95 protein-coding genes (1 of these 95 cut by a window edge) are annotated in these 100301 nt (G+C 61.0%); 59 read left to right on the forward strand and 36 right to left on the reverse strand.

Annotated features, from left to right (window positions below; all coding sequences use genetic code 11):
- The 7 genes from HDE72_RS10160 to HDE72_RS10190 all read left to right on the forward strand — a co-directional run.
- Positions 1–324, forward strand: the final stretch of a protein-coding gene (locus HDE72_RS10160; RefSeq protein ID WP_183739879.1) for a FecR domain-containing protein. It extends 660 nt beyond the left edge of the window; only the last 324 of its 984 coding nucleotides appear in the window; its start codon lies off the left edge, out of view; it ends in the stop codon at positions 322–324.
- A 209-nt stretch (positions 325–533) separates the two neighbouring features.
- Positions 534–812 (forward strand): hypothetical protein, encoded by a 279-nt coding sequence (locus HDE72_RS10165; RefSeq protein WP_183739882.1) that lies wholly within the window; start codon positions 534–536, stop codon positions 810–812.
- Positions 809–2503, forward strand: a complete 1695-nt coding sequence (locus HDE72_RS10170; protein ID WP_260176600.1) for a PepSY-associated TM helix domain-containing protein — start codon at positions 809–811, stop codon at positions 2501–2503. The genes HDE72_RS10165 and HDE72_RS10170 overlap by 4 nt, the downstream gene beginning before the upstream one ends.
- 2 nt (positions 2504–2505) lie before the next feature.
- Positions 2506–2844 (forward strand): DUF3325 domain-containing protein, encoded by a 339-nt coding sequence (locus HDE72_RS10175; protein WP_183739885.1) that lies wholly within the window; start codon positions 2506–2508, stop codon positions 2842–2844.
- Positions 2845–2929: 85 nt separating this feature from the next.
- Entirely contained in the window at positions 2930–4117 is a 1188-nt protein-coding gene (locus tag HDE72_RS10180) for an efflux RND transporter periplasmic adaptor subunit (protein ID WP_183739888.1), read from the forward strand.
- A gap of 5 nt (positions 4118–4122) precedes the next feature.
- Positions 4123–6090, forward strand: a complete 1968-nt coding sequence (locus HDE72_RS10185; protein ID WP_183739891.1) for a MacB family efflux pump subunit — start codon at positions 4123–4125, stop codon at positions 6088–6090.
- Between the two features lie 145 nt (positions 6091–6235).
- A complete protein-coding gene (locus HDE72_RS10190; protein WP_260176613.1) occupies positions 6236–7207 on the forward strand; it encodes an ABC transporter substrate-binding protein in 972 nt (323 codons plus the stop codon).
- A gap of 64 nt (positions 7208–7271) precedes the next feature.
- On the opposite strand, the gene HDE72_RS10195 is transcribed toward HDE72_RS10190, so the two are convergent.
- Together HDE72_RS10195 and HDE72_RS10200 are read right to left on the reverse strand one after the other, a co-directional pair.
- Positions 7272–8048, reverse strand: coding sequence for an alpha/beta fold hydrolase (locus HDE72_RS10195; RefSeq protein WP_183739896.1), 777 nt, complete (start codon positions 8046–8048; stop codon positions 7272–7274).
- Positions 8049–8208: 160 nt separating this feature from the next.
- Positions 8209–8664 (reverse strand): MarR family winged helix-turn-helix transcriptional regulator, encoded by a 456-nt coding sequence (locus tag HDE72_RS10200; RefSeq protein WP_183739899.1) that lies wholly within the window; start codon positions 8662–8664, stop codon positions 8209–8211.
- 257 nt (positions 8665–8921) lie between these two features.
- Here HDE72_RS10200 and HDE72_RS10205 point away from each other — a divergent pair, with 257 nt between their 5' ends.
- From HDE72_RS10205 to HDE72_RS10230, 6 genes are all read left to right on the forward strand, one after another.
- The gene (locus HDE72_RS10205) at positions 8922–9725 is read left to right on the forward strand and encodes a cytochrome C assembly family protein (RefSeq protein ID WP_183739913.1); all 804 of its coding nucleotides are present in this window, start codon (positions 8922–8924) and stop codon (positions 9723–9725) included.
- A complete protein-coding gene (locus tag HDE72_RS10210) occupies positions 9722–9988 on the forward strand; it encodes a PP0621 family protein (protein ID WP_183739916.1) in 267 nt (88 codons plus the stop codon). Before HDE72_RS10205 ends, HDE72_RS10210 begins: the two co-directional genes overlap by 4 nt.
- 116 nt (positions 9989–10104) lie before the next feature.
- Positions 10105–11127 (forward strand): sigma-54 interaction domain-containing protein, encoded by a 1023-nt coding sequence (locus HDE72_RS10215; protein ID WP_183739919.1) that lies wholly within the window; start codon positions 10105–10107, stop codon positions 11125–11127.
- A gap of 5 nt (positions 11128–11132) precedes the next feature.
- Positions 11133–11744: a 1,6-anhydro-N-acetylmuramyl-L-alanine amidase AmpD gene (gene ampD, locus HDE72_RS10220; RefSeq protein ID WP_183739922.1), complete on the forward strand. Its 612-nt coding sequence runs from the start codon at positions 11133–11135 to the stop codon at positions 11742–11744.
- A gap of 394 nt (positions 11745–12138) precedes the next feature.
- A complete protein-coding gene (locus HDE72_RS10225; protein WP_183739925.1) occupies positions 12139–15096 on the forward strand; it encodes a ribonucleoside-diphosphate reductase subunit alpha in 2958 nt (985 codons plus the stop codon).
- Positions 15097–15206: 110 nt separating this feature from the next.
- Entirely contained in the window at positions 15207–16358 is a 1152-nt protein-coding gene (locus tag HDE72_RS10230; protein WP_183739928.1) for a ribonucleotide-diphosphate reductase subunit beta, read from the forward strand.
- Between the two features lie 216 nt (positions 16359–16574).
- Here the strand turns inward: HDE72_RS10230 and HDE72_RS10235 are convergent, their stop codons facing one another.
- Complete coding sequence (locus tag HDE72_RS10235; RefSeq protein WP_183759310.1) at positions 16575–16904, reverse strand: hypothetical protein; 330 nt, start codon at positions 16902–16904, stop codon at positions 16575–16577.
- A 585-nt stretch (positions 16905–17489) separates the two neighbouring features.
- On the opposite strand from HDE72_RS10235, the gene HDE72_RS10240 reads away from it, so the two are divergent.
- On the forward strand, positions 17490–18728 hold the full coding sequence (locus HDE72_RS10240; RefSeq protein ID WP_221291224.1) for a transcriptional regulator: 1239 nt from the start codon (positions 17490–17492) through the stop codon (positions 18726–18728).
- Positions 18729–18811: 83 nt separating this feature from the next.
- A complete protein-coding gene (locus HDE72_RS10245; RefSeq protein WP_311735214.1) occupies positions 18812–19342 on the forward strand; it encodes a YggT family protein in 531 nt (176 codons plus the stop codon).
- A gap of 68 nt (positions 19343–19410) precedes the next feature.
- On the opposite strand, the gene HDE72_RS10250 is transcribed toward HDE72_RS10245, so the two are convergent.
- From HDE72_RS10250 to HDE72_RS10285, 8 genes are all read right to left on the reverse strand, one after another.
- Positions 19411–20349, reverse strand: a complete 939-nt coding sequence (locus HDE72_RS10250) for a carbohydrate kinase family protein (RefSeq protein ID WP_183739933.1) — start codon at positions 20347–20349, stop codon at positions 19411–19413.
- 11 nt (positions 20350–20360) lie between these two features.
- Entirely contained in the window at positions 20361–21602 is a 1242-nt protein-coding gene (locus tag HDE72_RS10255; RefSeq protein WP_183739938.1) for a DUF3426 domain-containing protein, read from the reverse strand.
- Between the two features lie 17 nt (positions 21603–21619).
- Entirely contained in the window at positions 21620–22555 is a 936-nt protein-coding gene (prmA, locus tag HDE72_RS10260; RefSeq protein WP_183739942.1) for a 50S ribosomal protein L11 methyltransferase, read from the reverse strand.
- Positions 22552–23967 (reverse strand): acetyl-CoA carboxylase biotin carboxylase subunit, encoded by a 1416-nt coding sequence (accC, locus tag HDE72_RS10265; protein WP_183739945.1) that lies wholly within the window; start codon positions 23965–23967, stop codon positions 22552–22554. The genes prmA and accC overlap by 4 nt, the downstream gene beginning before the upstream one ends.
- A 104-nt stretch (positions 23968–24071) precedes the next feature.
- Positions 24072–24533, reverse strand: a complete 462-nt coding sequence (accB, locus tag HDE72_RS10270; protein ID WP_183739948.1) for an acetyl-CoA carboxylase biotin carboxyl carrier protein — start codon at positions 24531–24533, stop codon at positions 24072–24074.
- Positions 24534–24623: 90 nt separating this feature from the next.
- Complete coding sequence (gene aroQ / locus HDE72_RS10275) at positions 24624–25061, reverse strand: type II 3-dehydroquinate dehydratase (protein ID WP_183674949.1); 438 nt, start codon at positions 25059–25061, stop codon at positions 24624–24626.
- An 82-nt stretch (positions 25062–25143) separates the two neighbouring features.
- On the reverse strand, positions 25144–25707 hold the full coding sequence (locus tag HDE72_RS10280; RefSeq protein ID WP_183739951.1) for a TlpA family protein disulfide reductase: 564 nt from the start codon (positions 25705–25707) through the stop codon (positions 25144–25146).
- Between the two features lie 17 nt (positions 25708–25724).
- Positions 25725–26351 carry a hypothetical protein gene (locus tag HDE72_RS10285; RefSeq protein WP_183739954.1) on the reverse strand — a complete coding sequence of 209 codons (627 nt, stop codon included), beginning with the start codon at positions 26349–26351 and terminating at the stop codon, positions 25725–25727.
- 92 nt (positions 26352–26443) lie between these two features.
- On the opposite strand from HDE72_RS10285, the gene mpl reads away from it, so the two are divergent.
- The 9 genes from mpl to HDE72_RS10330 all read left to right on the forward strand — a co-directional run bounded on the left by mpl (position 26444) and on the right by HDE72_RS10330 (position 35602).
- Complete coding sequence (gene mpl / locus HDE72_RS10290) at positions 26444–27820, forward strand: UDP-N-acetylmuramate:L-alanyl-gamma-D-glutamyl-meso-diaminopimelate ligase (RefSeq protein ID WP_183739957.1); 1377 nt, start codon at positions 26444–26446, stop codon at positions 27818–27820.
- Complete coding sequence (locus tag HDE72_RS10295) at positions 27817–28410, forward strand: YqiA/YcfP family alpha/beta fold hydrolase (protein ID WP_183739960.1); 594 nt, start codon at positions 27817–27819, stop codon at positions 28408–28410. The genes mpl and HDE72_RS10295 overlap by 4 nt, the downstream gene beginning before the upstream one ends.
- Positions 28407–29012, forward strand: coding sequence for a chorismate--pyruvate lyase family protein (locus tag HDE72_RS10300; protein ID WP_183739963.1), 606 nt, complete (start codon positions 28407–28409; stop codon positions 29010–29012). The genes HDE72_RS10295 and HDE72_RS10300 overlap by 4 nt, the downstream gene beginning before the upstream one ends.
- A 2-nt stretch (positions 29013–29014) precedes the next feature.
- Positions 29015–31066: a ribonuclease catalytic domain-containing protein gene (locus tag HDE72_RS10305; protein WP_183739966.1), complete on the forward strand. Its 2052-nt coding sequence runs from the start codon at positions 29015–29017 to the stop codon at positions 31064–31066.
- A 97-nt stretch (positions 31067–31163) separates the two neighbouring features.
- The gene (locus tag HDE72_RS10310; protein ID WP_311735215.1) at positions 31164–32048 is read left to right on the forward strand and encodes an energy transducer TonB family protein; all 885 of its coding nucleotides are present in this window, start codon (positions 31164–31166) and stop codon (positions 32046–32048) included.
- The gene (gene aroE, locus HDE72_RS10315; RefSeq protein ID WP_221291226.1) at positions 32045–32890 is read left to right on the forward strand and encodes a shikimate dehydrogenase; all 846 of its coding nucleotides are present in this window, start codon (positions 32045–32047) and stop codon (positions 32888–32890) included. Before HDE72_RS10310 ends, aroE begins: the two co-directional genes overlap by 4 nt.
- Positions 32887–33612 carry a monofunctional biosynthetic peptidoglycan transglycosylase gene (gene mtgA, locus HDE72_RS10320; RefSeq protein ID WP_183739969.1) on the forward strand — a complete coding sequence of 242 codons (726 nt, stop codon included), beginning with the start codon at positions 32887–32889 and terminating at the stop codon, positions 33610–33612. Before aroE ends, mtgA begins: the two co-directional genes overlap by 4 nt.
- A 182-nt stretch (positions 33613–33794) precedes the next feature.
- Entirely contained in the window at positions 33795–34760 is a 966-nt protein-coding gene (corA, locus tag HDE72_RS10325; protein ID WP_183739971.1) for a magnesium/cobalt transporter CorA, read from the forward strand.
- Positions 34761–34885: 125 nt separating this feature from the next.
- On the forward strand, positions 34886–35602 hold the full coding sequence (locus HDE72_RS10330; protein WP_183739974.1) for an HAD-IA family hydrolase: 717 nt from the start codon (positions 34886–34888) through the stop codon (positions 35600–35602).
- Positions 35603–35606: 4 nt separating this feature from the next.
- On the opposite strand, the gene hemL is transcribed toward HDE72_RS10330, so the two are convergent.
- A complete protein-coding gene (gene hemL / locus HDE72_RS10335) occupies positions 35607–36896 on the reverse strand; it encodes a glutamate-1-semialdehyde 2,1-aminomutase (protein ID WP_183739977.1) in 1290 nt (429 codons plus the stop codon).
- 49 nt (positions 36897–36945) lie between these two features.
- Complete coding sequence (gene thiD / locus HDE72_RS10340; protein WP_183739979.1) at positions 36946–37788, reverse strand: bifunctional hydroxymethylpyrimidine kinase/phosphomethylpyrimidine kinase; 843 nt, start codon at positions 37786–37788, stop codon at positions 36946–36948.
- A gap of 96 nt (positions 37789–37884) precedes the next feature.
- Here thiD and HDE72_RS10345 point away from each other — a divergent pair, with 96 nt between their 5' ends.
- The 6 genes from HDE72_RS10345 (at position 37885) to HDE72_RS10370 (ending at position 47119) form a co-directional block, all read left to right on the forward strand.
- Positions 37885–38037, forward strand: a complete 153-nt coding sequence (locus HDE72_RS10345) for a rubredoxin (RefSeq protein ID WP_183740190.1) — start codon at positions 37885–37887, stop codon at positions 38035–38037.
- Between the two features lie 100 nt (positions 38038–38137).
- Positions 38138–38566 (forward strand): response regulator, encoded by a 429-nt coding sequence (locus HDE72_RS10350; RefSeq protein ID WP_183739982.1) that lies wholly within the window; start codon positions 38138–38140, stop codon positions 38564–38566.
- Positions 38567–38591: 25 nt separating this feature from the next.
- Entirely contained in the window at positions 38592–38957 is a 366-nt protein-coding gene (locus tag HDE72_RS10355; RefSeq protein ID WP_183739985.1) for a response regulator transcription factor, read from the forward strand.
- Between the two features lie 3 nt (positions 38958–38960).
- On the forward strand, positions 38961–39590 hold the full coding sequence (locus tag HDE72_RS10360) for a chemotaxis protein CheW (RefSeq protein WP_260176601.1): 630 nt from the start codon (positions 38961–38963) through the stop codon (positions 39588–39590).
- A complete protein-coding gene (locus tag HDE72_RS10365; RefSeq protein ID WP_183739987.1) occupies positions 39590–41818 on the forward strand; it encodes a methyl-accepting chemotaxis protein in 2229 nt (742 codons plus the stop codon). The genes HDE72_RS10360 and HDE72_RS10365 overlap by 1 nt, the downstream gene beginning before the upstream one ends.
- A gap of 66 nt (positions 41819–41884) precedes the next feature.
- A complete protein-coding gene (locus HDE72_RS10370) occupies positions 41885–47119 on the forward strand; it encodes an Hpt domain-containing protein (protein WP_183739990.1) in 5235 nt (1744 codons plus the stop codon).
- 1 nt (position 47120) lies between these two features.
- Here the strand turns inward: HDE72_RS10370 and HDE72_RS10375 are convergent, their stop codons facing one another.
- The gene (locus HDE72_RS10375; protein WP_183739992.1) at positions 47121–48581 is read right to left on the reverse strand and encodes a cryptochrome/photolyase family protein; all 1461 of its coding nucleotides are present in this window, start codon (positions 48579–48581) and stop codon (positions 47121–47123) included.
- A 320-nt stretch (positions 48582–48901) separates the two neighbouring features.
- Between HDE72_RS10375 and HDE72_RS10380 the strand changes: the two genes are divergently transcribed.
- The 6 genes from HDE72_RS10380 (at position 48902) to HDE72_RS10405 (ending at position 53635) form a co-directional block, all read left to right on the forward strand.
- Positions 48902–49549 carry a YqgE/AlgH family protein gene (locus tag HDE72_RS10380; RefSeq protein ID WP_260176602.1) on the forward strand — a complete coding sequence of 216 codons (648 nt, stop codon included), beginning with the start codon at positions 48902–48904 and terminating at the stop codon, positions 49547–49549.
- Positions 49546–49944, forward strand: a complete 399-nt coding sequence (ruvX, locus tag HDE72_RS10385; RefSeq protein ID WP_183739995.1) for a Holliday junction resolvase RuvX — start codon at positions 49546–49548, stop codon at positions 49942–49944. The genes HDE72_RS10380 and ruvX overlap by 4 nt, the downstream gene beginning before the upstream one ends.
- Before the next feature lie 39 nt (positions 49945–49983).
- A complete protein-coding gene (gene pyrR, locus HDE72_RS10390) occupies positions 49984–50508 on the forward strand; it encodes a bifunctional pyr operon transcriptional regulator/uracil phosphoribosyltransferase PyrR (RefSeq protein ID WP_183739998.1) in 525 nt (174 codons plus the stop codon).
- The gene (locus tag HDE72_RS10395; protein ID WP_183740001.1) at positions 50501–51466 is read left to right on the forward strand and encodes an aspartate carbamoyltransferase catalytic subunit; all 966 of its coding nucleotides are present in this window, start codon (positions 50501–50503) and stop codon (positions 51464–51466) included. The genes pyrR and HDE72_RS10395 overlap by 8 nt, the downstream gene beginning before the upstream one ends.
- A gap of 24 nt (positions 51467–51490) precedes the next feature.
- The gene (locus HDE72_RS10400) at positions 51491–52792 is read left to right on the forward strand and encodes a dihydroorotase (protein WP_183740004.1); all 1302 of its coding nucleotides are present in this window, start codon (positions 51491–51493) and stop codon (positions 52790–52792) included.
- A gap of 99 nt (positions 52793–52891) precedes the next feature.
- Positions 52892–53635 carry a lysophospholipid acyltransferase family protein gene (locus HDE72_RS10405; protein WP_183740007.1) on the forward strand — a complete coding sequence of 248 codons (744 nt, stop codon included), beginning with the start codon at positions 52892–52894 and terminating at the stop codon, positions 53633–53635.
- Here the strand turns inward: HDE72_RS10405 and HDE72_RS10410 are convergent.
- The 7 genes from HDE72_RS10410 to HDE72_RS10440 form a co-directional block, all read right to left on the reverse strand.
- Positions 53632–54384: an ABC transporter permease gene (locus tag HDE72_RS10410; protein WP_260176604.1), complete on the reverse strand. Its 753-nt coding sequence runs from the start codon at positions 54382–54384 to the stop codon at positions 53632–53634. The two genes, HDE72_RS10405 and HDE72_RS10410, sit on opposite strands and share 4 nt — an antisense overlap.
- 14 nt (positions 54385–54398) lie before the next feature.
- The gene (locus HDE72_RS10415; RefSeq protein WP_183740013.1) at positions 54399–55643 is read right to left on the reverse strand and encodes an ABC transporter substrate-binding protein; all 1245 of its coding nucleotides are present in this window, start codon (positions 55641–55643) and stop codon (positions 54399–54401) included.
- 16 nt (positions 55644–55659) lie between these two features.
- A complete protein-coding gene (locus HDE72_RS10420; protein ID WP_183740016.1) occupies positions 55660–56454 on the reverse strand; it encodes an ABC transporter ATP-binding protein in 795 nt (264 codons plus the stop codon).
- Positions 56451–57536 carry an acyl-CoA dehydrogenase family protein gene (locus HDE72_RS10425; protein ID WP_183740019.1) on the reverse strand — a complete coding sequence of 362 codons (1086 nt, stop codon included), beginning with the start codon at positions 57534–57536 and terminating at the stop codon, positions 56451–56453. The genes HDE72_RS10420 and HDE72_RS10425 overlap by 4 nt, the downstream gene beginning before the upstream one ends.
- A 1-nt stretch (position 57537) precedes the next feature.
- Positions 57538–58092, reverse strand: coding sequence for a carboxymuconolactone decarboxylase family protein (locus HDE72_RS10430; protein WP_183740022.1), 555 nt, complete (start codon positions 58090–58092; stop codon positions 57538–57540).
- Between the two features lie 237 nt (positions 58093–58329).
- Entirely contained in the window at positions 58330–59250 is a 921-nt protein-coding gene (locus HDE72_RS10435; protein ID WP_183740024.1) for an AraC family transcriptional regulator, read from the reverse strand.
- 89 nt (positions 59251–59339) lie between these two features.
- The gene (locus HDE72_RS10440) at positions 59340–60185 is read right to left on the reverse strand and encodes a symmetrical bis(5'-nucleosyl)-tetraphosphatase (RefSeq protein WP_183740026.1); all 846 of its coding nucleotides are present in this window, start codon (positions 60183–60185) and stop codon (positions 59340–59342) included.
- 521 nt (positions 60186–60706) lie between these two features.
- On the opposite strand from HDE72_RS10440, the gene HDE72_RS10445 reads away from it, so the two are divergent.
- From HDE72_RS10445 to waaA, 6 genes are all read left to right on the forward strand, one after another.
- Complete coding sequence (locus HDE72_RS10445; RefSeq protein ID WP_183740029.1) at positions 60707–61900, forward strand: aminotransferase class I/II-fold pyridoxal phosphate-dependent enzyme; 1194 nt, start codon at positions 60707–60709, stop codon at positions 61898–61900.
- A 998-nt stretch (positions 61901–62898) separates the two neighbouring features.
- Positions 62899–63993 carry an MraY family glycosyltransferase gene (locus tag HDE72_RS10450; protein WP_183740199.1) on the forward strand — a complete coding sequence of 365 codons (1095 nt, stop codon included), beginning with the start codon at positions 62899–62901 and terminating at the stop codon, positions 63991–63993.
- 148 nt (positions 63994–64141) lie between these two features.
- Positions 64142–64450, forward strand: a complete 309-nt coding sequence (locus HDE72_RS10455; protein ID WP_183740032.1) for an H-NS histone family protein — start codon at positions 64142–64144, stop codon at positions 64448–64450.
- Positions 64451–64538: 88 nt separating this feature from the next.
- Entirely contained in the window at positions 64539–65921 is a 1383-nt protein-coding gene (locus HDE72_RS10460; protein WP_183740035.1) for a phosphomannomutase/phosphoglucomutase, read from the forward strand.
- Positions 65922–65925: 4 nt separating this feature from the next.
- A complete protein-coding gene (waaC, locus tag HDE72_RS10465; protein ID WP_183740038.1) occupies positions 65926–66948 on the forward strand; it encodes a lipopolysaccharide heptosyltransferase I in 1023 nt (340 codons plus the stop codon).
- A 22-nt stretch (positions 66949–66970) separates the two neighbouring features.
- Entirely contained in the window at positions 66971–68248 is a 1278-nt protein-coding gene (gene waaA, locus HDE72_RS10470; RefSeq protein ID WP_183740041.1) for a lipid IV(A) 3-deoxy-D-manno-octulosonic acid transferase, read from the forward strand.
- A gap of 36 nt (positions 68249–68284) precedes the next feature.
- Here the strand turns inward: waaA and HDE72_RS10475 are convergent, their stop codons facing one another.
- The 11 genes from HDE72_RS10475 to miaB all read right to left on the reverse strand — a co-directional run bounded on the left by HDE72_RS10475 (position 68285) and on the right by miaB (position 79678).
- Complete coding sequence (locus HDE72_RS10475) at positions 68285–69187, reverse strand: M48 family metallopeptidase (protein ID WP_409254960.1); 903 nt, start codon at positions 69185–69187, stop codon at positions 68285–68287.
- 53 nt (positions 69188–69240) lie between these two features.
- Positions 69241–69981 carry a lysophospholipid acyltransferase family protein gene (locus tag HDE72_RS10480; protein ID WP_183740044.1) on the reverse strand — a complete coding sequence of 247 codons (741 nt, stop codon included), beginning with the start codon at positions 69979–69981 and terminating at the stop codon, positions 69241–69243.
- Between the two features lie 16 nt (positions 69982–69997).
- Positions 69998–70561, reverse strand: coding sequence for a D-glycero-beta-D-manno-heptose 1,7-bisphosphate 7-phosphatase (gene gmhB, locus HDE72_RS10485; protein ID WP_183740047.1), 564 nt, complete (start codon positions 70559–70561; stop codon positions 69998–70000).
- Positions 70562–70575: 14 nt separating this feature from the next.
- Positions 70576–72678, reverse strand: coding sequence for a glycine--tRNA ligase subunit beta (glyS, locus tag HDE72_RS10490; protein ID WP_183740050.1), 2103 nt, complete (start codon positions 72676–72678; stop codon positions 70576–70578).
- 35 nt (positions 72679–72713) lie between these two features.
- Positions 72714–73631, reverse strand: coding sequence for a glycine--tRNA ligase subunit alpha (glyQ, locus tag HDE72_RS10495; protein WP_183740053.1), 918 nt, complete (start codon positions 73629–73631; stop codon positions 72714–72716).
- 175 nt (positions 73632–73806) lie between these two features.
- Complete coding sequence (gene lnt, locus HDE72_RS10500) at positions 73807–75360, reverse strand: apolipoprotein N-acyltransferase (protein WP_183740055.1); 1554 nt, start codon at positions 75358–75360, stop codon at positions 73807–73809.
- 16 nt (positions 75361–75376) lie between these two features.
- Positions 75377–76255, reverse strand: coding sequence for an HlyC/CorC family transporter (locus tag HDE72_RS10505; protein WP_183675106.1), 879 nt, complete (start codon positions 76253–76255; stop codon positions 75377–75379).
- A 114-nt stretch (positions 76256–76369) separates the two neighbouring features.
- On the reverse strand, positions 76370–76786 hold the full coding sequence (locus tag HDE72_RS10510; RefSeq protein WP_183740058.1) for a DUF4259 domain-containing protein: 417 nt from the start codon (positions 76784–76786) through the stop codon (positions 76370–76372).
- A 3-nt stretch (positions 76787–76789) separates the two neighbouring features.
- The gene (gene ybeY / locus HDE72_RS10515) at positions 76790–77257 is read right to left on the reverse strand and encodes an rRNA maturation RNase YbeY (protein ID WP_183740060.1); all 468 of its coding nucleotides are present in this window, start codon (positions 77255–77257) and stop codon (positions 76790–76792) included.
- Positions 77241–78314, reverse strand: coding sequence for a PhoH family protein (locus HDE72_RS10520; RefSeq protein ID WP_183740063.1), 1074 nt, complete (start codon positions 78312–78314; stop codon positions 77241–77243). Before HDE72_RS10520 ends, ybeY begins: the two co-directional genes overlap by 17 nt.
- Entirely contained in the window at positions 78311–79678 is a 1368-nt protein-coding gene (gene miaB / locus HDE72_RS10525; RefSeq protein WP_183740205.1) for a tRNA (N6-isopentenyl adenosine(37)-C2)-methylthiotransferase MiaB, read from the reverse strand. Before miaB ends, HDE72_RS10520 begins: the two co-directional genes overlap by 4 nt.
- Positions 79679–80313: 635 nt before the next feature.
- On the opposite strand from miaB, the gene HDE72_RS10530 reads away from it, so the two are divergent.
- Positions 80314–80640, forward strand: a complete 327-nt coding sequence (locus tag HDE72_RS10530) for a hypothetical protein (RefSeq protein WP_183675118.1) — start codon at positions 80314–80316, stop codon at positions 80638–80640.
- Positions 80641–80801: 161 nt separating this feature from the next.
- On the opposite strand, the gene HDE72_RS10535 is transcribed toward HDE72_RS10530, so the two are convergent.
- Together HDE72_RS10535 and HDE72_RS10540 are read right to left on the reverse strand one after the other, a co-directional pair.
- Complete coding sequence (locus HDE72_RS10535; protein ID WP_183740066.1) at positions 80802–81656, reverse strand: HDOD domain-containing protein; 855 nt, start codon at positions 81654–81656, stop codon at positions 80802–80804.
- Positions 81653–82006, reverse strand: coding sequence for a hypothetical protein (locus HDE72_RS10540; RefSeq protein ID WP_260176605.1), 354 nt, complete (start codon positions 82004–82006; stop codon positions 81653–81655). Before HDE72_RS10540 ends, HDE72_RS10535 begins: the two co-directional genes overlap by 4 nt.
- Before the next feature lie 209 nt (positions 82007–82215).
- On the opposite strand from HDE72_RS10540, the gene HDE72_RS10545 reads away from it, so the two are divergent.
- Genes HDE72_RS10545 through HDE72_RS10555 form a run of 3 tightly spaced genes read left to right on the forward strand, consistent with a single transcriptional unit; the run spans position 82216 to position 84556 of the window.
- Entirely contained in the window at positions 82216–83820 is a 1605-nt protein-coding gene (locus tag HDE72_RS10545; protein WP_260176607.1) for a sensor histidine kinase, read from the forward strand.
- A gap of 1 nt (position 83821) precedes the next feature.
- Positions 83822–84373 (forward strand): DUF1697 domain-containing protein, encoded by a 552-nt coding sequence (locus HDE72_RS10550; protein WP_183740069.1) that lies wholly within the window; start codon positions 83822–83824, stop codon positions 84371–84373.
- A 3-nt stretch (positions 84374–84376) separates the two neighbouring features.
- Positions 84377–84556, forward strand: coding sequence for a hypothetical protein (locus HDE72_RS10555; RefSeq protein ID WP_183740071.1), 180 nt, complete (start codon positions 84377–84379; stop codon positions 84554–84556).
- A gap of 43 nt (positions 84557–84599) precedes the next feature.
- On the opposite strand, the gene HDE72_RS10560 is transcribed toward HDE72_RS10555, so the two are convergent.
- Positions 84600–84977, reverse strand: coding sequence for a PEP-CTERM sorting domain-containing protein (locus tag HDE72_RS10560; protein ID WP_183740074.1), 378 nt, complete (start codon positions 84975–84977; stop codon positions 84600–84602).
- 342 nt (positions 84978–85319) lie between these two features.
- On the opposite strand from HDE72_RS10560, the gene HDE72_RS10565 reads away from it, so the two are divergent.
- From HDE72_RS10565 to HDE72_RS10590, 6 genes are all read left to right on the forward strand, one after another.
- A complete protein-coding gene (locus tag HDE72_RS10565) occupies positions 85320–85670 on the forward strand; it encodes an ArsR/SmtB family transcription factor (protein ID WP_183740078.1) in 351 nt (116 codons plus the stop codon).
- Positions 85625–86116 (forward strand): YeeE/YedE family protein, encoded by a 492-nt coding sequence (locus HDE72_RS10570; RefSeq protein WP_221291227.1) that lies wholly within the window; start codon positions 85625–85627, stop codon positions 86114–86116. The genes HDE72_RS10565 and HDE72_RS10570 overlap by 46 nt, the downstream gene beginning before the upstream one ends.
- On the forward strand, positions 86116–86559 hold the full coding sequence (locus tag HDE72_RS10575) for a YeeE/YedE family protein (RefSeq protein ID WP_183740217.1): 444 nt from the start codon (positions 86116–86118) through the stop codon (positions 86557–86559). The genes HDE72_RS10570 and HDE72_RS10575 overlap by 1 nt, the downstream gene beginning before the upstream one ends.
- 54 nt (positions 86560–86613) lie before the next feature.
- Entirely contained in the window at positions 86614–87456 is an 843-nt protein-coding gene (locus HDE72_RS10580; protein ID WP_183740081.1) for a ChaN family lipoprotein, read from the forward strand.
- Between the two features lie 222 nt (positions 87457–87678).
- Entirely contained in the window at positions 87679–89916 is a 2238-nt protein-coding gene (locus HDE72_RS10585; protein WP_183740084.1) for a TonB-dependent receptor, read from the forward strand.
- 77 nt (positions 89917–89993) lie between these two features.
- A complete protein-coding gene (locus HDE72_RS10590; protein ID WP_183740087.1) occupies positions 89994–92225 on the forward strand; it encodes a CehA/McbA family metallohydrolase in 2232 nt (743 codons plus the stop codon).
- Here the strand turns inward: HDE72_RS10590 and HDE72_RS10595 are convergent, their stop codons facing one another.
- A complete protein-coding gene (locus HDE72_RS10595) occupies positions 92226–93047 on the reverse strand; it encodes an IclR family transcriptional regulator domain-containing protein (protein ID WP_183740090.1) in 822 nt (273 codons plus the stop codon).
- Positions 93048–93210: 163 nt separating this feature from the next.
- On the opposite strand from HDE72_RS10595, the gene HDE72_RS10600 reads away from it, so the two are divergent.
- The 7 genes from HDE72_RS10600 (at position 93211) to HDE72_RS10630 (ending at position 100089) form a co-directional block, all read left to right on the forward strand.
- Positions 93211–93912 (forward strand): 3-oxoacid CoA-transferase subunit A, encoded by a 702-nt coding sequence (locus HDE72_RS10600; RefSeq protein WP_183740092.1) that lies wholly within the window; start codon positions 93211–93213, stop codon positions 93910–93912.
- An 11-nt stretch (positions 93913–93923) separates the two neighbouring features.
- Complete coding sequence (locus HDE72_RS10605; RefSeq protein ID WP_183740095.1) at positions 93924–94568, forward strand: 3-oxoacid CoA-transferase subunit B; 645 nt, start codon at positions 93924–93926, stop codon at positions 94566–94568.
- A gap of 25 nt (positions 94569–94593) precedes the next feature.
- Positions 94594–95796: a 3-oxoadipyl-CoA thiolase gene (pcaF, locus tag HDE72_RS10610; protein ID WP_183740098.1), complete on the forward strand. Its 1203-nt coding sequence runs from the start codon at positions 94594–94596 to the stop codon at positions 95794–95796.
- Between the two features lie 52 nt (positions 95797–95848).
- Positions 95849–97138, forward strand: a complete 1290-nt coding sequence (locus tag HDE72_RS10615) for an MFS family transporter (RefSeq protein ID WP_183740101.1) — start codon at positions 95849–95851, stop codon at positions 97136–97138.
- A gap of 91 nt (positions 97139–97229) precedes the next feature.
- The gene (locus HDE72_RS10620) at positions 97230–97925 is read left to right on the forward strand and encodes a fumarylacetoacetate hydrolase family protein (protein WP_183740104.1); all 696 of its coding nucleotides are present in this window, start codon (positions 97230–97232) and stop codon (positions 97923–97925) included.
- Between the two features lie 81 nt (positions 97926–98006).
- Positions 98007–98333: a thioredoxin family protein gene (locus HDE72_RS10625; RefSeq protein ID WP_183740107.1), complete on the forward strand. Its 327-nt coding sequence runs from the start codon at positions 98007–98009 to the stop codon at positions 98331–98333.
- A 469-nt stretch (positions 98334–98802) separates the two neighbouring features.
- The gene (locus HDE72_RS10630) at positions 98803–100089 is read left to right on the forward strand and encodes an MFS transporter (RefSeq protein WP_183740110.1); all 1287 of its coding nucleotides are present in this window, start codon (positions 98803–98805) and stop codon (positions 100087–100089) included.
- Positions 100090–100301: the final 212 nt, after the last annotated feature.

Consider the following 100301-nt stretch of genomic DNA (forward strand, 5'->3'; position numbering starts at 1 on the left):
GCGCCATTGCAGCTGGCTGCCGGGCGCAGCGTGAGTTTTTCGCGCGTGCACGCGGATGCGCCGCACGCGCTGGACGCCTATGCCGACGCCTGGTCGCGCGGGCAAATGATCGTCGACGACGTGACCCTCGGTGAATTTATCGCCGAACTGTCGCGCTACCGGCCAGGCATCCTGCATTGCGCGCCCGAGGTGGCCCAGCTGCGCCTGTCGGGCGTCTTCCCGCTGGCCGATACGCAGCGCATCCTGAACATGCTGCCCAATTCCCTGCCGGTGCAGGTGCGCAGCCGGACCCGCTACTGGGTCACGCTGGAAGCAGTTCAGTAGTCCCTTCAAAAAATATTTTTCATTTCGGCTGCCCGTTTTTCATTCTCGCGGCACCTGTAGTTGAGAGACGTATTTTTCATAACTGGTGCGCGCAGTCCGTTTATACGGACCCGCAGCGCCGCCATAAACATTTTGATGGAAGGACGCAGTGTGATGCATCTGACGTACAAGCTTTGCCGCCGGGGACCAAGGACGGGGGCGCCGTGGTGATGAAATCCGCCCCTATGCTGTTGTTGTCGCGCGTGCTGGCCGCCATTTTCGGTGGCTACGCGCTTACTTCCGGCGTGGCCGTGCTGCTGGCCGCCGTGTTGCCCATGTCGCGCGCCGAAGCCGTGCTGACGGCCACCCTGAGCGCCTTCGTGGTGTATACCTGCGCGGTGATCTGGGTGTTTGCCGTGCACGACCTGCGCCGCGTCTGGATGGGCATGCTGCTGCCGGCCATCGTCTGCGGCGGCCTGGGCCTGCTGCTGTCGCGGGGTGGCGCATGAGCACGACGCTGGAAAAAGTGGCAAAAACACCACAGCAAGGAGGCTTGCGGCAAGCCATGGCCTGGCTGCATACCTGGTGCGGCCTGTGGATTTCCTGGCTGCTGTTCGCCATCTTCCTGACCGGCACCCTGGCCGTCTTCGATGATCCCATCGGCCACTGGATGACGCCGGAACATGCACTGGAAGAAGCGGCGCATGCGAACGATACGCCGCCGCCCAAGGTCACGGACCGCGCCAACCGTTTGGCGCTGGCGCTGGACTTCATGGAAAAAGAGCATCCCAAGGCCGATATGTGGGAAATCTGGCCGGTGCAGCGCCCAGGCCAGGGTTTGTCCGCCTACTGGTTCCAGCCCAGCGGCGGTTATGGTTCGGCCGAGCTCAATCCGCTGACAGGGGCGCTGGTCGAACATGCGCCTGACGCAAACCAGCGCGACACCATCGGCGGCCATCATTTCGTCGATTTCCATTATGAACTGCATGCGGGCCGCATCGGCGTGTGGATCGTCGGTATCACCACCATGATCATGCTGGTGGCGCTGGTCAGCGGCGTGATCACGCACAAGCGTATCTTCAAGGATTTCTTTACCTTCCGCCCGGCCAAGGGCCAGCGTTCCTGGCTCGATGCGCACAACGCGGTGGCCGTATTGACCTTGCCGTTCCAGTTCATGATCGCCTATACGGGCATTGCATTTTTCAGCGATGACTACGTGCCGGCGCCCGTGGTGGCCCAATACGGCATGGAAAACGGCAAAAAGGCATTTCTCAGCGACTGGAATGACGTGGGTAAGCCCGCCCGCATAGGGCAGCCGATGGCGATACCGGATCTGGAACAGTACGCGCTGCGCGCCGAGCAGACCATCCATCAGGAAATCCGCGCCGTGGTGCTGGACAACCCGAACGACGCCTCCATGCGCGTGTGCATGTATGGCTGGAATGAGGAGTCCGACAAGCTTCAACGCATCAGCGCCAATACGGGCATGGCTTGCTACGCGCTGGCCACGGGTGAACAGATCGCCGTGCGCCAGCCGGGCAAGGCCGATTCGGGCCCTGCCGGCCTGACGCGCATCGTGATGTCCAACCTGCACATGGCGGCCTTTGGCGGCACGCCCATGCGCTGGCTGTACTTCTTTTGCGGCCTGGCCGGCACGGCCATGATGGGCACGGGCGCCATTTTGTTCATGGTCAAGCGCCGCCAGCGCGCCGGCGGCGAATTCGGCAGCGCCACCGAACGCGTGTACCGCATGATCGAATGCCTGAACGTGGCCGCGATTGCCGGCCTGGCCGTGGCCTGCATCGGCTATTTATGGGCCAACCGCTTGATCCCGGTCGGCATCGAACACCGCGCAGGCTGGGAAGTGCGGGCCTTCTTTGGTCTCTGGTTTTTGATGCTGGTGCACGCCTGCCTGCGTCCGGAAAAACGTGGCTGGATCGAACAGCTGGCGCTGCTGGCCGTGCTGTGCGTGCTGCTGCCCGTCTTGAATGTGCTGAGCACGGGCGACAACCTGGTGGCGCAGATCACGCGCGGCGACTGGGAAAGCGCTGGCGTGGAATTGTGCAGCGTAGCTTTTGGCTTGCTGGCCGCCTGGGGCGCCTGGAAAGTCCACAAGCGCAAGGAACAGCCGCTCAAGAAAGCCGCCAGGGAAAACCGCAGCGCGCCGGCCAGCCTGCAAACGACGATGGAAGGACATTGAAAATGAACGTGATTTTGTGTGCACTGGGCCTGTCATATGCGGGCATGGCCAGCCTGAGCCTGGCGATGGACCGCCACCACGGCCAGGTCTGGGGCCGCGATGCAGCCGTGAACGTGCGGCGCGCGCTGCAAATGGCGGGGGCGGTCTTGCTGGCGCTGGCCATCTGGCCCTGCGTGGCTGGCTGGAGCGCCACCGTCGGCTTTGTCGCCTGGCTCGGTTTTATTTCGGCTGGTGCGCTGCTGGTGGCCTTGCTGCTGCCGTACGCACCCAGGCTGTTGTTGCGTAGTTCCCTGCTGGCAGCCGTCGCCGCGCTGGCAGGGCTGCTGACCTTCCTGCAATAATTTTTGCTTGCTACCTCAAGGATAGATAGATGTTTTTTTCACGCCTGGCGACACCATTTTTGACTCTACACAAGGCGGCTTCCTGATGGCCGCCCGCATACCCAGGCGCCGCGCGCGCATTATCGGTGGCGTTGTTTTGCTGGCGCTGTTCGGCGCCGGCGCTGTCTGGGCCACGCGCGCGCCGAAAACCGTGTTTGACACGGCAGCAGTCAAGCGCGGCAATATCGAGGCCAGCGTCACGGCCATCGGCACCCTGCAGCCGCAAACCTATGTCGACGTGGGGGCACAAGTGTCGGGCCAGATCACGCGCCTGCATGTGCAGCCCGGCAGCAGTGTGGAAAAAGGCCAGTTGCTGGCCGAGATCGACCCCAGCGTGCAGCAAGCCACGGTCGACGCAGGCCGCGCCGCCCTGGCAGGCCTGCGCGCGCAGCTGGCCGACCAGCAGGCGCAGCACCGCCTGGCAGGCCAGCAGCATGGGCGCCAGCAGCAGATGGCCAAGTTTGATTCCACCCCGCTGGCCGACGTGGAAACGGCCGAAGCCACCCTGGCCTCGGCGGCCGCCAAGATCGATCATTTGAAGGCGCAGATAGACCAGACCCAGGCCAGCCTGAAGGCCGATGAAGCGCGCCTGGGCTACACGCGCATCTACGCGCCGATGGCGGGCAAGGTGGTGGGCCTCGATGCAAAAGAAGGCCAAACCCTGAATGCGACTTACCAGACGCCGAACATCCTGCGCATCGCCGACCTGTCGGCCATGACGGTGTGGACGGAAGTGTCGGAAGCGGACGTGCGCAAGGTACGCCCGGAGATGCCGGTGTATTTCACTACCCTGGGCGGCGACCAGCGGCGCTGGAGCGGCAAGGTGCGGCAAGTGCTGCCGGCGCCACCGGTGCCGGGCGGTAGCAGCAGCGGCACGGCGCTGGCGCCATCGTCCAGCAAGGTGATTTTATACACCGTGCTGTTTGACGTCGATAACGCAGACGGCGAGCTGATGCCGCAAATGACGGCGCAAGTGGTGTTTGTCACGGCATCGGCCAAGAATGTGCTGGCCGTCCCCTTGCCAGCCTTGAAACCTTCCAGCCAGGAAGGCGCGAAGGCCGGTGAATTTACGGCCCGCGTGCAGGGTCTTGACGGCAAGGTCGATACGCGCACCGTGACAGTGGGCGTGCGCAACCGCCTGAACGCGGAAGTGCTGGACGGCTTGCGCGAGGGCGAATTGCTGGTCACGGGAGAGCAGCCAGCCGGTAACGGCGCCAGCAGGTTCCAGCTATGAGCGCGATGAGTGACGCTGATAAAAACCAGCCCCTGATCGCACTGCAAGGCATACGCAAGCGTTACGGCGGCCACGATGGCGCACCGGCCGTGGAAGTGCTGCGCGGCGTCAGCTTGTCGATAGGCGCTGGCGAATTCGTCGCCATCGTGGGCGCTTCCGGTTCCGGCAAGTCGACCCTGATGCATTTGCTTGGGTGCCTGGACCGGCCCAGCGACGGTAGTTATCACTTTGCCGGCCAGGACGTGGCCAGTTTGAACCCTGACGAACTGGCGTGGCTGCGGCGCGAGGCGTTCGGCTTCGTGTTCCAGGGTTATCACTTGATCGCCACCGAATCGGCGCGCGAAAACGTGGAAGTGCCAGCCTTGTACGCGGGCATGCCGGCCGCCGAGCGCCACGCCCGCTCGGAAGCACTGCTGAAACGCCTGGGCCTGGGCGAGCGGCTGGACCACCGCCCGAATCAATTATCGGGCGGCCAGCAGCAGCGCGTGTCGATTGCGCGCGCGCTGATGAATGGCGGGCGCATCATCCTGGCCGATGAACCGACCGGGGCGCTGGACAGCAGCAGCGGCGCCGAAGTCATGGCCTTGCTGGGTGAATTGGCGGACGCGGGCCACACCGTCATCCTGATTACCCATGACCGCAAGGTAGCGGCCCAGGCGCGCCGGGTGATCGAGATACGCGATGGCGAAATCATCGAAGATTCGGGCGCCGTGGCCATTCCCGCCACCTCGGCCGCGCTGCCGCCGCTCGATATGTCGGGCGCCGCGCATGACACCGGTGCTTCCCTGATCACGGAATTGCTCGATGCGGCGCGCGCCGCCTGGCGAGTAATGTGGATCAACCGCTTCCGCACGGGCCTGACTTTACTCGGTATCATCATCGGCGTGGCGTCGGTGATCGTGATGCTGGCCATCGGCCTGGGCACGCGCCAGCAAGTGATGGCGCAGCTGGGCGCTTTCGGCTCCAACCTCTTGTATATGTCGTCGATAGGCGAAAGCTCGCGCATCCCGGGGCGCAGCATCACCCTGGCCGACCTGGAAGCGCTGGCCGAGGTGCCGGGCATCGCCCACGTGCTGCCGAATGTCACCGGCAACAAGGTGATACGGCATGGCAACCTCGATGTGCAAACCTATGTGCGGGGCACGGGCGCGGCGCTGCCGCAGATCCAGACCTGGCCGGTCGCCTATGGCGGCTTCTTCACCGAGCAGGATGAGCGTGAAATGGCCACCGTCGCCGTGCTGGGCTGGCGGCTGGCGCACAAGCTGATGCCCGACATACCGAATCCGGTGGGCGAGACCATTTTGATCGGCAATGTGCCATTCCAGGTGATCGGCGTGATGAGCGAGAAGGGCGCGCTGACGGGCGACAAGGATGAAGACAATGTCTTGCTGCTGCCGTTTTCCACGGCCGGCATTCGCGTTTTCGGCCAGCGCGAGCCGACCTATATCGTGCTGGCGGCCGACGATGTGAAGCGCATCGCGCAAACCGAGAAAACCGTCGACGAGACCATGTTCGAGCGCCACCGCATCCGCGACTATGGCATCAGCAATGCGGCCGCCTCGATTGCCGCCGAAGCGCGCACGCAAGACAATATGACCATGATGCTCAGCCTGATCGCTGCCGTGTCGCTGGTGGTGGGCGGCATCGGCGTGATGAATGTGATGCTGATGACGGTGCGCGAGCGCACGCGAGAAATCGGCATCCGCATGGCGACCGGCGCGCGCCGGCGCGACATCTTGCGCCAGTTCCTCACCGAAGCGGTGCTGGTGTCGGTGGTGGGCGGCGTGGCGGGCATCCTTGTCGGCATCACCTTTGCCGGCTTGCTGCTGGTATGGGAAGTGCCGGTGATCTTTTCACTGAGCGCCATCGGCGGCGCTTTCGGCTGCGCCGTGGTAACGGGCCTGGTGTTTGGCTACATGCCGGCGCGCAAGGCGTCGGGACTCGATCCGGTGGTGGCGCTGGCGGGGCAGTAATGCTGAAAAACATGTTTATGCTAGAAAAAGGTTGCTCCTGACTCAACACGCGGTACTATCTCTGCATAATAAAAAAACAGTGTTTCGTTGCCATGCGCTTGCTGGCACACCTCAACCACTACAGGAGAAATCGATGCACAGAAACATGTCCGTGAAGACCGGTATTGCCGCAGCAGTATTGCTGGCGTTTGGCCTGGGCAGCGCCCAGGCGCAAGATGTTGTGCGCCTGGGTAACTTGAAATTCGCCCATTACGGCGCCGTGTCGTATATCAAGGAAATCGCGCCCAAGTGCGGCATCAAGGTCGAAGAGCACGTGTTTGCCAAGGGCCTCGATGTGATGCAGGCGATTATTGCGGGCGAACTGGACGTGGGCGCGACGGCGTCCGAGGCGGCCATTTCCGGCCGTGCCGGTGGCGCACCGATTTATGTGGTGGCCGGTTTCGCCAAGGGCGGCGCGCGCCTGGTGGCGGGTGCGGGGCAAAAGATCGCCAGCGTGCAAGACTTGAAGGGCAAGCGCGTGGGCGTGACGCGCGGCGGCATCCAGGAAGTGCTGTTGCTGGCCGAGCTGGCGCAGAGTGGCTTGACGTTTTCCGAGAAAAAGGGCCAGGATGTGCAACTGGTGTTCCTCGCTTATGCGGATTTGAACCAGGCGCTGATGGGCAAGAATATCGACGCCATGATGCAGTCGGAACCGCAATCGTCGCAGGCGATCAACAAAGGTTTCGGCGTGGAAATCCTGAAGCCGTATGACACGCCGATCGGCGAGCCCGTGCGCACCATGGTGATGACGGAAAAGTTCTACAAGGAACGCCGTCCGGTGGCCGAGAAATTCATGCGCTGTTTCGTCGAAGCCACCAAGGCCTTTATCGATAACCAGGCTACGGCGGAAAAATATGTGCGCGAAGTGGTGTTCCGTGGCCAGATCACCAAGCAAGACTTCGATGACGCCATCAGCAATTCGCCGTATTCCTATGACATCACGCCCGAACATATCCAGATCACCACCGACGTGATGGTGAAAACAGGCGTGGGCCGCATGAGCAAACCGCCGGTGGCCAAGGATTGGGTGAAAACCGATTTGCTGGATCAGGCCAAGAAGAGTTTGAACGTCAAATAAGTTGTTGACGATGCAACCTCCGCGCCATCACTGGCGCGGAGGTTTTTTTATGCCGGCAGTAATCTTAACGTTTTGCGGCGGCCGCCAGAATGACTTCGGCTACCTGTTTCGGCTGCGACAGCATAGGCACATGGCTGGTTTGCAAGACGGTGGTGACGGCATGCAACTTCTTGGCAAACGCCTGTTCCAGTTCCGGCGCGATCATGCGGTCCTTGGCGGAGACGATGTAATAGTTCGGTTTGTTTTTCCAGGCGGCAACCGTGGTCTTGTCGGCAAAGGCCTTGGCCTGGATAGGACCTTGCGTGACGGCCATCAAGCGGGTGGTCGCGGCCGGCAAGTCCTGGGCGAAATTGAGGCGCAGCGATTCTTCGGGCAGATACAGGAAGCCGGATGCATCGGCTTTCAGGGTCGCGCTGCCCGGCGGCGTCGGGTAATCCTTGCCCAGGTCGCCCGACGCTTCGCCTTCGGACGGCGCGAACGCCGCTACATATACCAGCGCCTTGACCTTGTCGCTGGTGCCCGCTTGCGTGATCACGGTGCCGCCCCAGGAGTGGCCGACCAGGATCACGCGGCCCGTCTGGGCGTCGATCACGCGCTGCGCGGCGGCCACATCGTCGGCCAGCGAGGTGAGCGGATTTTGCACGGCCACCACTTTCAAGCCTTTGGCCTGCAGCAAGGGGATGACTTTGTCCCAGCTGGAACCGTCGGCAAACGCGCCGTGCACCAGTACCACGGTGGTGTCTTCCACCGGCGCCGTGCTGGCAGCCTGGGCTGGTGCGAGAGCGGCGGCAGAGAGGATGGCGGAAGCGAGCAGGGCGGATTTGAGTGTGCTGTGCGGCATGGTGTGACTCCTGTGTTGTTGGATAGAGGTAATTAATTAGCGCGCTAAATAATTTCCATGTAAAACATGGAAACCGGCAGCGCATGCAGGGAACAATAGCGCACTAATCATTAGCGTGCAATATATTTTTACGCCGCAGATGTCTGCGGCACGATCGGGCTTAGTTATCCACCTGCTTGCCCAGTTGGGTATTGAGTTTGCGCAAGCCTTCCATCATGACCGTGAATTCTCCGGCGATGCTGCTGCAATTGGCGGCGATGGTGGGATCGATGCTGGCGCAGGCACTGCGCAGCTGGCGGCCCGCTTCCGTCAAGGTCAGCACGCGGTTGCGCTCGTCGCGCGGGTCGCGGTTGCGCAGCAGATAACCTTCCGCTTCCAGGCGCTTGACCAGCGGCGTGATGGAGCCGGAATCTTGCTGCAGACGGGCGGCCAGGTCCTTGATGCCCAGGCCTTCCTGTTCCCACAGCACCAGCATCACCAGGTATTGCGGATAGGTCAACTTGAGCGCGCTCAGCATCGGCTTGTATAACTGGGTCATTTTCAGCGAGGTGGCATACAGCTGAAAACACAGTTTATCGTCCAGGCTGGACGGTGGGGGAGAGCTCGATGTGGCCATGGCAAAACAATCAAAGACGGTGATGGTGCCAGACTAACGGCAATTGGCGTATTTGTCGATGCGCGCACTTGTCAGCTATCTATATAGTCATCATGAAAGATTGTGTAATTCTTGAGGGCGGGCCACCCCGTCCGCTCTCAGGCACGATATCATGGCAGCCTATCTGCGCATGCTGGCTGGCGTTGCCCTTGCCCGCCTGCCATGCCGCTTTATCCTGTCCTGAATCGCGCTTGCCGGCTATGGTGTAAACTTAAAACATGCAGACTTATTTCTTTCTCCTCGCCGCAGTTCTTTATGCGGTGTGCGCCGTGCTTCCTTCGTCGCGGGGACGGCTGATTGCCGCGCTGACGGGGGTCGCCTGGCTGGCGCATGGCTATACGCTGTGGTTGGACTTGATGGCGCCAGGCACCTTGCGCTTCGGTTTTTCCGCCATGCTGTCGGCCGCGCTATGGGTGTCAGTGGGCGCTTACTGGGTAGAGAACCGCAATTTCAGCCTCGATGGCTTGCGCCGCCTGGTGATGCCGAGCGCTGTCGTCGCCGTGCTGCTGGCGTGGGTCTTTCCTGGCAGCCAGGTCAGCATGGAAGGCAAGTCGGCCGTGTTCGGCTGGCATATCGCCATCGCCGTACTGGCTTACAGCACCTTGACGATTGCTGCCTTTCACGCCGTGCTGATGGCTTTGCAAGAGTCGCGCCTGCATACGCGCAGCGAGCGCCGGGGGTTCTTTTCCAGCGCGCTCGATCAGCTGCCTGCCTTGCTGACGATGGAAAAGATGTTGTTTCGCATGATAGGCCTGGGCTTTGTCTTGCTGAGCCTGACCGTTTTGTCGGGCATCGTCTTTTCCGAGCAGTTATTTGGCACCGTCTTGAGCTGGGATCACAAGTCGGTGTTTACCATGATGTCGTGGCTGCTGTTCGCTGCGCTGCTGGCCGGACGCCGTTTGCGTGGCTGGCGCGGCAAGACAGCCCTGAGTTTTACCCTGGCTGGTTTCGCCACCTTGCTGCTGGCCTACGTCGGCAGCCGTTTTGTACTGGAAGTGGTTTTACACCGAGGATTTGCATGACACGATTTTTATTTTGGCTGGCGCTGGCGTTCCTGGTGCTGTTTGCGATCCGCAGCAAGATCCGCGGCTTGCAGCAGCGCGCACGCTCGCAACAGCAGCAACAGCCGCCCCATCCGTTTGCGCAAGCAAACCGCCGCGTCGAGGAATTACCCGACGCCGAGCAGATGCTGTGCTGCGCCCATTGCGGCGTATATTATCCGGCTTCCGAAAACGTGCCCGCCAAGGGTCACGATTATTGCAGCCACGCCCACGCCACCATCTAAGCCGGCTGCGTTGCGCCATTCTTCATTGCTCATCCGTACCGTAACGTTCCCTTCCACGCAGCAGGCGTAGCATCTGTCGACAGCGAGTCACACTCGTTTTCGCAGAAAGGCTAGCCATGTCCAAGCCCCATATCCTGGTCGCCGGCGAGCATGCCGCGCCGCCGCAGCTGTGTGGAGATTCTGCCTCCATGCAGGCGTTGCGCGCACAAATCAGCCGTATCGCCCGTTGCACCGCACCGGTGGCCATCCGTGGCGAATCGGGCAGCGGCAAGGAATTGGCGGCGCGCGCCATCCATGCACAAGGCGCGCGCGCCGGCGGGCCGTTTGTCGCCGTCAATTGCGGCGCGATCCCGGAAGCGCTGATGGAGGTGGAATTCTTTGGCTGCCGCGCCGGCGCCTACACGGGTGCGCTGCATGAACGCCAGGGTTTGTTCCAGGCGGCCGATGGCGGCAGCCTGCTGCTCGATGAAGTGGACGACTTGCCGCTGGCCATGCAAGTCAAGCTCTTGCGTGTCTTGCAAGAACGCCGCGTCTGCAAGCTCGGTGGCAGTAGCGACGAGGCGGTCGATGTGCGCATATTGTGCGCCAGCCAGCAGGGATTGGCGCGCGGCGTGGCCGCCGGCACGTTTCGTCAGGACTTGTATTACCGGCTCAATGTGATCGAACTGGCCGTGCCGGCGCTGCGTGAACGGCTGGGCGATCTGGAGGTATTATGTCGTACGATACTGCTGCGCCTGGCGCCGCGGCTCGCCGTGATGCTGGCGCCCGGCGTGCTGGCGCTGCTGGCTCGCCATGGTTTTCCCGGCAATGTGCGCGAACTGGAAAACCTGCTGGAACGGGCGCTGGCCTTTGCCGATGGTGGCGTCATTACGCCTGATGGCCTGGGCTTGCCGTCGCCGGCGGCCGTGCTGCCTTTAAAACCGGTGGCGCTGGAGCGGCAACTGTGCTTGCCCGGCATGGGGAAATCGGAGGCGCCGGTGGTGCCGCTGGCCCAGTATTTATGCCAGGCCGAGCGCGAGATGATTCTGCTGGCGCTGCGGCAAAGCCGTTATCACCGCGCGCGGGCGGCGCAGCAACTGGGCATCAGCGTGCGCCAGTTGCGCTACAAGATGCAAAAATTGAATTTACAGGAGTCGTGAACCCGATGCAGGCATGGAAGATAGATGAGGACGGCTGGTGCGACGGCGCCGTACGTTATGACTCGCCTTATTGCGATGCGCGCCCTGAGGGCGTGGAAATCGACTTGCTGGTGATCCATAACATCAGTTTGCCGGCCGGCCATTTTGGCGGACCGCATGTGTCGGACTTGTTTACCGGCCGCTTGGATTATAATGCCGATCCTTCTTTCGCTGACCTGTGTGGTTTGCAGGTATCGGCGCACTTTTTTGTGCGGCGCGATGGTGCGCTGGTGCAATATGTTTCGACTGATCAACGCGCATGGCATGCCGGCACGTCCACGTTTGAGGGACGCCCGCAGTGCAATGCCTATTCCATCGGTATCGAAATGGAAGGCTCTGACTTCCAGCCCTTCCAGCCTGAGCAATACCGCGTCCTGCTGGCGCTGACGGCGGCGCTGGCCCGGCGCTACCCGCTGGCCCAGGTGCGTGGCCATGAACATATCGCAGCGGGAAGAAAGACCGATCCGGGGCCGTTTTTTGACTGGGATGCGTACCAGCAAAGCTGGCAGCTGGCCTTGCGCGGGCAGCCTGCGTTAGTGCTTACTACGCGGGCGCTGGGCTTCCCATCCGTAGTCTGAAAAGTCAATCGAAATCGTGCTGAAAAGTACAAAAAATTAGCCTGATCCGTGCCTGAAAAGTATTGCGAATGCTTTCGATGGGCACTACAATTAGTACATAACTTAGAGCTCTTCACTAAATGTAGTGCCATCACAGACGTTTTCAGAATTATTATCAAAGCTGCCCTGATTGCCGGTTTGGCATGCGGGGACTAGCGGTTTATTACCCTTGATCGTGTTGTACGCCAGCCGGAATTGGGTCTGGGCGGTTTCAATCCTGTACGGCCTTGTGCATTACATATTTGCATTTTAGTAACAATATTATCTGAAGCCATCCGGAACATCGGACCTTCTATTCAACAACACACGCGGCAGCAAAACTGCAGGCTGACTTTAGCTGACAACGGGAGCTTCAATGCAATCACCTCAAGATATTTCCATCCATCCAACGCCAGTATCGCCAGCGCCCGGCGCGGCACATAGCGTTGCGAGTACGGGCGCGGCCCTGGGCGACTATCGCATCATCCGCCGCAATGGTGCGGTGGTGGCATTTGAGCCTTCGAAGATCGCCATCGCGATGACCAAGGCGTTTCTGGCCGTCAACGGCGGCCAGGGCGCAGCCTCGGCGCGCATCCGTGAACTGGTCGAGCAATTGACCGACGGCGTGGTGAACGCGCTGGTGCGACGTCATCCAGGCGGCGGCACCTTCCATATTGAAGATGTGCAAGACCAGGTCGAACTGTCGCTGATGCGTTCGGGCGAACACGATGTGGCGCGCGCCTACGTGCTGTACCGCGCCAAGCACATGGAAGAGCGACGCCTGCAGAAGGAAGCGCAAGGCGGTTCCGCACAAGTTGCTGCACCACAACTGAACGTCACGGACAACGGCGTACGCCGTTTGCTGGACATGCAGGAAGTGCGCGACCTGATCAACGCTGCCTGTGCCGGCCTGGAAAAGCACGTCGATGCCGACGCCATCCTGGCTGAAACGGTAAAAAACCTGTACGACGGCGTGCCAGTCGAAGAACTGCACAAGTCGGCCATCCTGGCAGCGCGCGCGCTGATGGAAAAAGACCCGGCCTACAGCCAGGTCACGGCCCGCATCCTGCTGCATACGGTGCGTAAAGAGGTGTTTGGCAAGGAAGTGCCGCAAGCGGCCGCTGCCGCCGAATACCTGACGTATTTCCCTGCTTACATCGCCAAGGGTATCACCGCCGAACTGCTGAACCCGGTACTTGCCAGTTTCGACCTGGAGCGCCTGGCCAAAGCCATCGTGGCGGACCGCGACTTGCAATTTGGCTACATCGGCCTGCAAACCCTGTATGACCGCTACTTCCTGCATATCAGCGACGTGCGCATCGAAATGCCGCAGGCTTTCTATATGCGCGTGGCGATGGGCCTGGCATTGAACGAGTCGGACCGCGAAGCGCGCGCCATCGAGTTCTACAGCCTGCTGTCCTCGTTCGACTTCATGAGCTCGACGCCGACCCTGTTCAACTCGGGCACCCTGCGCTCGCAGCTGTCGTCGTGCTACCTGAGCACCGTGTCCGATGACCTGGAAGGCATCTACGACGCAATCAAGGATAACGCGCTGCTGGCCAAATACGCCGGCGGTCTGGGTAACGACTGGACGCCAGTGCGCGCCCTGGGCGCCCACATCAAGGGCACCAACGGCAAGTCGCAAGGCGTCGTGCCGTTCCTGAAAGTCGTCAATGACACGGCCGTGGCCGTCAACCAGGGCGGTAAACGCAAGGGCGCCGTCTGCGCCTACCTGGAAACCTGGCACATGGACATCGAGGAATTCCTCGACCTGCGCAAGAACACGGGCGACGACCGCCGCCGCACCCACGACATGAACACGGCCAACTGGATTCCGGACATGTTCATGAAGCGCGTGATGGAAAAAGGCGACTGGACCCTGTTCTCGCCGAGCGAAACGCCAGACTTGCACGATAAAGTCGGCAAGGCCTTTGAAACGGCTTACCTGGGCTACGAAGCCAAGGCTGCGGCCGGCGAAATCCGTTCGTTCAAGAAGATTGCTGCGCTGGACCTGTGGCGCAAGATGCTGTCGATGCTGTTTGAAACCGGCCATCCATGGATCACCTTCAAGGATCCTTGCAACATCCGCAGCCCGCAGTCGCACGTTGGCGTGGTTCACAGCTCGAACCTGTGCACGGAAATCACCCTGAACACCAGCGCCGACGAAATCGCCGTCTGCAACCTCGGTTCCGTGAACATGCCGGCGCACATGAAAGAAGGCAAGCTCGATCACGTCAAGCTGGCCAAGACCGTGCGCACCGCGATGCGCATGCTGGACAACGTGATCGACATCAATTACTACGCAGTCGATAAAGCGCGCAATTCGAATATGCGCCACCGCCCGGTCGGCATGGGCATCATGGGCTTCCAGGATTGCCTGCACATGATGCGCATCCCGTTCGCCTCGAACGACGCCGTGTCGTTTGCCGATACATCGATGGAAGCGGTGTGCTACTACGCCTACCTGGCGTCGACCGAGCTGGCTGAAGAGCGCGACCGTTACGAAACCTACGCCGGTTCGCTGTGGGACCGTGGCATCCTGCCGCAAGATTCGGTCAAATTGCTGGCTGAAGAGCGCGGCGGCTACCTGGAAGTCGATTCCTCGTCGGCCATGGACTGGACTCCGGTGCGTGAGCGTATCGCCAAATTCGGCATGCGCAACTCGAACTGCGTGGCGATTGCGCCAACGGCAACGATCTCGAACATTATCGGCGTCTCGGCCTGTATCGAGCCGACGTTCCAGAACTTGTACGTGAAATCGAACCTGTCGGGCGAATTCACCGAAATCAACGGCTACCTGGTACGTGACCTGAAGGCGCGCGACCTGTGGGATGAAGTCATGATCTCGGACCTGAAATACTTCGACGGCTCGCTGGTCAAGATCGACCGCATCCCGCAAGACCTGCGCGATATCTACGCTACCGCCTTTGAAGTGTCGCCGAGCTGGCTGGTGGAAGCAGCGTCGCGCCGCCAGAAGTGGATCGACCAGGCGCAGTCGCTGAACATCTACATGGCTGGCGCTTCGGGCAAGAAACTGGACGAAACCTACAAGCTGGCATGGCTGCGTGGCCTGAAAACCACCTACTACCTGCGTACCATCGCCGCCACCCACATGGAGAAATCGACCTCCAAGACCGGCGCCCTGAACGCCGTGGCAGTCGATGGCGGCATGTCGGCCAGCGCCCACAGCGCAGCGGCAGCAGCAGCTGCAGTCGCGGCAGCTGCGCCAGCGGTGGCGCCAGTGGTCGCAGCGGCAGCGGACGACGCCGATGGCGAAGCTTGCTACCTGCGTCCGGGAGATGATGGCTTTGAGGAATGCGAAGCCTGCCAGTAAGATTGCCAATAAGGTTGCCAATTCGCCTGCTGAGGTAATGGCCAGCCCGGCTATCGGGCTGGCAGACTGTTTTCAAGACCGGATTACCGGTAAATAAAGGAAGAATAATTATGTCGTTGTCATGGGATGATGAAGCCACGCCGGCCGCTGTGCCGCGTTCGGCGCAGCAAGCGCCGCTGGGAAATACCGATTTGAACCTGGCTGCGGGCGCCGAGCCGTCCGAAGCGAATGCCGAGCAAGTGGCGCGCCGCGTCAATGCAGATGACAAGCGCATCATCAATGGCAAGACCGACGTCAACCAGCTGGTGCCGTTCAAGTACAAATGGGCGTGGGATAAATACCTGGCCGGTTGCGCCAACCACTGGATGCCGCAGGAAGTGAACATGCAGCGCGATATCGAGCTGTGGAAAAACCCCAACGGCCTGACCGACGACGAACGCCGCCTGGTCAAGCGCAACCTGGGCTTCTTCGTCACCGCCGACTCGCTGGCCGCCAACAACATCGTGCTGGGCACCTATCGCCACATCACGGCCCCCGAGTGCCGCCAGTACCTGCTGCGCCAGGCGTTCGAGGAAGCGATCCACACCCACGCGTATCAATACATCGTTGAATCGCTGGGCCTGGACGAAGCGGAAATCTTCAACGCCTACAACGAAGTCAAGTCGATCCGTGACAAGGACGAGTTCCTGATCCCGTTCATCAACACCCTGACCGACCCGGCTTTCACCACCGGCACGATTGAAAACGACCAGAAGCTGCTGAAATCGCTGATCGTCTTTGCCTGCCTGATGGAGGGCTTGTTCTTCTACGTCGGCTTCACGCAAATCCTGGCGCTGGGCCGCCAGAACAAGATGATGGGCGCGGCAGAACAGTATCAATACATCCTGCGCGACGAATCGATGCACTGCAATTTCGGTATCGACTTGATCAACACCGTGAAAATGGAAAACCCGCAGCTGTGGACCGCCGAGTTCCGCGAAGAGATCAAGCAGCTGTTCCTGAAAGCCGTCGACCTGGAATACGCGTATGCCGAAGACACCATGCCACGCGGCGTGCTGGGCCTGAACGCACCGATGTTCAAGGGCTACCTGCGCTTCATCGCCAACCGCCGCGCGCAACAGATCGGCATCGAGCCAATGTTCGCCCAGGAAGAAAACCCCTTCCCGTGGATGAGCGAAATGATCGACATGAAGAAAGAGCGTAACTTCTTCGAAACGCGCGTGACCGAGTACCAGACCGGCGGCGCGCTGAACTGGGAGTAAGCGGAAGTAGTATCAAGCGCCCATCTGAATGGCACTGGCAAGACCAAAGGCCTCGCAATGCGAGGCCTTTTTTTTATTCGCACGTGTCGTCAATGCGACGCGCATGGATAGCCCAGCGCACGCTATCATCATGATACAGGTCTGTGCATGCAGGCCCGCGTGACAGGGGGGCCTGGGCCGGCAATCTGTCGACGCCTGCACTGCCGCCGACAGGCATCATTCATCACCGCGTTCATTGCCTCTGCGATGCGCATTTGTCTGTTCAATCGCGATGCCGGATGGCGTATTTTTATACGGCGTTTTTTCATCCCGCATCGGCGTGGCAGTACAAGGGATCGTGGACTTGACCTTATGGCGACTGTCGCCGATAGTGAATAGAGTCTGCCTGGCATCTGGCTTTGGTGCTGAAAAAATCCAGCCCGAAAACTCGCCCGGATAAATGCGCTCCATTTTGCGAGGCCGGAAAACGCAGCCATTTTTTTCGCCGCACCGATGCTGTCGCAGCGCGATTTTTTTGATGAAAGGAGTCGCCGCGTCGCGCGCCAAAAATACCGTTTCCGCGCATGCCGGAGACGGCATTTACGGCGCGATTGTACGATAGCGCGCGTATCGTGCAAAAAAGCCCGTGAAAACATGTCGTGCCGGTTGCGCAGCGACAAGGTTTTCGTGTACTTTATGAGATTGCGAATGCGAGCGTTAGAATGCGGGGTTTTTTAACCAGCGCGGTGACGATAAAACCTCGCTAATCAGGGATACAGATTTACACGGATATGCACAAAACCACACCGTTTTCGTCTGCCGCCGTGCCCGAATTTTTTCAGGCATGGCGGTTTTTTATTTGACGAATGGTGTTGTGGCGAGCGCGATGCGAGGGGCGTAAAACGCACGGCATCGAAAACGATATGACCGAATTCAGACTTTGCCACCAGCTGCGAGATCAAGCAGGGTGGCACCGACGATGGCTGAAGTGCTGCAAACGTGAGGAGTTGCAGCAGTTCAGCTGGTGCCGAATTCATTAGCGCAAACGAGTGTTTGTGCCGATGAATAATTCGCCTGGCCTATCCCCGTGGTGGGTCGGACGGGTTTAAATCTTGTAGCTTAAATTTCTCATCTCAGATGAAGGAGAGACAAATGGCAACAGCCGCTAAGAAATCAGAAGTAAAGAAACCAGCCGCCAAGGCTGCTCCTGCCGCGAAGAAGCCGGCAGTCGCAGCAAAAACGGTTGCCGCTAAACCAGCTGCCAAAGCCGCAGCGAAACCAGCAGCCAAACCAGCAGCTAAGCCGGCCGCCAAAGCCGTCGCCAAACCTGCTGCCAAGCCAGCAGCAAAAGCAGCCGCCAAGCCAGCAGCGAAAGCCGCTGTCAAAGCTGTCGCCAAGCCAGCTGCCAAGGTTGTGGCAAAAGCCGCAGCGAAACCAGCCGCCAAACCAGCCGTGAAAAAAGCCGCAGCGAAACCTGCAGCCAAGCCAGCGGCAAAGGCAGCCGCCAAGCCAGCGGCAAAAGCAGCAGCCAAACCTGCAGCAAAAGCTGTCGCCAAGCCAGCCGTGAAAAAAGCGGCAGCCAAGCCGGCAGCGAAAGCAGCAGCGAAACCTGCAGCCAAGCCAGCAGCGAAAGCAGCGACCAAGGTAGCCGCCAAGCCAGCAGCGAAAAAAGCAGCCGCCAAGCCAGCCGCAAAAGCAGCAGCCAAACCGGTAGCGAAAGCAGCAGCCAAGGTAGCAGCCAAGCCAGCGGCTAAAAAAGCCGTTGCCAAGCCAGCAGCGAAAGCAGCCGCCAAACCGGTAGCGAAAGCAGCCGCCAAGCCAGCAGCTAAAAAAGCCGTTGCCAAGCCAGCAGCCAAAGCGGCAGCGAAACCTGCAGCAAAAGCAGCAGCCAAGCCAGCAGCCAAAGCGGTAGCGAAACCTGCAGCAAAAGCAGCAGCCAAGCCGGCGGCCAAAGCGGCAGCGAAACCTGCAGCCAAGCCAGCAGCGAAAGCAGCAGCCAAGCCTGCAGCGAAGGCAGCAGCCAAGCCAGCGGCCAAAGTGGCAGCCAAGCCGGCAGCAAAAGTCGCAGCGAAACCTGCGGCCAAGCCAGCGGCTAAAGCTGTCGCCAAGCCTGCAGCCAAGCCCGCGGCGAAAGCAGCAGCCAAACCTGCAGCCAAACCTGCCGCCAAGCCTGCAGCTGCCCCAGTGGCCGCTGCAGCACCGGTAGCAGCGCCTGCCGCAGCGGCACCAGCCGTAGCAGCCAAGCCTGCCGTCAAGAAGGCCGCGCCTAAAAAAGCCGCGCCGAAGAAGGTAGAAGCCGCCAAGCCATCGGCGCCTATCGCACCTGTAGCAAAAACCGTGTTGGCTCCGGCTGCCGCCTGGCCATTCCCAACCAGTACCCGTCCGTCGTAATTCGAACGTTTCGGGTGCCTGGATGAGGCAACACGCCGCTGTGTGACGTAATCACACAGCGGTTTTTTTTTGGAGAATTATTCGTGCTCACTATCCTTACATTGATCGTTGATACCATAGCCACTCTGCTGGGCGGGGTTTTACTGCTGCGCTTCTGGATGCAGGCCGTGCGCGTGCGGCCACCCTCGTCGGTGGCCCAATTCACGTTTCAATTGTCCGACTGGCTGGTGCGCCCCTTGCGCCGCGTCGTGCCTGGCGTGGGCGGATATGACTGGGCTAGCCTGATCGGCGCCTTTTTGGTCGTCTTGCTGGCCAGCTCGGTCTGGTTTATCGCCGGCTACCCATTCGAAGCCGTGCTGCTGAGGGCCTTGCAGCGCTTCCTGCAATGGATATTGTATGGTTTCATGGCCCTGCTGATCATCGAAGCCATTTTCAGCTGGGTGAACCCGCATGCGCCACTGGCGCCGTTTGTGCGGGCCTTGAACGAGCCACTGCTGCGTCCGCTGCGCCGCGTGGTACCGCTGGTGGGTAATCTGGATTTGTCGCTGCTGGTCGCGCTGATCCTGTTGCAGATCGCGCAAATTCTGGTGGGGATGATTTTCGGCGGGAGGTAAGGCGAGTAAGTCTGCTTGAACGGGGTCAGGCGCGCGGGACTTGGCGTCCCCGCCTGACCCCGGCATCATTAATAGCGGTAGCCAAACGCCGCTTCAAACTGGTCGGCAATGCTGGCCGGCGTAAATACATGGTTTTGCGCGCCCTGGGTGGCGATCTTGATGGATCCCACCAGGCTGGCCAGGCGGCCGCTGGTTTCCCAGCCCAGGTCGTTGGTAATGCCGAACAGCAAGCCGGCGCGGTAGGCGTCGCCGCAGCCGGTCGGATCCAGCACTTCTTTGGCAGCCACGACAGGAATGTCGATGCGCTTGCCGCCCGTATAGATTTCCGAACCTTTTTCACCGCGCGTGACGATCAGCGCTTCCAGGCGGTTGGCGATCTCTTCCAGGCTCAAACCCGTGCGCTCGATCATCATTTCGATTTCATAATCGTTGGCCGACACATAAGTAGCCTTGTTGATGAAGTCAATCAATTGCTCGCCGTTGAAGCGTGGCAATTGCTGGCCTGGATCAAACATGAAGGGAATGCCCAGCTCAGCCAGGTCGGCGGCGTGCTTGAGCATGCCCTGGTCGCCGTCTGGCGAGATGATGGCGATCCTGGCCGGGCCGGCATTGGCAATCGGGTTTTCATGCGCGAAGGACATGGCGCCTGGATGGAAGGCATTGATCTGGTTATTGTCCGCATCGGCCGTGACGAAGCACTGGGCGTTGTAGCTGTCAGCCTTGATCATGATGTTGGCAGTGGAAATGCCCAGCTTTTGCAGGCGCTCCAGATAGGCGGCGCTGTCCTGGCCCATGACGCCGACGATGCGCGGGTCGCCGCCCAGCATTTTCAGGCTGTAGGCGATATTGCCCGAGCAGCCGCCGAACTCGGTGCGCATGGTGGGCACGAGGAAGGAAACATTGACTTTGTGCAACTGGTCTGCCAGCAGGGATTCGCTGAAGCGGCCAGGAAATTGCATGATGGTGTCGGTGGCGAGGGAGCCGCAGATCAACGATGTTTTGGTCATGATAGTGTCTGTTAGGGGTAGAAGATGGCGATATGGTAGCCAGCCGCCGTGAGCTGGTCTAATGAAAAATACAATTTGATGCTTTGTTCGGAACGCGCTGCAAAGCCCTTGGCCACCTCGGCGCCAGCCGGCAGATAGTCGCGCGGACCGATCACGCGGCGCACGACGGGCTTGTCATTGCCGTCATTGAGGATCAGCTCGATGCTGGGCCAGGCCTGCACATTGCGGCTCTGGTTGCGCAGCAGGGAGACATAGGAAAACGTATTCGGCGCCAGGGTTTGCAATTCGCCCTGCTCGACGGACAGCGCTTCGATTTGCGCCGGCAAGTCGACCTTGCAGCCGCTCAGCGAGCACACGGCGAGCAGCGCCGGCTTTAATTCAGGAAATTGCGCCGCCAGCGGATTGCGGAAGGTGGTCATGCCCTGCAGTAATAACAGCAGCAACAGCAGCACGCTGCCCACGGCCATGGCCACGCGCATGGCCTTGCCGCTTTGCTCGCGGCGCCGTCCCTGGGTGACAAAGGCGGGCTCGTCGGCGGTGATGTCGGCCGGTGTTGCGCTGATGGGCTCAAATACAGGCTCAAATACCGGTTCCTGAGGCTGCAACAGCGGCGCATGCTCGCCCAGGACAGGTTCCTGGCGCGCACTGGCGGCCGCAATGAAAATGGGTTCCAGCGCGGTTTCCGGTTCTGCTGCCGATTCTTGCTCTGGTTCCACTGGCGCTGCGATAGCCGCTACAGTCACCGGCGCTTGAACGGTCTCGTCCGCTTCTGCCTGCGGACGGCTGCTGCGCAAATACGTGGCAAAGGCGGGCGCCTCATCGACCTGGCGGCGCTTGAAGGGCGCCATCGGCACCGGCAGTGGCTCGGGCTCGGGCGCTGCTTCGGTTTTGATCCCGGTCACCGGCGCAGGCGCGCTCACTGGCAGCTCGTCGCCGATATCGAGGTCCAGCTCGATCTTTTCAGCGTCCTCTTCGATCTGCGCCGCGTCGGGCAAGATGCCGAACGGGTCGAAGGACGTGTCGAAATCGAGAGAATAGATGGGTTCGTCATGCACCGCGGAAGCGGCAGGCGCCAGGAAAGCCGGCGCCGATGGTAAAAACGGCAATGCCGCCGCTGGATCGACCAGCGCGGCATTGCCGTCAAAGACTTCTTTGCACGTGCCACAGCGCACGATGCCCCCACGTAATTTCAACTGGTCAGCAGCGACCCGAAATATCGTGTTGCAGTGGGGGCATTTAGTGGCGAGGGCCATTGCTGTGCTGATGCACCTTATGCGCGTGGCGCAGGGGCAGCGTCGGCGCCCAGGCGGCCGTGCAAGGCCACCCAGCCGTCTTGTTCAGCCCACACACCCAACTGGATGAACGGTGCGTAGGCAGCCGCCACTTCTTCGGCCTGGCGTGCCAGCACGCCCGACAGTATCAGCGCGCCGCCGTCGGCGACACGGCCCGACAGCATGGGCGCCATCAATTTCAATGGACTCGACAGGATGTTGGCGACGACGATGTCGAAGCGGCCATCTGCATGGACCGAGGTGGCAAACGTATCTGGCAAGAAATATTCGATCTCGCACTGGTTGCGCTCGGCATTGTCGCGCGCCGATTCGATCGCTTGCGGGTCGATATCGACGCCAGCCACCGTTTGTGCGCCCAGTTTCTTGGCCACCATGGCCAGGATGCCGGAACCGCAACCATAGTCGAGCACGGACTTGCCGGGCGCCGGATATGCTTCCAGCCATTCCATGCACAGGCGCGTGGTCGGGTGGCTACCCGTGCCGAAAGCCAGGCCAGGGTCCAGTTCCAGGATCAGACCGTCCGGGTCCGGTGCTTCGTGCCAGCTGGGCACGACCCAGATATTCTTGCCGATGTGGATAGGCGCAAATTGCGACTGGGTCAAACGCACCCAGTCCTGCTCTTCCACCGCGCGCACGGTAAACGCAGGCGCAACAGCCAGGCCGATGGCGGCCGAGGCTATAGCCACGATGGCGGTCTGGTCGGCGTCGACGTCGGTCAGCGCGACCACGCGGCTGCGTTCCCACGCCGCTTCTTTCGGCTCCATGCCCGGCTCGCCGAACAGCGGCTGCTCGGCATCCGTGCCTTCATCGGCATCTTCCACCGACACCGACAGGGCGCCCGCTTCCATCAAGGCGTCGGACATGGCCTCGGCGTTGTCGCGGGCAATTTCGATGACGATTTCAGTCCAGCTCATACGTCAGCCTTGATTTCAGACTTCTTGGCGATGCTGGGTGCGCCGCCATTCAGGCTCTTGCCCAGGTCCGGCATGTCGGCCAGCTTCTGTTCCAGATAGTGAATATTGGTGCCGCCTTCGATGAAGCGCGCATCGATCATCAATTCGCGGTGCAGGGCGATATTGGTGCTGATGCCTTCGACCACCATTTCGGACAGGGCGATCTGCATGCGGCGGATGGCTTGCTCGCGCGTGGCGCCGTAAGCGATCACTTTGCCGATCATCGAGTCGTAGTGCGGCGGTACATAGTAGCCGGCGTAAGCGTGCGAATCGACGCGGATGCCAGGGCCGCCTGGCGTATGCCACGAAATGATCTTGCCTGGCGACGGCGTAAACTTGAACGGATCTTCTGCATTGATGCGGCACTCGACGGCGTGTCCGGACAGCAGCACGTCGCGCTGGCGGTAACGCAGTTTTTCGCCAGCGGCGATGCGGATCTGTTCTTGCACGATGTCGATGCCGGTGATCATTTCGGTGACCGGATGTTCAACTTGCACGCGGGTATTCATTTCAATGAAATAGAACTCGCCGTTTTCGTACAGGAATTCAAACGTGCCGGCGCCGCGGTAGCCGATCTTGCGGCAAGCTTCGGCGCAACGGTCGCCGATTTTTTCGATCAGCTTGCGTGGGATGCCTGGCGCTGGCGCCTCTTCGATCACTTTCTGGTGGCGGCGCTGCATGGAGCAGTCGCGCTCGCCCAGCCAGACGGCGTTCTTGTGTTCATCGGCGAGGATCTGGATTTCCACGTGGCGTGGATTTTCCAGGTACTTTTCCATATACACTTCAGGGTTGCCGAAAGCGCTGCCCGCTTCAGTCTTGGTCATCGCCACGGCGTTGATCAGTGCAGCTTCGGTGTGTACCACGCGCATGCCGCGGCCACCGCCGCCGCCAGCAGCCTTGATGATGACCGGATAGCCGATCTTGCGTGCAATTTGCACGATGGTTTTAGGATCGTCCGGCAAAGCGCCTTCCGAACCGGGTACGCACGGTACGCCAGCCTTGATCATGGTTTGCTTGGCCGATACTTTATCGCCCATCAAACGGATCGATTCGGAGCGTGGGCCGATGAAGACGAAGCCCGATTTCTCGACGCGTTCGGCAAAGTCGGCGTTTTCCGACAGGAAACCATAGCCAGGGTGGATCGCTTGCGCATCCGTCACTTCAGCGGCGCTGATGATGGCGGGCATGTTCAGGTAGCTCAGGGACGACTGTGCCGGCCCGATACAAACAGATTCATCGGCCAGCTTGACGTATTTTGCGTCCTTGTCGGCTTCGGAGTGGACTACAACCGTTTTGATGCCCATTTCGCGGCAGGCGCGCTGAATACGGAGGGCAATTTCACCACGGTTGGCAATCAGGATTTTTTCAAACATGGTAGGTTCGCGTATGTCTGTGAGAGCCGGGCTAGCCGGCGAAACAACAAGTATGAGGGGCTAAAACTGCAAACGGCCGTTGCCGGCCGTGTGGACAGTGGCTTTTAGCCGATCACAAACAGGGGTTGGCCGAATTCGACCGGCTGGCCGTTTTCAACCAGGATCTGGGTGACGACACCGGCTTTATCCGAGTCGATTTCATTGAGCAGCTTCATCGCTTCGATGATGCACAGGGTATCACCTTCCTTGACGGTGGAACCCACTTCAACGAACGCAGCGCTGCCAGGAGCGGAGGAACGGTAGAAGGTGCCAACCATCGGCGATTTGACGATATAACCGGTCGGCTCGGCGGCAACGACGACGGCAGCGGCTGCCGGTGCGGCGGCTGGCGCGGCAGGGGCATATTGGGCTTGCATGCCTTGCGGCTGCATCATGACCATCTGGTTTTGCGGCATGGCCGACGATTTGACGATGCGTACCTTGCTTTCGCCTTCGGTAACTTCCAGCTCTGCGATGTCCGATTCGGCGACCAGGTCGATCAAGGTCTTGAGTTTTCGTAGATCCATGTAAAACCCCTAGGAATGTAGTTTGTTTTATGAGTGATGCGGTGATGTCGAGAGGCTATCGCCGCGCTAAATGCATGCAGATCGCGTAGATTAACGTGTTTTAAGCGCAAAGTCGATGGCAAACCGATATCCGTCGATACCCAGGCCGCAGATCGTCCCCTGCGCGATCGCGCTGAGAAAAGAGTGATGACGAAACGTTTCGCGTTGATAAATATTCGAGATATGGACTTCCACAAACGGGATGGCGACCCCGGCCAGCGCATCGCGCAAGGCGACGCTGGTATGGGTCAATCCGCCCGGATTGATGACGATGGCGTCTATTCCTTCCGCTCGCGCGGCATGGATGCGATCGATCAGCGCGCCTTCATGGTTGCTCTGAAAGCAGACCAGGTCGGCGCCGGCCGCCATGGCTTGCGCCATTGCTGCCTGCTCGATATCGGCCAAGGTGCTGGCGCCGTAGACCTCAGGCTCCCGCGTCCCCAATAAATTCAGGTTGGGGCCGTTGAGCAGAAGGAGGTTTTTTGCCATGTAAGGAAGACCGTTTTAGCGAAAGTTCCGCATTTTGCCGCCAAAGATACGCATTGGCAAGAGAAAAAAGCACGCTCCGAATTTACAAATTGGCTAGATCAGCACGCAACTGATCAAATTTCAAGCGGCCCAGATAGGTCTTCTTCACCTGTCCATCGGCACCGATCAGCACCGTGAACGGCAAGCCGCCCGTGGTGTTGCCAAAATGACGAGACAAATCGGTGCCGCTCATGCCCGATACATAGACCGGGTAGGCAATCTTGAACTTGCCGGCAAAGGTGGCGATATTGCTGGCCGAATCGATGCCGATACCGATGATTTGCAGGTTCTTGCCGACGTGCTCACCTTGCAATTCCGATAATTCCGGCATTTCTTGCACGCAGGGCGGGCACCACGGCGCCCAGAAGTTCACCAGCAAATTCTTGCCTTTCCATTGCGCCAGGGCTTGCGTGGCGCCAGCGGCGTCGGGCAAGGATAGTGCATACAGCGCGTTGACCGGACCCGTCGTGGCCGCTGCCGCTTCGGGCGCCACGGTCGTCGTGACGGGATCGGCTTTTTCCTTGCTCTTGTTGACGCCCACATAAGCGCCTACCGCGCCAAACAGCAGGGCCACGATGGTGTAGGCAATCAGATTCTTTTTAGTCATGATTATTTAATAGGTATTTATTGAATATCGGGTGAGTCCTGAGCCAGCAGGCTGCGCAGTCCGGCGATGTCGGTACGCAAAACCTTGCCATCGGCGCGTGTCTTCAGGGCGCCGCGCCGGTCATCGATCTCGTACATGGCCACATGCACGCCTTCATTTTTCCACAGAAAGCTGGCCGTCTCGACTGCATCATACCGCGCTCCCTTGAAGTGCGGGCTTTCCGACATATCGAGCAGCACATTTTTATTGAGCAAAAAGATGTGGATATCCTTGGCGCTCTCGGCAAAGAGCTGCAAATAAATCTCGTCGTGCGGCCCGGCCGTGCCATTCAGCACAGCGCCGCTGAGCAAGGGCTGAAATTGTTCCAGCGCTTCCATCACTTGCAGGGCGATCGTGCGCAGCTGGAACAAGCGCGCCGGCTGGCTGTCGGCCAGGAACAGGGCATTGTATAAGCGCAATTGTTCTTCGATCAGTTCATCATCGGGCAGCAGATTGGGGCGGCCTTGTTGCTCGCCCAGGATGTGCCGCGCCGCCTTGCGCTTGGCGCTGCCGTAGTCGGCGCCATCCTGCGCCACCAGGCGCGCGGCAGCCGCAGCGATTTCCAGTCGCAGCTGGGCGCTATCGTCAAATGCATCGTTCGTCATGAACGAGATCATACTCTGAAGCGGTAAAAGTCATGGTGTCGGGTAAAATCCCATACTTCATCCTTTTGTTTCGCGCCACACGCACTGATCACATGCATATTCATATCCTCGGCATTTGCGGTACCTTCATGGGCGGCCTGGCTGTCCTGGCCAAGGAAGCCGGCCATAAAGTCACTGGCTGCGATGCCAACGTTTATCCACCGATGAGCACCCAGCTGGAAGCGCAGGGCATCGAATTGATCCAGGGTTTCGACCCGGAACAGACCAAATTGAATCCGGATCTGTATGTGATTGGTAACGTGGTGTCGCGCGGCAATCCGCTGGTCGAGGAAATCCTGAACCGCAGCCTGCCTTATGTTTCCGGCCCGCAGTGGATGGGCGAACATATATTACGCAACAAGTGGGTGCTGGCCGTGGCTGGCACGCATGGCAAGACGACCACTTCGGCCATGCTGGCGTGGATACTGGAAGACGCCGGCTACGCGCCGGGCTTTTTGATCGGCGGCGTGCCGATGAATTTTGGCATTTCCGCCCGCCTCAGCGGCAAGATCGATGGTAAAAGCGTCGATTCGGACTTCTTCGTCATCGAAGCGGACGAATATGACACGGCTTTCTTCGACAAGCGCAGCAAGTTCGTGCATTACCACGCGAAGACCGCCGTCATGAATAACCTGGAATATGATCACGCCGATATCTTCCCCGATCTGCATGCAATCGAGACCCAATTCCACCATCTGGTGCGCACTGTGCCTGGCATCGGCCGTTTGATTGTCAATGGCGATGAAGCGTCCTTGCAGCGCGTGCTGGAACGCGGCTGCTGGAGCGAGAAGGAAAGTTTCGGTCAAGATGCCAACTGGCAACTGCAAGAGGAAGCCGATGGCAGCTTCGATGTGTATTTCAATGGCCAGAAGGAAGGCCATGTGGCATGGGCGCTGACGGGCAAGCATAACCGCAGCAATGCGCTGGCCGCGATTGCCGCCGCGCGCCATGTCGGCGTGCCCATCAGCCAGGCGTGCGCCTCGCTGGCCAGCTTCGAGAGCGTCAAGCGGCGCATGGAAGTGCGCGGCACCGTCAATGGCATCACCGTCTACGACGATTTTGCCCATCACCCGACGGCGATTGCCACCACCGTGGGCGGCTTGCGCCAGAAAATCAGCACCACCGCCCGTATCCTGGCCGTGCTGGAACCGCGCTCGAACACCATGAAACTGGGCGCCATGAAAGACGCCTTGCCTGGCAGCCTGAAAGACGCCGACCTGGTGTTCGGTTTTGGCAGTCAGCAAGCGCTGGGCTGGAGCCTGGGTGACGCGCTGGCGCCGCTGGGCAATATCGCCAGCGCCTATGAAGATATCGATGCGCTGGTGGCGGCCGTGGTGTCAAACGCCCGTTCCGGCGACCAGATCATCGTCATGAGCAATGGCGGTTTTGGCGGCGTGCACCAGAAGTTGCTGGAGGCCCTGGCCCGATGATTTTGTACCTGCATGGATTCCGCTCGTCGCCGCTGTCGATGAAGTCGCGCCTGCTGGCTGCGCAAATGCAGGTACTGGGGCGTGCAGACGAATGGCTGTGCCCGCAATTGCCCGCCTCGCCGAAACTGGCGATCGCACTGGCGCTGGACCTGGTAAAAAATGTGGCACCAAAGGACCTGACCATCATCGGCTCGTCCCTGGGCGGTTATTATGCTACCTGGCTGGCTGAACAGCTCGGTTGCCGCGCCGTATTGCTGAACCCCGCCATCGTGCCCTTGATTGATCTGGAACAACACGTGGGTGTGACGACCGAGTTCCATTCGGATAAGCCATTCGAATTCAAGCGCGCATATATCGATGAGTTGCGCGGCTTTGCCGTGCCGGTCATTACTCAGCCGCAACGTTACTTCCTGATCGCCGCCACCGGCGATGAAGTGCTCGACTACCGCGACATGCTGGCCCATTATCAGGGCGGACAGCAGACGGTCATCGCCGGCAGCGACCACGGCATCAGCGAGTTTGCCGATTACCTGGCGCCAGTACTGGCTTTTTGCGGTATCGAGCTTGACGCTGAAAGCAGTGCGCAGTGAGGCCCGGTTCGCTGCGACAGGCGCAATGGTATGGGCACGTCAACGCCGTCAATGCGCCGCCGGCCTTGCGCCAGTGGCTGCTGAGTCCGGGTTCCCTGACGGCCAAGCTTAAGGCGCATAGCAATACTTTTCGCGTGCAGTGTTTGCATCAGGAAACATCACGCTGTTTGACTGACGAAGCGGCCAGCATCGGCTTGCACCGTGCGGGGCGCGTGTGGGAGCGCGAAGTGCTGTTGCGCTGCGACGGCCAGCCAGCCGTGTTTGGCCATACGGTGGTGCCCATGCAGGCGACGGCGACGGATTGGCCCTTGTTTTCCGCGCTGGGCGAGCGCTCGCTGGGCACGACCCTGTTTGGCGACCGCATGGTGCGGCGTGGCACACTGGAGTTTGCCCGTTTGCGCGCCGGCCACCCGCTGGTGCAGCGCGTGCAGGCGGCGCTGGCCCAGGAAGGACGCAGCATCGCCGGCCAGGGTTTTATCTTTGCGCGGCGCTGCCTGTATCAGCGCCATCAGGGATTGCTGCTGGTCACGGAACTTTTTTTGCCTGCAGTGCTGGAGCTGACTCGCACTGTTGCAACCGAAACATTAATAAATAAAGCATAACAATGAATCTATTTTTTGAAGAATCCGGCGATTTCAAGGTAGGCACCGTCCTGTCGCAAGCAGGCGAGGCTTACCAGGTGGAAATGGCCAGCGGCAAGCGCACCAAGGTGAAAACCAAGGATGTGCTGCTGCAATATGAAAAACCGGCCCCGGCCGAACTGCTGGAACAGGCGAAAAGCATCGCCGCCGAGATCGATCTCGATTTCCTGTGGGAAGTAGCGGGCGAAGAAGAATTCGGTTTTGCCGAACTGGGAACCGAGTATTTCGGCCACGCGCCGTTGCCAGCGGAAGCGGCTGGCCTGGTGCTGAGCCTGCATTCGGCGCCCGTGTATTTCTACAAGAAGGGCCGTGGCCGCTACAAGGCGGCGCCGGAAGCATCCTTGAAGGCGGCACTGGCCGGTATCGAAAAGAAAAAACAGCAGGCGCTGGTGCAAGCGGGCTATGTGGAAGAACTCAAGCAAAACCGTTTGCCTGCGTCCATGCAGCCCATGGTGCTGCAGTTGCTGTTCAAGCCAGACAAGAACACGGTGGAATACAAGGCGCTGGAAGCGGCCTGCAATGAACTGCACACCACGCCGGCCCGCTTGATGCTGGCCGTGGGCGGTGTTGCCAAGCCGAAAGACTTGCACCTGTCCAAGTTCCTGTTCGAGAATTTCCCCAAGGGCGCCGGTTTCCCGGCCGTGCCCGTGCCTGCCGTGACCAGCAAGTTGCCGCTGGCTGAAGTGGCCGCCTTCTCCATCGATGACGTGACCACCACCGAGATCGACGATGCCTTCTCGGTCCAGCCTTTGCCTGACGGTAAAGTCAAAGTGGGTATCCACATTGCCGCGCCTGGCCTGGGCATCCGTCCTGACGATGTGATCGACAAGATGGCGCGCCAGCGCATGTCCACCGTCTACATGCCGGGCGACAAGATCACCATGCTGCCGGACGAAGTCGTGAACGCCTTTACGCTGGCCGAAGGCACGACTTGCCCGGCGCTGTCGCTGTACGCCACGCTCGATCCGCAAGCGCAGTGGGAAGTCGTGAGCACGGAAACGCGCGCCGAACTGGTGCCGATCGCCAGCAATCTGCGCCACAACCAGTTAGATGACCTGGTCAATGAAGAAACCTTGGCCAGCGGCGAGGGCGAGTATCCGCACAAGGCCGATTTCGCGGTGCTGTGGCAATGGGCGCAGCAGCTGGAACAGGGCCGCATGAAGAAACGCGAAGCGTTTGGCCTGAAGCCGGAGCAAAACAACCGAGTCGATTTCAATTTTTATGTGGAAAACGATATCGTCACCGTGGCCCGCCGCAAGCGTGGCGCGCCGCTGGACAAGATCGTTGCCGAACTGATGATTTTTGCCAACAGCACCTGGGGCAAGATGTTGCACGACCATGGCGTGCCGGGCATCTACCGCAGCCAGGGTGGCGGTAGTGGCAATAGCTGGGCGGCAAAGATGCAGGTGCGCATGGTCACCCATGCAGCTCCGCATCAAGGCCTGGGCGTGGATCAATATGCGTGGAGCACTTCGCCGCTGCGCCGCTATACCGATCTGGTCAACCAATGGCAAATCATTGCTTGCGCCGAACATGGCGTGACGGCGCCGCTGGTGGCCCCGTTCAAGCCGCGCGATGCCAACCTGTTTGCCATCGTTTCGGCCTTTGACGCCGCTTATGCCGCTTATGGCGATTTCCAGTCGAATATGGAACGCTACTGGTGCTTGCGCTGGCTGGCCCAGGAAGAGGCGCGCCAGGTCGAGGCCGTGGTGCTCAAGGACGAGATTTTGCGCCTGGTCGACATTCCGCTGGTCATCAAGCTGCCTGGCATGCCTTCCGTGGCCCGTGGCGCACAGGTGAAACTGGACTTGCTGCGCTGGGATGAGGTGGACCTGACGATCGAAGCGCGTCTGCTGGAAATCGCTGCCGTGCCGGAAGGCACGGCCGATGCAGAACCCGATTATGAGGAAGAGGCGCAAGAAGCTGCCGAAGCAGGTGATGCCGCTGCTGAAGTGGCGCCGGAAGCAGCGGAGCTGGCCAGCGATGCTGTGGCCAGCGAGCCCGAGGAGAAATAAAAACCGGGGGCCGGGTGCGCAGAGGGCAATCCCGGCCCCGGTTTGTCGTAGAATTCAGCAATTCCTGTGATGTAATGAAATCAATGCTGGGTTGCGCGTGAAGTCTTTCCGAGAGAACCGATTCCTGATCATTGCCGTGGCAGTATCGCTGCTGGCGCACGGCGCCTTGCTGGCGATGCATTTTGTCGCCCCTGCGCCGCAGTCAGCCGTGGCGGCCGATCCGGGCCTGGAAGTGATACTGGTCAATGCCAAGCATGCTGCCAAGCCACTGAAGGCCGATGCGCTGGCACAAGCTAACCTCGACGGTGGCGGCCAGGCCGACAAGGGCCGCAGCAAATCTCCCTTGCCCGACATGCGCAAGGTGGAAGAGGGCGACAGCGTGCAGGCCAGCGCGCGGCGCATTGCCGAGCTGGAGCAGCAGCAAAAGGAATTGCTGACGCAAGCCAATAAAAGCACTTTCAGCGCGCCACCGATCACCGAAAAAGACAAGCTCAATCCCTTGGCCTCCGGTTCGGACTTGCTCGAAAGCAGCAAAGCCATTGCCCGCATGGCGGCCGAGATCAGCCAGACGGTGGAAGAGCAAAACAAGCGTCCGCGCAAGACCTTCATTACGCCCAGCACGCAGGAAGTCGGTTATGCCATGTATTACAAGACCCTGCAAAAGCGCATCGAAGACATCGGCACCTTGAACTTTCCGCAAAAAAATGGCCGCAAGATGTATGGCGAACTGGTGGTCTACATACCCATCTTCCAGGATGGCACGATATACCAGAAGGATGGCGGCGCCCGCGTCGAACGCAGCTCGGGCAACCCAGCGCTCGATGCTGCCGCCTTGACCATCGTGCGCCGCGCCGCCCCGTTTGGACGCTTTCCACCGAATATGTTGTCGAGCGACAAGGATGACCTCTGGGTCGTGATTACCCGTTTCAAATTTACCCGCGAAGAAAAAATGGAAGCTAATCTGACTGGCGGCAACAATTGAACGCAAACAATATTAACCACGCCGATCAGTATTGCGTCTTCGGCAACCCCATCGCGCATAGCAAATCCCCGTTGATACACGCCGCTTTTGCGCTGCAAACGGGCGAGGCCATCGTGTATGAACGCCGGCTGGCGCCCTTGGATGGTTTTGCGCTGGCGGCGCGCACCTTCGCCGCCGAAGGAGGCAAGGGCGCAAATGTGACGGTGCCGTTCAAGCTCGATGCCTGTGCGCTGGCAAGCGAATTGACGGCGCGCGCGCAGGCGGCTGGCGCCGTCAATACCCTGCGTTTTGATGGCGACACCATTCTTGGAGACAACACCGATGGCGCCGGCCTGGTGGCCGATATCGTGCGCAATGCCGGTGTGACGGTTGCCGGCAAGCGCGTGCTGCTGCTGGGTGCGGGCGGCGCGGCGCGCGGCGTGGTGCTGCCCTTGCTGGAGCAGGGTCCGCAAGAAATTTTCATTGCCAACCGCACGGTGGCCACGGCGGAATCGCTGGTGCAGCAGTTTTCTGATGCCCTGTCGCGCCCTGGTCAATTGCGCGCAGGCGGCTTTGGCGAGCCTGATGGTGTGTACGATATCGTCATCAACGCCACCTCGGCCAGCCTGGCAGGCGACTTGCCGCCCGTGCCAACAAGCATCTTTGGCAGCCACACGCTGGCGCTGGACATGATGTATGGCCCCGCGCCCACCGTCTTCATGGAATTTGCCGCGCAGCATGGTGCGCAGGTGCGCGATGGCCTGGGCATGCTGGTGGAGCAGGCGGCGGAAGCATTTTATGTGTGGCGCGGTGTGCGCCCGCAGACGGCCGCCTTGCTGGCCCAATTGCGGGGTGGACTGTGAACGCCAGGCGCAAGGGCGCAGCCCGCCCGGCCAGCCGCACAAGCTGGATCAAGTGGCTGTTCATCGTGCCGGTGCTGGCGTTTATCGTGGTGCAGCTGTATTTCTTCCTGCAAATATGGTGGTGGATCGATCACAATCCGGGCAGCACGTCTTTCATGCGCGAGCAATTATCGAGTTTGCAGGAAAAGAACCCGAACGCGAGCTTGCAGCATACCTGGGTGCCCTACAACCGCATTTCGAATAACCTCAAGCGCGCCATCATCGCGTCGGAAGATGCGAATTTTTCCGAGCATGACGGCGTCGACTGGGATGCCTTGCAAAAGGCATATGAAAAAAACAGCAAGAAACAAAAGGTGGTGGCGGGCGGTTCCACCATCACCCAGCAACTGGCCAAGAATCTGTTCCTGTCCGGCTCGCGCAGCTATGTGCGCAAGGGCCAGGAGCTGATCATTACCTATATGCTGGAAAGCTTGCTCGACAAGCAGCGCATCTTTGAAATCTATCTGAACGTGGTGGAGTTTGGCACTGGCATCTTTGGCGCCGAAGCGGCCTCCCAGCATTATTACAGGGTCAGCGCCGCTGGCCTGAATGCGGGCCAGGCCGCCAAGCTGGCCGTGATGCTGCCCAATCCCCGCTTTTATGACCGCCACCGCGACACGGGGTATCTGACCCGGCGCACCGGCGTGATCCTGCGCCGCATGGGGGCGGCGGAGCTGCCTTGATCATTGCCGATGTTGAATCATTAAGCATGTTCGAATGACATTATTGTGGCACAGTATTTTTAGCGGAAAAGCATGCTTCAGGGGTGGTCGTGAAAAGGCCTTGCGGGTACACTTGCGCTGTTTTGATTTTTGGCGCCAGCGCCAGCATCTATCGATAACCCAACATCCGGCTGAGAGCGCGCATGATCAATGTCTTTATATTACAGAACGGCCGGCTCAACCAGGTGCCGATCGACAGCCGCGCAGACCTCGAAAACGCCGAACCCGTATGGGTAGACCTGACCGATCCCAGCGACGATGAACGGGCCTGGGTCAAGGCCATCTACAATGTCACCTTGCCGGGCGAAGATGAAGTCAAGGATATCGAAGCATCGGCCCGCTATTACGAAGCGGAAAACGGCGACTTGCATCTGCGCACGGATTTCTTGCGCGAAGAAGACGACGGCCCCTCGCGCGTGATCACGGTGGCCTTTATCCTGGCCCGCAAAATCCTGTTTTCCATGCATACGGATGACTTGCCCGTGTTCCGTTTGGTGCGCATGCGCGCCCGCTCGCGGCCAGGCTCCATCGCCGACTACATGGATGTGTTGCTGGATCTGTACGCCACCGATGCCGAATACTCGGCCGACGTGCTCGAAGGCATCTACCAGAACCTGGAAGAAGTCAGCACGCGCGTGCTGCAAAAGGAATTTACCGATGCGCACGCGGCCGAAGCGCTGAATGCGATTGCCCATGAGGAAGATTTGAATGGCCGTATCCGCCGCAACATGATGGATACGCGCCGCGCCGTGAGTTTTTTGATGCGCGGGCGTTTGCTCAATGGCGACCAGTTCGAGGAAGCGCGCCAGATTTTGCGCGATATCGAATCGCTCGATGGCCACACGTCATTCCTGTTCGACAAGATCAACTTCCTGATGGACGCCACCGTGGGTTTCATCAACATCAATCAGAACAAGATCATCAAGATATTCTCGGTCGCCAGCGTGGCCTTTTTGCCTCCAACCCTGATCGCCAGCGTGTACGGCATGAACTTCAAGTTCATGCCCGAGCTGGAATGGACCTTCGGTTATCCCTGGGCCTGGGGTTTGATGATCAGCAGCGCCATCGCGCCTTTCCTGTACTTCCGCCACCGTGGCTGGCTGAAATAAGGATAGCCACAGTGGCCGGCCGGCACGAAAAGTATCAAGATGTGGCCGGTCAGGCATAGCACGGCCGGCCTGCTTGCTTTAAGCTTGCATGGCGCTTTGTTTGCACCGCCTTTATTGGAGTATTCATGCCTGACACCGCTACACCCCCTCCGCGTTTTACCCATCTGATCAGCGACTGCGACGGCGTGCTGATCGACAGCGAAGCCGTGGCCCTGCAAGCGCTGCTGGCCTTGCTGGCGCCGCATCTGCCCAATCTGCCCGCAGGGAAAACCCTGCAGGGCTTGATCGAGCCGCGCCTGGGCTTGCGCCTGACGCCGCTGATGCATGATATCTATAGCGAACTGGGTTTGCCGCAACTGCCCGACGAAGAGGTGCAGGCGATTGGTCACGCCGTCGATGTGGCTTGCGATGCACAATTGCGCGCCGTGCCCGGCGTGGCGCAGGCGCTGGCCGCGATACCGCTGCCGAAAGCGGTGGCCTCGAACAGCGTCAGCGCGCGCGTGCGCTCGGCGCTGCAGCGCACCGGCATGGCGCCGCTGTTTGATCAGCGCGTGTTTACGCCCGACCTGGTGGGCCACGCCAAACCGCATCCGGGGCTGTACCTGGCGGCGGCCGCCGCGTTTGGCGTGCCGCCGGAACAATGTCTGGTATTGGAAGACAGCGTCACGGGCGTGACGGCTGCCGCGGCGGCAGGCATGACGGTGCTGGGTTTTATCGGCGGCGGCCATATCGCCCCCGGCCAGGAAGCACGCTTGAAAGCAGCCGGCGCGTTTGCCGTGTTCAATGATATGGACAAGCTGCCGGCGCTGGTGGCCGCGCTATTAGAAGGCGCGACCGTCTGAGGCTTTACGCCAGGGTAGCGAACACCTTGCGTGCTGCTGCGATGGTGGCGTCGATCACGGCGTCATCATGCTGGGCCGAGACAAAGCCCGCTTCGAAGGCGGCCGGTGCAAAGTACACGCCTTCGTCCAGCATGGCGTGGAAGAAGGTGTTGAACTTGCTGCGGTCGCCAGCCATCATTTCTGCATAGCTGGTGGGCGGGGTGGCGCTGAAATAAATGCCGAACATGCCACCGATGTAATCGGCGCAGAAGACCACGCCCGCTTCTTTTGCTGCCTGTGTCAGGCCTTCGGCCAGGCGCTTGGCCGTGGCGCCCAGCTGCTCGTAAAAGCCTGGCTGCTGTATCAGTTTCAAGGTGGTCATGCCGGCTGCCACGGCGACCGGGTTGCCCGACAGGGTGCCGGCCTGGTACACAGCGCCCAGCGGCGCCATATGGTGCATCAGCGCAGCGCTGCCGCCGAAAGCCGCCACCGGCATGCCGCCGCCGATCACCTTGCCCAACGCCGTCAGGTCGGGCTTGATGCCATACAGTGCCTGCGCGCCGCCCAGGGCCACGCGGAAGCCGCACATGACTTCATCGAAAATCAAGAGGGCGCCATGCTGCGTGCACAGCTCGCGCATCGCTTGCAGGAATGCCGGCGTGGCTTTCACCAGGTTCATGTTGCCAGCCACCGGTTCGACGATCACGCAGGCGATTTCTGCGCCAAAGCTGTCGAAGGCGTCTTTCAGCTGTTCCACGTTGTTATAGTCGAGTACCAGCGTGTGCTTGACGAAGTCTTCCGGCACGCCGGCCGAGGTCGGGTTGCCGAAGGTGAGCAGGCCGCTGCCCGCCTTGACCAGCAGGGAATCGGCGTGGCCGTGGTAGCAGCCTTCAAACTTGACGATCTTGTCGCGGGCGGTGGCGCCGCGCGCCAGGCGCAGGGCGCTCATGGTCGCTTCCGTGCCCGACGACACCAGGCGCACTTGTTCGATGGACGGTACCAGGCGCGTGATTTCCTCGGCCATCAGCACTTCGCCTTCGGTCGGCGCGCCGAACGACAGGCCCAGCGCGGCGGCGTCCTGCACTGCCTTGATCACTTGCGGGTGGGCGTGGCCGACGATGGCCGGGCCCCAGGAGCCGATGTAGTCGATATAGCGCTTGCCGTCGGCGTCCCAGAAATACGGGCCTTCGGCGCGCTGAATGAAGCGCGGCGTGCCGCCTACCGAGCGGAAAGCGCGCACGGGCGAGTTGACGCCGCCGGGCGTGGTTTTTTGCGCGCGGGCGAACAGGATGTCGTTCTGTGAAGTCGTCGTCATGATGGTACCTTGAATGATGTCGTTGTCGATGTGCGTTGTTGTTCGTTGCTCAGCTGGCGCGCTGGAACAAGCGGTTCGGCACCAGCTTGCCCATGCCGTAGCGCCGCGCATGCGTCAGCGCGCCGGCCGTGAATTCCTGCGCCGCCACCACCGCTTGCGGCACGTCGTCTTCATTGTTCGCCAGTGCCAGCAAAGCCGTGGCCGCTGCCGACAGGGTGCTGCCGGCGCCGTTGAAAATGCCGGGCAGGTGCTGCCATTCGTCGTGGCGCACCACGCCGTCTTCGCCAAACAGGGTATTGGCGCGCAGCTTGCCGTCGCCCATGCCTGATTTTGCCGGGTCGGCCGGCATGCCGGTGACCAGCACGTATTCGCAGCCCAGCGCCACCAGGTAGTCGACATCGTTTTGCAGGGTGTCGGCCGGATCGGCGTCGCGCCAGGTTTCGGCCAGGCGTTCCAGTTCCACCGGCGACAGCACCAGCAAGGTGGTTTGCGGAATCAGCAACTGGCGCACGGCGGTCAGGATATCTTCATCGTCCATGCCCTGCTCCGGCAGCGCCGAGATGAACGGATCGAGTATCAAGGGCACGTTCGGGTAATCGGAGACGATTTCGGCGATTGCCGTGACGTTTTCCACGCTGCCCAGTGCGCCGATCTTGATGGCGGAGACGGCCATGTCTTCCAGCAGCACGCGCGCCTGGTCGGAAACCCAGTCGGGATCGACGGCTTGCATGTCTTCCACGCGCGCCGTGTCGCTGATCAACAGGCCCGTGGTGACCGACAGGCCATGGCAGCCGAAGGCTGAAAAGGTCAACAGGTCGGCCTGGATGCCGATCGCGCCGACAGGATCGGACACGCCGAAGCTTAATATGAGAGGAGAAGTTTGGTTTTGCACGGCGGGTAGATTAAGATACCTAATTCAGCATTTTACTTGATTGAAGGGTGGCAGAACGTGAGTAGCAACGAAACAACGCAGCAATTCCAAACGTGGATGTGTCTTATTTGCGGCTGGGTTTATGATGAAGAGGCCGGCCTGCCCGATGAAGACATCGCTCCCGGCACGCGTTGGGCCGATGTTCCGATGAACTGGACCTGCCCGGAATGCGGTGCGCGCAAGGATGATTTTGAAATGGTAGTTATTTAAGCAATTTTAACCGATCGGCATGCCGTACTCCTCTCGACGCGCTTGATGGCGGCCTATGATATGGTGTACAAGAGAGTGTGCAAGCTTGCCGAATAATCAAATGACGAGTCCACCATTGTCCGATGCTGCGCCTGCCGCCCCGACGATCCTCGTGATCGACGATAGCGCCACCATACGCAGTTCGGTTGAAAAAGTGTTGACCGGGGCCGGTTATCGCGTGGTGGTGGCCGAGGATGGTTTCGATGCGCTGGCCAAGATCGGCGATTGCCGCCCGGCGCTGATCGTGTGCGATATTTTGATGCCGCGCCTCGATGGCTACCGCACCTGTGCGCTGATCAAGGCCAGCGCCGCGTTTCACGCCACGCCGGTGCTGATGCTGTCGGCGAAGGCGGGCTTGTTCGACCGCGCGCGCGGCGCCCTGGCCGGCGCCAGCGATTGCCTGGCCAAGCCTTTGGCGCGCGAGGATTTGCTGGCGGCCGTGCGGCAGCATCTGGGCGCTGGCGTCTGGATGGACCGTATTTTTGAATGACCCAACGCAGCAAGGAAGCAGATAGATGGCCATACATACAATTCTGATCGTCGATGACTCGCCGACAGAACGCTACTACCTGAGCGAAATGCTGGTGCGCGCCGGTTACGCCGTGAGCACGGCGCAGGACGGCGCCGACGCGCTGGCCCAACTGAAAACGGCCAAGCCTGACCTGATTCTAATGGATGTGGTGATGCCGGGGGCGAATGGTTTTCAGATCACCCGCGCCATCGCGCGCGATCCCGATCTGCAGGACGTGCCGGTGATTATCTGTTCCAGCAAGAGCCAGGAAACAGACCGCATCTGGGGCTTGCGCCAGGGTGCGCGCGACTACCTGGTCAAGCCCGTGGTCGAAGCTGACCTGCTGGCCAAGATCGCAGCGCTTTCTTAAATAATGGACACGATGCCTGGCAATGCCACGCCCATCGCCGTTTCTGCACATGCACTTGCCGACCTGCCTGCCGCTGAAACCGGCGTACGGCGGGGACGCTTGCGCCAGTACCAGATGCAATTGCTGGAGCGCGTGCAGGCGGCGCGTTCCGGCGCCGTAGCGGCCCGCAAGGAACTGGGCGTGATCGTGGGCGGCCAGCACTGCCTGCTGGACTTGACGCAGCTGGGCGAGATCGTCATCCCGGCCGGCATGCAAATCCAGGGCGTGCCGCTGGCGCAGCACTGGTATCTGGGCCTGGCCGCCATGCGCGGCCGCCTGACGGCGATCATCGACCTGGCCCGTTATCGCGGCGACGCCGCCTGCGCAATCAGTGCCGACAGCCGTATCATCACCTTTGCTCCCCGCCTGGGACTCAATTGCGCACTGCTGGTCGAGCGCGTGCTGGGTTTGCGCCAGCAGCACGGCATGCTCGCCGGCGCCGCCGCATCTGAGGCTGCGCCTTGGGCCCGGCCGTATTCCCTACGCGATGGCGGACAGCAGTGGCTGCGCCTGGACCTGGCGCTGCTGGCGCAGGAAGCGCGGTTTCTGGACGCCGGCTTTGGCAGCGCCAGCCTGTATGGAGAGCATCGCTGATGGCCGCTCACTCCCCTATCCTGGCCGCTGGCAGTGCAGAGCATGCTGATGGCGTGATCTTGCCGGGCGACCTGCCGCTGCGCCTGCGCGACGCGCTGGGGCGGCGCAAGTCGCTGGCCACTGCGCCGGCCAGGGATTTGAAGCTGCCCCTGATCGGCCATTTGCCGCTGCAAAAACAATTGAGCATCCTGTCGACCGTGATGGCCTTGAGCCTGGCGGCCAGTCTGCTGTTCGTGGGTTTGAATACGCGCAGCGGCAATATCGCTTCGGCGCAGACGCAGCTGGCCAGCGATGCGCTGATGCATTCGCAGCGCATCGGCAAGGCCGCGCCCAATGCCGTGCAGGGCAACCAGGATGCGTTTCGCCAGCTGGAAGAAAGCCGCAATGAGCTGAACCAGGATTTTCGCCTGATGGCGCGCGGCGGCACCTATCACGGCCGCGACATCGGCGAATCGCGCTCCACCCTGCTGGCGGCGGTGGCGGACGCGCGCAAAAAATGGGCTAGCAGCGACCGCGCGGCCAGCACCATCCTGCGCCTGAAGGCGGAACTGGGCGACTTCGACAAGGCCTTGCAGCAGTTGAACGCACTGTCGCCCGCCTTGCTGGCGCAGACCGAGGAAATCGCCGCACTCAAGCTGCAACGGGGTGGCAATGGCCACGACCTGGCGGTTGTCGGCCGCCTGATGATGCTGACCCAGCGCATGAGCCGCAGCGCCAGCGAGTTTCTCGCTTCCGGCAGCATCAGTTCGGAAACGGCTTTTTCGCTGGGCCGCGACACGACTTATTTTCGTTCCGCCGTCGATGGCCTGCTCAATGGCAGCGTCTCGCTGCAACTGGCGCCCACGCGCGATCCGGAATTGCGCGACCGCCTGGTGGCGCTGAAAGCCAATTTTGACCGCTACCAGAAGCTGGTGTCGTCCATCCTCGACCGGCTCGACAAATTCAGCGCGGCGAAAGGCGCCGAGCAGCTGATCTTCAATGAAAATGAAGACTTGCGCCAGCGTTTGACCCTGCTGCAGCAGATGTATCACGCCAACCAGGAAACCCTGGGCCTGGAATTCTGGCTGATGGTGGCCGGCGTGCTGGTGACCTTGATCGGTGCGGCCGGCATTGGCCGGGTGTTGCTGCAAGACTCCGTCAACCGCACGCACGATGCCGAGCGGCGTCGCCAGGAGGCGGAAATCTTGCGCTTGCTGTCGCAGGAAAAAGAAGAAGAGGCCAAGGCCAAGAATGAGCAGAGCCAGGCCGCCATCCTGCGCCTGATGAATGAACTGCAAAAGGTGGCCGATGGCGACCTGACGGTGCAGGCGACGGTGTCGGAAGACATCACGGGCGCCATCGCCGATTCCGTCAACTACACGGTGGAAGAGTTGCGCGGCCTGGTCGGGCGGGTGACGGCCACCGCCGAACAGGTGAACCGCGCGTCGACGCAGGCGCAAAGCATTTCCAGCAAATTGCTGATCGCTTCGCAGCAGCAGTCGCGCGAGATTCTCGACGCCAGCGCCACGGTGGTCAATATGGCCAATGCGATTACCGACGTGTCGAAATCGGCCAGTGAATCGGCCGACGTGGCGCGCCAGTCGGTGGCGGCGGCGCTGCAGGGATCGACGGCGGTGGAAAACGCCATCAAGGGCATGCATGAAATCCGCGAGCAAATCCAGGATACTTCCAAGCGCATCAAGCGCCTGGGTGAATCGTCGCAGGAAATCGGCGAAATCACCGAGCTTATTTCCGACATCACGGAACAGACCAATGTGCTGGCGCTGAACGCCGCCATCCAGGCCGCATCGGCTGGCGAGGCGGGACGCGGTTTTTCCGTGGTAGCCGAAGAGGTGCAGCGCCTGGCTGAACGCTCGGCCGCTGCGGCCAAGCAGATCGGCGCGCTGGTGCGCACGATTCAGGCCGACACCCAGGACGCCACCCGGGCGATGGAAAAATCGACGCAGGGGGTGGTCGAAGGGGCGCGCCTGTCCGACGCGGCCGGCGCGGCCCTGAGCGACATCAGCCAGGTATCGAAACACCTGGCGGAACTGATCCAGGGCATCTCGTTCGCCACCGGCGCGCAGGCTGGTTCGGCCAGCGGCGTGGCCTTGAATATCCAGCACATCCTGAGCGTGACGGAGCAGACCCAGGATGGCACGCAGCAAACGGCGCAGTCGATTCATAAACTGTCGATGCTGGCGCAGGAACTGAAAAATTCGGTGTCGCGGTTCCGCGTCTCCGCGTAAGGTCTGGCAGACGCCGTCAAGATAGGGTGTTGCGATTTCGCGTACGATTGATTAACCGAGGCATGCATGAGCACAGCTGATAGTCCGCAACAATCCAGGCAGTTCGACAGCGAGCCCTTGTCATGGGTGATGGCGGAAATCCGCGAAGCGCTGGGCCGCTCCAAAACGGCCTTGTTCGAGGCCGGCGGGCGCGAACGCGAAGAACGCGCCACCGCTTTGCAGCATGCACGCTCGCATTTGCATCAGGCGCATGGCGCGCTGGTGATGGTCGACGTGGAAGGCGCCAGCATGCTGACGGCCGGTGCGGAACAGGCGCTGGCGCGCTTTCGCGACGGCAGCCTGGAATACACGGTCGATCATGCACAGGTCGTGAGCGAGCTGTATCAAGCGATTGTCGAATACCTGGAAGACTTGCTGGCTGGCGCACCGGCGCAGGCAACGCGCTTGTTCCCGTATTACCGCGCGCTGCAAACCATGCTGGGCGCGGAGCGCATCCATCCGGCCGAGCTGTTTTTCCCGCCCGCGCCACCGCCCGGCTTGTCCATCGCGCTGGCCGAGCCCGTGATCGCCGCCGATTATCCGGCCTGGCGCACGCGCTTTGAAAAATCTTTATTACCGTTTCTGAAGGCCCAGGAACCGCAGGCGCAACGCCAGCACGCCGCTGCCCTGCATGACACCTTGATGCTGGTGGCCGATGCGCAGCACGATGGTTACGCGCGTACCTTCTGGTTTGCCATGCAAGCTTGCGCCGAGCTGGCAGCCAGCGGGCAGGGCGCGGGCAGCCTCGCCTCTAGCCTCTACCTGAAGCAGCTGTTTGGTTCGATGAACCAGCAATTGCGCCGTCTGGCGCAAGGTACGGGCACTTTGCCCGAGGCGCTGCTGCGCGAAGCCCTGTTCTTCATCAGCAGCGCCCAAGAGCCGACACCGGCGGCGCAGCAGTTGCGCGCCGTGTTCGCACTCGATGGCTTGCTGCCAGACGACGTGGAAACGCGGCGTTATGGCCAGGTCGACCAGGACGCCCTGCAGGGTGCATGCGCGGCGCTGGCCCAGGCACGCACCAGCTGGACCCGATTGGCGCAAGCCGATCTCGATCCTGCGCTGGCCGGCGCGTTCGATACTTCCTTGCAGCAGGCGGCGCAGCATGCCGAGACCTTGAAAGTGCCGGCCCTGGCCAGCCTGCTGCGCCAGTGCGCGCAAGTGGCAAGGTTAGCCGTCAGCAGCGGGCGCAGCGCGGCGCTGGAGCAGGAGATCGGCACGGCGCTGCTGTTCGCCGAAACGGGCCTGGAGCAGTTGCGCCGCCTGCCCGACGACTTTGCAGGCAATGCCGAAACCATCGCTGCGCGCCTGCAGGCGCTGCAGGCTGGTGAGGCGCCGCCGTCCTTTGTCGCGGGCGAACTGACGCGCCAGATCGAGCAGGGGCAAAGTATCGCCGCCCAGGCCGAAGCGATGAAGTCTGGCTTGCGCCAGGTAGAAAAAAAGCTCAACGACTACTATGCCGATGCCTCGCGCCTGCCGGCCCTGGCCGATGCAGGGCCCGTGCTGCAGCAGATGCAGGAGACGCTGGCCGGCCTGTCGCAGGATGACGCCGTGGCCGCCGTGCGCCAGGTGGCACTGGCGGTCAGCCAGCTGGCGCCGGGCACAGACGCTGAAGTACTGGACGACATCGCGCAAAACGTCAGCGCGCTGGGATTTTTTGTCGATATGCTGGGCCGCAATGCCGCCGCCGCCAGGGGACGCTTTCATTTTGACGCCGCTGCAAACACCTTCCGCGCGCTGCCGTTCGAGAAAGTGGCCGCTGCCAGCACTGTGCCGGTACCGCTGCTGGACCAGGAATTGCCGGTGGTCCCGCCATCGTCTGCCGATGTAGCTGCGCTACCCGAGGGTATCGACGCCGAGATGCTCGATATCTTTTTGGCGGAAGCGCGCGAAGTGCTGGCTTTTATCGACACCACCCTGGCCTTGCCGCGCGAGCAGGCTGCCAGCGGCGAACACCTGGCCATGCTGCGCCGCTCCTTCCACACCCTGAAGGGCAGCAGCCGCATGATAGGCCTGGCGCAGTTTGCCGTAGCGGCGGGCGCCATCGAACGCGTCTTGAATACCTGGCTGGCCGAGTCGCGCCCGGCCAGCGACGATTTGTTTACCCTCTTGAATTACGGCTGGTACCAACTCAGCGAATGGGTGGCCGAACTGGAAGGCGGCAGTGGCCAGGAGCGCGAAGCGGGCATGCTGCTGGACGCCGCCGGCCGCGTGCGCGATGGCGGACCATTCGAATTGCGCAAGCCGCGAGTGGAATCAGCAGCGCTAAAGCCGCTTGAAAAACCGGCCGTGCCACTGGTCAGCAATGGCAATGTGATCGGTTTGCCATTGGCCACCGCGCCCGCGCCGCACCAGGCGACCGAAGATAATCTGAAGCATGTGGGCGAGCTGCGCATCAGCCTGCCCCTGTATAACATTTACCTGGCCGAGACGGACGAATTGCTGCGCGTGCTCACGCGCGATTTCGGCGAGTGGCGCCATGAACAGCGCGCCGTCAGCGGCGATGCGCTGCAAGCCGTGCACACGCTGGCCGGTTCCTCGGGTACGGTCGGGTTTATCGCCTTGCGCGACCTGGCGCACGCGCTGGAAGTGGCCATCGAGACGGCGGTGCCGCCCGTGACGGGCTTGCTGGACGCGCAGCACGATGTGCTGGAGCGCGCCACGCAAGTCATCGCGCAGATGCTGCAGGCGTTTGCGCTGGGCGACCTGGCGCCGGCGCAGCCGGACACGATAGCAGCACTCAACGCGCTGTGGCGGGAACTCACGGCGCCGCCATCCGACAGCGCCGCGCAGCAGCTCGAAACGCTGTTTGCGGATATGTACGCCAGCATCGTTGGCGCACCCGCGCAGGAAGCGCCGGCGATTGCCTCTGCAGTGGAAGTGCCGCAACTCGATGCGCTGTTTGAAGCCGCCTACGCCAGCATCATCGGCAGCGATGACTTGTTCGACAGCGGCTTCGATCACGCGGCCATGCTGGAACACGTGGACCCCGAGACGCCAGCGGCCATGCCGGTATCCGTGTCGGCCGATGCCGCTGCGCTGCTGGCAGCCAGCGCCGGCATCAGCGATGAACTCGATCCTGAATTATTGTCCGTGTTCCTCGAAGAAGGGGCCGACCTGCTGCCGCGCATCGGCGAAGCGCTGCGCAGCTGGCAGCAGCAGCCGCACGACAGCAGCCAGGCGCAGATGCTGCTGCGTACCCTGCACACGGTCAAGGGCAGCGCGCGCATGGCCGGTGCGATGCGCCTGGGCCAGCATGCGCATGAAATCGAGACGCATATCGAAAACATGCTGCATGCGGGCACCGCCACGCCGCAAGCGTTCGAGGAATTGCTGGCCCATTACGACCATGCGCAGCACCTGTTCGAACAATTGCAGCAACCGCTGCTGCCCTTGCCGGGCATGGAAGAGACGCCCGTGGTGGAGCCCAAGGCCGCGCTGGTGCGCGTGCGTGCCGATATCCTCGACCGCCTGGTGAACCAGGCAGGTGAAGTGTCGATTACGCGCTCCAAGATGGAAAATGAAATAGGTTTGCTGGGCGCCTCGATGGCTGAATTTTCAGACAACCTGGCGCGCTTGCGGCGCCAGTTGCGCGAAGTAGAAATGCAGGCCGAATCGCAAATCGCCTCGCGCATGGCGGTGGGCAGCGAGCGCGATTTCGATCCGCTGGAATTCGACCGTTTTACGCGCTTGCAGGAACTCACGCGCATGATGGCTGAAAGCGTCAACGACGTGGCCTCCTTTTATGAAAACCTGCGCCATGGCGTCGATGCCGTGGGCGACGACCTGGTGCTGCAGGCGCGGCTGACGCGCGAACTGCAGCGCGACCTGATGCAGGTTCGCATGGTGCCGTTTGCCAGCATCGCCGAGCGATTGTTCCGGGTGGCGCGGCAAAGCGCCAAGGAAGTCGACAAGCGGGTCAACCTCGATATTCGCGGTGGCAGCGTGGAGATCGACCGCAGCGTACTGGAACGCATGGCCGCGCCATTTGAACACTTGCTGCGCAATGCCATCGTGCACGGCATCGAGGCGCGCCAGGCGCGGGTGCAGGATGGCAAGAACGAGACGGGCGAATTGCTGCTGCAGGTCAGCCAGCAGGGCAATGAAGTGGCGATCGCTTTTTCCGACGACGGCGCGGGCCTGGACCTGGAACGCATACGCAGCAAGGCGCACAGCGCGGGCCTGGTGGCGCCAGACGCGCCACTGAGCGATGCGCAGGCGGCCGACCTGATTTTTGCCCCCGGCTTTTCTACCGCCGACAGCCTGACGGAACTGGCGGGGCGCGGCTTTGGCATGGATATCGTGCGTTCCGAAGTGCTGGCGCTGGGTGGACGCGTGGAGACGCTGTCCACGCCGGGCCAGGGTTTGCGCTTCACGATACATTTGCCCTTGACCCTGGCCGTGACCCAGGTGGTGCTGCTGGTGGCGAACGGGCAAACCTATGCCTTGCCTTCCGTGCTGGTGGAACAGGTGCTGCACCTGAAAGGCGAGCAGCTGGCGCAGGTGCGCGTTACTGGCCGTATCGAGTCGCACGAACAATCGCTGGCCCTGCAGCATTTGTCGGCCATGCTGGGCGAGACGCCGGTGCCAGATGAGGCGCAGCGTTATGTGCCCGTGCTGTTGCTGCGCAATGGCAATGACAGGCTGGCGCTGGAAGTGGATGAAGTGCTGGGCAACCGCGAAGTGGTGGTGAAAAACGTGGGGCCGCAGCTGGCGCGCATGCCGGGCATCGCCGGCGCCACGGTGCTGGGCACGGGCGATATCGTATTGATCCTGAATCCGGTGGCACTGGCGCAGCATCTGGAACATCATCCCGAACTGCTGTCGCAATATGCGCTGGCAGCAGGCGAGCATCGCAGCGCAGCGACCGTGCTGGCCGCGCCGCGTGCCTGCGTGATGGTGGTCGACGATTCGCTGACCGTGCGCCGCGTGATGCAGCGTTTGTTCGAGCGTGAAGGTTATCAGGTGCTGCTGGCCAAAGATGGCGTCGATGCGCTGGAGCAGTTGCATGAACTGCCGGCAGCCGCGCTGCCGGCGCTGCTGCTGGTCGATATCGAGATGCCGCGCATGGATGGTTTTGACTTGACGCGCAATGTACGCAGCGATGCGAAAACGCAGGCCATTCCCGTCGTCATGATCACCTCGCGCAGCGCCGATAAGCACCGCCAGCACGCCCTGGAGCTGGGCGTGAATGCCTACTTCGGCAAGCCCTTCCAGGAACAGGAATTGCTGGCCGAAGTCGAACATCTGCTGGCAGGCGGCTGATTTACGCGACTACTTTGACCACCGCATAGCGCTCCAGCGTTTCCTTGCGCGCTTCATCATGCTGCACGATCGGTGCCGGGTAGTCGCGTCCCAGCACGATGTTTTTTTGTTCGAGCAGCATGCGCGGCACCAGCCATGGCGCATGGATTTCCTTGTCGCCCAAAGCCTTCAGCTGCGGCAGGTAGCGGCGGATGAAGCGCCCCGAGGCATCGAATTTTTCCGATTGCGTGATCGGATTGAAGATGCGGAAATAGGGCTGGGCGTCGCAGCCCGATGAGGAAGCCCACTGCCAGCCGCCATTGTTCGAGGCCAGGTCGAAGTCGTTCAGGTGCAGCGCGAAATACGCTTCGCCACGGCGCCAGTCGATGCCCAGGTCCTTGATCAAAAAGCAGGCGGTGACCATGCGCAGGCGGTTATGCATATAACCTGTCTGGTTCAGCTGCGCCATGGCGGCATCGACCAGCGGGTAGCCGGTGCGCCCTTCGCACCAGGCGGCAAACGCGTCGTCGGCTTGCTCGCCCGTTTCCCATGCAATCGCGTCGTAGGCCGGCTTGAAGGCGCCGTTTTCCACGTGCGGATTCTGGTACAAAATCATGGCGTAGAAGTCGCGCCAGATCAGTTCGGCCAGCCAGACGGGCGCGCCATCGCCGCCGCCGCCCCGGTCCATCAAGTCGACGACCGTGCGCACCAGGTAGCGCAGCGAGACGGTGCCGAAGCGCAGGTGCATCGACAGATACGATGGCCCCTTCAGGGCAGGAAAGTCGCGCGCCACATCGTATTTGGCGACGCGTCCCAGGAAGTCGTCGAACAGTTTGCTGGCGCCCGACATGCCGGTGGGAATCGCCAGTGCGTGCAGATTGCTGGGCTCGAAACCCAGTTCGACCAGGGTCGGCAGTGCCTGCTCCGTAGCGCGCGGCGGCGCAAAATGGGCAGCATGCGGCTCGATATCAAAGGAGGCCAGGCAGGTGGGTTCCGCGCGCATTTTTTTCAGCCAGGCGTTTTTATACGGCGTGTAGACGGTGTACGGTTTGCTTGACAGGGTCAGTACTTCATCTTTTTCAAAGATGACCTGGTCCTTGAAGCTGAACCACAGCCGCGTGTCGGCCGCCAGTTGGGCAGCGACTGCGTCGTCACGGGCCATCGTCTGCGGTTCATAGTCGTGGTTGGTGAATACGGCGTCGGCGTTCAATTCGGCTGCCAGGCGCGGTATCGCGAGTGCCGCGTCGGCATGCAGCACGATCAGGTCGCCGCCCAGCGCGCGCAATTCGGCCGCCAGTTCAGCCACGCTGGCATGGATGAAATCGACCCTGCGGTCGCGGCGCGGCAAGCTGTCCAGAATGGCGGTGTCGTAGACAAACACACAATGTACGGCCTGGCTGAGGCGCAGGGCATGGTGCAATGCAGCATGGTCAAAGGCGCGCAAATCGCGCCGAAACCAGACCAGGGCAGTCTTGATTGTCATTATTTATTGTGTTTCGGGTCAAAGAAAGGTTTATTTTCGCCGCAGACGGTCTGTTATGGCCGTTCGCGCCGTGCCTTTGGCGTCGCTGCAATGGCAATTCAGTGTAAACTAGCAGATAGTTTCGCGGCGTTTTGCGCGCGATAATGGTTTTGCCAGCCATATTATTATTGTATGGATAATGTATAGCCAGTAGCCAAAAACAAACAACCATAATAAAGGCTGACACTGGCAAGCGGGGGAAGTTCCATGCGGCCAGCAGCGTCAGCCTACACAAGGGGTAAGTGAGACTTGCCAGCAAGCCCACAGAGAGAGTATCGCGTATGAAAAAGAGTAAAATCGACCACACTCTGCCAGGACATCGCTTGATGCAGGGAGTCAGTGAGCTGGCCGCGCCCGGCGCATCGACCCTGAATCTGGCGAATCACTTCCTGATCGCGATGCCGGCGATGCAAGACCCGGTCTTCGGCGGCACCGTCGTCTACGTTTGCGAACACAATGAAAACGGCGTGCTGGGCGTCGTCATCAATAAGCCCACCGACATGACGATGGAAGTGCTGTTCGACCGCATCGACCTGAAACTGGCCGGCAGCAGCGAAGCGCCCATCGTCAATGAACCCATTATGTTTGGCGGCCCGGTGCAGGATGACCGCGGCTTCGTGCTGCACACGCCAGGCGCGCGCTATTCCTCGTCGCTGACGGTGACCGATGAAGTGGCGTTTACCACCTCCATCGACGTGCTCGAAGCCGTTGCCAAGGGCGATGGCCCCGAGCGCATGCTGGTCTCCATCGGCTATTCGGGCTGGAGCCCGGGCCAGCTGGAAGACGAGATCGGCCGCAATGGCTGGCTGACGGTGGGCGCTTCGGCCGACATCCTGTTCGACTTCCCGATCGAAGACCGCTACGTGGCGGCCATCAAATTGCTGGGTATCGATCCATTGATGTTGGCGAGCGAGGCCGGACACGCATGAGCGATGGGACCATCGACACCATCCTCGCCTTCGATTTCGGCTTGAAACGTATCGGTGTGGCCATCGGCAATACCATGATTTGCCAGGCCAAGCCGCTCAGCGTGATCACGGCCACGGCGAACGAACCGAAGTTCGCCGCCATCGCCGAGCTGCTCAAGGAGTGGGGCGCCAGCCGCATCGTGGTGGGCTTGCCCAGCCACCCGGACGGCACCGAACACGAGATGAGCGCGCGCTGCCGCCGCTTTGCCAACCAGGTGCACGGCCGCTTCAACCTGCCGGTGGAACTGGTCGATGAACGCTATTCTTCGGCCGTGATCTCGGCCAGGCGCGGCGAGGTCATCGACGACAAGGCCGCCGCCGTCATCCTGCAGCAGTATTTCGACGCAAACTATTGAGTATCCCTTCCATCGATTTTCTGACCCACTAAGAACTCTATGCCGTATCCAACGTATCCTTCCCAACTCGACGCCGAGGCCCTGTACGCGGTCTTGCTGCAGCAGGTGCAGAGCGGTCTGTCGGGCGTCAACAATGTGGCCATCGTCGGCATCCATTCGGGCGGCGCCTGGCTGGCTGAACGCCTGGCGCGCGACCTGAACCTGCTTGACCGCCTGGGCGTGCTCGATGTGTCTTTTTACCGCGACGACTTTGCCCAGAAAGGCTTGCATGCCGACGTGAAGCCGACGCAGATCGCCTTTGACGTGGCCGGCGCCACCATCCTGCTGGTCGACGATGTGCTGTACACGGGCCGCACCACGCGCGCGGCCATCAATGAGTTGTTCGACTATGGCCGTCCGGCCAAGATCATGCTGGCCGCCCTGGTTGACCGGGGCGAGCGCCAGTTGCCAGTGGCCGCCGATTTCGTGGCCGCGTTCACGGCGGTGCCGCCGGGCCAGGCCCTGGTCCTGAAGCAAGCCGACGATGGAAAATTCACGCTCACCATAGACACCCACCATGCTTAACCCGCAACTGAACAAACACGGCGAATTGCAGCATCTGTTGACGATTGAAGGCTTGCCGAAGTCTATCGTCAACCACATCCTGGACACCGCTTCCTCCTTCGTCGGCATCTCCGACCGCGATGTCAAGAAGGTGCCGCTGATGCGCGGCAAAAGCGTTTTCAACCTGTTCTTTGAAAACTCCACGCGCACCCGCACCACCTTCGAGATCGCCTCCAAGCGTTTGTCGGCCGACGTCATCAACCTGAACATCCAGGCCTCGTCGGCCAGCAAGGGCGAGTCCCTGCTCGACACCATCGACAATCTGTCGGCCATGCACGCCGACATGTTCGTAGTGCGCCATGCGCAGTCGGGCGCGCCCTACCTGATCGCCAAGCACCTGATCGACACCAAACAGCCGCATGTCCACGTGGTCAACGCCGGCGACGGCCGCCACGCGCATCCGACCCAGGGCTTGCTCGACATGTACACGATCCGCCACTACAAGAAGGATTTCACGAACCTGACGGTGGCCATCGTGGGCGATATCCTGCATAGCCGCGTGGCGCGTTCCGACATCCACGCCCTGACCACGCTGGGCGTGCCGGAAGTGCGCGCCATCGGCCCGCACACCTTGCTGCCGGGCGGCCTGGAGCAACTGGGCGTGCGCACCTTCACCAATATGGATGAAGGCTTGAAAGGCGTGGACGTGATCATCATGCTGCGCCTGCAAAACGAGCGCATGAGCGGCGCGCTGCTGCCATCGGCGCAGGAGTATTTCAAGAGCTACGGCCTGACGCCCGAGCGCCTGGCGCTGGCGAAACCGGACGCCATCGTCATGCATCCGGGCCCGATGAACCGCGGCGTGGAAATCGATTCGGCCGTGGCCGACGGTCCGCAGGCGGTGATTCTGCCGCAGGTGACCTTCGGTATCGCCGTGCGCATGGCGGTGATGAGTATTTTGGCTGGTAATCAGGGCTGATAGCCCAAGGACGAGTAAGCAAGCATGACGACACTACACATCAAGAACGGCCATCTGATCGATCCCGCCAACGGCATCGATGGCTTGCAAGACCTGTTTATCGTGGACGGCAAAGTGGCCGCCGTGGGCAGCGCCCCGGCCGGCTTCAAGGCCGATACCATTTTTGACGCTGCCGGCCTGGTGGTTGCGCCTGGCCTGGTCGACCTGTCGGCCCGCCTGCGCGAACCGGGCTATGAATATAAAGCCACCCTGGAATCGGAATTGCAGGCGGCGATGCAGGGCGGCGTGACCAGCCTGGTCTGCCCGCCCGACACCGACCCCGTGCTCGACGAGCCGGGCCTGGTGGAAATGCTGAAGTACCGCGCCAAGACGCAGAACAAGGCGCATGTGCACCCGCTGGGCGCGCTGACCATGGGCTTGAAAGGGCAGGCGCTGACGGAAATGGCGGAACTGACCGAAGCGGGCTGCATCGGCTTCGCGCAGGCCGAAGAGCCGATCGAAGACACCACCGTGCTGCTGCGCGCCATGCAGTATGCGAACACCTTCGGCTACACCGTCTGGCTGCGTCCGCAAGACCCGCATATCGGCCGTGGCGGTATCGCCCACAGCGGCCCGCTGGCTTCGCGCCTGGGCCTGTCGGGCGTGCCCGTGATGTCGGAAACCATCGCCCTGCACACGATCTTTGAACTGATGCGCGCCAGCCGCGCCAAAGTCCATCTGTGCCGCATTTCTTCGGCGGCCGGCCTGGACCTGATCCGCGCGGCCAAAGCCGAAGGTTTGCCGGTCACCTGCGACGTGGGCGTGCACCATGTACATTTGACCGACGCCGACATCGGTTTCTTCGATTCGAACGCGCGCGTCACGCCGCCATTCCGCAGCCAGCGCGACCGCGATGCGATCCGTGCCGCCCTGCTCGATGGCACCGTGGACGCCATGTGCTCGGACCACACGCCGGTTGACGATGATGAAAAGCTGCTGCCCTTCGGCGAAGCCTCGCCTGGCGCTACCGGCCTGGAATTGCTGCTGTCGCTGGCCCTGAAATGGGCCGACGATTATGCTGAAGGGCAGCCGCAATCGGGCGCCCGTCCGTTGGCCCGCGCCGTGGCCAAGGTCACGTCCGAGGCCGCCCGCGTGGCCGGCATTCCGGCCGGCAGCCTGGCCGTCGGTGCCGAAGCCGACATCTGCGTGTTCGATCCTGCGGCCCGTTGGACGGTGTCTTCCTCGTCACTGGCCAGCCAGGGCAAGCACACGCCTTTCCTCGGCTATGAATTGACCGGCATCGTCAAGGCGACGATCGTGGCTGGACAGGTGGCGTTTCAGCGTTAATTGTCTTGACTGGAGTGAAACTCCAGCTGACTACCGGGGTCAGACCCGCCGGGTCTGACCCCAGAATTTGCTGTGGGCTTGCTTCTTATTTGGTGTGATTTGAAACCTCTGCTTACCTACCGCTTCGCGCGTATCGCTTTTCACATTTTCTACGGCATGGCCAAGAGTGCGCTGCTGTTTCCCTGGCTCGATACAGCCGGGCGCAACAAGCGCATCCGCCGCTGGTCGACGCAGCTGCTGGCCATCTGCGGCGTACAGGTGGAACTGCCTGCCGGCAGCGTGCCGGTGCTCGAGCATGCGATGGTGGTGGCCAACCACGTGTCGTGGCTCGATATCTTTGTCATCAACGCCGTCCATCCTTGCCGTTTCGTGGCCAAGGCCGAGATCCGCGCCTGGCCCTTGCTGGGCTGGTTGGCGGGACGGGCGGGCACCATCTTCATTTCGCGCGGCAGCAAGCGCGACTTGCGATTGATCTTCCAGGGGCTGGTGGATAAATTGCAGGCCGGTGAGCGGGTGGCGTTTTTCCCGGAAGGCACGACTGGCGCGCAAGGCGGCATCCTGCCGTTTCACGCGAACCTGTTCGAGGCAGCCATCGATGCGCAAGTGCCGGTGCAACCGATGGCGGTGGCCTATGTAAACAGTGCGGGGCGGCTGCACCATGCGGTCGACTTTATCGGTGACATGAGCTTTGGGCAAAGCATGGTGGCGATACTTTCGAGCCCGCCGATCACGGCGCGCCTGACTTGCCTGGCGCCGATAGCGACGGCAGGCGCACACCGGCGCGACCTGGCGGCGGCAACGCAAGCCTTGGTGGCGGCCGCGTTGCCTGTTGAAGCAGTTTAGTTTTTGACATGCAGCCAGCGCGCATGCGCGGCGCGGGCCAGGTAGTCGAGGATAAAACCGAGGATGCCGATCAGGACGATGGCGGCCATCAGTTCCGAATACGCGAGGCGGTCGCGCGTGTCGAGGATGAAGTAGCCCAGGCCTGCCGAGACGCCCAGCATTTCAGCCGGGACCAGCACGATCCAGATGATGCCGATGGCCAGCCGCACACCGGTCAGGATATCGGCCGTGATGCCCGGCAAGATCACCTTGAAGACGATTTCGCTGCGCGTGGCCGACAGGCTGCGCGCCAGCAGCAGCCAGTTCGGATCGAGCCGCGCCACGCCGGCCGCCGTATTGAGCAAAATTGGCCAGACGGCCGCAAACGCCAGCAGAAAATACACGGGCGCGTCGCCCACGCCCAGCACCATCACGGCAATCGGCATCCACGACAGCGGCGAGATCATGCGCAGCAGCTGGAACAGCGGCATGGTGGCGCCGGAAAAGCTTTTCGACATGGCCACCAGCACGCCCAGCGGCACGCCGATCACGATGGCCAGCCCCAGGCCCACGGCCACCCTTTGCAAACTGAGCCAGACGTGCAGCCAGATATCGCTGCCGCGCAGCAGTTCTTCGAAGGCCACGGCCGTATGCAGTGGCGAAAAGGCGGCCGCAATCGGCGTGCTTTTTTCCAGCGCTGTCACGCCCAGCGACCATAACAACAAGGCACAAGCCAGCCCCAGCAAGGGCAGGCCCAGCTTCGTCAACATCTTGTTTGCCATTGTTAAACCGCCACGATCTCGCTGCGCAGCAAATTGGCTGGCAGGCCGAAGGCAGCCGGGCCGCCCACGGCGTTAATCGCCTTGCGCACGAAGCGGTCATCGACCAGGTCGCGCGCGGCGAACTTGGGATCGAGATTGGCCAGGAAGCGTGTATCGCCTTCCACTTTGGTTTGGCCGATGGCGCGCACCAGTTCTTCCGTGTAGGAGGCAAACGGGTAAGGCTGGAAGTCGATGCGGCGCTGCTGCCAGTTCTTGTGCACGATCAGGCCCTGTTTTTCATAGCTGGCGTAATCGGTGGTGGCCAGCACCTTGGTCAGCACTTGCAGCGGATGCGGCGTGTAGCGGTGTTCATCGGTATTCGACAGCAGCTTGGCGGTTTCGACCTGGTTCGAGCGCGTCCACAGCTGCGCCTTGACGATGGCGTTGGTGACCTTTTGCGCCCACTCGGGACGGGTGGTGATGTCGCGCTCGGACAAAAAGGTGACGCAGCAAGCATGGTTCTTCCACACGTCGCCCGAGAAGCGCAGGATCTTGCCGATGCCGGCGTTTTCAGCCGCCGCATTGAACGGTTCGGCCACGATGTAGCCGGCGATCGATTTGCCGGCCAGGGCCGAGACCATTTCCGCCGGCGCCATGACGATCAGATTCACCTCATTCGATTTGATTGCGGCGTTGCGCGCGCGCGTGACGGGCGTCAAGCCATTGGCGGCGAGGATTTTCTGCAGCAGGATGTTATGGATCGAATACCAGAATGGAATCGCGACCGTGCGTCCGCCCAGGTCGGACACCTTGTTGATCTCGTTGGCCACCGTCAGCGCGGAACCATTGACGTGGTTCCAGGCGACCACCTTGGCGGGGAATTTGGCGCCGTAGCGTACCCACAAGGTGGCGGGCGACAGCAGATGGATCACGTTGACCTGGCCGGCCACGAATGCTTCGATGATTTGCGCCCAGCTGCGGAACAGGCGCGGCGTTTCCGCCTGCAAGCCTTCCGCTTCAAACAGCTTGCGCCCGTGCGCGACGAGCAATGGCGTAGCGTCGGTGATGGGCAGGTAGCCGATCTTGACGGGCTGGTCGTCGCCCTTGGGGCCCTGCTGCGCCATGGCGTCGCCGGCGAACAGCAGCGGCGAGGCGACGCTGGCTGTGGCCAGGGCCGACATGCGCAGAAAGTCGCGCCGCGTCAGGCCGCAATCGCAGTCGGACGAAGCGCAGATGTGCAGCGGTTTATTCTCGTTCTGGAACGTCATGCGGGGCTCCCGGTGATTAGTCATTATTAGTGGTTTTTTGCAGTGCGTGCAGGGCATCGAGGATATCGAGTTTGAGCGCGATCACATCGCCGTTGTGGCCTATCCTTGGCTGGGCGATATCGACCGTCCATTCGCGCACGATATTGCCCGGTTTGCCGCCCATCAGCACGATGCGGTCGGCCACCAGGATGGCCTCGTCGATATCGTGCGTGACCAGCAGCACGGCCGTGTGCCAGCGGTGTACCACCTCGACCAGCAGCGCCTGCATTTCGGCGCGCGTGATGGCGTCGAGCGCGGAAAACGGTTCGTCGGCAAACAGCAGTTCCGGTTCGCGCGCCAGTGCCCGTGCCAGCGCCACGCGCTGCGCCATGCCGCCCGACAGCGCTGAGGGATAGAGTTTTTCGCGTCCCTTGAGGCCTACCGCGTCGATGGCTTGCGCCACGCGTGCGGCATGCGCTTCGCGCGTCAGCCTGGGCTGGTGCTTGAAATCGAGGCCAAAACCCGCGTTCCCGGTCACGTTCAGCCAGGGCAAGAGGCTCGCTTGCTGGAACACCAGGGCGCTGCGCGGGTCAGGCTCCAGCATGGCTTTGCCGAGAAATTCGATATTGCCTGCCGATGGCGGCTGCAAGCCGGCCAGCACGCGCAGCAAACTCGATTTGCCGCAGCCGCTGCCGCCCAGCAGGCAGACGATTTCGCGCTTGCGCACGCTGAGTGACACATCCTGGAAAACCGGCTCGCTGCCGGCATAAGCGTAACGCAGGCCCTGCGCTTGCAGGGCCCAGTCTTGAGGTTCCGCTGTGGCTGCCGTCATGCCTGGGCCGCCTGCTGGCTGCTGAGCTGCTGACTATCAAACTGCTGCAGCGCCGCCTGCAATTGCGTCAGGCTGGGCGTGACGATGGGAATGAAGGACGATTCGCGCCAGCGGCGGGCAAAGCCCTGCTGTTCTGCGTTCAGATAGGCGCGTCCGCCCATGGCTTGCAATTCCAGCATCAGGGCTTGCTGCAGCAATTCCGCCAGTTGTATGCGCAGGCGGAACATGGCGGGCGCCTGGCTCTGGAAGCGGCCATCGTGCACGCCGGCCAGCAAGGTAGTCACGGCAGTTTCCAGCGTTTCTTGCAGAGCGCTGATGCGCGGCGTGAGCTGGTTGCGCGAGCCGGCCGAGATACTGGCCGCCTGGGCCAGGCTGGCGCGCGCCAGGCCGATCGACAGGCCGCATTGCATGCCGAGAAAAGCCGGGCGCACCTGCGGCAGCCAGGCCGTGGCATTGTCGCTGATGATGTCGGCAGCAGGGACTGTTACTGCCGCCAGCTTGACGGAGGCCGTGTTACTGCCGCGCAGTGCGATCAGGTCCAGGTCCTCGCTGCGCTGCACGCCTGCCCAGCTGCTGTCGAACGCGACGATGGCGGGCGGTGCACCGTCATTTGGCGCCACTGCGGCGGCGGCGACAAAGCCTGCCTTGCGCAGATTCGTCACCCAGGCCAGGCCGCCGTCGAGCAGCAAGCCGCCGTCCTGGCGTGTGGCCGTGATTTGCAGCTGCTCGATGCCGGACAAGAATTTCATGGCGTTCGACAGGCCGCTGGCGCCCGCCTGCTTGCCCGTCAAGAGGTCGGGCAGGCGGCGTTCGGCCAGCGCGCGGTTAGGGCTTTGCAGCATGAATTCGATGAAGCAGCGCTGGCCCCAGAACACAAAGGCGGCCGTGACCGATTGTTCAGCCACTTTGGCGATGGCGTGGATGGCGTCGCGCACGTCGCCGCCTGCGCCACCGTGTTCCTGCGGTACGCCTGTGCGCAGCAGCTCGTCGCCCGCCAAGGCTGGCAAGACATTTTCAGCCAGCGCAGGCGATTGGTCCAGCTGGTCGGCATGCGTGTGCAGCCATTCCTTGAGCTGTGCCATCTCAGACGGCGCCGGGCAGATAAGGCGTCAATTGCGGATTGACGGGCGTGCCGGCCAGGCTGTTGGAAAAATTGCACAGGGTGGCCAGGCTGATGCCGAGCACCACTTCCAGCGCTTGCTGCTGCTGGTAGCCGGCGCCCAGGAAGGCTTGGTAATCAGCGTCGGTGACGGCGCCGCGCGTGGCGATGACGGCTGCGGCAAACGCGGCGACGGCGTCCAGTTTGGCATCGCCCGTCAGTTGGCCGTGCTGCAGCGCGCGCACCACTTCCGGCGTTTGGCCGGCTTTTTTCAGGGAGATGGCGCTATGGCCGGCGATGCAAAAGTCGCAGCCATGGATGCGTGCAGCCGTGATCTGCACCACTTCGCGTTCCATCAGCGACAGGCTGGTGCGGGCATTGATGCCGGAAACGGTCAGATAGGTTTCCAGCGCGACGGGGGCGTTGGCCAGCACGCCGATCAGGTTGGGCAGATAGCCATTGTTGGCGATGGCCTTTTCCACAAAGGGACGGCTATCGGCAGGGGCGGTATCGAGGGTCTGCAGCGTCAAACGGGACATGGTTGCACCTTGCTAGCTTGGTAAGTGATGTCCCATTATATCGGCGTCGCTTTGTCCATAACAGCCGCACACGTCGCCATTTTGTGCTCATTCGTCTCAACGCCTGTCCAAACCGGCTGCGCGGCGCGCTTTGCGGCCTGCGATGCTCACCGTACTAAAGTACGGTTGCGCTTCTCGGCCGCAAATCATCGCCGCTCGCGACGGTTTTGACAGGCGTTGCTTTACTGTTAATTACTATTAATTTGGTAGCTGGCGCAGGCGCTGGTCGCGGCGGTAGGCGCCCGGTTGTTCGCCGGTGACTCTTTTGAAGGCGCGGGTGAAGGCGGCGTGGGAGCGGTAGCCGACCAGTTCGGCGGCGCGTTCGACGGAAACGCCGTCGTGCAGGCGGCGGGCCGCCAGTTTCATGCGCAGCAGAAGCAGGAACTGGGCGGGGCTATGGCCGCTGGCGCTGGAAAAATGCTTGCAGAAGCTGGCGCGCGACATGCACGCGGCCTTGGCCATGTTTTCTATCGACCAGTCTTCGGCCGGGGCGTCGAGCATGCGCTCGAGCAGGGGTGCAAATTCGCTGTGGTGCAGTAGCGACAGCAGGCCGGCGGCCATCTGTTCGCCCTGCGCCACGTGGCGTATCAGGTAAAAGAACAGCAGCTCGACCAGGCGCGCGATCAAGGGCGAAGGTTGTTCCGGGTCGCCGCCTGCCTCAAGCAAGATCAGGTCGAACAGCCCGGCGGCGGCGCTGAAGGCGGGCGCGTCGCCGCGTATCAGCAGATACGCTGGGAACGAGTCGACGATCAGGGCCGACAAGGGGCCGCGAAACTGGAAGAAGCCGCAGGCCAGCGCCGTGGCAGGCGTGTCCGTCGCCGTTTGCAGCGGCAGCATCGCTTGCGCGCTGACGGCCAGTCCGGGATCGCTGTGGGGACTGAGGAAGTGCGGCAGGTCGCGCAGCAAGAAGACGCCGTCGCGCGGGCCGAGCGCGATCGGCGCTTCGCCATCGAGGTGCAGATAGCAATGGCCATCGAGCACCAGATGAAAGCTGCCCAGTGCGCGGCCAGCCGTGGAAGCGCGCCAGCGGCCACAATACTGGCCCACATGCAGCACGGCCGTATCGAGCTGCATGGCGCCCAGCAGCCAGCGCGCCAGCTTGTCGGTATCGGGATTCATCTGATCGTCAAGATAAAAGCAGCATCATACGATGGCTGCCTGCCGGGGCATACGACACATTCCGATTAAGCATATGCTCCAGAGCCTGGCTATTTCTTGTCTTTCCCGCCAGCTTGCTGGAATTGCGGGCAGCTGACCTGCAGCAGTGAGCGGTCTTCCAGGCAGACGGCGGACAACTGGCCGCCCCACACGCAGCCGCTGTCCAGGGCAATCAGCTTCGGCTCCAGCCGCAGTCCCAGCGCCGACCAGTGACCGAACACCACGGTGGAGTCGAGGCTGCGCCGTCCCGGCACGTCAAACCAGGGCATCAGGCCGGAACCGGCTGGCGCCGTGCCACTCTCTTTCATCTTGAAATCCATGACGCCGTCTGCCGTGCAAAAGCGCAAGCGCGTCATGGCGTTGACGATGCAGCGCAGCCGGTCGGCGCCGCGCAGGCTGTCGTCCCAGGCGGCCGGTTGGTTGCCATACATGCTGCGCAAGAAGTCGACCCAGTTGGGGCCGGCCAGCATGCTTGAGACTTCATCGCTCAGCTCTTGCGCCTGTTGCGCGCTCCATTGCGGCAGCAAGCCCGCATGCACCAGCAGATGGCCGTCCTGCTGCAGCACCAGCGGCCGGCTGCGCAGCCAGCCTATCAGTTCGTCAAGGTCGGGGGCTGCGAGGATCTCGTCCAAGGTATCGGAGGCGTGTGCGGGACGGATGCCGTTGACGACCGCCAGCAAGTGCAGGTCGTGGTTGCCCAGTACCGTGTCGGCCAGGCCTTGCTGCGCCAGCGCATAAACATGGCGCAAGGTGGCCAGCGATGCCGGGCCGCGATTGATCAAGTCGCCAGCAAACAACAGTCGATAGGGGCCATCAGCCGCCGTATGTATACACTTTTGTAATGTTAGCGTTTGTTCTTGACAGCCTTGCAGGTCGCCAATAAAGTAGGTTTTCATCAGTTATTCGGTGGTGGGATAGTTGTAAAACTAGCCGATGATACCGCTACCGGATGCTTTTGCTTGAGATTATACGGATGCGTAGAATAGTGATGCATAGAGTGATGCATTTATGCAGCAATACTGATGGTACCCCAAGCCCCGGTGCTGCCCTCCGCCAGGTCGATGTCGCCATAGCTGGGTATGAGAGAAACCGACAATACTGGTAAAATGCACGACTTGCTGTCGGTGTTCTTGATTACGCTCAACAGCGGCGTGATTTGTGTGTTGCCTTCTTGTTTATACTCGCGCGGATTTCCCCTGCGCCGGCTGGTACAGACGAAACACTACACTGTGCTGTGCCGCAGCATTATTTGGAAAATTTTGGCGGTGTGCCCTCGCTATGTCCCGATGCACAAGGTTTCAACTGCATCGTCGTCAGACAAGCGCCTACAACCCGCTGGCAAGAATAACGCATACACCCCTTTTACACTTACCGTTGCGCTCCTGGCGCACGTTGCTCCGTTGAAGATGAGAACATCATGAATGAATTAAGCGATATTGCTTCCTGGCTGGCGACCAATTCGGTCCACCACGAGTCAGGCGTACACGCCAGCCTGCCCGATCCTACCTTCGTCTCCGAAGGCAAGACCTTTGTTTCTTTCAGCAGCAATAATTATCTGGCGCTGGCCAACCACCCGCGTCTGGTGAGCGCTGCCAAGGATGGCCTGGACCGTTACGGCGTGGGCAATTGCGAGTCGCGCCTGCTGGGCGGTGACCTGGATGTCTACCGTGAACTCGAGCGTCGCCTCGGCGCGCTCAAGCATAAATCCGATGCGGTGCTGTTCGTGACCGGCTATATGACGAATATCGGCGTGCTGTCGTCGCTCGTCAAGGCGGGCACGATGGCGCGCCTGTACGGCTACCGCGCCGTGAAGCGCCGCAAATATGTGTATTATTCGGACGAATTCAACCATGTCAGCATCCGCGAAGGCATCCATATGTCGGGTGTGCCCAGCCACAAATACCGCCATTGCGACATGGGCCACCTGGAATCGCTGCTCAAGGCTGCCGAGGGCACCACGCCGATTATCGTCAGCGATGGTGTGTTCAGCATGGAAGGCACGATAGCGCCGATTCCTGACCTGGTCGCCATCGCCGAAAAATATGGCGCCATCCTGTATATCGACGATGCGCATGCGACCGGCGTCCTCGGTGAGAACGGCGGCGGCACGTCCGAACACTTCAATTGCTACAGCCCCAACATTATCCAGATGGGTACCCTGAGCAAGGCATTCGGCGCCATCGGTGGTTTTGTTGCTGTCGAACGCGATATCGCTGACGTGATCCGCCTGACCAGCTCGGCCTACGGTTTTACCTGCCCGCCACCGCCAGACCAGGCTGCGGCATTGATCGCTGCGCTGGACTTGCTGGTCGAAGAACCGCAACGGCGTCAACGCCTGTGGGATAACCAGCGCTATTTTGTCGAGCGCATGCGCCCACTGGGTTTTCAGCTGCTGTCGACCGAGACGCCGATTGTGCCTGTATTGATCGGCGACGCCGAGCGCTGCCTGAACTTCGCCAAGGCCTTGAAAGCCGAGGGCGTCCACGTCGACTCCGTGCAATTCCCGGCCGCGCCGATAGGCAAGGCACGCCTGCGTTTCATGATGAACGCCGGCCATACCCACGCGCAGATCGACCATGTTGTCGAAGTCATGGGACGTATCGGCGCCTAAAGAGTAAGCCATCTGCGACGGCGCTGTCTATCCAGCGCTGTTGCTGGTGGCCGTTGTCCCCTTCTCACATCCATTCAGGCCCCATCCTCAGCCTGCGTGGCCATGCTGCATCGACTTTGCCGGCCCTTCCTGCTACACCTCGCTACCATCTGCCGCTATGCAATATAGCGCAGCTCCGCCTTCCTTCCCCCTGACATCCATGACGCCGTTGGCCGTGTAAAAGCGCAAGCGCGTCACGCCCTTGATGGCCGCAGCTTCCTGATGAGGCAAGTGTTGTTTTTTTGCTGATAGTTCGGGTGCGCGGCAAACGCGCCGGGCGTTGCCGGGCTTTCACATAGAATCAGGTCTGAGTGCCCGGCAGGCCAGCGCCAGGCCAGTGTTGTCGACGGAAAAATCGCATGCCCCGCCAGCCAGATACATTAAAATTATCAAATTATTATTTCGGTGTATCAAATGGTAAATGCAGTTATCAATTGTACGAACTCTTGTTACGATCTCGACGCTCCGTAGTTTGCCCCGCAGTTCGCGATGCAGTTTGTAAGGCAGTGGGCAGCAGTTGGGAATAGATGCGGCACGCGTCATGTCCTTATTGTATGCTTAATTATAAATGTATTTATGGCAATATATTTTCTTACACAAGCATGCTTTTTTCAGCATGTTTCTGGTTGAAGAAGAGATATTTAATTTCTGCCAGGTATAAGCGAATATTTTTGTTATGCACTTGGGATTGAACCGCAGCGCCTGGCGCCATGGAGTGGGGATTTAGTGAGCATTTCGGTACAATGTCATAGTGGCGAAATATTTCAAATACCAGTTGTGATACGAAGCTGGTTTCGTGCCATCGCTGAAATTGTTAGGGGCGTGCCGCAGGATGGTGGATAGGGGCTTGCACAAGAGACGATCACTGATCGTTGAAGCACTCGGTGCAGCATAATTTTCTGTATTTTTTACCTGTCGATGGCTTTACGTGGCGAGCCCGATTTTTTATTGATAATAAAATGTTTTCTTTTATCGTGAGCTTCGTCGCATCCGGATTATTAACCCTGTTAATTATAAAGCAGGTGAGATTGCATAGTTCCGCACTCGATTCGGATTTCCATGGAGTACAAAAAGTCCATTCGCATTCAGTCGCGCGCATCGGTGGTCTGTCGATTTTCCTGGCGGTGGTGATCGGCGCCTTCGTATCGATCTGGCGCTTGCCTGCCATGACTTACTGGATGTTGTGCCTGATTTTATGTTCCGGAATCGCCTTTGCCGGGGGCATCGTCGAAGATTTTACGGGCCGGGTCAGTCCCATGGGCCGCTTGCTGCTCACCATGGCCGGTGCCTTGCTGGCGTTTTTCCTGATTGACGCACATATAGACCGTATCGACTGGGTGTTTTCCAGCTGGAAAATCCCCTACATCTGGTTGAGCTTACCCATTACCGTCCTGGCCGTGGCGGGCATCGCCAATGCCATTAATATTATCGATGGCTTCAATGGCCTGGCCAGCGTGGTCTCCATATGCATGTTGCTGTCACTTGCCTATGTCGCCTTGCAAGTCAATGATTCCTTTATCCTGGTGGCGGCCCTGTTGATGGCGGGCGCAATCACGGGTTTCCTGATCTGGAATTACCCTGTCGGCCTGATTTTCCTCGGCGACGGTGGCGCCTATTTTATCGGTTTCATGCTGGGCGAACTGACCTTGATGCTGGTGATGCGCAATCCTGAAGTATCGACCTGGTATGCCGTGCTATTGCTCATCTATCCTGCCTTTGAGACCTTATTTTCCGCTTATCGGCGCACTTTTATCCAGGGTAAATCGCCTGTAATGCCCGATGGCATACATTTACATAGTTTGATTTTCCGCCGCATCGTGCAGTGGACTGTGGGCCGCAAGGAGGCAAAGGCATTGATGCGCCGTAATTCCATGACCTCGCCTTATTTATGGCTGTTTTCCCTGACGGCGGTGATTCCTGCAACCTTGTTATGGCGCCATACCTGGTTATTGATTTTCTGCTCCATATTATTCATGGCATCGTATGTCTGGTTATATTTCCGTATTATTCGATTCAAATCGCCACGCTGGATGATTATCAATAAAAAGAAATAGGATTGTTTGATAAAATGCGCGCTTCCATGATATTGCGACGTCATGTCCATCCGCTGCAGACTGGTTTATTTGAATAGTGACTAGGCTGAATTGGGGACTTTTATATGCGCAATTTCATTCTGTTTCAATCATCATTAAAGGGTAAAGCATGACTTTGGAAACACTGACACTGGTGCAATTACGCGATCTGCAAGACAAGGTTCAGCAAGAATTGAGCAGCCGCGAGCGCGATGACTTGAACAAGGCGCGCGAGCAGATCAGGATGATTGCACAGCAGGCCGGCATTCCCTTGAAGCAGCTGATGCTCGAAGGCGTGCCGCCGCGCGCCAGCAAGGTGGCGGTACGCTACCGTCACCCGGATAATGCTGCAGAGCAATGGACAGGCCGTGGCCGCCAGCCACTGTGGGTCAAAAACTGGCTAGCATCAGGCAAGTCTATCGATCTGCTGCGCGTATAATTCGGTATATTCTTGGCGCAGTAGCAAGCTTTTTCCTGCTACGCTGCCTTTCCTGTTCCTTGTTCCTACTTTCATACCGATTAAAACCATGCTCCCACTGTCAAAAACGATCTTCAAAGCATACGATATTCGCGGCATCATCGATAAAACCCTGGATGCCAGTGTGGCGCGCAAGATCGGACAGGCCTTTGGCCGGGCCGCATTGGCCAAGGGTGAACAGCGGGTGGTGATCGGCCGCGATGGCCGTTTGTCTGGACCGGAACTGGCGGCGGCGCTGGCGCAGGGCTTGCAGTCGGCCGGTGTCGATGTGATCGATCTGGGCGTGGTCGCCACCCCGATGGTCTACTTCGGCACGAACGTGCTCGATACCCGCTCCGGCATCATGGTCACGGGCAGCCATAATCCGCCTGACTACAATGGTTTCAAGATGGTGCTGGCCGGTGAAGCGATCCATGGCGTAGCGATTTCCGGCCTGTACGAAGACATCGTCGCCCATGATGGCAGCGATAGCGCCAAGCCAGGCAGCTATGCCACGCATGACATCCGTGCTGCCTACCTTGAGCGCATCCTGGGCGACGTGAAACTGGCGCGCCCGATCAAGATCGCCGTCGATTGCGGCAATGGCGTGGCCGGCGCGTTTGCGGGCGACCTGTTCCGCGGCATGGGCTGCGACGTGATCGAACTGTTTTGCGAAGTCGATGGCAATTTCCCCAATCACCATCCTGACCCGGCGCATCCGGAAAACCTGCAGGACCTGATCCGCTGCCTGGCCGAGACGGATGCTGAAATCGGCATCGCGTTTGACGGCGACGGCGACCGCCTGGGCGTGGTCACCAAGGATGGCCAGATCATCTACCCTGACCGCCAGATGATGTTGTTTGCGGCTGACGTGCTGACCCGCCATCCGGGCGCGCAAATCCTGTACGACGTGAAATGCACGCGCCACCTGGCGCCTTACATCAGCAAGCATGGTGGCGTGCCGCTGATGTACAAGACTGGCCACTCGCTGGTGAAAGCCAAGCTGCGTGAAACGGGCGCCCCGCTGGGCGGCGAAATGAGCGGCCATATTTTCTTCAAGGACCGCTGGTACGGCTTTGATGACGGCCTGTATTCGGGCGCGCGCCTGCTGGAAATCCTCACGCGTGAAACCGATCCATCGGCCTTGCTGAACTCTTTGCCGCAATCCGACAGCACGCCGGAACTGCATCTGGAACTGAAGGAAGGCGAGAACGTCGCGCTGATGGACGTGCTGCGCCGCGATGCCGTCTTCCCGGGCAATGAGCAGATCATCACCATCGACGGCTTGCGCGTGGAATACGCTGACGGCTTCGGCCTGGCGCGGTCATCGAACACCACGCCGGTGATCGTGATGCGCTTCGAGGCGGAAACGCCAGCCGCTTTGGCACGCATCCAGGGCCAGTTCAAGAGCGTGATCCTGGCTGCCAAGCCTGACGCCGTCCTGCCATTCTGACGTCATGGCTGGTACTGCCGGCGCGCCAGCGCCCTTGAAAATTCTGCTGGTGCGCGTCTCCTCGCTGGGCGACGTGCTGCATAACCTGCCGATGGTGGCGGACATCGCGCGCCATTTTCCCGACGCGAGCATCGACTGGGTGGTCGAGGAAGGCTACACCAGCCTGGTGCGGCTGAACCCGCGCGTCGGCGCCATTTTTCCGTTTGCGCTGCGGCGCTGGCGCAAAAGCCTGGGCAAGCAAGAAACGCGCAGCGAAATCGCCGCCTTCTTCCGCAGCCTGCGCCAGACGCGCTACGACTATGTATTCGATACCCAGGGCTTGCTGAAGACGGGCATCATCATGGGCGCCGCGCGCCTGGCGCCAGGCGGTCATAAAGTCGGCCTGGCGAACGGCAGCGAAGGTTCGGGTTACGAAGGCCTTTCGCGTCTGTTTCATAGCAAGAGCATCCCGCTGAACCCGCGTACGCACGCGGTGGCGCGCGGCCGCCTGGTCGCTGCCGCCGCGCTGGGCTACACGGTCGATACGCCGGCCGATTTCGGCTTGCCGGAACTGTTGTCCGACACGCCGCGCCCGGAGTGGATGGGAGATGAACCTTACGCCGTGTACTTTCACGGCACGGCGCGTGACGCCAAGAAGTGGGCGCCCGCCAACTGGATCGCCCTGGGACAGGCGCTGGCGCCCATGCCCATCTTGCTGCCCTGGGGTTCGCCGAAGGAAAAAGCGGAAGCTGAGCTGCTGGCGGCCAGCCTGCGGAATGCGCGCGTGCTGCCGAAACTGTCCATGAGCGACGCCACTTTGCTGGCGCGCCAGGCCAGCCTGGTGGTCGGCGTCGATACGGGCCTGACGCATATCGCCGCCGCTTTCCTGCGTCCGACAGTGGAAATCTATGCCGATTCGCCGCTGTGGAAAACCGAAGGCAACTGGTCGCCCAAGATCATCAACCTGGGCGACAAGGGCGCACCGCCCGATGTGGCGCAAGTGCTGGCCGCCGCAAGGCAGCTGCTGGCAGAGTATCATCCTGCCTGAGCTTTTCTACACGGTTTACAAAATGCGACTTCTTTATACCCTCGCCTGGTGGCTGGCCCTGCCACTGGTGCTGGCGCGCCTGTGGCTGCGCGGCCGCCAGGAACCGGGCTACCGCCAGCACTGGGGCGAGCGCCTGGGCCTGTATGGCGCCAGGCCCGCTACTACTCCGATGTCGATCTGGGTGCACGCCGTCTCCGTCGGCGAGACGCGCGCGGCCGAACCGCTGATCGATGCGCTGCTGGCCGAATGGCCCTTATGCCGCATCATCCTCACCCATATGACGCCGACCGGCCGCGCCACTGGCAAGGCCCTGTTCGCCAAACATGGTGCACGCCTGGTGCAAAGCTATCTGCCCTACGATACGGGCGCCATGCCGGCCCGCTTCATCCGCCATTTTGCGCCGCGCATCTGTATTTTGATGGAGACGGAAGTGTGGCCCAACCTGATCCATCAATGCAATCGCCTCCAGGTGCCGGTGGTACTGGCCAATGCGCGTCTGTCGCAGCGTTCGCTGGGCAAGGCGCAGCGCCTGGGCAAGCTGATTGCCGACGCCGCACGCGGCATCGATCTGGTGGCGGCGCAGACGCAGGACGATGCGCAGCGCGTGCGCGCGCTGGGCGCGCAAAACGTGGTGGTCACGGGGAGCATCAAGTTCGACGTGGTGGTGCCCGAGGCAGCTTTGGTGACGGGAGCGCAGCTGCGTGCGGCGATTGGTGGGCGTCCCGTACTGCTGTGCGCCAGCACGCGCGAAGGGGAAGAACCCTTGATCCTCGACGCGCTGGCCCGCGCCTGCCTGCCTGCCGATGTGCTGCTGCTGATCGTGCCGCGCCATCCGCAACGTTTTGACGAAGTGGAAAAACTGATCGTATCTCACGGCCTGTCGGTGCAGCGCAGGTCCTCCTTGCAGCAGGACGATACTGTTGCCGCCAGCACGCAGGTGCTGCTGGGCGACTCCATGGGCGAGATGTTTGCCTATTACGCCGCCTGCGATTGCGCTTTCGTCGGCGGCAGCCTGCTGCCGCTGGGCGGACAAAACCTGATCGAGCCGGCAGCGCTGGGCAAACCGGTGCTGATCGGCCCCCACACCTTCAACTTTGCGCTGGTGACGGAACAATCCATCGAGGCTGGCGGCGCCGCGCGCGTGCTTGACGCCGATGCGCTGCTGGCGCAAGCGTCGGCACTGCTGCAAGATCCGGCGCGCTTATCGGCCATGGGATCTCGGGCACTCGCCTTTGCGAACCAGCACCGTGGCGCTACGCCGCGCACCATCGCGGCGATCAAACCTTTATTGTTGACCTAAATCTGGGGTCAGACCCGCCGGGTCTGACCCCAGTCGTTAAGCAAACAGCACCGGTAATTCCTGCGAGCGCTTTCTCAAGGCCTGCTTGGCGCCATCGTAATCAGGGTAGATCGATTCCACGGTGGCCCAGAAGCGCGGGCTGTGGTTCATTTCCAGCAGGTGTGACAGTTCATGCGCCACCACGTAGTCGATCAGCGGCAGCGCGAAGTGGATCAGACGCCAGTTCAAACGGATCTTGCGCTGCACCGTGCAACTGCCCCAGCGCGTGCCGGCCGAGGATAGCGACAGCGAGTCGTAGCCCACGCCCAGTTTGGCCGCGTACAGGTCCAGCCGCGCTTCGAACAGCTGGCGCGCCTCATGCTGGTACCAGGCTTTCACTTTTTCCTTCAATTGCGCTTCGGTGCCGGCTGGCGTGACCCAGACATGCAGTTCATTCGTGTCGCGCTGGAAGCTGGCGCGGTGGCGCGGCGCCTGGTGCAGGCGCAAGGTGATCTCGCCACCGAGATAAGGCAGCACGGCGCCTTCTATCCATGCCACTGGTGGCCGCTGCTGGCGCTCCACCTTGCGCTCGCCCCGTTCGCGCAGCTTGGACAAAATCCAGCCTTGCTTGGCGCGGATGGCGTTGTCGATTTCAGCCAGGGTGACGCGCTTGGGCGCCGTCACGCGCAAGCCGTTATCGTCGATCATGAAGCCGATCGAGCGGCGCGTGGAGCGGCGCAGTGCGAATTCGACCAGGTGGCTACCCAGCTGCAGCTGGCGCAGCGGCGGGCCGTCGGCGGTGCGCGGCGGCGAGGGTAGGGGGGGCGGAGAAGGAAGTGAGGGAACTATCACGGGCGCCACCACGGGCGGCGCTGGCGGTGCCGTGGGGCGCACCGCCGGGGGCGTGCTGGTCGAGACGTCGTGCGCGAACAAATCCAGTTGCCGGTCACCGACCTTGATGGTCTTTAACTGCTGGCGCAGGGTCGGCTCCTGGATGACCGCGCTGATGCCGTCTAGCCAGCGTTGTAGGCGTGAGGCGAAATGACGCGCATTTCTGATTCTATCCAATTTTCCACCTGTTGCATCATGCTGTCCGGGGTTTGCCCTTCCGGCGAAATCGGTTTGCCTATCGAGACCGTGATCAAACCTGGCCGCTTGAGGAATGACTGCTTGGGCCAGCACTCGCCTGAATTATGCGCAATCGGCACCACCACGGCGCCGGTGGCAATCGCCAGACGCGTGCCGCCACTCTTGTACTGGCCTTTTTGTCCGACCGGAATCCGGGTACCTTCCGGGAACATGATAATCCACTGTCCATCGGCCAGACGGCGTTTGCCGTGCGCCACCACGCTCCTGAACGCATGCTTGCCCTGCTTGCGGTCAATCGGGATCATGCGCAGCAGCGCCATCGCCCAGCCAAAGAATGGAATATACAAAATCTCTTTCTTGAATACGTAGACCAGCGGGCGTGGCAGGCTAGGCAAGAGGAAGATGGTTTCCCACGCAGACTGGTGCTTCGACAGCACCACGGCCGGCGCGTCCGGGAAATTCTCGGCGCCCTTGACTTCGTAGCGTATGCCACAAATGACCTTGGCACACCACAGGATAAACACGTTCCAGCGCGAGGTCACCCAATAGCGCTTGTTGTAGCTCAATGGCGCGGCAAAAAAGCACACGCAGGCCCAGACGATGGTGGCCGCGATCATGATGATCATGAACAGCAGGGATCGCAGGAACAGGGAAAAATTACGCAATGCAGTTCTCCGAAGATTAAATACTGGATGCCACGGCGGGCGCTGGCGCTTTGAGCAAATGGGCTACCACGGCCGCCAGGTCGGGGAAGACCTGGGTGCCGGGCGGCAGGCCGCCTGTCGCGTGGGTTTTTTCGCCCTTGCCGGTCAGGACCAGGTAGGGCACGCAGCCGCTGATGAAGCCAGCCTGCAGGTCGCGCAGCGAGTCGCCGACCGTGGGCACGCCTTTCAGGCTGGTGTTATAGCGCTGCGAGATTTCATGGAACATGCCCGGTTTCGGCTTGCGGCAATCGCAATTGTCGGCGCCGGCATGCGGGCAAAAGAAGATGGCGTCGATATCGGCGCCCACTTGCTGCGCCAGGGTATGCATCTTCTGGTGGATCGCGTTGAGCACCGTCATGTCGAAATATTCGCGCGCGATGCCCGACTGGTTAGAGGCGATCACCACGCGGTAGCCTGCCTGGTTCAGGCGGGCGATTGCTTCGAGCGAGCCGGGTATCGGCAGCCATTCGGCGGGCGACTTGATGAAGTCCGGCGAGTCATGATTGATGACGCCGTCGCGGTCGAGAATAATCAGTTTCATCGCCGGAGCTCCCATTACGCCGCCAGCTTGGAAATGTCGGCTACGCGGTTCATCATGCCGTGCAGCGACGACAGCAGGGCCAGGCGGTTGTTGCGCAGGGCGACATCCTCGGCCATCACCATCACGTCGTTGAAGAAGCCGTCGACATCGTCGCGCAGCTGGGCCAGGGTTTGCAGGGTGCCTGCGAAATCGCCCTTGGCAAATGCAGCATCGATTTCAGGTTGCACGCGCGAAACGGCGGCCGCCAGTTTTTTCTCTGCGTCGTCCTGCAGCAGCGCCACGTTCACGCCGCCGGCAGCCACCAGCTTGAGCGCTTCCTCGTTCTTTTTCAGGATATTCGTGATGCGCTTGTTGGCTGCTGCCAGCGAAGCGCTTTCCGGCAGGGCGGCAAAGGCTTGCACGGCTTCCAGGCGCTGCACGATATCGTCCAGGCGGTCCGGGTTTTGCGTCACCACCGCTTCGATCTCGTTTGGCGAGAAGCCACGTTCACGCAGGATGCCGCGCAAACGGTCCAGCATGAAGGCCGTCACTTCCGCGACCGGATCCTTGAAGCCGGGAATGGCGGAAAATTGCGCAGCCGCGTCTGCCAGCAAGCCATTGATCGACAAAGGCAGGCGTTTTTCCAGCAGCATGCGCAGCACGCCCAGCGCGTGGCGGCGCAGCGCGAACGGGTCCTTGTCGCCGGTAGGCGCCAGGCCAATCGCCCAGATGCCGACCAGGGTTTCGAGCTTGTCGGCCAGCGCCACGGCAGTGCCGGTAGCGGTGGAGGGCAGGCTGTCGCCGGCAAAGCGCGGCTGGTAATGTTCGGAGGCGGCCAGGGCGATTTCTTCCGGCTCGCCGTCATGGCGCGCGTAATACGTGCCCATGATGCCTTGCAGCTCGGGGAATTCGCCCACCATATCGGTCAGCAAATCAGCCTTGGCCAGCAGGGCGCCGCGTTCGGCCAGCGCCACGTCATTGCCCAGTTTGGCGGCGATGGCGCCGGCTAACGCTTTTACTCTTTCTGTGCGGGCAGCTTGCGTGCCCAGCTTGTTGTGGTAGACCACGTTGGCCAGCAGTGGCAGACGCGATTCCAGGGTTTTTTTCTTGTCTTGCTCGAAGAAGAACTTGGCGTCCGACAGGCGCGGGCGCACCACGCGCTCATTGCCGCCGATGATGTGCTCGGGCGTGTCGGTCTCGATGTTCGAGACGATCAGGAAGCGCGAACGCAGCTTGCCCGCGGCATCGGTCAGCGCAAAATACTTCTGGTTCGTCTGCATGGTCAGGATCAGGCATTCCTGCGGCACGGCCAGGAATTCTTCCTCGAAGTGGCATTCGTAGACGACTGGCCATTCCACCAGACCCGTCACTTCGTCGAGCAGCGATTCGGGCATCAATACCAGATCGGCGCCGGCTTTTTCCAGCAACTGGGCGCGGATACGCTCCTTGCGCTCCTCGTTGCTGGCGATCACGCTGGCGTTCAGGATCAATGAGGGCGCATAGTTTTCCGCGTGCGCGATGGTGACGGGTTTGCCGTCGGTCAGGAAGCGGTGGCCCAAGGTCGTGCGGCCGGCGCTCAAGCCCAACAGGGTCAAGGGCAGTACATTGATGCCATGCAGGGCGATCAGGCTGTGGGCCGGGCGCACGAATTGCACGGTGCTGCCGTCCGGGCGCTGATAGCTCATCAGTTTTGGGATAGGCAGCTTGGCCGCCGACTCGCTCAACGCAGCTTGCGCGCCGGTGGCGAGCGCGCTGCCAGGCGCCGTGTAGGTGTAGAAGAAGCTCTCTGCCTTGCCGTCGACGGCGCGTTCCAGGTCGGCCACCGTCAGCTCGGGGAAGCCGAGCGCGGCCAGTTTCTTGGCCAGTGGCGGCGTGCCGTTGCCGTTGGCGTCCAGCGCCACGGAGACCGGCAAGACTTTTTCACGGATCGATTTGTCGGGCGAGACTTCGCGCACATTGGTGATGGAAACGGCCAGGCGGCGCGGCGAGGCGTAGCTGGTGGCGACGCTGTCGGCTTCCAGGAAGTCGCGCGCTTTCAAGCCGTTCACAATCCCGGCGCTAAAGGCGGCGCCCAGCTTGGCCAGCGCTTTCGGCGGCAATTCTTCGGTCAGCAGTTCAATAAGCAGTGTTTGGTTCATGGTGTTCTTGTCTGGGTACGGCGTCAATAAGCGGATCAGGCGGCGGCTGGTTTGTCTGCGGCAGGCAGCATCGGGAAACCGAGGCGTTCGCGCGAGTCGTAATACGCTTGCGCGACCAGGCGCGACAAGGTGCGCACGCGGCCGATATAGGCAGCGCGTTCGGTCACCGAGATGGCGCCGCGCGCGTCCAGCATATTGAAGCTGTGCGAAGCCTTCATGATTTTTTCGTAGGCCGGCAGGGTCAGTTGCAGTTCGATCAAACGCTTCGCTTCCGCTTCATAGTTGCTGAACTGTTCGAACAGCAGGTCGGTATTGGCGTGCTCGAAGTTGTAGGTCGATTGTTCCACTTCATTTTGATGGAACACATCGCCATAGGTCAGCTTCTTCGTCACCCCGTTTTCTTCCCACTCGGTCCAGACCAGGTCATAGACGTTTTCCACGCCCTGCAGATACATGGCCAGGCGTTCGATGCCGTAGGTGATCTCGCCCAGCACGGGCTTGCAATCGAGGCCGCCCACTTGCTGGAAGTAGGTAAATTGCGTCACTTCCATGCCGTTCAGCCAGACTTCCCAGCCCAGGCCCCAGGCGCCCAGGGTCGGGCTTTCCCAGTCGTCTTCGACGAAGCGCACGTCATTTTGCTGCAAATCCAGGCCCAGTGCGGCCAGCGAACCCAGATACAGGTCGAGGATGTTTTCCGGCGCCGGCTTCAGCACTACCTGGTACTGGTAGTAATGCTGCATGCGGTTCGGATTCTCGCCGTAGCGGCCATCCTTCGGACGGCGCGATGGCTGCACATATGCGGCGCGCCAGGGTTCCGGGCCGATTGCGCGCAGGAAGGTGCCGGTGTGGAAGGTACCGGCGCCGACTTCCATGTCGTAAGGCTGGAGCAGGGCGCAACCTTGCTTGTCCCAATAGGTTTGCAAGGTCAGGATAATTTGTTGAAATGTGAGCATCGTATGAGTTCGCCGCGCGAGACAGCCGCGCGCTGTAAGGGTTTGCTTGAAGCGTGGCCACCTGTCGCCTCGATAGTAAATAGTGAGGAAACGGGCGGCCACGCCAGGGTTTGCTAATTTTAGCGGTTTTTACGGGCCGGCTGTGAGTCTTCCGGCAATATGGCCGGCGCCGCGCCTATTTATGCTTCTTGCGCGCCAGCAGGAAGGCGGACAGGATGGCCAGCGCAGCCAGGGCCAGCACCAATTTGTTGCCGTAAAGAATGTATGGCGTCATGCCGCCCATGCCTTGCACATTTGCTGCCAGGGTGCCTTGCGTGTCCGGCGCCAACTGGCTGACGACCTTGCCATTGCCGTCGATGACGGCGGTGGCGCCCGTGTTGGTGGCCCGCAGCATGGGGCGGCCTGTTTCCAGGCTGCGCATCTGCGAAATCTGCAAATGCTGCGGAATCGCGATCGAATCGCCAAACCAGGCCAGATTCGATACATTCAGCAGCACCGAGGCCGATTGCTTGCCATTGCGGTGGGCGCTGGCCAGCTGCTCGGCGATTTCTTCGCCAAACAAGTCTTCATAGCAGATATTGGGCAGCACCAGCTGGTCGCGCACCTGCAATGGCGGCTGTACATAGTCGCCACGGCCCATGTCGCCCAGCGGGATGGCCATCATGGCCACGAACCAGTGCAGGCCGGGCGGCACGAATTCGCCGAATGGCACCAGATGGTGCTTGCGGTACTGGTAAGACGGGCCCTGGCCGGTGATGCCCAGCGCCGCATTGTAAAAGCGCTGCTGCTCGTCGAGCACGGGCATGCCGACCAGCAGGGTGCTGTGCGTGTCGCGCGCATAGCTGGTCAGGGTGTCCAGATAGCCGGCCGGCAGCTGGTGCGGCAGCACGGTGACGGCGGTTTCCGGCGTGGCGATCAGGTCTGCCGGCGCGGCCGTGATGGCGCGCTGGTACATTTCCAGTGCGCCCAGCACGAAGCCGGGATCGAATTTCTGCTGCTGCGGCACATTGCCCTGCAACAGGCGCACGGAAATCGGACGGCCAACCGGGTGCGTCCAGTGCACATATTGCAAGCCGATACCGGCCGCGTACAGGGCGATCACGCCGCCCAAGGCAGGCCAGCGCGTGCGGTGTGTCAGCAGCAGCAAGCCGCCGGCCGAGACGGCCGCCAGCCAGCCCAGGCCATACATGCCGATGATGGGCGCGTAGCCCGCCAGCGGACTGGCATTGTGGGCGTAACCGGTGGCCAGCCACGGGAAACCCGTAAACAGCCAGCCGCGCGTCCATTCCAGCAGGGTCCAGCTGGCAGGCAGCACCAGCAGCACCATGGCGGGGATCGACAAGGTCCAGCGCTGGCGCAGCCAGGCGGCCGCGCCCATGGCCAGCGCCACATAGATCGCCATCAATAGCGCCAGCAGCGCCACGGCGGCGGCGGCCAGCGGCGCCGCCATCTCGCCAAAGCGGTGCATGGAGATATATAGCCAATGTGTACCTGCTGCGCACCAGCCAAAGCCGTAGGCCCAGCCGATCAGCGCGCCAGACTTGACGCTGGAGGCGCGCAGCACTTGATAAAACAGTACGCCCAGGCTGAGGATTTGCAGCGGCCAGTAGCCGAAAGGGGCGAACGCCAGCACCGCGACCGCGCCGGCAACGGCCGCGATCAGCATGCGCGCCCGCGTGCTGCGGGGCGGTTTGGCGGGGTCGGAGGGGGCGGCGCGTCTGAAACGCATTTACAGTCCGCGCATCTTAAAGTTCCAGTTCCGGCACGTCGGGCAGGCGCTCGACCAGCAGCACATGCACCTGGCGCGCGTCGGCGCGCAGCACCTCGAAGCGCAAATCGCCCAGGTCGAAGATATCGCCCTTGTGCGCCATGCGGCCCAGGTGTTTCGAGACCAGGCCGCCGATGGTGTCGACATCGTCGTCCACCAGGTGAGCGCCCACTTCTTCATTGAACTGTTCAATTTCGGTCAATGCCTTGACCCGCCAGCGGGGGCCGAACTGGCCTTCCTTGAGCGACAGGACGTTGTCTTCGGCTTCATCGAAGTCGTATTCGTCCTCGATATCGCCAACGATCTGTTCCAGCACGTCTTCGATGGTGATCAGGCCGGCTACGCCGCTGTATTCATCGACCACGATGGCCATGTGATTGTGGTTGGCGCGGAAATCGCGCAGCAGCACATTCAGGCGTTTCGATTCGGGGATAAAAATGGCCGGCCGCAGCATGTCGCGCACGTCGAAAGTTTCTTCTGCGTAATAACGCAACAGATCTTTCGCCAGCAGGATGCCGATCACCTTGTCGCGTTCGCCCTCGATCGCGGGAAAACGCGAGTGGGCGGTGGACAGGACTTCCGGCATCCATTCCTCGATCGGCTTGCTGATGTCGATGACATCCATTTGCGAACGGGGGATCATGATATCGCGTGCGCAGAGATCCGATACCTGGAACACGCCTTCGATCATCGACAGGGCGTCGGCGTCGATCAGCTTGCGTTCATGCGCATCGTGTAGAACTTCGAGCAATTCTGCTCGGTTCTCTGGCTCGGGGGAAATGAGTGCGGTCAGGCGTTCAAACAGTGACCGGTGGGGCTTGACGTCAGTTCTGACGCCACTAGGGTGCTCGGGCATAGGAGGCGTGAGCCGTTGTTGCGAAGGGATATAGGATACACCAAAAGTGGGGTCTTACCGGAATTCCCCGCTTTTGATGCAGATTTGATACGATTAACAGGCTGTTGCCTAACGTTAGATTTTTCCCAGTACGCGCTGGCGCAAATCTGCTACATCGGCCTGCCAGTCGGCGAAATGTTCGCTTTCCTGCCACAGCTGGCGCAGTTCCGATGCTTCCGCCGTGATGCGCTCGAAAGCTAGTGTGGCTTTTTCCAGCAGCGGCGGCGTGACTTTTTTCTTGCAGGCCGCTACCCATTCATCGACCTCGGCCGTGGCCGGATCGTCCTGGCCTGGTTTACCCAGGAGGCGGGCGATCACTTCCAGCGCGGCCAGCGCTTCGGCGGCGAACGGCGCTTCCAGTTCGGCTTCGGTGCTGTCGATCACGTTGTCCAGTGTCGTTTCGACCAGTTCCAGGGTTTTGTATTCCTGCAAATCCTGCGCCCAATCCATGGCGTAGTCGTTGCCGAAGGCGTCGGTGGCCCAAGTGCTCATGGTTTATTCCTTGTATGGGTCGCTGATACCCAGCTTGGCCAGGATCCCGGTTTCCAGGCCTTCCATCTCGGTCGCCTCTTCGTCATCCATATGGTCGTAGCCCTGCGCGTGCAGCACGCCATGGACGATCAGATGGGCCGTGTGCTCTTCCACGCTTTTCTGTTGTTCCGCCGCTTCCTTTTCCAGCACGTCGGTGCACAGGATGATGTCGGCGCGGGTCGGCTCGTCGTCCGCCAGCGCTTCCTCACCCTCGTTGTAGGCAAAGGTCAGCACATTGGTGGCGTAGTCTTTTTCGCGGTAATCGCGGTTCAGGCTGCGGCCTTCCTCGGCATCGACGAAGCGGATGGTCAATTCGGCCGGCGCGAACAGGGCCGCTTGCACCCAGCGGCGTATCTTGGGCCGGGTGATGGATGCTTCCAGGCGGCTGTCCGGGTATTGCACGGACAGCGAGAGTTTATTTTTTTCGGACATTTTTGGCGCTAGCTGGTTTGATCAGGGGGAGTAGCTGAGTGGCGTCGGCATCGGCTGCCTGCGCCGTTTCATACGCGTCGACAATGCGGGCCACCAGCGGATGGCGCACCACGTCGGTCGAATTGAATTGCGTGAAGCCAATGCCGCGCACGTCTTTCAACACTTGCACGGCGTCGATCAAGCCGCTTTTCTGGCTCTTGTGCAGGTCGACCTGGGTCACGTCGCCCGTGATCACGGCCTTGCTGCCAAAGCCGATACGGGTCAAGAACATCTTCATCTGCTCGACGGTGGTGTTTTGCGCTTCGTCCAGGATCACGAACGCGTGGTTCAGGGTGCGCCCGCGCATATAGGCCAGCGGGGCGATCTCGATCACCTGTTTTTCAAACAGCTTTTGCGTGCGGTCAAAGCCCAGCAAATCGTATAGCGCGTCGTACAGGGGACGCAGATACGGGTCGACTTTTTGCGCCAGGTCGCCCGGCAAAAAGCCCAGGCGTTCGCCCGCTTCGACGGCGGGGCGCGTCAGGATGATGCGCTTGACGGCGTCGCGTTCGAGCGCGTCGACTGCGCAGGCCACGGCCAGGTAGGTCTTGCCGGTGCCGGCCGGGCCCACGCCAAAGCTGATGTCGTGTTCCAGGATGTTGCGCAGGTAGGCGATCTGGTGCGGCGTGCGGCCGCGCAAATCGCTGCGCCGCGTTTTCAGCATGGGGCTGGCGATATCGGGCTCGACAAAGGTGGAAACGGGCGCATTCGGCGTGCTTGCATGATGCTCGGACGCGGCCGAGAGGTTGGCGCGCTGTTCCACCAGCGCCAGCTGCACTTCTTCCAGCGGCACCACCTTGTTGGCGATGGCGTAGAACTGTTCGAGGATTTCCACGGCGCGCCCGGCATTGCTGCCGCCGACGATGAATTTTTCGCCACGGCGGAATATCGTCACGTCGAGCGCGGCGGAAATCTGGCGCAGGTTTTCATCGAGCGGGCCGCACAGATGCGCCAGGCGCGTATTGTCCAGCGGCTCGGGGATGAAGTAATGCGGCTGTATCGGGGCTTTGGTTTTCAACTGGCTCTTTTCAATGCGGGCGCGCTGGCGACCAACTCGCCGCGCAGGGTGTAGGAATGGCTCTCGGTGATGCGCACGTCGACCAGCTGGCCGATCAGGTGCAAGCCATCGGGGCCGGCGTCGAAATTGACCACGCGGTTGTTCTCGGTGCGGCCTTGCAGCTCGCGATCAATCGTATCTTTTTTCGAGCGGCCGTCGACCAGAATGGTTTGCACCGTGCCCACCATCGCCAGGCTGTATTTGCGCGTATTGGCATCGATGGCGGCCTGCAGCTGCTGCAGACGGGCCAGCTTGGTTTCATGCGGCGTGTCGTCTTCCAGGCTGGCGGCCGGCGTGCCGGGGCGCTTGCTGAAAATGAAGCTGTAGCTATTGTCGAAACCGACATCAAGAATCAGCTTCATCATGGCGTCGAAGTCAAGCTGGGTCTCGCCCGGGAAACCGACGATGAAGTCCGAGGAAATCGCCATGTTCGGGCGCACGGCGCGGATGCGGCGGATGATGGACTTGTATTCCAGCCCCGTGTAGCCGCGCTTCATGGCGCCCAGGATCTTGTCGGAGCCGTGCTGCGCCGGCAGGTACAGATGGTCGACCAGTTGCGGGATCTTGGCGTAGGCGTCGATCAGGCGCTGCGTGAATTCCTTCGGATGGCTGGTGACGAAGCGCATGCGCGCTATGCCGGGTATGTCGGCCACGTATTCGAGCAGCAGCGCGAAGTCGGCGATGTCGCCGCCTTCCATCACGCCACGGTAGGCGTTCACGTTCTGGCCCAGCAGGGTGATTTCTTTCACGCCCTGGGCAGCAAGGCCGGCCACTTCGGTCAGCACGTCTTCGAAGCGGCGCGATACTTCTTCGCCGCGCGTGTAGGGCACCACGCAGTAGCTGCAGTATTTGCTGCAACCTTCCATGATGGAGACAAACGCCGAGGCGCCGTCCACCTTGGCTGGCGGCATATGGTCGAATTTTTCGATTTCAGGAAAACTGATGTCCACTTGCGAAGTGCCGCTGGAACGGCGCAAGGCGATCATTTGCGGCAAACGGTGCAGGGTTTGCGGGCCGAACACCATGTCGACATAGGGCGCGCGCTTGACGATGGCGTCGCCTTCCTGCGAAGCCACGCAGCCGCCCACGCCGATCAGCAAATTCGGGTTGGCCAGTTTCAGTTCGCGCAAACGGCCCAGGTCGGAAAACACTTTTTCCTGCGCCTTTTCGCGCACGGAGCAGGTATTGAGCAGGATGACATCGGCTTCTTCCGGGCGCTCGGTGCGCACCAGGCCGTCGGAGGCGCCCAGCACGTCGGCCATCTTGTCCGAGTCGTACTCGTTCATCTGGCAGCCGAAGGTTTTAATGAATACTTTTTTCTGCATGGAGTCAGGTGCTTTAGCGGTCATGGGATGTTGGTGGGATGCCGCGGAACGAGGCGGTAGGCAGGCCAGGCGGAGCGTCTTGCACTGTGGCACAGGCTGCAGGTTCAGGCGTTAGTTTAACGTAAATCTCCCCCACGGGCCATGCCGCGCTTGCCGCCGTGGCCACAGCAAAAAACATGGCGGGCAGGCGTCGCTCATTGCCATTTATTTCCTGAGTGAATCATTGATTTGTAACAAGTTGCTACAAAACCTAGTGCGCGCCCGCTGGCATCCTAATGTGTTGAAATGGCATTGATAAAAAGCCTACCCGCAACTAGCTTGATATTTAACAATCAGGAAGGTTGCGCGGGGCGCGGATGCGGCAGCTTTGGACTAGTATATTGCTTTATATGCAATTCATTTCGGTCGATTGCAGCTGTTTTTCACTCAGGCAGCAAGCGGATCACGTTACTGAACATGGCTGTGCGAGTCCCGGTACAGGCAGCGCGGCAGGATGGAGAGGGGCAGGAGAAAGCAGGAGAAAAGAGTGAAGGGCAGACATGAATAAATTTTTTGAACTCTAAGTCAGCCTTAAGTTCGGATCGGCATTCTTTCAACATCAACATTCACCAGACTTCACTAGACGAGGAAAAATCATGGCACATCATGCATTAGCATCTCAAGAAAGCTACAACCCTAACCACCTGCTGGATATTCTGCTGAGCAAGATGCAGCTGAAGAACGATGCAGCCCTGTCGCGCTTGCTGGAAGTCGCGCCACCGGTGATCAGCAAGATCCGCCATCACCGCCTGCCAGTTGGCGCTTCGCTGCTGATACGCATGCACGAAGTAACCGGCATGAGCATCCGTGACCTGCGTGACTTGATGGGCGACCGCCGCACCAAGTATCGTCTGTCCGACGCCCAGGGCCGCCCAAAAGCGGAAGACCGTGGCGATGCGCAAGAAGCGAATTACGCGCATTGATGCTGCGGTGGCATGAGAACTGTTTTATCGGTGCAATGACTGTCAGCACACAGCTGGCCTTGACGGCGCACCCCGCAGTCACCGTAATGGAAAAAATAACGGCTTTCGCCTGACGCGAAGGCCGTTTTTCTTTGTGCCTTAGTACTCTGGGCAAAGCTGCTTCAGCTCAGCAAGGCCGCCGTAATTTCACCGTAGCGCAATTCCGTTTCGCGGAACAGCTGCAGATACGCTTCCTCTTCCAGCCCCAGCGCCGCCCACGCCACCGGCGACACGCGCGGCACCATCTCATCGGCCACTTGCGCCAGGTCCAAAGCACACACTACGGCATTGGCAACATGAATCAATGCCGCCAAGAAACCAGCACCCTCTGCTTCCGGCTGCGAATAATTAGCGATGGCCGAGCGGATGGTATCGGAAAAATTCCAGTGTTCGGCCAGGGCCACGCCCGCCTGTACATGGTCGACGCCCAAAATCGTTTGCTCCGCTGCCAGCATGGAACAATCTTGCTGCGCGCGGTAGGCGAGCGCCTGCGCATAATGTTCGGGGAAACTGCTGACCAGCACCAGCCGGCCGATATTGTGCAGCAAGCCTGCGGTAAATGCGTAATCCTGATTGAAGCGGACGTGCCGCGCCAGCACTTTTGCGCAGGCGGCCGTGGCCACCGAATGGCGCCAGAAGGCCTTGTCGTCGAAACCGGGGCAGCGTCCTTCCGGGAAGGCGCCCGTAATCGCCGCCGAGGTGATCAGGCTGCGGGTAGTCTGGAAACCCAGATAGGTAATGGCTTGCTGGATGGTGGTGGCTTTTACTTGCAAGCCGTATTGCGAAGAGTTCGCCAGGCGCAAGGTCTTGGCCGTCAGCGCCTGGTCGTAGGACACTTTTTTCGCCAGCACGGAAATATCCACGTCTTCCTGGTCGATGCTGTTCAAGAGTTCCATCACGACGGCGGGCAAGGATGGCAGATCGTCCAGGTGGGTGGCGATGTCTTCGGCAGTCAGTTGCGGCAGGGCGGTGCTCATGCTGCAGCTCCCGTTCCTGCGCCTGCTTCCATGCCCAGGCGATAGTTGCTGACATAGCTGAGCAACAGTGCCGTGGCGGCATCGTCCGTATCGGCCGGATCGTGCTTGCGGAACAAATGTGCCAGGCGCGTGCGGTAGCTTTCCTGCAACGCCGCCTGTTCTTCCGGCGACAGGGGCGGCGCCTCGATGGACAGCATCTCGATGCCATGGCGCGGCATCAGCGATAGCATGTTTTCTGTCAAGACCGCACCTTGCGGCAGTAACACTTGCCCCCGCGCATCGAGCAAGACATCCGATAAGATCATACCGGGGCGAACTTGCTCCAAAGGTAAAAGCTGATGCGTGGTCATGATGACTCCTTTTGATGATTGCGGGATATTATCATTGCCACAGCGCAATGTCTCCATCCCGCATCAATGTCCCTCATACTTTTGTGGCTGTTGTAAATCTTGCCAATAAGCATCTCATAACGTACATTGCCATTATGCTGGCCTGCCGTTGACATCCCTGTCCGCGCGCTGCGAGCTGGTGGCAGTACACAGTCCGGGAGTGCTGGTCGATGACAAGCAAGGCGATGATGGCGACGACGATGCGCACGCAGGTCAGGCTGACCTTGCTGTTTGTCGTCATCGTGACCCTGGTGCTCGGCATTTCCGGCAGCTATACCCAATATACACTCAGTCGTGACCTGGAGGCAGGTAGTGCGCGCCTGCGCACTGGCGTGCTGACGCGCCTGCAGACGAGCTTGCCTTCGGCCTTGTGGGATCTCGATAAATCCAAGGTCGACAGCATCGTCGCGGCCGAAATGCTGCCGCCCGAATTGATCGCCATCCGCGTGTATGACGCCTCCGTCGGCCTGTTTGCCGGAGAAATGCGCGATGCGGCCGGTGCGCTGCAACCCTTGCTCAGCGATCTGGCTATCGCTGGTATGCCGGTCGAAGCGCCGCTGGTATTTCGCGATGCAGGTGGCGATGGTAGTGGCGCCAGGCCCGTGATCGTGGGCAAGGTCATCGTCAATTTCAGCGGTGAACAGATCAACGCTGCCTTGCGCAGCGAAGTGCGGCGCAAGGTAATGGAAGTGTTGCTGCTCGATATCATTCTGGTGGCGGCGCTGTCGCTGAGCCTGCGCATCATCTTCCGCCCCTTGCGCCAGTTGCGCGACGGCTTGGTCGACCTGGCCACGCGCGGCAGCGATGACGTGGAAGAGTTGCCGGAAACGCGGCGCGATGAATTGGGCGACGTGATCCGGGGCTTCAATGCGGTACAGCGCAAGCTCAAGTCCATCATCGAACGTATCCGCGAGGCAGAAGACGCGGCGCGCCGTTCGCAGCACGAAACGGCGCAGGCGATGGACGAATTGCGCCGCGCCCAGGAATCCCTGCTGCAGGCGGAGCGCCTGGCTTCGCTGGGCAGCCTGGTGGCCGGCGTCGCCCATGAAATCAATACGCCGGTGGGCATCGCCCTGACCAGCGCCTCGGTCTTGAAGGAAGCGACAGATGACATCAGCGCGGCCGTCGCCGGCGGCGCCATCAAGAAAACGGACATCATGCGCTACCTGGAAACGGCCAGTGAAAGTGCGCGCCTGATCATGAACAATGCCTACCGCGCCGCCCACCTGATCCACAGTTTCAAGCAGATCGCCGTCGACCAGGTCAGCGAGGCACGCCGCCTGTTCGAGTTGCGCGACTACATAGGCGAAGTGGTGGCCAGCCTGCAGCCGACCTTGAAAAAGACGCGCATCGCCATCACGATTGATTGCCCACCAGAAATCATGTTCGACAGTTATCCCGGCGCGCTGGCGCAGGTGCTGACCAACCTGGTCTTGAACTGCGTCGAGCACGCGTTTGACGCCGACACGGCAGGCACCATCCATATCGGCGTGCGCTGCGACCAGGACTGGATCGACATGCAGGTGCGCGACAATGGCCGGGGCATTGCGCCAGACCTGATCGACCGCGTCTTCGATCCCTTTGTCACCACGCGGCGAGGCCAGGGCGGCACGGGACTGGGATTGAATATCGTGTTCAACTTGATTGCCAAGCAATTTGGCGGCACCATCACGGTACACAGCACCGTGGGCCAGGGCGCCACATTCCTGTTGCGCCTGCCCAGGGTGACGCCATTGCCTCCGGGCATGGATGGTCAGGCAGACGAAGGTGGATAAAATGACAATTCAGCAGGGTGGGCGCCAGGTGGCATTCTTGCGCGGCATTAATGTGGGCCGCGCCAAGCGCGTGGCCATGGCCGACCTGCGCAAGCTGCTGGGCGACCTGGGCATGACGCAGGTGAATACCGTGCTCAACAGTGGCAACGTGGTCTTCAATGCGGGCGCCGTGGCGCCGGTGGATGCCGCGACGCAAATCGAGGAAGCGCTGGTCTTGAAACTGGGCGTGGCGGCCAGGGTGACGGTGTTATCCCACGCGCAATTTGACGAGCTGATCGCCGAAAACACCCTGGCGCCGACCGCCGATGCCTCGCGTTTGCTGGCGCTGGTGATCAACAATCCGCTTGATGCCCAGCGCATCGCGCCCTTGTTGCAGCAGCAATGGCATCCCGAAGCGTTGGCGGCTGGCAAATGGGCCGCCTATGCCTGGTGCCCGGATGGCGTGCTGGCCAGCAAGGTGATCGCGGCGCTGGGCTTGCTACTGGGCGATGGTGTGACGTCGCGCAACTGGGCGACCATGAATAAATTACATGTTTTACTACAACAACCATAAAAAATGAACTGGGATATCGTTAAAGGTGTATTGATCGTGCTGGTGGCCATCAGCGTGGTACTGACGGCCTTCGTGCTCATTTCCGCTTCCGGCCCCGACAAGGCGGCCTGCATCGCGCGCGCCCTCAAGTCGGATATTCCTGTGGGAAATATCGAACGGGTGTGCCGTCTGACCGAGAAATAAGAAACACGGTGCGCCATGGCGTTACGCTGCCTGGCGCACCGGTTCAGGCGTCGAATTTTTCCTGTTTTTCACCGTGCACGCTCAAGGCCAGCAAGCCCAGGCCAACCAGCAGCATCGCGTACATATTCGCTTCCGGGACGGCAGAGACGGGTGCGGCGAGCGGCTTGAGCGGCATCGCGGCCAGTGCGGGGCCGCCGATTGCGCCATGCCGTGCATGGGATGCGCGCCCCAGCGTGAATGATGTGGCCACCTTGCTATTGGCCAGCAGTCGCGCATAAGGCAAGTCGGGTGTCGCCCATACCAGATTGTTATCGAAATTAATGTTGTCGTCGATGATGACGGTATCGCCCGCCGTCGTGGCGCCCCAGCTGCTGGCCGACAATGCCAGCAAGGCCATGCATGCCGACTGTGGCATTTTCATAGTATTGCCCTCCCATACTCTGGCCGGCATCGCGTTTCCCCATGCTTGCCAGCAATGCAAATCCATCGGATTGAGATGGATCAAGGTTTTTCTGCCCAGTCTTTATTACAGCACATGTCGTGCCATTTTAACTATGGATGTTTTCAATTAATTACGAATATTTGTCATTTTGATAGTGTCTTTGCTATCGCAGACAAGCAGCACACATAGCTGTGCTATCGCGCCAAAAAACACTGTTGTTTTTCGTGTGTGCTGTCAGCAAGAAAACAATATATCGATTAGCATATTGTTCAAGCGATGTTTTCTTAGTGTATTAGCTAGCCATGCCTGTGGGAGGGCGCGATGGAAACTGTAACAGCGCAGTTCAATCTCGACGTGATGCGCGCGTCCGCCTATAAAGCCAGTTCCTTGCTCAAAGCCATGGGCAATGCCGACCGGCTGATGCTGCTGTGCCAGTTGTCGCAAGGCGAGCATTGCGTCAGCGACCTGGAACAAAAAGTCGGCATCGTGCAGCCGACCTTGTCACAGCAACTGGGCGTGCTGCGCGAGGAAATGCTGGTCGCCACGCGGCGCGATGGCAAGCAAATCTATTACCGTGTCGCCAGCCGCGAAGCGCTGGCCGTGCTGCAATTGCTGTATGCGCAATTTTGCGGACCCAAGCGCGCCTACGGCGACGCCGACGACCTCGACTAGACTACCCCATGCAGATAGACTGGCAACATTTCACGCCCTGGTCGTCGCTGGCCGGCGGCTTGCTGATCGGCCTGGCCGCCGCCGTGCTGATCCTGTTCAATGGCCGCATCGCCGGCATCAGCGGTATCGTGGGCGGCTTGTTGTCTCCGCGCAAAGGCGATTCGGGCTGGCGCATCGCCTTCCTGGCTGGCTTGCTCATCACTCCCTTGCTGTATCAATTACACCAAGCCTTGCCTGAGGTACATATCGAAGCCGGTACGCCGGCCCTGCTGATTGCCGGCTTGCTGGTCGGCCTGGGCGTGCGTTATGGCGCGGGTTGCACCAGCGGCCACGGCGTGTGCGGCCTGTCGCGCTTGTCGCTCCGTTCGCTGCTAGCAACAATTTGCTTCATGGCCGCCGGCTTTTTCACCGTGTACTTATTGCGTCATGGACTGGGCTGGACATGATGCGGCTGTTTTTCTCCCTTGTGAGTGGTCTGTTGTTTGGCCTGGGCCTGATCGTTTCCGGCATGGGCAATCCCGCCAAGGTGCTGGGCTTTCTCGACCTGGCGGGCGCCTGGGACCCATCGCTGGCGCTGGTGATGGGCGGCGCGATTGTCGTCGCCATGCCCGCCTTCTGGCTGGCGCGCCGGCGCAAGCTGGCCATCCTCGGCGACGCCATGCAGTTACCCGGCAATCGCAAGCTGGACCGCCGCCTGCTGCTGGGCAGCCTGGTGTTTGGCGCAGGCTGGGGTAGCGCGGGTTTCTGCCCTGGCCCCGCGCTGGTGTCTTTGCTGGCGTGGCAAAGCAAGGCCTGGATTTTTGTCGCCGCCATGCTGGCCGGCATGGCGGTGTTTGCATGGCTGGAGCGCCGCAAGATGCAAGACAAACAGTCGTCTGCGGCGTCCTGAAACGGTACAATCTGCCGCATCGTACACAGCGTACATACCGATGTGGAAAACTTCATGATGAGATTGATAAAACAGCTCAGCGTCCTGTGCTGCGTGCTGGCCTTGAGCGCCTGTGGCGGCTTGCTGAAGAAGGGCGCGCCGACGGTGCCCGTGGCCGATAGCGTACCCAATCCGCAAGTGCTGCTGCTGGGCGAAGTGGTGGACAATGTCCAGGGCCAGCGCTTGCGCCTGGCTGAATTGCAGCGCAGGGTCGCCGCTGGCTGGCGTCCCGTGATCGTGATGGAGCAGTTCGACCGCGATACGCAACACTTGCTGACGCGGGCCACGCGCGATTGCGCCGATCCCGATTGCATCATCCGCGTGATGGAACAGCCGGGTTGGGACTGGGATCAATACCGTCCCGTGCTGGACCTGGCCATCAATTATCAGTTGACACTGGTGGCCGGCAATCTGTCGCGCGCCGATGCCTCGCGTACCGCGCGCGATGGCATGCAATGGTCGATGTCGCCCGCCATGGTGAAAACCTATCTGTCGGCGCCCGTGCCGGCCGACTTGCTGCAAGGGCAACGTAAACAAATCCAGGAGAGCCACTGCAATATGGTGTCGGACATGATGATCGACGGCATGATTCATACCCAGGTGGCGCGCGATATCTGGATGGCCAAGCTGATACGCGACCAGGCGCCACGCGAAGTAGTGTTGTTTGCTGGCAACGATCATGTGCGCAAGGATATCGGCGTGGCCCGCTGGCTGAAGCTTGCGGACCCGCAATTGAACGTGCGCAGCATCGCTTATGTGGAGCAAGGCAGCCAGGCTACGGCGGGTGAGTTTGACCTCACGCAAACCATGGCGCCCCAGTCGCGCAGGGACCCTTGCGCCAAGTTCAAAACCAAGTAAAAGCCACCCCTTTATTTCAGCTTGATTTTCACCTTAATTAACACCCTGCCGGCCAGTCCGGCCAGGGTGTTTTACTACGTAGTTTCCACATTCATTAACGTTGTTGCATGTCATTGGTGCGTCATATTGTCTAAATAGAATTCGCTCCAGCCGAGTTCGTGACCCTAGCACCGTTCACTTCGTGGCTTCCTCTTCATCCAAAAAAACTCATGAGAGAATTCCATGCAACAGCGTTATCCATTGAAACCGATTTGCTTCCTGGTCTTGCAGGCGCTGGCTTGCTACGCGCACGCCGCCGCTCCCGAAGGTGAGGGCGAGGCAGCTGCGGCGGCCGCTGCTGCGCCGGTACAAGTCGTCGAAGTGACGGGCCAGGGCCAGTCGCGCCAGGTGCAAAACATCACGCGCGCTGACTTGCAAAAAGCCATTCCAGGCACCAGCCCCTTGCTGACCCTGGAGAAATTGCCTGGCGTAAGCTTTCAATCGGCTGATCCGTTCGGCGCCTATGAATGGTCGACGCGCTTCAGCATCCGCGGTTTCAATCAGAATCAGCTGGGATTCACCCTCGACGGCGTGCCGCTCGGCGACATGAGCTACGGCAATAACAACGGCTTGCACATCAGCCGCGCGATTTCTTCGGAAAACATCGGCCGCGTGGCCGTTTCGCAAGGCGCAGGCGCGCTCAGCACGGCATCGACCAGCAACCTGGGCGGCACCGTGCAGTTTTATACACTGGACCCATCCGATACCATGGGCGTGACGGCCTCGCAAACCCTGGGCAGCGCCAGTACTTCGCGTACCTTTGTGCGCGTCGATAGCGGTTTGTTGTCGACCGGCACCAAGTTTTACCTGAGCGGCACCCGCATGCGCGCCGACAAATGGAAGGGCGACGGCCCGCAAGACCAGGACCAGTTCAACAGCAAGATCGTGCACACTTTTGGCGACAACAAGCTGAGCGCTTTCTACAATTACTCGAACCGCAGCGAAGTCGATTACCAGGATTTGTCGCTCGATATGGTCAAGCGCCTGGGCTACAAATGGGATAACTACGCACCAGACTGGCAGCGCGCCGTGAATGCCGCCAAAGGCATTTATACGGGCGGCGTCAACAGCATGGATGACGCCTATTACCTGGGCCGTGGCTTGCGCAAGGATAACCTGGGCGGCTTGTCGCTGGACTTGCAACTGACCCCGGCCGCCGTGCTGAAAACCACGATTTACCACCATGACAACAAGGGCCAGGGCCACTGGTACACGCCGTACACTCCATCGTCGGCCACCGTGCCGATTTCCATCCGCACCACCGAGTATTCGATCGGCCGCGATGGCGTGACCAGCGACCTGACCTGGGACCTGGCCAACCACACCATCAATGCCGGTTTCTGGGGCGAGCGCAGCCTGCACACCTTGACGCGTAATTTCTACGCCGTCACGGATGGCACGTACCAGGATCATTTCCTGTCGAACCCGACCTCGACCGGCTTCAAGCAAGACTTCACCACCACCACGCGCCAGTTCTACCTGCAAGACACGGTGTCCTTGCTGGATGACAAGCTGAGCATCAACTTTGGCTTCAAGACGCCCAAAGTGGCGATCGACGCCGTCAGCCTGGTGGGCACGCGCGCCGCCGGCGACATCGTGGCGAAAAAGTCCTTCCTGCCGCAAGCAGGCATCACCTATCGCCTGAACCAGAACGATGAAATTTTTACTTCGTTCTCGAACAATATGCGCGCCTACCAGCCGGGCGTGAACGGTCCGTTTTCGCAAACCCAGCAAGCGTTTGATTTGAACGTGAGCCAGCTGAAACCGGAAACCTCGACCACCATCGACCTGGGCATGCGCTTCAAGCGTGACGCCGTGCAAGGTTCAATCGCCTTGTACTACGCCGACTTCAAGGACCGCCAGCTGGGTATCGCCACGTGCGCCGGCATCGTTGGTTGCCCTAGCACCATCGCCAACGTGGGCAAGGTAGAAACCAGCGGCCTGGAAGCGCTGGCAGTCTGGAAACTGTCGCGTGAAGTGTCATGGTTCAACTCTTTCACCTACAACAGCTCGAAATACAAATCGAACTACAGCGACAATGGCAATGTGGTTGCCGTCGCCGGCAAGGACGTGGTCGATGCACCGCGCGTGATGTTCAACACCGAACTGACGTATGAAAACGCGACCTGGTTCACGCGCCTGGGCGGCAAGTTCACCGACAAGCGTTACTACACCTACACCAACGATGCTTCCGTGCCATCGTTCTGGACCTCGACCCTGTCGGCTGGCTACAAGTTCAAGAATGTGGGCGCCTTCAAGGATGTCTCGGTGCAATTGAATGTCAGCAATCTGTTTGACAAGCAATACTTCAGCACCATCGGCACCAACGGCTTTGCCGCGTCCGATCCAAACGGCACCCTGGCCACCTTGCTGGCCGGTGCTCCACGCCAGGTTTTCCTGACGGTGAGCGGCAAGTTGTAATGGATGTTGTTGTAAATTAGTAGTACGGCGCGGCGGAGAGTGATTTCCGCCGCGCTTTTTTATTTGGAAAGAGATTCATGAACAGGTATTTCAGGTCGGCTATCTTGCTGCTGTGCAGTGTTCCCCTCTTGGCCAGCGCCGCCGTGCGCATCGTCACGGGGCCGACGCCGATACGCGATGGCGATGCCAAAGCGCGTGGCGACATCACGGTCGTCAATCAAAAACTGGCCTTTGCGCTGGCCGTCGAATCGCCCGTGCCGTATGGCGTGCCGCGCGGCGCGCTGGTCGATATCGCCGCCGTCGTCAATGGCAAGATAGGCCGCGACCGCGCCGTGTTTGCCGACTTTATTCCGAATAACTGGTCAGCCTGGCCCAATACCTATCAAAAAATCGATATTGTCGACCGTGGCCCGCAGCAAGTGGTGATACGCACCGTGCGCGACTGGGGCAAGGTGGTCATCAGCACCACGTACACCTTGAAAGACGGCGCCGACCGCGTGGAGGTCTCGACCACCATGCGTAATGACGGCGATGCCGCTCTGCCGGGATTATTGTCTGGCCTCACCTATTGGCCCAAGGGCGGCTTTTTGTTCGGTGTGCCCGGTGCACCTGAACGTGGCCCGGCGCCCGAGGTACTGGCGCACCGCATGGTGGCCTATGACGCCGACTGGAGCGTGGCCTTGCACGCCGCGTATTTCAATGACGTGGAATATGCCTCCAAGGATTTATATCAGTTGCATACGCTGGCGCCTGGCGAGAGCCGCCAGTTTGATGGCTGGCTGCAAGTGGGGACCAGCGGCGACCTGGCGCCCGTGATGCGGGCCGAGATAGCACGCGATGGCTTGCCGTCCGGTGTAGTGCGCGGCACCGTGCGCGGTATGGACGGCAAGCCAGTGAAGCAAGCGGTGCTGGTGCTGGAAAAAGCCGGCAAACCTTACGGTTGGGCGCTGGCGCCTGCGGGCAGCTACAACATGCAATTGCCGCTCGGTGATTATCAAATCTATGCCACCGCCAAGGGCTATCGCCAGACGGCGCGACAATCCCTGACGGTGGCTGGCGGCCAGCCGCTAACCCGGGATTTCAGCCAGTTGCAAGGGCCGGGCACCATCCATTTTGACGTCAAGAATGCGAAATCACTGCCGCTCGATGCGCGCATCGTGATCAGCCAAGGCCAGCAGCCGGTGGTGGAGTTTCTCGGCAAGAAGACCTTCTTTACAGAACTGTACCGCAAGGGCAAGGCTGACGTCAGCCTGGCGCCCGGCGCCTATGTCTTCACGGTCTCGTCGGGCGGCGGTTTCCTGAACGAAGCGGTGCAACTGCCTGTGCAAGTGCATGCCGGCGTGCAGCAGCGGGCCGAGGTGGTGCTCAAGCCCTTTGCCGAGCCGGCGACGCGCCGCTGGTTTGCCGCCGACCTGCACCACCATGCGGACCAGGCCGAAGCGGTGACGCCGCCTGCGGATCTGGCCCGCGCGCAGCTGGCGGCCGGGCTCGATTTGCTGTTCGTCAGCGATCACGACACCATGATCAATTTGCCTGAGCTGGCCAGCATTGCCGGCCGGCGCAAGCTGCCATTTATCGGCTCCATGGAATTGTCGGCTTCGTGGGCGCATTTCAATGCCTATCCCTTGAAGGCTGGGCAAAAGCTGGCCATCGACATGAGCACGGCGACGGTGGACCAGATCTTTGCCGAAGCGCGCCGCCTGGGGGCGACGACGATACAGGTCAACCACCCCTTCATTCCCTACGGCTATTTCGCCAGCCTGGACGCCAGGCTGGCGCCGGGCGGTTTCAATGGGGACTTTAATGTGGTGGAAATCAATGCTTCCACACCAGGCGACGACGTCAAGGTATTGCACAAATTGTGGCAATACTGGAACGAGGGCAAGCCTTATTACCTGAGCGGCGGCACCGATGTGCATGACGTGTGGAATGATGTGTCGGGCCGGGTGCGCACCTTTGCCCAGGTCGACGGGCAACTGACGCCGGCCAACTACAGCGCGGCCGTCAAGGCGGGTCACAGCTATGTGAGCGCCGGTCCGCTGATCTATCCCGATACCGTGTTTGGCACGCGCCTGGCAAAACGGCCAGCTACCCTGGGTTTTGATTTGCAGGCATTGGCTGGCATCAAGAAGGTCGAGCTGATCGGTGGCGGGGTGGTGGCCGCCAGTTTGACTTTTGACGATTTCCCGCGTACGCGCCGCGTCGACTTCATGCCGACCGACAACGCCGCCTGGTATGCCTTGATCGTGGAAGACCGTGATGGCCACAAGGCCTACAGCAATCCTGTCTGGATCGGGCCACAGCCCTGATCATTTTTGCATGCGCACCAGCGCGCTCACCTTGTCGGCGGTGGCCAGCAGTTTTGGCAAGGTGTGTTCCAGCAAGTGTGTCACCGATGGGCCTGCTGTCTGGCCGCTGGCGTTAATCGCCGCCACGATCTTGCCGGAGCGGTCAAACACGGGCGCAGCCAGGGCGATCAGGCCTTGTTCCAGTTCTTCCTGCACCAGGCTCCAGCCCTGGCGCCGGACCTGGGCGATTTCTGCCATCAAGGCATCGATATCGGTGACGGTGGCCGGTGTCAGTTTCAGCAGCGGCATGTTGGATAACTTGCTGCGCAACGCATCGGGCGACAGGCCCGACAGCAAGACCCGGCCCATCGAGGTGCAATACGCGGGCAAGCGGCTGCCGATGCCCAGGTTGATCGACATGGTGCGGTGGGCCGACAGGCGCACCACATACACGATGTCGTTGCCGTCCAACACGGTCGCCGAGCAAGCCTGACGCAGGGACAGAGTCAGCTCTTCCAGCAGCGGCTGGGCCTGCGTCCAGACGGGCAAGGACGACAGATAGGCGTAGCCGAGGTCCAGTACTTTGGGCGTCAAGCGGAATAAACGCCCGTCGGCTTCCACATAACCCAGGTGCAGCAGGGTGTGCAGGATGCGCCGCGCGCCGGCCCGCGTCAGCTCTGCCCGTTCAGCCACTTCGCTCAGGGTTTGCTGGGGCGCATCGGCGCCAAAGCTGCGCAACACGGCCAGTCCGCGCGCGAACGATTGCACATAGCTGTCGCCAGGACGGGGCGCCCCGTCAGCAGCTTCTTGCTCGGAAATTGTCGCGTTACTGCTCTCGTTCATAGGAATTCCACTTGATTAAGCTGGCAATTATAGCAATGGAGACCGCTGGCCCTGCAAATTGACAAGTGCTGCGATCAGGCATATTCTCACGAATAAGTTCTAAATGCGAATATTTGTTCGTATATAGAACATTTTAGTATACCTTACAAAAGGAGACAGCAAGATGATCGACAAACTCCGCTCCAGCGTGGCCGACGCGCTGGCCGATATCCACGATGGCGCCACCATCATGATTGGCGGCTTTGGCGGCGCGGGCCAGCCCGCCGAACTGATCGATGGCCTGATTGCCCATGGCGCGCGCGACCTGGTGATCGTCAACAACAATGCGGGCAATGGCGACACGGGCCTGGCCGCGCTGCTGAAAAACGGGCAAGTGCGCAAGATCATTTGCTCCTTCCCCCGCCAGGCCGATTCCCATGTGTTCGATGCTTTGTACCGCTCCGGCAAGCTGGAACTGGAATTGGTGCCGCAAGGTAATCTGGCCGAGCGCATCCGCGCCGCCGGCGCCGGCATCGGCGGCTTTTTCACCCCCACCGGCTACGGCACGCAATTGGCTGTTGGCAAGGAAACGCGCGAAATCGATGGCCGCATGTATGTGTTTGAATCGCCGATCCACGCTGACTTTGCGCTGATCAAGGCCGAGCAGGGCGACCGCTGGGGCAACCTGACCTACCGCAAGACGGCGCGCAACTTCGGTCCCATCATGGCCATGGCCGCCAAGGTCAGCATTGCTTCCGTGCACGAAGTTGCCGAACTGGGCAGCATCGACCCTGAACACGTCATCACGCCGGGCCTGTTTGTGCAGCGCATCGTGCAAGTGCCGCGCACGGCCACCGGCCCCGCCGGCTTCAAGGCAGCCGCCTGAAAGAAACTCATATGAATAAATGGAATCGAGACCAGATGGCGGCCCGCGTGGCGCTTGATATCAATGACGGTGCGGTGGTCAACCTCGGGATCGGCTTGCCGACCCTGGTGGCCAACCACTTGCCTGCCGGTGCAGAAATCATCTTGCACAGCGAAAATGGCGTGATCGGCATGGGCCCGGCGCCCGCGCCCGGCGCAGAAGATTACGACCTGATCAATGCCGGCAAGCAGCCCGTCACCCTGCTCGCTGGCGGCAGTTATTTTCACCATGCCGACAGTTTCGCCATGATGCGCGGCGGCCACCTGGATATCTGCGTGCTGGGCGCCTTTCAGGTGTCCGCCACGGGCGACCTGGCCAACTGGCACACGGGCGCGCCCGACGCGATTCCTGCCGTGGGCGGCGCCATGGACCTGGCCATCGGCGCCAAGAAAACCTGGGTCATGATGGAATTGCTGACAAAAACGGGCGACAGCAAGCTGGTGCAGGCCTGCACTTATCCGCTGACGGGCATAGGCTGCGTCAGCCGCATCTATAGCGACCTGGCCGTGATCGACCTGGGGCCGTCCGGCGCCACGGTGGTTGAACTGGTGGAGGGCATGACCCTGGAACAATTGCAAGCCTTGACGCCGGTGCCGCTGGCTGACGGCCGTAAATAACGAAACCTTTCTTGGAGGAAAGAACATGACTCACGCATTGATCTGTGACGGCCAGCGTACGCCGTTTGGCCGCTACGGCGGTAGTTTGTCCGGCGTGCGCGCCGACGATCTGGGCGCCGTGCCCATCCGCGCCTTGATGGCGCGCAACCCGAACGTGGACTGGGCAGCCGTCACCGACGTGCTGTACGGCTGCGCCAACCAGGCTGGCGAAGACAACCGCAACGTGGCCCGCATGGTGGCCTTGCTGGCCGGTTTGCCGATTTCGGTGCCGGGCGCGACCCTGAACCGTTTGTGCGGTTCGGGCCTGGACGCCATCGGCAGCGCGGCCCGTTTCATCAAGAGCGGCGAAGCGGGTCTGATGATCGCGGGCGGCGTGGAAAGCATGAGCCGTGCGCCGTTTGTGATGGGCAAGGCCGACAGCGCGTTTTCGCGCGGCATGAAGATGGAAGACACGACCATAGGCTGGCGTTTCATCAATCCCCTGATGAAGGCACAATACGGCGTCGATTCCATGCCGGAAACAGCGGAAAACGTGGCGGCCGAATACGGCATCAGCCGCGCCGACCAGGACTTGATGGCCTTGTCCAGCCAGGTCAAAGCGCTGGCCGCGCAGCAAGCGGGTGTGTTCGATAGTGAAATTTGCCCCGTTAGCATCGCGCAAAAGAAGGGCGATCCCGTGATCGTCAGCCGCGACGAGCATCCGCGCGCCACCACCCTGGAAACTCTGGCTAAACTGAAACCCGTGGTGCGTGCCGATGGCACGATTACGGCGGGCAATGCGTCCGGCGTCAATGATGGCGCGGCGGCCTTGCTGCTGGCCGATGAAGCCAACGCGGCCCGTTACGGCCTGACGCCGCGCGCGCGCGTGGTGGCCATGGCGACGGCTGGCGTGGCGCCGCGCGTGATGGGCATCGGCCCTGCGCCAGCCACCTTGAAAGTGCTGGCCATGACAGGCTTGCGCCTGGAGGATTTCGACGTGATTGAATTGAATGAAGCGTTTGCCGCCCAGGGCCTGGCCGTGATCCGCCAGTTGGGGCTGCGCGACGACGATCCGCGCATCAATCCGAATGGCGGCGCGATCGCGCTCGGCCATCCGCTGGGCGCCTCCGGTGCGCGGCTGGCATTAACGGCCGTCAACCAGCTGCACCGCACGGGGGGGCGCTATGCCCTGTGCACCATGTGCATCGGCGTGGGCCAGGGCATCGCGCTGGTGCTGGAGCGCGTTTGACACTGAAGGTAGCCGGCTTTGCCGGCTTTTTCGATTTGAAAAGAAGAATGACATGACTGACACGACACAAGACCTTGCGCAGCTCACTTCGGCGCAGCGCATCAAGGCCATCATCGGCGCCTCTTCGGGCAACCTGGTCGAATGGTTCGACTTCTATATCTACTCGTTTTGTTCGCTGTATTTCTCGCACGCTTTTTTCCCCTCGGGTAATGCGACCACGCAGCTGCTGCAAACGGCCGGCATCTTTGCCGCCGGTTTCCTGATGCGTCCGGTGGGCGGCTGGCTGTTTGGCCGCATCGCCGACAAATATGGCCGCCGCAAGTCGATGATGATTTCCGTGCTGATGATGTGCGGCGGCTCGCTGATGATCGCCATCATGCCGACCTACGCCACCATCGGCGCGCTCGCGCCTGTGCTGCTGCTGGTTGCGCGCCTGTTCCAGGGCTTGTCCGTGGGCGGCGAATACGGCACCAGCGCCACCTACATGAGTGAAGTATCGGAATCGGGCAGGCGCGGTTTCTTTGCTTCCTTCCAATACGTGACCCTGATCGGCGGCCAGCTGCTCGCCTTGCTGGTGCTGGTGACCTTGCAGCAACTGTTGAGCCTGGAAGAATTGCGCGCCTGGGGCTGGCGCATCCCCTTCATCTGCGGCGCGCTGGTCGCGCTGGTGTCGCTGAATTTGCGCAAATCCTTGACGGAAACCACCACCGCCCACGAGCGCAAGGGCAAGGATGCGGGCAGCTTGCGCGGCTTGCTCAAACACAAGCGCGCTTTTGTCACCGTGCTGGGTTTTACGGCTGGCGGCTCGCTGGTGTTCTACACCTTCACCACCTATATGCAGAAATACCTGGTCAACACGGCCGGCATGAATGAAAAGATGGCCAGCGCCATCATGACCTGGGCCTTGCTGGTCTACATGATCATGCAGCCCATCTTTGGCGCCCTGTCCGACCGCATCGGCCGGCGCACCTCGATGCTGTTCTTTGGCGGCCTGGCTACGGTGTGCGTGTTGCCCATCATGCATGCGCTGAAAGACGTCAGCAATCCGTATATGGCCTTCGGCCTGATCGTCATCGCGCTGGCCGTGATCAGTTTTTATACTTCGATCAGTGGCTTGATCAAGGCGGAAATGTTTCCCGTCGAAGTGCGCGCACTGGGCGTGGGCCTGTCGTACGCGATTGCCAATGCCGTCTTCGGCGGTTCGGCCGAATACGTGGCGCTGCAGTTCAAGGCGCTACACGTGGAATCCTATTTTTATTGGTATGTTTCCATCATGTGTCTGATCTCTTTCATCGTTGCCATCCGCATGCCGGACCCGGGCCGCTCCGGCCTGCTGAAATAGCCTAATCGTCGTAGAATAAGGCATGGCAGCGACCGTCTGCCATGCTCAAGTTTTACTCCATATTTCATCGTTCCACCTCCAGGAGCTTTTCATGTCGTATGTTATTACCGCACCCGTCCAGCCCAGCGTTCCTGTTGTCGGCAGCACCGACACCTTTCCCGTGCACCGCATCTATTGCGTAGGCCGCAACTATGTCGACCACGCCAAGGAAATGGGCCACACGGGCCGCGAGGCGCCTTTCTTTTTCATGAAGCCAGCCGGCGCCGTGCTGCCCGTGGCCGCAGGCGTGACGGGCGCATTGCCGTATCCGCCACAAACCCAGGACTACCAGCACGAGATGGAACTGGTGGTGGCCATCGGCAAGGGCGGCAGCGACATCGCCGCCGCCGATGCCCTGCAACACGTATGGGGTTACGCCGTGGGCCTGGACATGACGCGCCGCGACCTGCAGGGCGAAGCGAAAAAGCTGGGCCGCCCCTGGGATACGGGCAAGGGCTTTGAACAGTCGGCGCCGATCGGCCCCATCACGCCAGCCGCGCAGGCAGGCGATATCGGCAAGGCTGCCATCACCCTGCACGTGAACGGCGCCCTGCGCCAGGGCAGCACCACCGATATGCTGATCTGGAACGTGGCTGAAACCATTGCCGACCTGTCGAAATATTTCACCCTGCAGCCGGGCGACCTGATCTATTCGGGCACGCCAGCGGGCGTGGCAGCCGTGCAGCGCGGCGATGAGCTGGTCGGCGCGATTAGCGGCCTGACCGACTTGCGTGTCAAGGTCGTGTAAAGAGCGCTGCCGTACGGCGTGACCGGCCCGCATGGCGTAGCATCGCCCTGCGGGCTTTTTTAATCAGACGAGGAGACAGCCATGATGAACGACACCTACGCCGTGGCCCAGCCTACGCGCGCCGAGATCGATGCCTTGACGGGGCCGGCCTTGCTGGAGTTCGGCACCGGCTGGTGCGGCCATTGCCGCGCCAGCCATGCACCTTTGGCGGCTGCGTTCGCCAGCCATGACGGCGTGCCGCATATCCGCGTGGAAGACGGCCCCGGCCGCGCGCTGGGCCGCTCGTTCCGCGTCAAGCTGTGGCCGACCTTGATCTTCCTCAAGGATGGCCAGGAAGTGGCGCGTCTGGTGCGTCCGCTCGACAGCGCGGAGATCGACCAGGCGTTCGCGCTGATCGATGCGTTCTAGTAGTCTTTACCCCATCATTTCTTGCCGCACAGTATCTCAGCGCGTATTATGAGGTCTACAGCAAGATCAACGGCATCTGTCAAAGGATGCCGGCGCGATCATCAGCGGCCCGCTCCACCCGGAATGGCCGCAGGCTAGCACTCACCACAGTGACGATGCCGCGATGCTTTAGCAGGTCTGGCATGGAGTGCCTGGCGACACGCCGGGTTTGACCACGTCTCTCATCCCCTGACGACCTTCCTGCCGTGCCCCGGTTTGACCCGGATGGCGCACGACCGTTGTTTCTCTGATCGGCTTCCAGCACAGCGTAGCGACACATAGACGCATGAAATTTGTTTGCAAATTCATCAGCCAAGGCGCTCGCGCGCGGCTATGATATGTGCACAAGGCGTCGAGACAACGCTGAGCTGCTGCCTGAACAAACATCCAGAGAATGGCCTTTAGACACCCTCCCGAAGGAGCGCAGTACATGAGTAGCCCCCATAAGAAAAATTCCCCCGGCACAGTATTATTTGCCAGCCTGATCGGCACCACCATCGAGTTCTTCGACTTCTATATCTACGCCACCGCCGCCGTGCTGGTGTTCCCGAAACTGTTCTTCCCTGCCGGCGACCCGGCGGCCGCCGTGCTGCAATCGCTGGCCACCTTCGCCATCGCTTTCTTTGCCCGCCCGATCGGTTCGGCCGTGTTCGGCCACTTCGGTGACCGCATCGGCCGCAAGGCAACCCTGGTCGCTGCCTTGCTGACGATGGGCATTTCCACCGTCATCATCGGTTTGCTGCCGACCTATGCCGCCATCGGCACCCTGGCGCCGCTGCTGCTGGCGCTGTGCCGTTTTGGACAAGGACTGGGCCTGGGTGGCGAGTGGGGCGGTGCGGTGCTGTTGGCAACCGAAAACGCGCCACCGGGCAAACGCGCCTGGTATGGCATGTTCCCGCAACTGGGCGCACCGATCGGCTTCTTCCTGTCGGGCGGCATCTTCTTGCTGCTCAGCGAGACCATGACTGATGAGCAATTCTTCAGCTATGGCTGGCGCATTCCCTTCCTGGCCAGCGCGTTGCTGGTGATCGTCGGCCTGTATGTGCGCCTGAAGATCACGGAAACGCCGGACTTCCAGAAAGTGCTCGACAAGAACGAGCGCGTGAAATTGCCGGTCGCCACCGTGTTCCGCCAGCATGGCCGCATGCTGTTCCTGGGCACCATTATTGCTCTCGCCACCTTCGTGCTGTTTTACCTGATGACGGTGTTCGCCTTGAGCTGGGGCACCACCAAGCTGGGCTTCACGCGCAAGGAATTTTTGATCGTGCAACTGTTTGCCGTGCTGTTCTTCGCGCTGACGATTCCCTTCTCGGCCGTGCTGGCCGACCGCCGCGGCCGCCGCGCCACCATGATCTGGGTCTCGGTCGCCATCGCCGTCTTCGGCCTGGTGCTGGCGCCCATGTTCGGCTCGGGCGTGACCTGGGAAGTGACGATCTTCATGGCCGTGGGCCTGGGCCTGATGGGCATGACGTACGGCCCGCTGGGCACCTTGCTGTCCGAACTGTTCCCGCCCGAAGTACGCTACACGGGCGCGTCGCTGACCTTCAACCTGGCTGGCATCCTGGGCGCCTCGCTGGCGCCGTATATCGCCACCTGGCTGGCCACCACCTATGGCTTGCAATACGTGGGTTACTACCTGACCCTGGCAGCGCTGCTGACCCTGGGTGCGCTGCTGCTGATAGGCAAGCCACGCGCGGGCAAGGAAGCGTGGGAATAAGGCAGGTTTGAGTACTCGTGAAAAACGCCAGCATTATCGCTGGCGTTTTTTTATGGTGCGCCCAGCATGGGCGCACTCCTGCGGGTGCAAGTCCCGCCGCGAGCTGCCCACAGTGAACGAAGTGAAGCGCAACTGCGGGAGGGTAACTGACCGTGGGAAGGAAGCGTGGAGCATAAATCATGAGCCGATGAACAAGAACTGCATAGAAGGCG

It is taken from the genome of Janthinobacterium saanense (genome assembly GCF_014200675.1).
Lineage (GTDB): Bacteria > Pseudomonadota > Gammaproteobacteria > Burkholderiales > Burkholderiaceae_D > Janthinobacterium.

Bases quoted from the DNA above. Each gene is read 5' to 3' on its own strand.
- HDE72_RS10165 (WP_183739882.1), top strand. From the start codon at position 534: ATGAAATCCGCCCCTATGCTGTTGTTGTCGCGCGTGCTGGCCGCCATT.
- HDE72_RS10170 (WP_260176600.1), top strand. From the start codon at position 809: ATGAGCACGACGCTGGAAAAAGTGGCAAAAACACCACAGCAAGGAGGC.
- HDE72_RS10175 (WP_183739885.1), top strand. From the start codon at position 2,506: ATGAACGTGATTTTGTGTGCACTGGGCCTGTCATATGCGGGCATGGCC.
- HDE72_RS10180 (WP_183739888.1), top strand. From the start codon at position 2,930: ATGGCCGCCCGCATACCCAGGCGCCGCGCGCGCATTATCGGTGGCGTT.
- HDE72_RS10185 (WP_183739891.1), top strand. From the start codon at position 4,123: ATGAGTGACGCTGATAAAAACCAGCCCCTGATCGCACTGCAAGGCATA.
- HDE72_RS10190 (WP_260176613.1), top strand. From the start codon at position 6,236: ATGTCCGTGAAGACCGGTATTGCCGCAGCAGTATTGCTGGCGTTTGGC.
- HDE72_RS10195 (WP_183739896.1), bottom strand. From the start codon at position 8,048: ATGCCGCACAGCACACTCAAATCCGCCCTGCTCGCTTCCGCCATCCTC.
- HDE72_RS10200 (WP_183739899.1), bottom strand. From the start codon at position 8,664: ATGGCCACATCGAGCTCTCCCCCACCGTCCAGCCTGGACGATAAACTG.
- HDE72_RS10205 (WP_183739913.1), top strand. From the start codon at position 8,922: ATGCAGACTTATTTCTTTCTCCTCGCCGCAGTTCTTTATGCGGTGTGC.
- HDE72_RS10210 (WP_183739916.1), top strand. From the start codon at position 9,722: ATGACACGATTTTTATTTTGGCTGGCGCTGGCGTTCCTGGTGCTGTTT.
- HDE72_RS10215 (WP_183739919.1), top strand. From the start codon at position 10,105: ATGTCCAAGCCCCATATCCTGGTCGCCGGCGAGCATGCCGCGCCGCCG.
- ampD (WP_183739922.1), top strand. From the start codon at position 11,133: ATGCAGGCATGGAAGATAGATGAGGACGGCTGGTGCGACGGCGCCGTA.
- HDE72_RS10225 (WP_183739925.1), top strand. From the start codon at position 12,139: ATGCAATCACCTCAAGATATTTCCATCCATCCAACGCCAGTATCGCCA.
- HDE72_RS10230 (WP_183739928.1), top strand. From the start codon at position 15,207: ATGTCGTTGTCATGGGATGATGAAGCCACGCCGGCCGCTGTGCCGCGT.
- HDE72_RS10240 (WP_221291224.1), top strand. From the start codon at position 17,490: ATGGCAACAGCCGCTAAGAAATCAGAAGTAAAGAAACCAGCCGCCAAG.
- HDE72_RS10250 (WP_183739933.1), bottom strand. From the start codon at position 20,349: ATGACCAAAACATCGTTGATCTGCGGCTCCCTCGCCACCGACACCATC.
- HDE72_RS10255 (WP_183739938.1), bottom strand. From the start codon at position 21,602: ATGGCCCTCGCCACTAAATGCCCCCACTGCAACACGATATTTCGGGTC.
- prmA (WP_183739942.1), bottom strand. From the start codon at position 22,555: ATGAGCTGGACTGAAATCGTCATCGAAATTGCCCGCGACAACGCCGAG.
- accC (WP_183739945.1), bottom strand. From the start codon at position 23,967: ATGTTTGAAAAAATCCTGATTGCCAACCGTGGTGAAATTGCCCTCCGT.
- accB (WP_183739948.1), bottom strand. From the start codon at position 24,533: ATGGATCTACGAAAACTCAAGACCTTGATCGACCTGGTCGCCGAATCG.
- aroQ (WP_183674949.1), bottom strand. From the start codon at position 25,061: ATGGCAAAAAACCTCCTTCTGCTCAACGGCCCCAACCTGAATTTATTG.
- HDE72_RS10280 (WP_183739951.1), bottom strand. From the start codon at position 25,707: ATGACTAAAAAGAATCTGATTGCCTACACCATCGTGGCCCTGCTGTTT.
- HDE72_RS10285 (WP_183739954.1), bottom strand. From the start codon at position 26,351: ATGACGAACGATGCATTTGACGATAGCGCCCAGCTGCGACTGGAAATC.
- mpl (WP_183739957.1), top strand. From the start codon at position 26,444: ATGCATATTCATATCCTCGGCATTTGCGGTACCTTCATGGGCGGCCTG.
- HDE72_RS10295 (WP_183739960.1), top strand. From the start codon at position 27,817: ATGATTTTGTACCTGCATGGATTCCGCTCGTCGCCGCTGTCGATGAAG.
- HDE72_RS10305 (WP_183739966.1), top strand. From the start codon at position 29,015: ATGAATCTATTTTTTGAAGAATCCGGCGATTTCAAGGTAGGCACCGTC.
- corA (WP_183739971.1), top strand. From the start codon at position 33,795: ATGATCAATGTCTTTATATTACAGAACGGCCGGCTCAACCAGGTGCCG.
- HDE72_RS10330 (WP_183739974.1), top strand. From the start codon at position 34,886: ATGCCTGACACCGCTACACCCCCTCCGCGTTTTACCCATCTGATCAGC.
- hemL (WP_183739977.1), bottom strand. From the start codon at position 36,896: ATGACGACGACTTCACAGAACGACATCCTGTTCGCCCGCGCGCAAAAA.
- HDE72_RS10345 (WP_183740190.1), top strand. From the start codon at position 37,885: ATGTGTCTTATTTGCGGCTGGGTTTATGATGAAGAGGCCGGCCTGCCC.
- HDE72_RS10350 (WP_183739982.1), top strand. From the start codon at position 38,138: ATGACGAGTCCACCATTGTCCGATGCTGCGCCTGCCGCCCCGACGATC.
- HDE72_RS10355 (WP_183739985.1), top strand. From the start codon at position 38,592: ATGGCCATACATACAATTCTGATCGTCGATGACTCGCCGACAGAACGC.
- HDE72_RS10360 (WP_260176601.1), top strand. From the start codon at position 38,961: ATGGACACGATGCCTGGCAATGCCACGCCCATCGCCGTTTCTGCACAT.
- HDE72_RS10365 (WP_183739987.1), top strand. From the start codon at position 39,590: ATGGCCGCTCACTCCCCTATCCTGGCCGCTGGCAGTGCAGAGCATGCT.
- HDE72_RS10370 (WP_183739990.1), top strand. From the start codon at position 41,885: ATGAGCACAGCTGATAGTCCGCAACAATCCAGGCAGTTCGACAGCGAG.
- HDE72_RS10375 (WP_183739992.1), bottom strand. From the start codon at position 48,581: ATGACAATCAAGACTGCCCTGGTCTGGTTTCGGCGCGATTTGCGCGCC.
- HDE72_RS10380 (WP_260176602.1), top strand. From the start codon at position 48,902: ATGAAAAAGAGTAAAATCGACCACACTCTGCCAGGACATCGCTTGATG.
- ruvX (WP_183739995.1), top strand. From the start codon at position 49,546: ATGAGCGATGGGACCATCGACACCATCCTCGCCTTCGATTTCGGCTTG.
- pyrR (WP_183739998.1), top strand. From the start codon at position 49,984: ATGCCGTATCCAACGTATCCTTCCCAACTCGACGCCGAGGCCCTGTAC.
- HDE72_RS10395 (WP_183740001.1), top strand. From the start codon at position 50,501: ATGCTTAACCCGCAACTGAACAAACACGGCGAATTGCAGCATCTGTTG.
- HDE72_RS10400 (WP_183740004.1), top strand. From the start codon at position 51,491: ATGACGACACTACACATCAAGAACGGCCATCTGATCGATCCCGCCAAC.
- HDE72_RS10410 (WP_260176604.1), bottom strand. From the start codon at position 54,384: ATGTTGACGAAGCTGGGCCTGCCCTTGCTGGGGCTGGCTTGTGCCTTG.
- HDE72_RS10415 (WP_183740013.1), bottom strand. From the start codon at position 55,643: ATGACGTTCCAGAACGAGAATAAACCGCTGCACATCTGCGCTTCGTCC.
- HDE72_RS10420 (WP_183740016.1), bottom strand. From the start codon at position 56,454: ATGACGGCAGCCACAGCGGAACCTCAAGACTGGGCCCTGCAAGCGCAG.
- HDE72_RS10425 (WP_183740019.1), bottom strand. From the start codon at position 57,536: ATGGCACAGCTCAAGGAATGGCTGCACACGCATGCCGACCAGCTGGAC.
- HDE72_RS10430 (WP_183740022.1), bottom strand. From the start codon at position 58,092: ATGTCCCGTTTGACGCTGCAGACCCTCGATACCGCCCCTGCCGATAGC.
- HDE72_RS10435 (WP_183740024.1), bottom strand. From the start codon at position 59,250: ATGAATCCCGATACCGACAAGCTGGCGCGCTGGCTGCTGGGCGCCATG.
- HDE72_RS10440 (WP_183740026.1), bottom strand. From the start codon at position 60,185: ATGAAAACCTACTTTATTGGCGACCTGCAAGGCTGTCAAGAACAAACG.
- HDE72_RS10445 (WP_183740029.1), top strand. From the start codon at position 60,707: ATGAATGAATTAAGCGATATTGCTTCCTGGCTGGCGACCAATTCGGTC.
- HDE72_RS10450 (WP_183740199.1), top strand. From the start codon at position 62,899: ATGTTTTCTTTTATCGTGAGCTTCGTCGCATCCGGATTATTAACCCTG.
- HDE72_RS10455 (WP_183740032.1), top strand. From the start codon at position 64,142: ATGACTTTGGAAACACTGACACTGGTGCAATTACGCGATCTGCAAGAC.
- HDE72_RS10460 (WP_183740035.1), top strand. From the start codon at position 64,539: ATGCTCCCACTGTCAAAAACGATCTTCAAAGCATACGATATTCGCGGC.
- waaC (WP_183740038.1), top strand. From the start codon at position 65,926: ATGGCTGGTACTGCCGGCGCGCCAGCGCCCTTGAAAATTCTGCTGGTG.
- waaA (WP_183740041.1), top strand. From the start codon at position 66,971: ATGCGACTTCTTTATACCCTCGCCTGGTGGCTGGCCCTGCCACTGGTG.
- gmhB (WP_183740047.1), bottom strand. From the start codon at position 70,561: ATGAAACTGATTATTCTCGACCGCGACGGCGTCATCAATCATGACTCG.
- glyS (WP_183740050.1), bottom strand. From the start codon at position 72,678: ATGAACCAAACACTGCTTATTGAACTGCTGACCGAAGAATTGCCGCCG.
- glyQ (WP_183740053.1), bottom strand. From the start codon at position 73,631: ATGCTCACATTTCAACAAATTATCCTGACCTTGCAAACCTATTGGGAC.
- lnt (WP_183740055.1), bottom strand. From the start codon at position 75,360: ATGCGTTTCAGACGCGCCGCCCCCTCCGACCCCGCCAAACCGCCCCGC.
- HDE72_RS10505 (WP_183675106.1), bottom strand. From the start codon at position 76,255: ATGCCCGAGCACCCTAGTGGCGTCAGAACTGACGTCAAGCCCCACCGG.
- HDE72_RS10510 (WP_183740058.1), bottom strand. From the start codon at position 76,786: ATGAGCACTTGGGCCACCGACGCCTTCGGCAACGACTACGCCATGGAT.
- ybeY (WP_183740060.1), bottom strand. From the start codon at position 77,257: ATGTCCGAAAAAAATAAACTCTCGCTGTCCGTGCAATACCCGGACAGC.
- miaB (WP_183740205.1), bottom strand. From the start codon at position 79,678: ATGCAGAAAAAAGTATTCATTAAAACCTTCGGCTGCCAGATGAACGAG.
- HDE72_RS10530 (WP_183675118.1), top strand. From the start codon at position 80,314: ATGGCACATCATGCATTAGCATCTCAAGAAAGCTACAACCCTAACCAC.
- HDE72_RS10535 (WP_183740066.1), bottom strand. From the start codon at position 81,656: ATGAGCACCGCCCTGCCGCAACTGACTGCCGAAGACATCGCCACCCAC.
- HDE72_RS10540 (WP_260176605.1), bottom strand. From the start codon at position 82,006: ATGACCACGCATCAGCTTTTACCTTTGGAGCAAGTTCGCCCCGGTATG.
- HDE72_RS10545 (WP_260176607.1), top strand. From the start codon at position 82,216: ATGACAAGCAAGGCGATGATGGCGACGACGATGCGCACGCAGGTCAGG.
- HDE72_RS10550 (WP_183740069.1), top strand. From the start codon at position 83,822: ATGACAATTCAGCAGGGTGGGCGCCAGGTGGCATTCTTGCGCGGCATT.
- HDE72_RS10555 (WP_183740071.1), top strand. From the start codon at position 84,377: ATGAACTGGGATATCGTTAAAGGTGTATTGATCGTGCTGGTGGCCATC.
- HDE72_RS10560 (WP_183740074.1), bottom strand. From the start codon at position 84,977: ATGAAAATGCCACAGTCGGCATGCATGGCCTTGCTGGCATTGTCGGCC.
- HDE72_RS10565 (WP_183740078.1), top strand. From the start codon at position 85,320: ATGGAAACTGTAACAGCGCAGTTCAATCTCGACGTGATGCGCGCGTCC.
- HDE72_RS10575 (WP_183740217.1), top strand. From the start codon at position 86,116: ATGCGGCTGTTTTTCTCCCTTGTGAGTGGTCTGTTGTTTGGCCTGGGC.
- HDE72_RS10580 (WP_183740081.1), top strand. From the start codon at position 86,614: ATGATGAGATTGATAAAACAGCTCAGCGTCCTGTGCTGCGTGCTGGCC.
- HDE72_RS10585 (WP_183740084.1), top strand. From the start codon at position 87,679: ATGCAACAGCGTTATCCATTGAAACCGATTTGCTTCCTGGTCTTGCAG.
- HDE72_RS10590 (WP_183740087.1), top strand. From the start codon at position 89,994: ATGAACAGGTATTTCAGGTCGGCTATCTTGCTGCTGTGCAGTGTTCCC.
- HDE72_RS10595 (WP_183740090.1), bottom strand. From the start codon at position 93,047: ATGAACGAGAGCAGTAACGCGACAATTTCCGAGCAAGAAGCTGCTGAC.
- HDE72_RS10600 (WP_183740092.1), top strand. From the start codon at position 93,211: ATGATCGACAAACTCCGCTCCAGCGTGGCCGACGCGCTGGCCGATATC.
- HDE72_RS10605 (WP_183740095.1), top strand. From the start codon at position 93,924: ATGAATAAATGGAATCGAGACCAGATGGCGGCCCGCGTGGCGCTTGAT.
- pcaF (WP_183740098.1), top strand. From the start codon at position 94,594: ATGACTCACGCATTGATCTGTGACGGCCAGCGTACGCCGTTTGGCCGC.
- HDE72_RS10615 (WP_183740101.1), top strand. From the start codon at position 95,849: ATGACTGACACGACACAAGACCTTGCGCAGCTCACTTCGGCGCAGCGC.
- HDE72_RS10620 (WP_183740104.1), top strand. From the start codon at position 97,230: ATGTCGTATGTTATTACCGCACCCGTCCAGCCCAGCGTTCCTGTTGTC.
- HDE72_RS10625 (WP_183740107.1), top strand. From the start codon at position 98,007: ATGATGAACGACACCTACGCCGTGGCCCAGCCTACGCGCGCCGAGATC.
- HDE72_RS10630 (WP_183740110.1), top strand. From the start codon at position 98,803: ATGAGTAGCCCCCATAAGAAAAATTCCCCCGGCACAGTATTATTTGCC.